Origin of the sequence: Hyalangium versicolor, from assembly GCF_020103695.1 — a bacterium.
In the GTDB taxonomy this organism is placed as follows: Bacteria; Myxococcota; Myxococcia; order Myxococcales; family Myxococcaceae; genus Hyalangium; species Hyalangium versicolor.
Genome location: NZ_JAHXBF010000002.1, coordinates 1 through 113383, shown reverse-complemented (window position 1 = coordinate 113383; position 113383 = coordinate 1). Strand labels below are relative to the sequence as shown.

Genomic DNA, 113383 nt, shown 5'->3' with positions numbered 1-113383 from the left:
AGATTCTCCGCACCTACGAGAAGCTCGGCATCCCGCTCGAGGAGCAGAAGCTGCTGCAGAACGTGGCGGTGGATGCCGTGTTCGACTCGGTATCCGTGGCCACCACGTTCAAGGACAAGCTGGCCAAGGCGGGCGTCATCTTCTGCTCGTTCTCCGAGGCCGTGCGCGAGCACCCCGAGCTCATCCAGCGCTACCTCGGCTCCGTGGTGCCGTACTCGGACAACTTCTTCGCCGCGCTCAACTCGGCCGTCTTCAGCGATGGCTCGTTCTGCTACGTGCCCAAGGGCGTGCGCTGCCCCATGGAGCTGTCCACCTACTTCCGCATCAACGCCGCGGAGACGGGCCAGTTCGAGCGCACCCTCATCGTCGCCGACGAGGGCGCCTCCGTGAGCTACCTCGAGGGCTGCACCGCTCCGCAGCGCGACAAGAACCAGCTCCACGCCGCCGTGGTGGAGCTCGTCGCCCTGGACGGGGCCAACATCAAGTACTCCACCGTGCAGAACTGGTACCCCGGCGATGCCGAGGGTCGCGGCGGTATCTACAACTTCGTCACCAAGCGCGGCATCGCCCACAAGCGCTCCAAGATTTCGTGGACGCAGGTGGAGACGGGCTCGGCCATTACGTGGAAGTACCCCAGCGTCATCCTCAAGGGGGATGACTCGGTGGGCGAGTTCTACTCGGTGGCGCTCACCAACCATCGGCAGCAGGCCGACACCGGCACGAAGATGGTTCACCTGGGGCGCAACACCCGGAGCACCATCGTCTCCAAGGGCATCTCCGCCGGCCACGGGCAGAACACGTACCGGGGGCTCGTGAAGGTGACCAAGAACGCCGAGGGTGCGCGCAACTACACCCAGTGCGACTCGCTGCTCCTGGGCAGCAAGTGCGGCGCCCACACGCTGCCGTATATCGAAGTGAAGAACGCGTCCGCGCAGGTCGAGCACGAGGCGTCCACGTCCAAGATTGGCGAGGACCAGCTCTTCTACTGCCAGCAGCGCGGCATCTCGAAAGAGGACGCAGTGTCGATGATCGTCAACGGCTTCTGCCGTCAGGTGTTCAAGGAGCTTCCGATGGAGTTCGCGGTCGAGGCGCAGAAGCTGCTCGGGGTGAGTCTGGAAGGGAGTGTGGGGTAGTCATGCTGCTGAGCGTCCGGAACCTCCACGCACGGATTGGAGACAAGCAGATCCTCAAGGGCATCGATCTGGAGATCCAGCCCGGCGAGGTCCACGCCATCATGGGCCCCAACGGTTCGGGCAAGAGCACGCTCTCGCAGGTGCTCGCGGGCCGCGAGACGTACAAGGTCACCGAGGGCGAGGTACTCTTCGACGGGAAGGACCTGCTGGGCCTCTCGCCCGAGCAGCGCGCCACCGCTGGCGTGTTCCTCGCCTTCCAGTATCCGGTGGAGATCCCCGGCGTGGGCAACCTCCACTTCCTGCGCACCGCGCTCAATGCGCAGCGGCGCTCCCAGGGGCTGGAGGAACTCGACGCCATGGACTTCCTCTCGCTCGCCAAGGAGCGGATGAAGCTGGTCCAGATGGACCAGGGCTTCCTCAACCGCTCCGTCAACGAGGGCTTCTCCGGCGGCGAGAAGAAGCGCAACGAGGTATTCCAGATGGCGGTGCTCCAGCCTCGCCTGGCCATCCTCGATGAGACCGACTCGGGCCTGGATATCGACGCGCTGCGCATCGTCGCCGGCGGCGTGAACGCTCTGCGCTCGAAGGACCGGGGCATGCTCGTCATCACCCACTACCAGCGGCTGCTGGACTACATCGTCCCGGACAAGGTGCACGTGATGGCCGCCGGGCGCATCGTCATGTCCGGCGACAAGGACCTGGCGCTCGAGCTGGAGAAGAAGGGCTACGCGTGGGTGGAGCGGTTGACTCCCAATGCCGGGCGGGAGGCTCGCCCGTGAGTGGAGGGCTTCAGCACTACCTCGATGTGGCTCAGCGCTTCCAGGCAGAGCAGGCGGCCAGCGCTCCGCTGTGGCTGAGGACGCTCCGAGAGCAGGGGCTGGCGCAGCTGTCTCGCCAGGGCTTTCCCACTGCTCGGAACGAGGACTGGAAGTACACGGATGTGGCGCCCATCGTCTCGCGCCCCTTCGCCCTCGTGGGCGAGGGCCCGAAGGTGGAGCTCAGGGCTCGGGTGGAGCAGCTCGCCCTGCCAGGGCCTCGGCTCGTCTTCGTGGATGGCCGGCTCTCGTCCGAGCTGTCCTCGCTGGAGGGGTTGTTCGCCGGAGTGACGGTGAAGCCTCTTCGCCAGGCCCTGCGTGAGGATGCCGAGGTGCTGGAGCCCGTGCTCGGCCGTCGGGCCCGTGCGGATGTGCACCCCTTCGTCGCGCTCAACCTGGCGCTCCTGGAGGAAGGGGCTTTCGTGCAGATCCGGCCGGGTGCCGTGGCTCCCAGCCCCGTGCAGCTCGTCTTCCTGTCTTCTGGCGCGAGTACGGCGCCGGTGCTCTCCAGCCCCCGCGTGGTGGTGGTGGCGGGTGCGAACAGCGAGGCCTCGTTGGTGGAGGTGTACGCCGGAGCCGAGGGCGGCACTTCGTTCACCAACGCGGTGACAGAGGTAGTGCTCGGCGAGAACGCGCGGCTGCATCACTACAAGCTCCAGGCCGAGCCGGATGCGGCCTTCCACGTCGCGAGCCTCCACGCCGAGCAGGCTCGGGACAGCCGGCTGGCCTCGCATGCCTTCTCGCTGGGCGGAGCGCTGGCTCGCAACGAGGTGAGCTCCGTGTTCGCGGGCGAGGGCGGCGAGTGCGTGCTCAACGGCCTCTACGTGGGCCGAGGCACGCAGCACCTGGACAACCGCACGGACCTGGATCACGCCGTGCCCCGGTGCACGAGCCGCGAGCTCTATAAAGGAGTACTCGATGGCCGCTCGCGCGGCACCTTCCACGGACGCGTGCTGGTGCGCCAGGACGCGCAGCGCACGGACGCGAGCCAGACCAATCGCAACCTCCTGCTCTCGGAGGAGGCGCTCGTGGACACGCGCCCGCAGCTGGAGATCCTCGCGGATGACGTGAAGTGCGCCCACGGCGCGGCGGTGGGCCGGCTGGATGAGCAGTCCCTCTTCTACCTGCGCGCCCGAGGCATCCCCAAGGCCGAGGCGGAGCGGCTGCTCACCTACGCCTTCGCCAGCGAGGTGGTGGGCGCGGTGACCCTGGAGCCCCTCCGGGCCCGGGTGGAGCAGTTGCTGTCAGCACGATTGCCGGGCGGGGCCTGGCGGGAGGTGGTGGCATGAGCGGGCCAGGACTCGACGTGGCGAAGGTGCGCTCCGACTTCCCCATCCTCCATCAGGAGGTGCGGGGCCGTCCGCTGGTGTACCTGGACAGCGCCGCCTCCGCGCAGAAGCCGCAGGCTGTCATCGACGCCATCACGCACTTCTACACGCACGACAACGCCAACGTGCACCGCGGTGTGCACGCCCTCTCCGAGCGCTCCACGATTGCCTTCGAGGCCGCGCGGCAGAAGGTGGCCCGGTTCCTTCATGCGAAGGACGCGAATGAGATTGTCTTCGTCCGTGGCACCACCGAGGCCATCAACCTGGTGGCGCAGACCTTCGGCCGCAAGAACGTGGGCCCCGGCGACGAGGTGCTCATCACCGGCCTGGAGCACCACGCCAACATCGTCCCCTGGCAGATGCTGTGCGAACAGCAGGGCGCCACGCTCAAGCACATCCCGGTGAATTCGGACGGAGATCTGGCCCTGGACCGGCTGGACGAGTTCCTCACCCCGCGCACCCGCATCCTCGCGCTGACGCATGTCTCCAACGCGCTGGGCACCGTGGTGCCGGTGAAGGAACTCATCCGACGGGCCCACGCCAAGGGCATCCCCGTGCTCGTGGACGGTGCGCAGGCGGTGACGCACTTCGCGGTCGACGTGGTGGACCTGGACTGCGACTTCTACGCCTTCTCCGGCCACAAGCTCTTCGGCCCCATGGGCATCGGAGTCCTCTACGGCAAGAAGGAGCGCCTGGAGTCCATGCCTCCCTACCAGGGCGGCGGGGACATGATCCTCTCCGTGACGATGGAGAAGACCATCTACAACCGCGTGCCGCATCGCTTCGAGGCGGGCACGCCCGATGTGGCGGGCGCGGTGGGGCTCGGCGCGGCCATCGACTACCTGGAGCGCGTGGGCATGGATGCCATCGCCGCGCATGACAAGGAACTGCTGGCCTACACCGAGGAAGCCCTGGGACGCGTCCCTAGCATCCGGATCCTCGGGCACGGCCGCGAGCGCTCCGGCGTGGTGTCCTTCGTGATGGAGGACATCCATCCGCACGACATCGGCACCATCCTGGATCGCGAGGGCGTGGCCGTTCGCACGGGGCACCACTGCGCTCAGCCGCTCATGCAGTGCTTCGGCGTGGCCGCCACCGTGCGCGCCTCGATGGCGCTCTACAACACGCGGGAGGACGTGGACGCGCTGGTACGCGGGCTCCACAAGGTGCGGGAGGTGTTCGGATGAGCTCGGATCTGCAGGATCTCTATCAAGAGGTGGTGCTGGACCACGGCAAGCGCCCGCGCAACTTCCGCGAGGTGGAGGGCGCCAACGCCCGAGCCCAGGGCCACAACCCCCTCTGTGGTGACCAGCTCACCGTCACCCTGAAGGTCGAGGGCGGCGTCATTCGCGACGTCGGCTTCCAGGGCCAGGGTTGTGCCATCTCTCGTGCGTCCGCGTCGCTGATGACGGGCGCGGTCAAGGACCGGACGCGCGAGGAGGCCGAGAAGCTCTTCGAGCAGGTGCACAAGCTGGTGACCGAGGGACCGGCCGACGTGGACACCGAGGCGCTCGGCAAGCTGGCCGTCCTGTCTGGAGTGAGTGAGTTCCCGGCGCGAGTGAAGTGCGCGAGCCTCGCCTGGCACACCCTGCGCGCGGCGCTCCGCGGTGAGGCGGAGTCGATCTCGACGGAGTAGGGAGGGCGTAATGCGAGGTGGGTTGGTGGTCATCGAGCGCGAGTGCGAGGCAACGCTGATTCCCAGCGGAGATCGGGTGATGATCCCGGCCGGCACGGACCTGCGCGTCATGCAGTCGCTGGGCGGCAACGTCACCGTGCAGTCCGAGTCGACCGGTCAGCTCCTGCGCATCGACGCCAAGGACGCGGCCGCGCTGGGGCCCGAGTATGCCGAAGCCCCCAAGGCTCCCGAGTCAGAGCCCGCGGACGGCTCCTTCGACGAGCAGCGCGTCTGGGAGCAGCTCCGCACGGTGTACGATCCGGAGATCCCCGTGAACATCGTGGAGCTGGGCCTGGTGTACGAGTGCAAGGCCACGCCGCTGCCCGAGGGCGGCCAACGGGTGGACATCCAGATGACGGTGACGGCGCCCGGCTGCGGCATGGGCCCGGTGCTCGTGGATGACGTGCGGCGCAAGGTGTCGAGCGTCCCCGGCGTGAAGGAGGCCCACGTCGAGTTGGTGTGGGAGCCTCCCTGGGATCAGAGCCGCATGTCGGACGTGGCGCGGCTCGAGCTCGGGTGGATGTAGCGCCCTCGGGCGCTCACGGCCCGTGGACGGGAGCCGGTGTGGCGCGTTCCAGGTTGGCCTGGGGCAGCAGGACGCGGAAGGTGGCGCCCTTGCCCAGGATCGAATCGACCGTGATGTCGCCCCCGAGGCCGAGGACGATGCCGTAGCACACGCTCAGTCCCAGGCCTGTGCTCGTGCCGACGCGCTTGGTGGTGAAGAAGGGCTCGAAGACGCGGCCCAGGTGCTCGGGCGCGATGCCCTTGCCGTTGTCCTGGACCTCGACCGCCACCCGGCCGTCCTCCTGCACGCACGTGGCCACGCGCAGCGTCGGAGGGGAAGGAGCCTCCGTGAGCGCCTGAGCGGCATTGGCTAGCAGGCCGAAGAAGACCTGCTGCAAGCCGTTCTCGCTGGCGTAGACGGCCGGAACGTTCTGGAAGTCGCGCACCAGGTGGATGTTGGGAGCCAGCAGCGAACGGATCTCGCCCAGGGCGTGCTCGAGCACCTCGTGGACGTTGACGCGGGTGCGAGGCGCCTCGTCCAGGCGGGAGAACAGCTTGATGTTCTGGATGATGCGGCGGATGCGTTCGGCGCCCTCGTAGCTCTCGGCGCACACCTCACGCAGCTCCTGGATGTCACCGGTGCTCAGCCCCGAGCCGTTGGCCTCCAACTGGGTGCGCAGGTAGCCGAGGTTGGCCAGGATGAAGCTCAGTGGGTTGTTGATCTCGTGAGCCAGGCCCGCGGAGAGCCGGCCAAGGGCTTCCAGGCGTTGTGACTGGACGAGGCGAGCGTTGGCGAGGGTGAGCTGGTGGGTGCGCTCCTCGACGGCGCGAGTGAGGTCCTCCATGTGGAGGCGGTTGGTGCGCAGCAGTTCCCACTTTTCGGTGAGGGCGAAGGCCAGCTGTCGCACTTCGATGCCGTCGAAGGGCTTGCGGAGGATGAGCAGGCGCTGGGAGAGGCCGAGCCTGAGCATCATCTCTTCCCAGGAGTAGTCGGCGTAGGCCGAGCAGATGACGACCTGGATGTCGGGGTCGTCCTTCCAGATGCGGGAAGTGGTCTCGACGCCATCGATGCCTGGAGGCATGCGGATGTCGATGAAGGCCAGGGCGTAGGGCTTGCCCTGCTGGCGGGCCGTGCGCGCCATCTGCAGCGCCTCTTCCCCTTGGAATGCCGAGTCCACCTCGAAGCCGGGGAGCTGCGTCGTTGCCTCCGCGTGACCGAAGAGATCCGCCTCCATCGCGTCCAACGAGTCATTGGCCACGGGTGGGGAGAGGATCTTCCGGAAATCCTGATGGATGGTGCGGTTGTCGTCGACGACCAGGATGCGACGGTTGGGAGAACCGGGGGTGCTCACGACCTGACCTCCTCGACTGCCAGTGGAAGCTCCAGAATGAAGGTGGCGCCCTGTCCCGCTCCATCGCTGGAGCAGGTGAGCCGTCCCCTCATCTCCGTTGCAGCCAGAGCGCTGATATGCAGGCCGAACCCGTGGCCTGTCTTTTTCGTGGTGAAGCCCTGAGTGAACATTCGCGCCATGTGCTCCGGCGCGATCCCCGTGCCGTTGTCGGCGACCTCGATGAACAGACGCTGGGACTCAGGAGTGGACCGGACACGGATGGTCAAGCGCTTCTCCTCTCTCTGGCTCTCCACCAGGGCATGTCGCGCGTTGTTCAGCAGGTTGATGAGGATCTGCAGCAGCTTGTGCCGGTCGATGAGCACGGGAGGGACATTACCGTAATCGCGCTCGACCAGGATGCCCATGCGCTCAAAGGAGAGGGCATGCAGGCGCAGCGCTTCGTCAATGAGCTGCGGCACCTGGAGCTCCTCCACGGCACCCGCGGTGCGCGCATGCTTTTGTTGCATGCTCACCACGGACTTGATGTGGTCCACGCTCTCTGTCAGCGAGACGATTTCCTGGCTCATGGCCTCGCGCTCCTGGACAAGGCTCTCGGAGAGGGCCACCAGGTACTCCGGCAGCTTGCGGCCCTGCGGATCCGAGGAGAAGAAGGTGCTGAGATCCGAGGCGTGCTCGCGCAACAGTTGCGTCGCCTTGACCAACCCGGTGACGCGGGAGCGCTTGAGCAGGTCCGACAGCAGCGTGGTGGACACGTTCACGCTGTTGAGCGTGTTGCCCACGTTGTGGAGCACCCCCGTGGCGATCTCCGCCATGCCCGCCTGCCGCGAGGCGTCCACCAGCGTGCGGTGCATCTCTCCCATGCGCGCCTCGGCCTCCTTGCGCGCGCTGATGTCTCGCGAGAAGAGCGTCATGCCCGTGATGCGGCGCTCCTTGTCGAGGATGGGGGTGATGCAGATGTCCAGCGTGATCCGCTCTCCGTGCAGGAGGTACTCCTCCTCGAAGCGCAGCGGCTGGCCCGACGCGGTCTGCGCGAAGCGCCGCTTCCAGAGCAGTTGGCGCTCGGGGGTGGAGTGGGCGAAGAAGTACTCGCCCACCCTGGGCTCCTTCCCCAGGCGCCGGAAGAAGAGCCGCTTCTGGGCGCTGTTGGCGATGATCAGCCGGCCCTCCAGGTCCAACGAGCAGATCAGGTCGTCGGTGCTCTCGATGAGGCTGAGCAGCTTGTTCTCGCTCTGGCTCAGATCCTCCAGCGTCTGCTCCAGCCGCTGCTTCGCCGCGATCCCCACGGTGCTGTGCAGCGCCCCCAGCCCCCATGCGCCCAGGAAGGACAGGACGGCCAGGGTGTGCAGCGGCCAGAACTCCGCCTCGCTCAGGAAGAAGGGCCCCGTGCCGGTGGCCGTGTAGTGGCGCGGATAGACGAGCCCCAGGACGATCATGAGCAGGGCGGTCAGCAGGAACGACTCGCGAACCCCCAGCAGGTAGACCGCCAGCGCGGGCAGCAGCATGTGCGCGGCATGCAGGCTGGGGATGGGCGAGTCGCTCAGGAAGACGGTGGCCGTGAGCGCCTGGAACAGCACCAGGCACAGCAGCCACGCGGGCCCCCGGGGGGAGTGCGCCCGGCGCAGCACGACCAGCGTGCCCAGGTAGCCCAGCATGGAGATGCACATGGCCACGCGGATCGGCCGGGAAGACGTGCCCAGCAGGTACACCAGGCAGCAGAACGCGAAGAACAGCGACACCCCGGTCATGAAGCGGTAGCGGTTGAGCTCCGTGGGTGGGCTGGCACGCAGGCGCTCCGAGAGAAGCCTGTCCAGCAGCGGCAGCGGCCAGATGCGCAGCGATCGCGGGCTCTCGACGTGCGCGCCCATCACACGCACCTCGGCCGGAAAGTGCATCGTCTCGCTGGCTTCGTGTTCGCCATGTCCCCTGGACTTGCTCGCGGGGCGGATGACACGTCAGCAACCTTCACCCCCCCGGCTGATTTTGTTCTCAAGGGGATGGAATCTTCAAAGCCCTCCGTCATTTTCCGGACCCAGCCTCTAGGGAGGTAGGTGGAACTCACCTACCCTTAAGCCTGAGACGCCTGGAGGGCATGGGTACAAATCTACCCAGGGACGGGTTGAGAGGACTCGATGGTGGCCTGGGGCAGGAGCACGCGGAAGGTGGCTCCCTTACCCGGAGTGGAGTCGACGGTGATGTCTCCGCCCAGCCCCAGGACGATGCCGTAGCACACGCTCAGTCCCAGGCCGGTGCCGGTGCCCAGGCGCTTGGTGGTGAAGAAGGGCTCGAAGATGCGGCCCAGGTGCTCGGGCGCGATGCCCTTGCCGTTGTCCTGGACCTCGACCGCCACCCGGCCATCCGCCTGCAGGTGGGTCGCCACGCGGAGCGAGGGCGTGGTGGGCGACTCCTTGATGGCCTGGGCCGCGTTGGCGAGCAGGCCGAAGAAGACCTGCTGCAAGCCGTTCTCGCTGGCGTAGACGGCCGGGACGTTCTGGAAGTCGCGCACCAGGTGGATGTTGGGGGCCAGCAGCGAGCGGATCTCGCTCAGGGCGTGCTCGAGCACCTCGTGAATGTTGACGCGGGTGCGAGGAGCCTCATCCAGGCGGGAAAACAGCTTGATGTTCTGGATGATGCGGCGGATGCGCTCAGCGCCCTCGTAGCTTTCTGCGCACACCTCACGCAGCTCCTGGATGTCACCGGTGCTCAGCCCCGATGCGTGGGTCTCCAGCTGGGTGCGCAGGTAACCGAGGTTGGCCAGGATGAAGCTGAGCGGGTTGTTGATCTCGTGAGCCAGGCCCGCGGAGAGTCGGCCAAGGGCTTCCAGGCGCTGAGACTGGACGAGGCGAGCGTTGGCGAGGGTGAGCTGGTGGGTGCGCTCCTCGACGGCGCGGGTGAGGTCCTCCATGTGGAGGCGGTTGGTGCGTAGCAGTTCCCACTTCTCGGTGAGGGCGAAGGCCAGCTGTCGCACTTCGATGCCGTCGAAGGGCTTGCGGAGGATGAGCAGGCGCTGGGAGAGGCCGAGCCTGAGCATCATCTCTTCCCAGGAGTAGTCAGCGTAGGCCGAGCAGATGACGACCTGGATGTCTGGATCGTCCTTCCAGATGCGGGAAGTGGTCTCGACGCCATCAATGCCTGGGGGCATGCGGATGTCGATGAAGGCCAGGGCGTAGGGCTTGCCCTGCTGACGGGCGGCTCGCGCCATCAACAGCGCCTCTTCTCCCTGGAACGCCGAGTCCACCTCGAAGTTGAGCGTCTGCTCGGGCTGCTCGGAGTGCCCGAAGAGGCTGGCCTCCATCATGTCGAGCGTCGAGTCGCGCGATCGATCCGGACAGAGGATCTTCCGGAAGTCCTGATGAATGGTCCGGTTGTCGTCGACGACGAGGATGCGGCGATTGGGGGACGGGGAAGCGGATGTGCTCACGACTTGACCTCCTCGCCTACGCCGGGTGCCTCGTGCCGCCGCAGCAAGAGCAGGTCATTGTGGTCAGGAATCGGTGACGACTTCAAAGTGAAGAAGAGGTTTTCTGCGCTCCTCCTCTTCTCCGTACGCGGGGCCTTCACTTCCGGGAAGATTACACGGCCAGTGCACCACGCGCCCGGACCCCGAGGCCGACCGCAGCGACGGCTAGCCCTCCCACGAGCCAGCCGAGCCAAGGCCGGGCCTCCTTGGGGCTTTCCCTGGGGATGGCCACCGGAAGGTGCTCGGCGAAGAGCGCGACCATGGCGTGCTCGAACTGCGGCAGGTCATGAGGCCCTCGGCTGGAGACCCAGGTGCCGTCGCGCACGACGGGAGCGTCCTCCCAGATTCCCCCTGCGTTGCGAAGGTCGTCCTGGATGCCAGGCCAGGAGGTGAGCCGCCGCCCACGCACCAGATCCGCGGAGGCGAGCAGCCACGGGCCATGGCAGATGACGGCGATGGGCCGCCCGAGTCGCTCGAAGTCCCGGACGAACTCGCGCGCCAGCTCGCTCTGCCGCAGGGAGTCCGGGTTGATGAAGCCGCCAGGGAGCAGCAACGCGTCGAAGTCGGCCGCCTTCGTCTCGTGGAGCGTGGTGTCCACGTCCACCTTCTTACCGGGCAGCAGCAGGTTCATGCCCCGGATGGCGCCCGGCCGGAGCGAGACGATGTCCACCTGGGCGCCCTCGCGCCTCAGCTTCTTCACTGGAATCGTCAGCTCCACCTGCTCGAAGCCATCCGCCGCCAGCACCGCGACCCGGAGCCCCTTCAGCTTCTTGCCCATCGCGTCTCCCATCTGTTCGCTCCGGCTTGCCGGAGCACCCCCCTGACTCTGTGTATGGAGCCGAACCCCGAGAATGGGGCAGGGGGGCTGGCAGGCGAGGGCCCGCTGCTCCCTACTGGGAGACGAGCACCAGATCGCGCGTCTGGATGAGGTCCACGTCCCCGGCGAACTGGGCGAAGGCCTCGTAGTCCTTGGGGTAGACGCGGTTGCGAGGCAGGCGCAACCCCTCGAGGAAGGTGACCACGCGGCCCTCCTGCTTCTCCGAGCGCACGAAGCGGCCGAAGCGGGTGTTCACTTTGAGTGCGGGTTGCGGGTCCTGCAGCTGCCAACCCTCCGGGAGCGTGAGCGTGGCCTGCGTGTTGCTGTTCTCGGTGTCTTCGAGGAACAGCGGCGTGTGGCGGACGCTCAGCTGCACGTAGCGCCGGCCAAGCATGGCCGGGAAGGTGACGGGGCCCAGCACCATGCGCTTGCCCTCGATTCGGGCGAAGCGCGGCACGTTGAACTCGTAGCGCAGGGTGAAGGCCGCGCCGACCTGCTCCGGGTGATCGATCTTCACGTCCGTCAACTCCGCGCCGCCGAAGTACCGCGTCACCGCGCCCTGGAGCGCCTGCCGGCGGCTCTCCGCCGAGAGGGCATCGAAGGACTCGGCGAGCGAGGCTCCCGTGAAGCCCAGGTACGTCTCCTCGCCGTGGGCCACGAGCGTCCCGTCCGGCTTCAGCTCCAACTGGAGGGACACCTGCTTGTTCGCCTTGTCGTTGAGCGGCGGCGTCTTCACCTTCACCAGGTCCCGGCCGGGTTCGGGCAGCAGGTACGCGTCGCGCTCGCCCATGGCGTTCTCCGGCAGCTCGCCGAAGGGACCGAAGCGCACCGTGGTGTCCACCCACACGGGCTCCCCGCCCGGCACCTCCACGTGCACGCACACGAAGGGGTACAGCGACTCGGAGGGGAACAGGTACGGCGCCGGATCCGTGGAGAAGGGGCGCACCACCGCCAGCCGCGCGGGGATTCCCATCGACTCCAGCGAGGCCTTGAGCAGCATCAGCCGGCTGCCCCGGTCCTGCGCCAGCGTGGAGATGGCCGACTGCGCCAGCCCCACGTCCCGGCCGGGGATGCGCTGCATGATGGCCGCGTGCAGCGCCTTCACCGCCTCCAGGCCTGTTTTGCCCTCCACCACCTTGCGCGCGAAGGCCTGCACGTCCGCGTTCCACTTCGACCTGTCGTAGAAGGCGTCCGCGTAGATGGCCGCCATGCGGTCATTGCCCGTCGAGCCCGCGCCCACCACCACGAAGGGCAGGTACTCGTTGGAGGACCAGGGAGAGTCCGGCTCGGGGATGAGCGGCGGCACCTTGCGGGCCTCGTGGGTGAAGACCTCCACGTCGCCCTTCGTCTCCGGCGGGTTGACCTTCAGGCCGTGCGCGTCCACGCGCATGCCGGTGCCCTTGGGCGCCACTACGGTGTACGTGGACCAGTTGTTGGTCATGTTGGCGATCTGGAAGAAGAAGGCGGAGGCCGCGAAGCCCGGCTGCGCGGGACCGCGCCCCGACTCGGTGAGCAGGTACTCCACCTCCACGTAGTCGCCCACGTTCACGCCCGGCAGGCTGATGTTGTCCTTGCCCTCGATGTTCTCCGGCTCCAGCACCGTGCCGTCCGCCTTGATGGTGCGCAGGGCCAGCAGCTGGGCCCCGTTGGGCAGGTTCACCTCGGCGATGTCGTCGATGCCGTTCTGCTCCAGCGCCTTCTGGATGGTGTGGATGCGGTTGACCAACGAGCCGCCCGGGAACACCTGCACCGCGGCCGCGTCCAGCACGTACGTGGCGCCAGAGATCTCCTCGCCGTGCGAGGACTCGTAGGCCGCGATGGCCGCCTTGCCGTCGATGGCCTGGTCCTGGAGGATCTCCTTGCCCGTCTTTGCTCGCACCACGGCGCGGCGCAGGGACAAGTCACTCCCCTCGATGGTGAGCGCCTTCTCGCGCAGCGCGAGCGCCTCGGCCGGAGCCCCCGCGTACTCGCGCACGTCCGCCAGCCTCTTATAGAGGTAGGCGAAGCGGGGCCACAGGGTCAGCAGCTCCTTCAACGTGGCCGCGGCATCGTCATAGCGGCGCATGGAGAGGTAGATGCTGGCCAACGAGGAGCCGATATTCACATTGCCCGGGTCCTGCTCGAGCATCTCCGCGAGGTTCTTCGCCGCCGTGGCCAGATCTCCCCGCTGGCGCGCGTGCTCGGCGACGCGGGCCTGGGCGTTGGAGCAGCCGGCGAAGTCCGCGACGAGCTGGTCCATGAGCGCCGACGCGTCCCGTTTGCGGGCCAGGCTGTAGCGCAGCGAGAGCGCGTCACACAGCTTGGGCTGGGCCTTGAGCGCCGCCGAGAGCGCCTCCTCCGCCTGGGCATCCACCTGGAGCGAGATGGCCGCGCGGGCGCGCAGCATCTGCACGGGGTAGTTCTCCGGGCCGGTGAGCTCCAGGGCCGTCTTCAGCACCTCCTGGGCGGAGGCTGGCTGGCTGTCCGCGAGCGCCAGTTCGGCGCGCAGCAGCAGCGCGGATACGTCCTTCGGGTCCTTGGCCAGGACGGCCTCCAGGTCCCGTGTGGCCCGACCGCGTGAGACCTTCGTGGGAACGGAGCGGTCCTGCGACGCCAGCTCCGCGCTCAGCATGAGCAGGGCCGGGGTGCGAGCCGTGTCTCCCAGGCTCTCCAGCAGCAGCCGGGTGCCATCCGGATCCCGCCCCACGCCGTCCCGTGCCGCCAGGTAGCTGGCCAGCAGTCCGCCCACCTCTCCCTCGAGCGCGGCCGCGAGGTCCGCCGCGGAGGGGTAGAAGCTCGAGGCCTGGACGAACGCCGGGGCCTGTCCCGCCCAGGAGGGCGCGGGCCCCGTGGCGGCGGTGTAGCGCACGTCCGAGGGACGGCCATCCGCGCGTGGCAGGGCGAAGGAGATCGTCCCCGTGGCGCTCTCCTTGGTGAGCTTCACCACGAAGCGGTGCTTGCCGGGAGCCAGCCGCACGGCGCGGCCGGAGATGGTGGACTCGGCGTGGGTGAAGGCCCGGCGCTCGAAGAGGAGCGCGCCATCCATCAGCACCTTGAAGGAGGAGGAGGCCACGGTGCGCGCCAGATACACGCCGCCCTCGGCTATCTCCGCGTCGAAGGCGAGGATGTACATGTCACTCTCGGCCGGCTCTCCCTCCAGGCGGTGCCGGCCGTCCGGGGCGTGCAGGGTGCGCGGCGTGAGCGGGCCATAGGGGCCGGTGAAGGGGCCCGCGAGCGAGCCGTCCTTCTCGGGCGGGAGGGCCTCGTCGAAGGACAGCACGTGGTGGGGCGAGAACGGGCCCACGAGCGTCGCCACGGAGGCGGCGCCCACTTCCTTCACGCGGCTTGCTGTCCCTTGCGCATCCGCTCGCACGAGGGCCACGGCCAGCTGGCTGCCGCGCAGCAACTGGGCGGCCTCACCCGCCGCGCCCGCGTCGAGCCCCTTCTGGACGCCCTTGAGGATGACCTCGTCCAGCTCGGGCGAGGTGCCCACCTGGTCGAGGATGTAGCGGGCGGCGGCCACGGCGAGCGGGTGGGTGGGGGCGCGCGCCACCAGCTCCAGGTCCGCGGTGAGGGCCCGGTCCACTGCACCGGCGCGCCGCGCGATGAGGTTCTGGCCCATCAGGGCGTACGGGTCACCCGGGTCCTTGGCAATCGCGGCATCGAAGCGGCCCCGAGCCGCCTCCGCATCTCCCTGGACCAGGTACGCGTGAAAGCCCGCGAGCGCGAGCGTGCGAGCCTCACCGCTGCCCTTCTGCGCCTGTTCGGCGGCGGACTCCAGGAGGTTGGCGGAGGCGGTGTGGCGGGACGGGCAGCCGGCAAGGCCGGCGACGAGGGCGAGCAGCGCGAGGAGGCCGCGAGAGGTGCGCATAGAGCCCGAAGGGATAATTCAATCCCAGGGGCGGGGCTACATCTGCATGCAGGGTATGTCCACCGCAGGCAGCTCTTGTTACTTCTTCTTGCCTCCCTTGGAAGGCGGCGGGGCCTTGGCTGGCGGCTTCTTCGCGGGGGGAGCAGGCTTGGCCACCGGCTTGGCGACGGGCGTGGGGCGGGGCGTCAGCTCCGCCACGGTGGACGAGGTGCCCGAGGGCGGAGCCTGCTTCACTGAGTAGCTGAGGCCCTCCACGCGGCAGGTGCCCTCGATGCAGCCGACGGCGGCGCGGGGGACTTCGCCGAACTGCTTCTGCCACTCGCGGCCGAGCACGAGCGGCTCGCCAATGACGCGCCGGTCCTTACCCGTGCCGATGAAGGTTCGCAGCATGCCCTCGGCGTCCACTTCCATCTCCAGGTGGACAGTTCCCTTGGGCGAGTCCTGCCCCAGCATGGTTCCCCGGCGCTCACCGAGCGCCCACTCCAGCCGCAGGGGAGCCCCCGAGCCTTCCTGGACGAGCGCCACGTAACGTCCCGTGGAGCCCACGAGCATGATGGCCACCTGGGGATCCGGCAGCGGCCCGTCGAGCAAGGTGCGCAGGCGCGTGTAGGGCGTGGGGGGAGGGCCATCGGCGAGCACGTCCGCCTTGAGCAGCGCGATGTCCCCCTCCATCTCCACCACGTCCGCCACGGCCCGGCCCACGTGCCGGTGACCGTCGATCTCCATGGGCGGGAACACCAGCGCCTTGCCCTCGATGTTCACGGGCCGGCCGGCGATGAGGAAGGAGAGCGGGTCCGGTCCTTCCCCGGCCTCCAGGAGCCTGCGCTCGGTGCCCTTCGCCAGTCGTCCGGGCAGGGTGCGCACCGCGTCCGCCCCGAGTTCGGAGGTGAGGGCCGCTCCGGGCATCATCGGCGCGGGCTTCTCTCCGCTGCGGTGCCACGCCACCCCCAGCACGCCCAGGGCCGCCAGTACGATCACCGTCAGCACCGCCTGGGTGACGACCCGGACCACCTGCCGCGCGCCCACCTTGATGCGCTGCACGCGCGTGAGCGGCTGCGGCGGCTGCGAGGTGAGCACCGGCGCCAGCGGCTCCAGCTCCGCCATCAGCTCGGCGACGGTGGCGTAGCGGTCCTCGGGGTCCGGCTTGAGGCAGCGCGCGACGATGTTGTCCAGCCGCTCGTCGATGCCTGGCTTGGCCTTCGAGGGTGGATCAAACGTGCCCAGCGGCACCTCGCCGGTGAGCAGCTCATAGAGGATGACGCCCAGCGAGAAGATGTCCGCGCGCTTGTCGGCGTTCTTGGCGTCCACGCGCTGCTCGGGCGCCATATAGGACAGCGTGCCCATGGAGACATGGGTGCTGGTGAGGTTGAAGCGCGAGTTGGCGTCGTCCAGGAACGAGGCCAGCCCGAAGTCCGTCACCTTGGCGAGGCCACCGGCCTGCTGATCGAAGAGGATGTTCTCCGGCTTCAAATCCCGGTGGATGACGCCGCGGTTGTGCGCGTACTCCACGCCCCGGCAGATCTCCATCATCATCCGCAGGGACTCTTTGGGCGTCAGCAGCGGCGAGCGGACCTGCTCGCGCAGCGAGGGCCCCTCGATGAACTCCATCACCAGGTAATAGGTGGAGTCCGTCTTCCCCTTGTCGACGATGGCGACGACGTTGGGGTGCGAGAGGGCCGCCAGCGCGGCGGCCTCCTTCTCGAAGCGGGCGACGAAGGCCGCGTCCTTGGCGAGCTCCGGATTGAGGAGCTTCACCGCGACGGTGCGGCCGAGGGACAACTGCACGGCCTTGTGCACCTCGCCCATGCCGCCCATGCCGACGAGATTCTCGAGGCGATAGCCGCTGATGGGGTCCGGGATGCGCGGCCTACTGATGGCGGTGGTGTCCAGGGATGACATGGTGCGGTAACGGGAGGCACAGGGTAGCAGACCTCGGGGCGAGACGAACCCCCGGGGTGAGCTTGCCCCCTCGCTTCCGTCATACCTGGAATGCGGCCAGGCGGAACGGGGCTCAGCGGGTGCCGGCCAGCGCCATCATCTCGGCCAGCTGGGTGCGCGTCTGCGAGAGGGAGGAGCGCATCTGCCGATGGCGCAGCGCGGTGCCGAGCCCGCCTGCCAGGGCCTTGAGCAGGGTGGTTTCCTCGGCCGTCCACACGCGGGGCCGGTGGCAGTCCTCGAGGGTGACAAAGCCCCACTTCTCCTTGCTCACCTGGATGGGGGCCATCAGCAACGACTGCGTCTTGGTCTCGGTGAGCAGCAGCTTCATCCGCGGGGGCGCGGCGGCCAGCACGCAGGAGACCGTCTGGCCCTGGGCCAGGGACTCGGCCCACAGCGGCGCCAGCTCGCGCAGGGAGATCTGCTTGGTGACCGCCAGGTCCGAGTGCGCCGTGGTTCCCTGGGAGCTCCACGCGTAGCGCGCGTCGGCCAGCATGCGGCCCCGGATGGGGAACGGCTGGTTCTCGAAGAGGGTCACCCGGTCCACCCCCATGGCCGTGCCCACCTGGGACAGCGCGGTGGCGACGGTGGCGGGCGTGAAGCCCGACTCCATGAGCAGCTTGGATGCTTCGGAGATCTTCGAGAACGCTTCGATCATCGTCGGCTCCGGGGAAGAGCGATTGGCGGGCTTCCACAGGAAGAAGACCTATCCTGTAATCACGGATTAAGCCTGATTTCGGTTCTCCTGTCAAATCGCGTTTTTGCTGTATTTGGGGTGGGAGCGTGTGCGCGGTGGTCGGGAGCTTTCGAGCGAGCGAGGGGGCGAGGAAGATGGGTGGGTGACACTCCTGATGCTGGCCACACGCAACCTGCTGAGGAATCGCCGGCGGACGGCCATCGCTCTGGCCGCGTTGGTGGTGGGGGTGGGGGCGATGGTTGTGCTGCGCGGGCTGGTGAACGGGCAGCAGGGGATCATCCTGGAGAACATCGTCCTGGGGCAGATGGGGGCGGTGCAGGTGCACCGGGAGGGGTACCTGGCCAACGTGCAGGGCTCGCCGCTGACGCTGGACATGGAGGATTCGGAGGCGCTGCGGCGGAGGATGGCGGCGGTGCCGGGCGTGGTGGCGGTGTCTCCGCGGCTGAGCTTTGGAGGGATGTTGTCCATGCCGGAGCCCGAGGGGGCGGTGGACAGCGAGCCTCGGACGGCGTTCCTTCAGGTGGTGGCGTTCGATCCGGCGCTGGAGCCGCGGGTGACGCCCAAGCGCATGGCGTGGCTGGGGGAGGGGGCGTTCCTCTCGAAGGTGGATGCGCCGGAGTTGATGCTCAACGCGGATCTGGCGCGCAGCCTGCGGGCGCGGGTGATGGATGCGAAGTCGCCGCCTCCGGAGGAGCAGTGGCCGGCGTTGCTCGCGGCGGACCGGGATGGGGCGCTCAATGGGGAGGGAGTGCGGCTGTCGGGCACGTTGGTGTCGGCGGCGCCGGGGGATAGGCGGGTGGGGTACGTGCCGCTCGCGACGGCTCAGCGGGTGCTGCGCATGGAGGGCCGCGTCACCGAGTACGCGGTGGCGGTGGAGCCACTGGAGAGGGCTCGGGAGGTGCGCGATGCGCTGCGGGCCTCGCTCGGGGCGGGCTACGAGGTGCACACCTGGGAGGAGGTGTTCCCGTTCATCGCGCAGATCCTTGGGCAGCAGGACTTCCTGTTCGGGATTTTGAGCACGGTGTTCCTGGCGGCGGTGCTGCTGGGCATCGTCAATGTGATGTTGATGAGCGTGCTGGAGCGGGTGCGGGAGATCGGCACCATGCTGGCGGTGGGGATGCGGCGGCGGAGCATCGTGGTGCTCTTCCTGATGGAGGGGGCGGTGTTGGGGCTGGTGGGCGGAGTGCTGGGGGCGTTGGTGGGCGGCGCGGTGACCCTGTGGCTGCACCACCGAGGCATCCTGTTGCCGGCTCCGGGGGCGAACGTGGACAGCATCATCCGGCCCTATGTGTCGTTCGGGTACCTGGGGCGCTCGGTGGTGATCGCGGTGGTGGGAGCGGGACTGGCGGCGCTGTGGCCGGCGTGGAGAGCGTCGCGGCTGAGGCCCGTGGAGGCGCTGTCCAGCACATGAGCACCTTTCTCCGGCTGGCGGTGAGGAACGTGGCGCGCAACCGGCGGCGCAGCCTCATCACGCTCACGGCGGTGTTGCTGGGCGTCACGTCGGTGTTGGTGACGCGTGGAATCACGGATGGATTCCTGCGGCTGATGGTGGATGACATGGTGCAGGGGCGCACGGGGGCGCTGCAGATCCATCCGGCGGGGTACGTCGCGAGCGTGGAGGCACTGCCTCTCGAGCCCAGCCTGCCGTACGACGCGGCGTTGCTGGCGCGCATCCAGGCGGTGCCGGGAGTCACGGGAGTGGCGGGACGGCTGACCTTCGCGGGGATGGTGAGCAACGGCGTGTCGCAGACGACGTTCGTGGGGCGGGCGGTGGATCCGGAGCGAGAGAAGCAGGCCGTGCCTCGCTTTGGCTTCGATGTGCGGGCTGGGGGACGGGTGCTGGCGCCGGGAGACCATGCCCAGGCGCTGGTGGGCAGCGAGCTGGCGCATTCCTTTCGAGCGGTGCCTACGAGCCAGAAGACAGAGGGGATGGTGGACCGCATCACGCTGGCGGCTTCGAGCCCGAAGGGGCGTGCGAACTCGCTGGACGTGGCCGTGGAGGGGCTGACCGAGTCGACATTGCCCTACGAGAACAAGCGGGTGGTGACGGTGCCGCTGAAGCTCGCGCAGGAGTTGCTGGGGATGGAGGGGCGGGTGACGGAGCTGGCGGTCGCGGTGGCGGACCTGGGCGAGGTGGAGCGGGTCGCGGAGCGGCTGCGAGCGGCGTTGGGGCCGGAGTACGAGGTTCACACCTGGCAGGAACTGCAGCCGTTCGTGAGGGATGTCATCCGGCGGCAGGAGTTCGTGCTGGCGATCATCTCCATCATCCTGTTCGTCATCATCCTCACGGGCATCATCAACACGATGCTGATGAGCGTGTTCGAGCGGGTGCGGGAGATCGGCACCATGCTGGCGGTGGGAGTGCGGCGGCGGCAGGTGCTGGGAATGTTCCTGCTGGAGGCCGCGGTGCTGGGCGTGGTGGGCGGAGCGGGAGGCGTGGGGCTCGGCGCGGCGATTGTCGGCGTGCTGGGGGCGAAGGGGATTGCGATGGAGAACCTGGGCACGGGGGGGCCGGTGCTGCTGCGGCCGGAGCTGGATCCGCCTTTCGTGGGGATGAGCTTCGCTGTGGCGGTGCTGGGGGCGGTGTTGGCGGCGGCCTGGCCGGCGTGGAAGGCGAGTCGACTGAACCCGGTGGACGCGCTGCGTTCGAGCTGACGAACGTCTCTTGTGAAAGGAGTCCTGGATGAGAGCCTTCTGGATTGCCGCAGTGGCGCTGCTGGTGGCGGAGGCTGCGTGGGCGAAGGACCCCACGGCTGAGGAGTTGCTCCAGCGCTACGACGAGGTGATGGGGCCTCGCACCTTCGAGGCCGAGTCCCAGATGACGGCCTGGCGGGAGGATGGGAGCAGCCGCTCATATGAGATGCGGATGCTGAAGGCGGAGGACGACAAGTCGCGGATCTGGTTCAAGGCTCCAGCGAGCGTGAAGGGGCAGGAGATCCTCCGGGTGGGGGACAACCTGTGGGTGTACCTGCCCAACCTGAAGCGGGCCACGCGGATGGCGAACCGCGACAGCTTCCAGGGAGGGGACTTCAACAACGCGGACATCCTGCGGGTGAACTACTCGAAGGACTACGCGGGGAAGCTGGTGCCCTCGGACAGCGCGGAGACGTGGGCGCTGGAGCTGAAGGCGAAGTCGCAGGAGACGGCGTACGACGCCATCAAGCTGTGGCTGCGCAAGTCGGACGGGTTGCCGGTGAAGGCGCAGTACTTCGGCACGAGCGGGCAGATGCTGCGCAGCGCCGAGTTCAGCGACTACACGGAGCTCGAGAAGGGCTACACGCGTCCGGCGAAGGTGGTGATGCGCAACGAACTGGTGAAGAGCCGTCGTTCGGAGCTGGTGGTGAAGTCCCTGAAGCGCGGGGTGGAGGCGCCCGCGCAGCGCTTCACCCAGGCGGACCTGGGACGTTGACGAATCCATGCGCCTCCTGAGCTCCATTGTCGTACTGCTCGCCGCCGCGCCCGCCCTGGCCGCGGAGGTGACCGGCTACGTCGAGAGCCGTACGCAATACCAGCGCTCGCGGGTGCATGGTCTCCTGCCCACCAACGATCAGCCGGAGATACAGCAACTCCTGGAGCTCAACACCCAGCCGCGCCACGAGTACCGCCCCGGCGGCTTCGTGGCCGCGGACCTGTCCTTCTTCCTCCAGGGCGCGTGGCGTTACCGGGGCCTCGATGCCGACGGGCGCGAAGTGGGCGTCCCCGTTCGTGAGGCCTCCGCGGCTCGCCCCTTCGTCTCTCTCAGCGAGCTGTACCTCAGTCACGAAGTGGTGCCCGCGCTCCATCTGCTCGCGGGCAAGAAGCGGATCCTCTGGGGCTCGGGCTGGGCCTACAACCCCACGGACCTCCTCAACCCTCCCAAGGACCCCACCGACCCCAGCTCCCAGCGCGTGGGCGCGTACATGGTCCGTGTCGAAGTGCCGCTCGAAAAGTACACCTTCACCTTCGTCGCCAGCCCCGCCGTCCTCGAGCAGGAGAGTGGACTGCCTCGCTCCCTCCTCGTCTATCCCGACTGGGATCGGCGCGACAGGGAGGCGCACTACCTGCTCGCCGCTCGCGCCTACGCCCTCGTGGCCAACGCGGACCTCAACCTCATGCTCTTCCAGTCCAACCTCTATGGCGATGCCTTCGAGGACAAGACCCGGCTGGGGTTCTCCTTCTCCCGCTACTTCTTCGACGATTACGAACTCCACCTGGAGGCCCTCGTCGGCCGAGGCTCAGCGCGCAGCTACCCCACTCCCGGCTGTCTCGATGATGCCCCGGCCGCCGCAGCCTGCTTCCTCGAAGGCAAACCGCTGATCTCCACACGGCGCCTGGATGAAAAGCGGCTCCGTCCGCACATCCTCGTCGGCACGCGCTACCAGTTCACCGACGAATCACTGCTGTCCGTGGAGTACCTCTACCAGGCCGACGGCCTGAAGCGCTCCGAGTTCCAGTCCGTCGTCAACGGACTGTCTCTGCTGTCCACGGCGAGCGAACTCGGGTTCGACACATCCCAGGTGCTGGGCCAACTCCTGGGCGGCACGGAAGCGGGCCTCCCTCTGCGCTTCCGTTTCGTCCCGATCTCCCGCCATTACGCCTTCGTCACCTTCCAGAAGCCGAAGATCCGCGATGACTTCACCGTGTCCGCCTCGCTGATCGCCAACCTGGGAGACCTCTCTGGAATGCTGGCCCCGAGCGTCGCCTGGTCCACCACCGAGTGGCTGACGCTCACCCTGTCCGGCTTCGTGCCCTTCTCCGGGCCCTCCTCGCTCGCCGCCACCGTGCCCTCCACGGGCGAACACATCAGCGAGTTCGAGCTGCCCCCTTCCTCCTACCGCGTGCTGCTCCAGGCGCGCCTCTTCTATTGAGAACGCCGCATGTCGCCTCGGAACCTCATCGAGCTCGCGGGCATCACCAAGGACTACCTCCTGGGAAAAACGAAGGTCAGCGCCCTGCGCGGCGTGGACCTCACCGTGAGCTCCGGCGAGTTCACCGTCGTGACGGGACCCTCGGGCAGCGGCAAGACGACGCTGCTCAACATCATCGGCTGCCTCGACCGCGCCACCAGCGGCTCCTACCGCCTCGATGGCGAAGAGGTAGGAGACCGCGACTTCGACGCGCTCGCGGAGGTGCGCAACAGGAAGATCGGCTTCATCTTCCAGAGCTTCAACCTCATCCCCGTGCTCGACGTGGCCGAGAACATCGAGTTCCCTTGTCTGGTGCGCAAGGACGGCGAGAGCCGCTCCGAGCTGCGCCAGCGCGTCGAGTCACTCGCCGACGCCGTGGGCCTGCTGCCCTACGTGCGCCACCGGCCCGATGAACTCTCCGGCGGCCAGCGCCAGCGCGTCGCCATCGCCCGGGCCCTCATCACCCAGCCCCGGCTCGTGCTCGCCGACGAGCCCACCGCCAACCTCGACTCGGCCACCAGCGATCAGATCATCGACCTGATGCTCGCGCTCAACCGGGACAAGGGCGTCACCTTCCTCTTCTCCACGCATGATCCGCGGGTGGTCTCCCACGCGCGGCGGGCCCTGCACATCCACGACGGAACGATGCTGCCAGCCGAGCCCTCACCCGCCCACACCGCGCCGGGGTCCTAGCTGGGTACCCCCTGAAACGACAACGGGGACGCCCTCCATATAAGGAGAGCGCCCCCATGCGACTCCCGAGTGGGAGCTCGAAACTACTTGGTCTCGGCCGCGGTCTTCGGGGCCTCGGCCTTCTTGCCGTCCTTGTGCTCGGGCTTCGCCTCAGCCTTGGCGCCCTCGGCCGGCTTGGTCTCGGTGGTCGGAGCCGGCTTCGCCTCGGCCTTGGTGTCCTCACCAGCGAAGGCGGCGGTGGCGGCAACGAGGGCGAGGGCGGCGACGAAGTTCTTCATGGTGGGTCTCTCCAGGTTGGGGGGTGGCACAGCGCTTCATGCGCTGCATCCGTTTGCAGGCAAAGCATCTCCCGTGCCGACTCAGAACCCCGCGATTTCACGTCTTCTCCCACCCCCGGGTGTGGAGCCTCTCCCCAGGCGAGGCCTTGGCATGATGAAACGCTCCTCACGGAGCCCTTCTGCGACCTGGGACGACACATGTACCGGTGTAGGTAGAGGCATGACTGAGCCCACCCTGGCCCCAAAAGCAACGAGGGCGCCCCCTCGAAAGGAGACGCCCTCGCGCGGCTTCGCCAGGTGGCGAAGGAGGAACTACTTGGTCTCGGCCGGCTTGGTCTCGGCCTTCTTGGGGGCCTTCTTGGTGGAGGTCTTCTTCTCGGACTTGGTCTCGGTCTTCGTCTCACCTGCCGGGGCGGCCTCGGTGGTCTTCGCCTCGGTCTTGGTCTCGGTCTTCGTCTCCGTGGCGGCCGGAGCAGCGGCCTCGGCCGGCTTGGTCTCGGCGGCGGCGGCCGGCTTGGTGTCGGCGGCGAAGGCGGTGGTGGCGGCGAGCACGGCGGCGACGATGATGTTCTTCATGGCGGGAAATCTCCGGTATCTGGCAGGGACGGCGCGAGGTGCGGCCGTGTGCACTCCCTCGCTAGAGCACCCTGCGTGCCACGGAGGCTCGCTCGGAGCGGCTTGCCGCCGCGCCCTCTTTCGGGGAGAAGATCCACATTTGGAACACCAATGATGAGGATGTTCTCCCCAAGGCTACCCGGCCGGTCTTTGACGGCACCTCCCCGCTCCTGCAATGTGCGGGGCATGCGGTACCTCTTGATCTCCGCGGTGGTCGCGTGGTGGGGGCTGGGGTGCGCGACGGCACCCGTGGTCGCGCCCCTGCCGATTCAGCCTCAAGTACAGGAAGCGGAAGTGTGGCAGCGCCGGTATGAGGAAGAGCGCGCCCGCTCGGACGAGCTGGGCTGTCGTCTCGCGGCGGCGGAGGCGGCGCTGGAGCTGCATCAGCTGGAGCGTGCTGAGGCCGAGCAGGCCGAGCAGGCGTTGAGCGAGGAGCTGGCGCGCGCGGAGTCCGAGCGCCGAGCGCTGGAGGAGCTCAACCAGCAGCTCCACGTCCAGCAGCGCGAGCTGGCCGAGATGCACGAACAGATGTCGGATGTGTGGTTCGAGTCGGCGCTCTCCCGAGCTCGTCGGCACAGCCCACCGCCCGAGCCTCCGGCACCCAGCTCGGGGAGCGGGCAGGGGGCCTCGCCCTGAGCGCCCCGTGAACGCACGCGCGCCCATTCGGGGCTACAGGGCCGGGTTCCTCTTCGCAGTCGCGCTCCTGTCCGCCGTGGCGGGCTTCACCCTGTGGACGGAGGTTCGCAGCGGCCAGCAGGTGGACGCGCTGGTGCGGCAGGCCCTGGAGCGTGCGGGGCTGATCGGCCGCATTCGCGTGGATGCGCTCTCCATGGAGAGCGCCATCGAGGCGCATATCCGCGCCAAGGATGATGACGACCGCAAGGCCGCCAACGCGGTGATGGAGGACATCCTCGAGAGCATCCGCCGCTCCACCGAGGCGTACACGCGCAACCTGCCCCCGGGGAGCAAGGTGGTGGCCTGGCAGCGCTTCAACGGAGCGTGCCAGACGCTGGCCAACGAGGTGCGCGGGGCCGCGGTGCTCTCGCACTTGCGCGATGCGGAGAAGGCGCGGCACCACCTGACGGAGCGCGTCAGGCCGCTCGTGACGGAGGTGGATGCGCTGGCCACGCAGTTGGCCAAGGAGAACGCGGACGAGGCGCAGGAGCTCATCGGGCACCTGGCCTACATGCGGGTGCGCAACACCGCGGTGGGCGCGGCGGTGACGCTGGTGGCGATGCTCATCTCGTTGCTGGTGGGCTGGTCCATCACCGCGGTGCTGCGGCGGCAGGAGAACACCATCCAGCGGCAGATCGAGGAGCTCGGGCGGGTGAACCAGGAGTTGGACTCGTTCACCCGGCGGGTGGCGCATGACTTGATGGGGCCGCTGGCGCCGCTGAAGGGCTACCTGACGCTGATCCGGAGAACGGGGGCGGTGCAGGACGCGGGAGCGCTGGAGATGCTGTCCCAGTGCGAGTCGAGCGCGGTGCGGATGGGCGAGCTTATCGAGGCGCTGCTGCGCTTCTGCCGGGCGGGCACGCGGGGCGAGCGCACCTCAGCGGAGCTGGACACGGCGGTGACGACGGTGCTGCTGGAGCTGGCGCAGACGGCGGCGGCGCAGGGCGTGACGCTGGAGCGCGAGCTGGAGCCCGGTGTGCGGGTGGACTGCCCCAACCAGTTGCTGCAGGTGATCGCGCGCAACCTGGTGTCCAACGCGGTGAAGTACACGGCGGGGCGGCCCTCGCCGAGCGTCTCGGTGCGGGTGGCGGTGCAGGGAAGCGAGGCGGTGCTGCAGGTGAAGGACAACGGTATTGGAATGAGCGCGGCGACGCGGGGTTCGCTCTTCCAGCCGTTCTTCCGCGCGCCCGAGGCTCGGGGGCTGCCGGGCCATGGGCTGGGGTTGGCCACGGCGAAGCGGCTGGTGGAGGCGCATGGGGCCACGCTGAGCGTGGACTCCCAGGAGGGAGTGGGTACGACGATGACGGTTCGCTTTCCCCGGGTGGCCGCGCTGGCGGCCGGGGCTCCCGAGACCGCTGGGGCGGCTCGCCAGGTGGCGCCATGACGACCACCCGCATCCTCGCGGTGGACGATGACCCTCATGCGAGGGATCTGCTGAAGCGGTTGCTGGGCACGCTGGGTGAGGTGCTGGCGGCCTCGGATCCGAAGGGCGCCTCCGAGCGGCTGGCCGAGGATGGGCCGTTCGACCTGGTGCTTACGGACATGGCGATGCCCAACCCGGGCGATGGGCTCCAGGTGCTGCAGGAGGTGAAGGCGAAGCTGCCGGACACGCCGGTCATCGTGGTGACGGCGTTCGGGAACATCGAGGGCGCGCTGGACAGCATCCAGCAGGGCGCCTTCGACTACCTGGCGAAGCCCTTCGACGTGGACGCCATCTTGCGGGTGGCGAAGCGGGCGCTGGAGCAGAAGCGGTTGGTGGAGGAGAACCGTTCGCTGCGCAAGCAGGTGGAGCGCAGCACCCTGGTGGGCCGTAGCCCGGCGCTGCTCGAGGTGTACAAGCAGGTGGCGCGGGCGGCGACCACGCAGGTGCCGGTGTTGATTACGGGCGAGACGGGGACGGGCAAGGAGATGGTGGCGCGCTCGCTGCACAAGCGTTCGTCGCGGGCCAGCGGGCCGTTCATCCCGGTGGACTGCGGCGCGATCGCCGAGACGCTGATGGAGAGCGAGCTGTTCGGGCACGCGCGCGGGTCCTTCACCGGAGCGGCGGGGGCGCGGCGCGGCCTGTTCGAGGAGGCCCACGGTGGCACGCTCTTCCTGGACGAGATTGGAGACGTGGGGCCCAAGGTGCAGTCGCAGTTGCTGCGCGTGCTGCAGGAGGGAGAGATCCGCCGGGTCGGAGAGAGCGCGCCGGTGAAGGTGGACGTGCGGGTGGTGGCGGCGACGAACAAGGACTTGAAGGATCGGGTGGCGGAGGGGCTGTTCCGCGAGGATTTGATGTACCGGCTGGACGTGGTGCACCTGCGCCTGCCGCCGCTGCGCGAGCGCCGGGAGGACATTCCGGCGTTGGTGGATCACTTCGCGGCGCTGCACGCGCGGGGTGGGGTGCGGCCGGTGGTGACTCCGGAGGGGATGTCGCGGCTGACGGCATACGACTGGCCGGGCAACGTGCGGCAGTTGGAGAACGTGGTGGCGCGGGCGCTGGCGCTCAACGTGACGGGAGTGCTGGGGCCGCAGGACTTCCCGGCGCCCATCGGGGACGACGCCTCGAAGAAGGCCACGGGGCTGGCGGAGGACATGCCGAGCCTGGCGGAGCTGTCCCGGCGGTACGCCGCGCACGTGCTGCAACACGTGGGCGGCAACAAGAGCGAGGCGGCGCGGCTCCTGGCCGTGGACCGCAAGACGCTCTACAAGCTGCTGGAGGCTCCCGAGCCCGAGGAGCCGTGAGCGCCGGGCTCAGGCCCTTTCCCTTCAGGGTGGATATCGGCCTGTGCTCCCCGGGGCTGGTGCCGGTGGAGGTGCAAGCCATTGCCTGCGTCGCTCGAGGACGTCCTTCACGGGATCCCACGTGCCGCAGATCCAGGGGAGGACCTCGTCCACGATGGCCTTGCGTACCTCTCGGGCGGCCTCTTCCTGGGACAGTCGCGGTGCTTCCTCGGCGGAGCCGAGTGCCAGGGTGATGACGGATCTGCTGCCGAGTGCACGGCAGGCGCTGAGGACAGCGGAACCCAGGAAGCCCCCCTCCGCCGATTCGAGCGGTTGGACGCCGCGTGTCCATTCCTTGAGCTGTTCCTCCGTGGCCACACAGAGGGTGGCGAAGGTGGTGCACCAGGAGGCCGAGAATGCCGATGGGGCACAGAGCTGGCTGGGGATGATGTCCGCCCGTTCGACAGCCCTCCGCGCGCTCGTGTCGTTGGGATCGTCGAGCCATTCCGCCAGGAGATGCAGGGCGTCTCGGGGCGAGCCATACAAGGAGTACTCGGTTTCCCAGAGGTTCGCCACGTGCCGAGCGGCCGCCAGCGCGATGCGTACGCACAGCTCGCGTCCGTACGGGAGGAACCCCGCGGCCCAGCGTGAGAGGGCTCTGTCTGGCGGCTCGTCGGGCCTTAGGGCAGTGGGGGCCTCCAGGAGCCGGACGGCGCGTTCGTCGCGGAGCTGCTCAGGGCTCGGGGCGGGGCTCTTCGCGGAGAGCTGATCCCTCGCGATGCTGTCGATGGCCGTATAGAGGAACCCCGCGACGCTCGCTCTGTGAGAGATGCGGCGCAGCGCCGGGAGCGTGGGCATGGCCCTCGCGCCAAGCGCTTCGACGAGCTGGAGGGCCCGGAGACAGACCAGCGCGCGGCGATTGTCCCGCTCGTCCTTCTCCACTCCGAGGAGCTCGTCCTGGAGGAACTTGAGGGCTCGGGGCTCATCGAATGCGAGCAGGGCCCTGATGGCTTCCAACCGGTTGGCATCATCCAGGATGACGTGCTCCTCGAGCGCCGTGCGCACCTCCGGGTCGGGAGCAGGGAGCCGCGCGAGGAGCCGGAGGACATTGCGCCGCACCCGGCTGTCTGGATCCGTCAGCCGCTTCAGCGCCTCGCGGCGGATTTCGGGAGGGAGTGGAGCGCCAAACCTGGACAGGACACCCGCGGCCTCGGCTCGGACATACGGCTCGTGGCGGAGTGCAAGGCACGAGAGGAGCTCATCGACGGCAAGTGGAGTCGGGCGGAGCGGGAATTGCGCCAGGGCCCGAAGGGTCAGGCGGCGCAGCATGGTGCTCGGGACGCGGAGGGTCTCCAGGAGCGCGGAGACAGCACAGGTGGGCAGGGGATGGATATTGGCCAGTGTCAGGACACAGTGGCCTCGAATCCGGATGTCGTGCTGGCTCTCAGTGGAGAGCCGCTTCGTGCGCAGTGTCTCGACCAGGGCGGGGACGGCTGCCAGTCCGCTGGCGATCAGGTGCTCCGCGGGAGGGGGCGCATCGAGGTACCGGTTGAGGGGATACTGGATGTACTCGGAGATCCACTCCCGGAAGGTCTTCCCCTCCACATGCCAGCCCGTGCGTTGGAGGGCTCGGTCCAGACGACGCAGGGACTCGATGTCGTCCGGTCTGGCCTTGCGCTTCAGGTGTTCGAGTTCGTCGCTCATCGCCTGGCCACCTCGTTTGGGCGCACCCCTGACGCGCTCGAACCTCTGAGCTGACCACCCGAGAGCCATCGTACTCTCCCTCATCCACAGTACGATGCGGGCATGAGCGTGAGGGTGGCTGACAGAACCAGGGTTCTCGCGGGAGCAGGCATGCTGGGAGGAGGACTCTTTCTTCTGGGAGTGGCGCTGGAGGCTGCCCACCTCAAGCTGGGGGCCAAGGCCATCCCGATTGTCTGCCTGCTTGCATGGCTGTGGCCACCGCGTGAGCGCTATGCACGGCTCATCTGCGTGGGGCTCGTCCTCTCGTTGGTGGGGGACGTGCTGTTGGAGGTGGGGCCCCACTTGTTCCTGCACGGACTGGGGGCCTTCTTGTTCGCGCACGTCGCGTACGTCGCCGCCTATCTCACGGTGACACGCACCCCGAGCCTTGCGCGCGGCCTGCCCTTCGCGCTTCTCGCCGTGGGAACTTCCGTGTTCCTCTGGCCGGGGCTCGGAGGCATGGCGCTGCCGGTCACGACTTATGTCGCCGTCATCTGCACGATGATGTGGCGTTCGGCGGCCATGGTGGGGGAGGCGGGCCTGGAGCGGCGCAAGCAATGGGTCGCGTTGGCGGGGGCGCTGATGTTCGCCGCGAGCGATGGGTTGATCGCCATCCAGCTCTTCGTTCAACCCGTGGCCGGCGCCAGCTACGTGATCATGGTGTTGTATTGGGCGGGGCAGTTCTGCATCGCCCTCTCGGCGCGGGAGCCCCAATCGCTCGCGAGCCCCGCGCCTGTCACGGCAGTCTGACGCTTCAGAAACGCTCGGTGTGCGAGCCTGAGCCCGGCTAAGGTCGCCTCCCGGATTCCCTGGATTCGAAGGGGAGGAGACCCATGCCTCAATACGACTTTGATCTATTCACCATTGGAGCTGGCTCGGGCGGAGTGGCCTCCAGTCGCCGCGCCGGTTCCTATGGCGCTCGAGTGGCCATCTGCGAGTCGGATCGCGTTGGCGGCACCTGCGTCCTGCGCGGCTGCGTTCCCAAGAAGCTGCTCGTCTATGGCGCCCACTTCCGTCACGACTTCGAGGATGCCGCCGGATTCGGCTGGTCCGTTCCCGAGTCGAAGCACGATTGGAAGAAGCTCCAAGCCGCCAAGGACAAGGAGCTCGATCGCCTCAACGGTGTCTACAAGCGGCTCCTGCGAGACTCGGGCGTACAGCTCATCGAGGGACACGGGCGGATCGTCGATCCCCACACCGTGGAGGTCGGCGGCCAGCGCTACACGGCGGCCAACATCCTCGTCTCCACCGGCTCGCATCCCTTCCTGCCCGAGCTGCCCGGCATCGAGCACGTCATCACCTCGGATGGAGCGCTGAACCTGAAGGATCTGCCGCGCCGGATCATCATCGTCGGTGGGGGCTACATCGGCGTGGAGTTCGCCGGCATCTTCAACGCGCTCGGCGTCAAGGTGACGACGCTCATCCGAGGCGACACGGTGCTGCGTGGCTTCGATGAGGACATCCGCGCCTTCCTCACCCAGGAGATGCGCAAGAAGGGAGTGGACATCCGCTCCGAGGTCTTCGTCCGTGACATCGAGAAGCGCTCGGATGGAACCTTGAGCGTGCTGCTGCGGATGGGCGACACGCTCGAGGCGGACGCCGTGCTCTTCGCCACGGGACGCATCCCCAACACCCGCGGGCTGGGGCTCGAAGAAGTTGGAGTGAAGCTGGACGAGCGCGGAGCCGTGGTGGTGGACGAGGGCTCCCGCTCCTCCGTGGAGAACATCTACGCGGTGGGCGATGTGACGGACCGCCTCAACCTCACCCCCGTGGCCATCGCCGAGGGCCGCGCGCTGGCGGAGACGCTCTTCAACAACAACCCCATGCAGATGGACCACTCCGGAGTCGCCTCCGCGGTGTTCAGCCAGCCCCCAGTGGGAACAGTCGGACTCAGCGAGCTTGAGGCCCGTGAGCAGCACGGTGAGGTGGACGTGTACGTGTCCAGCTTCCGGCCCATGAAGCACACGCTGAGTGGCCGGGAAGAGCGGTCGATGATGAAGCTCATCGTCGAGCGCAAGTCCGGGCGGGTGCTCGGCTTCCACATGGTGGGCGCGGACGCGCCGGAGATCATCCAGGGGCTGGCCGTGGCGCTCAAGTGCGGCGTCACCAAGAAGCAGCTCGACTCCACGGTGGGCATCCACCCCACGGCCGCCGAGGAGTTCGTCACTATGCGTGACAAGCGGCCGGAGCCCCAGGCCACCGCCACCGAGGAGCTTGGCCGGGATGCCGTGAAGAAGTGAGCCACGTCGCCGGGAGGCTGGTAGGGTCCAGCCTCCAACCGACTTCTCTCCTGGAGTGACTCCATGGTCTCGGCCATCTTCAACCCGGCGCGCTGGACGGCCGTCGAGGGCTTCAACTTCAAGGACCTCACCTTCCACCGCTCGGTGGACCACGGCACCGTGCGCATCGCCTTCAACCGCCCCGAGGTGCGCAATGCCTTCCGGCCGCGCACCGTGGACGAGTTGGCCACGGCGCTCGAGGCCACCCGCTTCATGACGGACGTGGGCTGCGTGCTCATCACCGGCAACGGGCCCTCGCCCAAGGATGGCGGGTGGGCGTTCTGCTCGGGCGGAGACCAGCGCATCCGCGGCAAGGACGGTTACAAATACGAGGGTGAGGAGGGCAAGGTGGACCCAGCGAAGCTGGGGCGCCTGCACATCCTGGAGGTCCAGCGGCAGATCCGCTTCATTCCGAAGGTCGTCATCGCCGTGGTTCCGGGCTGGGCGGTGGGCGGTGGGCACAGCCTCCACGTGGTGTGTGACTTGACGATCGCCAGCAAGGAGAATGCTCTCTTCAAGCAGACGGATCCGGACGTGGCCAGCTTCGACAGCGGCTATGGCTCGGCGCTGCTGGCGCGGCAGGTGGGCCAGAAGCGCGCCCGCGAGGTCTTCTTCATTGGCCGCAACTACACCGCCGAGGAGGCCTTCCAGATGGGCATGGTCAACGCGGTGGTGCCGCACGCGCAGCTCGAGGACTTCGCGCTCGACTGGGCCGCTGAGGTCAACACCAAGAGCCCCACCGCCATCAAGATGCTCAAGTACGGCTTCAACCTCCCGGATGACGGCATGGTGGGCCAGCAGCTCTTCGCCGGAGAGGCCACGCGCCTGGCCTATGGCACCGAGGAGGCCCAGGAGGGCCGCGACGCCTTCGTGCAGAAGCGCAAGCGCAACTTCAAGCGCTTCCCGTGGACGTACTGAGCCTCACTGGGTGTCGGCCACGCACTCCTGGAGGCATCCAGGTGACAATTCTCGAGGCTCTTGCAAACGCCGCGAGCCTCATCGCGTCCCGGCGGCAAGCAGCGCACTTAGAAGGCCGAGAGGAGGAAGAGAATCTCTGGCTCTATTTGCGTGCACTCAGCAACTTCGTCCACGTTACGGGCCAAGTCTACCAATTCGAGGACTCCCTCAAGGCGGCAGTTCCATCAGAACGTCCACATGCCAGCGCACGTCTCGGCACGTACAAGGAGATGTTCGCGCAGAGGGCGGTAGAACTGCTGCTCAAGACCCTGGACAAAACATCTGAGCCTGAACAGAAGCAGCACGTGCGCTTGCTCATCTCCCTCCTCAACTTCATCGCGGATACGGGACAGCTCGATGAGGCTGGGGACTTTTTTAGCAATCAATTGGAATATGCCCCAGTGGCCATCGCGCACTTCACCCGCCACGAGGAGGCGGAAGCCTGGATGAGGAGTGCCGCGGAACCTCCGAGCCCGGCCTACATCCTCATTGGCGATGAATACCATCAGTTTTGGTACAGGCGTGAGGACAATACGCGCGGCATGTATCGCGATTATCCTATTGAGTCGGAATTGGAAGCACTGACCGCCAGAGGACTCCCCTCACAGATGTCTTCGTTTGCCACACGGGCTGAGGCGGAGGAATGGTTGATGAACTACTCAGCCAAACCCTATGCCTTTGTGTCGATCGCCGGGGAGCACTACTTCGCGGTATACCACCGGAGCCTGAAGCGCCATTCTCTTCACCATGTCGCTTCAGCCCTGGAAGCCTGGGAGGAGCACAAGAGGGCAGTCGAACGCGAGGCGGCCTTGGAAGCGGCCCAGTCGAATGGAGCCAGTGAGTAGGCGTGGTGGGTGGGCCAGCAGCTCTTCGCCGTGGGCATCAAACCGCCGTTTTGTGGAAGCGCCGGGAGGCCACTGCGAGCACTCCCGCGCCAAACACGGCCAGCAGCACCAGTTGGTGCCACAGATCCGCGAGGCCCGCGCCCTTGAGCAGCACGCCTCGTAGCACCTCCACGTAGAAGCGCACGGGGTTGATCCACGTCAGCCATGCCAGCCAGTCCGGCATGGCGCGCAGGGGCGTGAGCACGCCGGACAGCAGCACCGCTGGCAGGAGGAAGAGGAAGCCTCCCACGAAGGCCTGTTGCTGCGTGCGGCTCAGTGTGGCGATGAGCAACCCCACGCCTAGCGTGGACATGACGTAGAGCAGCGTCGCGCCCGCTACCAGCCCGAGGTTGCCCCGCAGCGGCACTCCGAACACCCAGCTCCCGACGGTGAGCGCCAGCCCCACGTCCACCAACCCGATGACCACGAATGGGGTCACCTTGCCCACCATCAGGATGCTCGGCTTGAGCGGTGTCACCTGGAGCTGCTCCAGTGTGCCGCTCTCGCGCTCGCGAGCCAGGCCCATGGCCATCGTCACCGTGGTCACGATGAGCAGCAGCATGGCCATGATGCCGGGGACCACGTACACAGCCGTGGACAACGTCGGGTTGTAGAGGACCCGAGGCTCCAGCTCCAACATGGGGCGCGGGGGCGTCTCTCCACGAGCCTCGGCCTGCTCCTGCATGCGCTGCACCGCTCTCGCGGCTGCGTGCCGGGCCACCGTGTCCGCGGCCGTGGACGAGCGCACCGGATCCGAACCATCCACCAGGGCCTGCACCTGCGCTCCTTCTCCGCGCAGCAGTTTCCGCTCGAAGTCTGGAGGGAACACCAGCGCCACCGCCGCGTCTCCCTGCTCCAGGAGTCGTTCGGCGGCGCGCTCGTCCGCCAGCTCCTGCTTCAGCTCCAGCGTGTCGCTGGCGAGCAGGCTGTGCGCGTGGGCCCGGCTCTCGTGGGTCCGGTCCCGGTCCACCACGGCGGTGGGGACGTGGCGCACGTCGAAGTTGACGGCGAAGCCCAGCACGAACATTTGCACCAGCGGTACGAAGGTGAGCAGGCCCAGCACGCGCTTGTCGCGCACCGTCTGCCTCACCTCCTTCACCACCACCGCGCGGTACTGCACGAAGAGCGGGTGCATGCGGACGGTCCTCCTCTCAGTCCAACCGGCGCTGGAAGCGCCCCATGGCGACCGCCAGCATCAGCGCCGCGAAGAGGGTGAGGGCCACCAACTGGGGCCACAGCTCGGCGAAGCCGTTGCCGCGCAGCAGCACTCCGCGCAGCGTTCCCACGAAGTAGCGAGCGGGGATCAGGGTGCTGAGCAGCCTCAGCGGCAGCGGCAGGTTCTCGATGGGGAAGATGAAGCCCGACAGCAGCATGGAGGGCAGCACGGACGTCATCGTGGCCATCTGCGTGGCCACCACCTGGTTGCGAGTCACCACGGAGATGAGCAGCCCCTGGCCCAGCATGCCAATGAGGAACAACAGCGCTCCCAGCCCCAGCACCCCCAGGCTGCCGCGCACCGGCACGTCGAATACCCATGCCCCCACCGTGATGACCAGCAGCACCTGGAGGAGGCCGATGCCCAGGTAGGGCAGCAGCTTGCCCACGACGATCTCCAGCCGCCCCACAGGCGTGGCGAAGAGCTGTTCCATGGAGCCCCGCTCCCACTCTCGCGCCACGGTGAGTGCGGTGATGAGCACCGCGACAATGGCCAGCAGGTACGACGCCAGGCCCGGCACGAGGTACAGCGCCGAGCGCCCCGTCGGGTTGAACAGCGTGCGGATGCGCACCTCCAGCGGTGGGGCTGGCAGGGACACGCCCGGAGGACCGAACCGAGCAGACGCCGCCTGCACCAGCGCCTGGGCCTTGGCGAGCGCCTGCGTGGCGGTGTTGCCGTCCGCACCGTCCACCAGGAGCTGGAGCTGGGCGCCACCGCTCCCTACGTCCTGCGAGAAGCCGGTTGGCACGACCAACACCGCCACGGCGTGGCCTCGCCGCAGCTCTCGGAGCGCATCTTCCGGAGATGTTCCCTCCTGCACGAGCGTGAACTCGTTGGACGCGGTGAAGTGCCGCACCAGCTCGCGCGAGGCCGTGCTCCGGTCCTGATCCACCACCGCCAGCTCCAGATGATCCACGTCGAAGCTGATGCCGAAGCCAAAGAGCACCAGCATCAACACCGGCATGGCCAGCGCCAGGTACAGCGTGCGGATGTCCCGGCGGATGTGCTGCACCTCCTTGCCCGCCATGGCGAGGGTGCGGTTCAGGGTTCGACGGAACGAGGAGGCGGCCATGGCTCGTCACTCCTTCCGGCCCGCGGCCGATGTGAGGGCCAGGAAGACGTCATCGAGCGTGGGCGCGGCCTCGTCCATCTCCAACGGCTCCACCCCACGGGAGCGCAGCAGGCGTACGAGCCCCTCCGCGGGCAGCCGCTCGGGATCCACACGCACGCTGGCCCCAGCCCCGAAGCGGCTCACGTCCAGCACTCCCGGCTCACCCTTCAAGCCATCGAGCGCCTTCGACAGGCCGGGGCCTCGCACCTCCAGCACCCGTCCCGGGGCATGCGTGCGCTTGAGACCCTCGGGCGTGTCCAGCGCCACCAGCTGTCCGTCCACCATGATGCCGATCCGCGCGCAGTACTCCGCTTCGTCCATGTAGTGCGTGGTGACGAAGACGGTGGTGCCCTGCGAGGACAGCTCCCGGATGAGCTGCCAGAAGCTGCGCCGCTGTAACGGATCCACTCCCGCAGTGGGCTCATCCAGGAAGACGATGCGGGGGCGGTGCAGCACGGAGCTCGCCAACGCCACGCGCTGCTGGATGCCACCCGGCAGCTTCCCCGTCACCTCGTCCTGCACGGCCGTGAGCTGCATGCGCTCCAGCATCTCGTCGATGCGCGCCTGCAACGCCGCGCCGTGGGCCCCGTAGGCCGAGGCGAAGAACTCCAGGTTCGCCCGCACGCTCAGGTCCAGGTAGAGCGAGAAGCGCTGGGACATGTAGCCGATGCCACTCTTGACGCGCTCCGGCTCGCGCTCCACATCGAAGCCCGCCACCTGCGCGTGCCCTCCCGATGGCTTCAGCAGTCCGCACAGCATCCGGATGGTGGTGGACTTGCCGGCGCCATTGGCTCCCAGGTAGCCGAAGATCTCTCCCGTCCCCACGGAGAAACTCACGTCGTTCACCGCGGTGAAGTCTCCAAAGTGGCGAGACAGGTGCTCGACCTCGATGGCGCTCATGCGGCCCTCCCTCGGATCAGCTCGAGGAACACCGCCTCGAAGTTGCCGGGCGCCACCCCCTGCGCTCGCGCCAGCTCCCGAGGCGCTCCCTCGGCGATCACCTCGCCCGCGTACAACAGCCCTACCCGGTGGCAGCGCGATGCCTCGTCCATGTAGGGCGTGGACACCACCAGCGTCATGCCCTCGTGCACCAACCCGTAGAGCAGCTCCCACAGCTCCCGGCGGCTCACCGGATCCACTCCGTTGGTGGGCTCGTCCAGCAGCAGCACCCGCGGCCGGTGCAGCAGCGCGCACGCCAGCGCCAGTTTCTTGTACATGCCTCCCGAGAGCGCATCCGCCCGCCGGTCCGCGAAGCGCTCCAGGCGGGTGATGGAGAGCAGGCGCTCGCGCCTCGACGCAAAGTCGGCGGAGTTCAGTCCGAACAGGCGCGCGAAGAACTTCAGGTTCTCGTCCACGCTCAGATCGCCATAGAGGCTGTTGCGCTGGGGCACCAGCCCGAGCTGCTCCCGCACCGGGCTGCGCGGATGCGCCGGATCCGCGCCCAACACCCGCACGCTCCCCGCGTCCGGAAGCATCAGCCCCGACAGCATGCGGATGGCCGTCGTCTTCCCCGCTCCGTCCGGTCCCACCAGTCCATAGACTTCACCTTGGTGCACCGCCAGGGACACGCCTCGCAGCGCCTGGGTGGCACCGAAGGCACGGCGGACTCCGGACATCTCCAGCTCCACCTCGGGCGCGCTCATGGCCGCCGCTCCGCGACCGCTCCGGACCGGGGTGTCAGGGTGATCTCCACGGGCATGCCCGGCAGCAACAGTCCTTCGGGATTCTCGATGCGCACCTCCACCGGATAGACGAGCCGATCCCGATCGCTGCGCGTCTGCACGTTGCGCGGGGTGAACTCGGCCTCGGGCGCCACGGTGACCACGCGGGCCGGGAAGCTGCGGCCGGGATACGCATCCGCGCGCACGGTGGCGGGCTCTCCGGGGTGGACCGCGGCCAGCTCCGCGTTCGGCAGATAGAAGGTGGCGCGCGAGTTGCGCGTGTCCACCAGACGAGCGACCACCGTGCCCGGCATGGCGAGCTCTCCCTCGTCCAGCACCAACGTCTCCACCGTGCCCGGGAGCGGAGCGCGCAGCTCGCACTCGCCCACAGACAGACGGGCGCGGCGCACCGTGGCCTCGGCGGCCTGGATGGCCTGGACTGCGGCCGTGGCTTGCTCCCGGCTCGCCCGCTCCTGTTCGGCGGCGGCGCGTGCCTGCCGGCCCGCCGCGGTGCTCGAGTGCTTGGAGGCAGCGAGCTGCTGGCTCAATGCATCCGCTTGGGCTCGCGCCTGGTCTTTCGTGGCCACGGCGACGGCATCTCCCATCTGATCCATGCGCTCGGCCTGGCGGGCGGCGAGCCCCTGCTGCGCCGCGAGCGACTCGAGCTGGGCCTGGGTGCCATCGGCCTGGGCCAGGGCGGCCTCACTGGCACGCAGCGAGGCGAGGGCGGCTGCCTCCGCGGCGTGGGCCTGGGCTCGCGTCATCGCCAACCGTGCCTCCGCCTCGGCGAGCGAGGCCTCGGGCTCGGTGCAGTCCAGGGTGGCAAGCAGCGCACCCTTCTCGACGCGGGCTCCTTCCTCCACATGGAGCACCGTCACTCGCGCGTTGAGCCGCGAGCGGATATCCACTGTGGTGCCCTCCACCACGCCCGAGCCGCCCGGCGGACCTTCCGCTGCCCGGCGATCCCGCACCAGCCGCAGCCCCAGCAAGGTGCCCAGCACGACCACCAGGACGATGAACAGCACGACGACGCGGCGCATGCTCCCTCCTCGAGCCGCGGCAGACAGCGCAGCGGTTCATGATCAGGAACAGCAAGGGCCATGCCGTGAGAGCCCTCCCGAGGTACGAGCGCAGAAGCCCGTCGGGAGCCCGCGCGAACCCCCTGCCGGAAATCCGGCACCCCCGTCCGAGATCCCGGCAGTCCTCGCTCCTCCTTCGAGCGGAGGGCTCTGGCACCCCCATTGCTCTCGGAGGGGGAGGCGCAGCTCTTGCGCCCCGACAGCCCCGAGGCTCCATGCTCACCATGCTCCTATTCCTTTATTCGCCGTTCGGTGCTCCCAGGCGCCCACGCTCGCCGGTGAGAAATCGCCCCCACCTGCGGGTGGTCCAGCCGCCTGCTCCTTCGGCGCCCAGCCCTCATTTGGGGGCCAAGGCCTCTCGGAAGCGTCGCAAAGGTGGAAGGACGGCGCCGCGCACCATTGAAGGAGGCCGCGCTGGCGTGCCATGAACGGTGGAAGGCGGAGAGCGGAGGCTGTCGTGTACACGCAGACGCTGCGCAACTTCGATGACATCCAGATCAAGCACCTGGGCCGCACGTTCGGCCGCATGGTGCGTGTGCGTCTGAGGATTGGAGCCGCGGTTGCGGTGATGGCGGTGGTGGCCACGCTCCTGGACCCGGCGCCGTGGCGGCTGGCGTTGCTGGGCGTGCTGTTGCTCGTCGCCGCTCCGTTCTCGATCTACGAGGCACGCAGGTTCGCACGCGAGGGCTTCACCGCCCGCAGCGTTCCGATCAACCTCTGGTTCGCCGTGTTCGTACAGCAGGCACTCCTGTTGGTCACCGGAGGGATCTGCAGCCCGCTGCTGCCGACGTTGCTGGCCGTCTCCTTCATCAGCAGCGTGGCCTCCCAGCCGCCCCAGCGCCAGAGGCTGCTCGCGGTGGAGCTCTGCGCGCTCGTCGCCTTGTCCGTCGCCCAGCTCTCCGGGTGGCTCCCGGGATTGCCGCTGCGCTACCTCGGCTCGGCGCCGCCCGCGCTGCTCGTGGCCTACGTGACGGTGGTGGGGCTGCTGAGCATCGCGTCCACCCTGGTGGGCGGAGCGCTTCGCCGCACCTTTGACAACATGCTCTCCGAAGCGCTGACCCACCGGGATGAGCTGCTGGCCACCCACCGGGCGCACTCGCGGGAGCTGGAGGCCCTGTCCGGAGAGATTGCCCACGAGCTGAAGAACCCACTGGCCACGGTGAAGGGGCTCACCCAGCTCATGGTGCGCGAGCCCGGGCGTCCCCAGACTCCCGAGCGTCTCCAGGTCCTCTCGGGAGAGGTGGTTCGCATGCAGGGCATCCTCGAGGAGTTCCTCAACTTCTCCCGGCCGCTGGTGCCGCTCGCGGTGAGCGCGGTCGATCTCGGCGAGGTGTGCGACGAGGCGCTGGTGCTCCACGAGGGCCTGGCGGGTGAGCGCGGGGTGCACCTGGAGCGGGTGGGCTCGGGGCACGTGAACGCGGCGTGCGATTCGCGCAAGGTGAAGCAGGTGCTCATGAACCTCCTGCACAACGCCATCGAGGCGAGCCCCTCGGGAGGCCGGGTGACCGTGACGGTGGAGCCCACGCCCTCGGGCGATGCGCGCGTGTGCGTGCGAGACGAGGGGCCTGGGCTCGCTCCCGAGGTGGCCAATCGCGTCTTCGAAGCCGGCGTGACGACCAAGGCCCGGGGCTCCGGGTTGGGGCTCACAGTGGCTCGGGCGCTGGCGCGCCAGCACGGCGGCGAGCTGACGCTGGCCAATGGGGCTCAGGGCGGGTGCGTGGCGGAGCTGGTGCTCCCGCGAGAGCTGCCCGCGGGCACGCTAGGGCCCGTGCGCGAGGTGGCTCATGCCTAAGGGAGCCTCGGAGGCGGCGCACCCTCGCGTGCTGGTCGTGGATGACGACGCGGGCGTGCGCTACACGCTCCGAGAGACGCTGGCGAGCCTCTCGGGCGTCGAGGTGGATGAGGCGGCGGACGGCGCGCTCGCCCTGGAGCGGCTCCAGGCGCACCCGTGCGATCTGGTGATCACCGACCTGCGCATGCCGAGGATGGATGGCCTGGAGCTGGTTCGACGGCTGCAAGGGCTGCCCCACCCGCCGCGCGTCATCGTCATCACCGCGCACGGCTCGGAGCGCTTCGCCGTGGAGGCGATGAAGGCGGGGGCCTACGACTACTTCCGCAAGCCCTTCGACGTGGACGAGCTGCTGGCGGTGGTGGGCCGGGCGCTGGAGACGGTGCGCCTGCGGCACGACAACGAGCGGCTGGCCGGAGAGCTGAACCTGTCGCGCTCGATGGTGTTCGCCTCGGAGGCGATGAGCCGGCTGGCGCAGCTCGTCCAGCGCGCGGGCCCGAGGGATGTCACGGTGCTCATCACCGGCGAGAGCGGCACCGGCAAGGAGCGGGTGGCGGAGGCGCTGGTGAGGGCCTCTCCGCGTGCGAGTCGCCCGTACCTGCGGTTCAACTGCGCCGCGCTCACGCACGAGCTGGCCGAGGCGGAGCTGTTCGGCCATGCGCGAGGTGCCTTCACCGGCGCGCACCGGGATCGCCAGGGGCTGTTCCGCGAGGCGGACGGCGGCACGCTGCTCTTGGACGAAGTGGGCGAGCTGGCCCAGCCGCTCCAGGCCAAGCTTCTCCGGGTGCTACAGGAGGGCGAGGTACGGCCGGTGGGCGAGGACAGGCCCATCAAGGTGGATGTGCGCATCATCGCCGCCACGCACCGGGACCTGCGAAAACTGGCCTCCGAGGGCAAGTTCCGCGAGGACCTGTACTACCGGCTCAACGTGGTGCACCTGCGCGTGCCCCCGCTCCGGGAGCGCCCGGAGGACATCCCCGTGCTGGCGCGCATGTTCCTGGATCGCTTCAGCGATCGCTTTCATACAGGCCTGTTGAAGGTGCCCCACGGCTTCCACGAGAGGCTGCTCGCCTGGCCGTGGCCTGGCAATGTGCGTGAACTGGAGAACACGCTGGAGAGCCTGGTGGCGCTCTCCCACGACGGAGAAGTGGATCTCGAGCTGCTTCCGGGTTCGGATCCGTCGGGATCGGCTGCCGCGCCTGTGGCGGCGGTCTCGGTGTCGGAGGGAGCTGGCCGGGAGTCGCTGGCGAGCTTGGGGCTCAAAGAGCGCGTCGAGGCGTATGAGCGGGGGCTGATCCTGGACGCGATGCGTCTGGCAGGGGGAAACCGCAGCGAGGCGGCCCGGCGCCTGGGCATCGGCCGGGCGACGCTTCACGACAAGCTGCGCAAGTATGGAATGGATGCGCCGCCTTCTTCGGGAGAAGGGGGGGCAACCGAGTAAGCTGCTGATCAAATAGCCAGGCGGCTTTGATGACTCCTCCTACACCCCCTCCGATTCCCACAGCACGACCCGAGGATGTCGCCACTCCGGAAGCCATCGTCTCCGCGCTCTACGACGTCATCTCGGGACCCAAGGGGCAGGTGCGAGACTGGAACCGCTTCCGCTCGCTCTTCGCTCCGGGGGCCAGGCTGATCCCGTTGGGGAGACGGCCGGATGGCCAGGCCGGCCACCGCGTGCTCACCCCCGAGGAGTACATCGCCCGGTCGGAGCGGCTGCTGGTGCTGGAGGGTTTCCGCGAGCGAGAGCTTCACCGCCACGAGGAGCGCTTCGGCCCGCTCGTGCACGTCTTCAGCACCTACGAGGGGCTGCGCGATGGAGAGTCCAAGCCCTTCGTGCGAGGGATCAACAGCATCCAGATGGTCCACGATGGCAAGCGCTGGTGGCTGCTGACCGTGGCGTGGACGCCGGAGACGGTGGACCTTCCGCTGCCCTCGAAGTACCTGCGGCCGTGATCAGCCCAGCACGGAGACGGTGACGCGGCGCCGGTGGGCGGAAGTCCGGTGCTCCCAGACGTAGATGCCCTGCCAGGTGCCCAGGTCCGCGGCGCCGTCCTGGACGGGGATGGACAGCGAGTTCTGCGTGAGCACCGTGCGCACGTGCGCGGGCATGTCATCTGGGCCCTCGGCGTCGTGCTGGAAGAGCGAGTCCCCGTCCTTCACCAGCCGGGCGAAGAAGGCCTCCAGGTCCCTGCGCACGTCCGGATCCGCGTTCTCACAGAGGATGAGGGACGCGCTGGTGTGGTGGAGGAACACGGTGCACAGGCCCTGGCGGGCGCCGCTCTCCTTCACGGCGCGCTGCACCTCGGAGGTGATGTCGTGGAACCCCCGCCCGCGGGTGGACACCGTCAGCTCGCGAGCGTGGTACACGGCGTGCTCCTCCTCAGCGGGCTTCCAGCCGCGAGGCGAGGAAGGCCGCCAGTTTCTCCAACTCCTCGGGCGCGATGGTGTGCGGCCCATCGAAAGGTACGAACTCCACCGGCAGCCCGGCTTCCTTCAGCAGCTCATGCAGGCGCTCGGCGGCCTGGAAGGGGAGGATGTCGTCGTACCGGCCGTGGCCCTGGAAGACGGGCAGGCTCTGGCGGCTCGAGGCGCGTGCCTTCCACTCCTCGCGGGCGATGAGCGTGCCCGAGAGGATGCATAGGCCGGCGGGGGATTCCTCCAGGCGCAGGGCGACGTCCGTCGTCACCATGCTGCCCTGGCTGAAGCCGCCCAGGACGATGCGCCCATAAGGCAGCTTCGTCGCGGCTGACAGCGCGGAGACGGCGCTCATGACGGCTCGGCGCGCGGCCACGAGTCCCTCGGGCACTGCTTGCGCGTAGGTCTCCCAGTCCCGCTGCCGCCCCATGAGCAGCTCCATGGGCAGGTGGAACCAGGCGCGGCCGGAGGGCATCCCCAGCTCCATCAGGGACAGGGGCGCGGCGGGGAACACGAAGCGAGCCCGCCGTGCCAGCTCCTGGCGCAACATCATCAGTTCGGTGGCCAGGGGCACCAGATCCGTGGCCGGGGCCCCGTAGCCGTGGCACAGGACAATGGCCAGCTCCGGCTCCGCGCCGGGCGGCAGGGCATCGACGACCTGGCAGTCCAGCTCGCCGAGCTTCGTGGCGACGCGTCTCATGGCGCGCCTACGGCTGCTTGTCGCTGATGGTGACCTTCTTGACGACCACGGGCGTCTTGGGCGCGTTGGCGGCGGCGGTGGGGACCTTGGAGATCTTCTCCACCACGTCATAGCCCTTCACGGTCTCGCCGAAGATGGTGTGGCGGTTGTTCAGCCAGGGCGTGGGGGCCACGGTGATGAAGAACTGGCTGCCGTTGGTGGCGGGGCCGCGGTTGGCCATGGCCAGGATGCCGGGCTTCTCGAAGGTGCGGCCGCTCTGGAACTCGTCCTCGAAGGAGTAGCCCGGGCCGCCGATGCCCTTGCCGAGCGGATCTCCGCCCTGGATCATGAAGTTGGGGATGACGCGGTGGAAGACGGTCCCGTCGTACAGGGGGCGCTTGATGGTCTGCAGGGTGGCGGGGTCCTTCCACTCCTTCTGGCCGCTGGCGAGGCCCACGAAGTTGGCCACCGTCTTGGGCGCATCCTTGGAGAAGAGCTTCACGACGATGGTGCCCTCGCTCGTCTCGAAGGTGGCCCAGAGGTCCTTGCCGTCCATTGCGTCCTTCTGCAAGCCGGTGAGCTCGGCGGCGGGAGGCGGGGGCGGAGGGGGCTGGGCGGGGGGCTCGGGAGGCGTGGCGGGGGGCTCGGGGGGCTTCACCGCGGAGGCGGCGGACTCGGGAGGCTTGGCCGGAGTGGCCTCCTTCTCCTTTTCCTTGGTGCAGGCGGTGACAGCGAGCAGCAACAGTCCAGTGATCAGGATTCGGGTGCGCATGGCGGGCGCATCCTAGCGCCAAATGGAGCGGCTGGCGCTACGTTCGTGAGCATTTCCAGTGGGTTAGCGGGAGCGCTGCCGAGCCTTCTGGTTAAGCGGCATCCCGGTTCCCTCGTTGTACCTGCCGAAGTGTCATGCACCTCCAGGCGCTCTGGCCGGTGTGTCAGTCCGCATCTTCATGCTGCCATGCGCGGGCTGAGGAGCGGAGGACGATATGAAGTTGCATTGGGGAGGGGTGTTGCTGCTGGGGTCTCTCTTGATGGGCTGTGCAACGTCCCATGTCGTGTTCCTAGATACGGGACAGGGTGAGCCCATCGTCTACGTCCCGCCGAGGAACGTGGAGCCCATCGAGATTGCCGAGGGCGAGTTCCAGAAGCTGATGACCCAACTCGTGCTGGACATGCGCTTCTCCGTCCGTGCCGAAAACGACGTGCGAAAGCGTCTCCGGCTCGCGTCGTCGGATCCAGAGCCTCGCACGCAGGGCGGGGACTACGGGGCTTGGTGCTCCCAGCAGGACAACCCGGGCGAGTGCCTCACGCTACTGGGGGACGGGTTCTCCTTCTTGGATGCCACAGCGCGGCGGAAGATGGCGCTCTCATTCGCCTGGGATGGAGTGTGGGCGGGAGTGCAGGGCGCGGTGAAAGAGGTCGTCAACCCCCTTGCTCTCAAGGCGATGATTACGTCGGCGATGGCCGCATATATGTTCCTCGTCGTAGCACCAGAGCCGTTGACAAAGGTCGTTGCCATCGCGCTGACAGCATACATCGTTGCATATGTCGGCTTGGATGCATTCGCGAACATCGTGAAGGGATGGCAGCGACTGTCCATGGACTCGGAGCGGGCCGTGTCGTTCGAGGAGTTGGAGGATGCGGGGCACAACTTCGGGAAAGTCATCGGGCAGAACGGAGCGCGAGTTCTCATCTTGGCGCTGACTGCGGCGTTGGGGGGCGGCGCCGCGAACATGGCCTCGAAAGGTCCCATGCTTCCAGGCTTCGCGAGGGCGGCGTTGGCAGCTGAAACCAATGCAGGCTTCTCCTTGTCTGCGGCCATGGCAGGTGGCGTTCGGTCCATCTCCGTGGCGGAGGGCGTCATGACCGTGGGGCTCGTGCCGGCCGCGGTGGCTGTGGCCATGCAGGGCGCCAGCGGCGGCGCCACCCAGGGGGGCGGCTCGGGCCCGACAAATCTCTGGACCAACAGGGTAAGCCCTGGAGGAAACAAATACCGGTTCAATACCGGTCATGGTTACAACCGGCCGCACGAAAGCCCTGGAGGCTTGAGCAAGAGCTTCGCTGGTACAGGGCTGACTGCGGATGAGATCGAAACCGCCATCATGAGGCAACTCGAGTCCTTCAGGGCAGGAGGAGGCTCGCTCCCGGTGGCCGGCACACCCGGGTTCAAGGGACCGTTCCAGGACTCGATCAGGATGGGAGCGCATCAGGTTGGCTTCAGAGCTGTGATGCTCAATACAGGCGAAATCGTGGTGTCGACGTACTTCCCTTGGTGAGATTGGGTTTATGGTGAGTCTTTCAGAGCTGTTCCTGAGAATACCTGACACATCAGGTCCTGAGAGAAGCGAGGCCGAGCATCAGCTCGTCGAGGTCCTCACATTCAGTTCATCCCATGACATCAGTGAGTTTCTCGATGAGATGTCTGCGCGCGACTTCACTGCGCTTCCTGTCTGGCTCAGGAATCTGGCGTTTCGACTGGCGTGCCTTCAGGATCCCGATAACCCTACGCTCTTGCGTAAGGCGGCTGCGGATCTGGAATGCTTCGGGCCAGACTGGGATGACAAGGTCGCCGACCTTCGTCAGCGTGCTCTGAAGCTAGAGCGCGGCGCCAGGGATTCGTGATGCCGATCCACTCGATCTCTCCCTTCCAGGCCGCAGAGGGGCCGGCGCATGCGAGCAGCACCCCTGCAAGCCCGGCGGGCGTATACGCTTTGATCCTGTCTCTTGCCTCAATGCCCGCTGGCTCACTTGAGGGATTGTGCCATTGTTCCCTGGCCGTTGGCTCATGAGCAGGTGGCCAAGATGACGGTGAGCGGGCGGCAAGGGGGATTCTGAGCCTATCTGGGCAGGAGCTCGCTTAGATGATCCACCCCATCGTGTCGTCGAACGGAGGCGCGGACTCCTCGCGAAGCACGGTCTCGCCCATGTCGATCACAGCCTGGACGAGCTCATCCACGTCTTGTCGCGTCGCCCGGTGGTTCACGTTGCATGCGCGGATAGCGAAGACCCCGTTCACGACGGTGGAGGAGGGGACGGCGAGGCCTCGCTCCTGGACCCGGAGGAGGATCTCCGTGTTGAGCGAGTCGAGCTTCTCCGCCGAGAGCCCCTCCGCCCGGTACCGGAAGCACGCCACGTTGAGTGGCGCGGGCGCCAGGAGCTCCAGGTTCGGATGGTCCTCGATCTTCCGTACGAGGTAGCGCGTCTGCTCGAAGTTCTGCTCGATGAGCCTCGCGAAGAGTTCCACGCCGTACGCCTTGAGGCACATCCAGGCCTTGAGGGCCTTGAAGGCGCGGGTCAGGTCCACGCCGCGATCCGAGAAGGGGACGCCTCCCGCGCTGACGCCTCGGGTCTGCTTGGCGAGGTAGCTCGGCGAGATGGCGAACGTCCCGGTGTGAGCCTCCGGGTGACGGACGAGCAGACAGGCGATCTCGAAGGGGAGATACATCCATTTGTGCAGATCGAAGGCCACCGAGTCCGCGCGCTCGAGTCCCAAGACGAGCGGAGCGAGCTTCGGCGACAGCCGGGCGAGAGCGCCGAATGCTCCATCCACATGGAACCACAGCTCCTGCGCCTGGCAGAAGTCCGCGAGCGCCTGCAGGTCATCGACGGAGCCCGTGTTCACGGTGCCCGCGGATCCGATGACGCAGAGGGGACGGTGTCCCGCGGCCCGGTCCGCTGTCACTGCTTCTTTGAGCGCCGAGACATCCATCCGGAATTCCCTGTCCACGGGGATGCGCCGCAGCCAGTCGGTGCCGAGGCCAAGCAACTCCACGGCCTTCTGCGCCCACCCATGCGTCTCGGTGGAGCAGTACACGGTGAGGTGGGGACCACCGCCCTGCAGGCCCTGCTTGCGCATGTCCACGCCGGACTTCGCGTGGCGGGCCACGGCGAGCCCGAGGACATTGGCCATGGTGCCGCCCGACTCGAGGACACCGCTGGCGTTCTCGGGGAAGCCCATGAGCGTGGCGAGCCAGGAGATGACCTTCTGCTCGACGAGGGCAGGGGCCTGGTTGAAGCCGGCGAGGTGCGGGTTCATCCCGGAGGCGAGCATGTCGGCCAGCATGGCAAGCGGGATGCCGTTGCCCTGGACCCAGCCGAAGAAGCGCGGATGGAGGTTGCCGTTGGGGTAGGGGAGGACGTTGCGGCGGAAGTCCTCGTAGGCTCTCTCTTCACCCTGAGGAAGGCGCGGCAGGGGTTCGTTCACGAGCTCATGCCGGGTGCGCTCGGGGATCTGTTTCCAGGCGGGCTGCTGGCGGAGGGTCGAGAGGTGATCGACCATGTCGTCCAGCATCCGGTGGCCGAGCGCCCGGAAGGCCTCCCAGTCCCTGGGGTCCAGGGTGAACTCCTGGGGGTTGGTGCCCGTCGCCTCGTCCTTGTCGCGCGCCATGCGGCCTCCGGGGGCTGATAGCGCGGGACTCTCGTTCATCTGGGCGGCCCATCACCACCCGGATCTTGCGCTGGGCTCAATCTAGCTAGGAAGCGTTTGTTCACTCTGGCAATGGTCTTTGGGACTGAAGAGCGTCAAGCTAGGCGTTATGAAGCCTACTGGTCCATCGGGCGCAGGTTGGCGGGAAGCAGGTCGCGTCTCGGAATGAGCTTGGCGAGTTGCCTCAACTCAAGCCAATGCTGTTTCCTACTCTCAACAGAAGCTATGTCGTCTAATCCAAGGTACTCGGACATATTTCTCAACGCGCCGACCGCACGACTCCAATCTTGATCGCGTACTGCCTGCTTGTAGGTACGCACCGTTCCTTCCCAATTGATGAGCAATCGCTCGTCTATAGCGTCCTCGCGTCGTGGACGTGTGGCCACGGCCACTGGCGCTGGTTCGATCTGTCCATCATCGAAAGGCAGGTCGTCCGACCAGTCCTCCTCTGGGAGATCCAGCCTCCCACCGAAAACAAGCTTTGGCTGATCTACGGTCGCGATCGCCAACAGCACTCCATTGTCAGCCAATGCAAGTTCCGGTGGCTTTTCTGGTGGATCCCCGCTCTCGCAGTCTGCCAAACGTGCGATCACGTACTGCGTGAGTACCGATCTCTTGGCGGGATTGACCAAGCCCAATTGCCGATGAACCTTCACGGCGATGTCTCGATGGCGCTCGGCCTTTGCGTGGAGTGCGGTGAATATCGCCGGATCGGCGAGTGTCTTCGGGAGGATTGCGAGCAGTGCGCCAAGGGCTCCAGCCACCCCTGTGGTTTTGCGAAGTGCCTCCTTCTTCAGAAAGGCGGCCAGCGCACTGCCAAGCGCGGCAAGGGCTGTGCCGGCAACAAGGAGGACATTAGCTTTCGTACGAGCAGAGTCAGCTAGGTCAAGGTGAGCCTTGAGCCGAGCCTCGCAGCGCTCGGCCGACTCCAGGATGATTTCCTCTGAAGAGGATTCCAGTGCTATGGCCGGCAACGACCAGACAACGAACAAGGCTACAGCTCTCGGCCATGTCGCGAAGTTGATGATTGCACGAAGGGGAGCATTCAGCACGCGCACCTCCAAGGAGAACATGCTGATACAAGAGCCTCCGACTTAAGCACCAGCACCCAAAGTCACGCGCCTTCTGCTTTGAGCATCAGCCGACAATATCTCCAGGGTTGTTCCGCAACTGATTGGGCTCTCTACCGGGGTGAGTAATGCATGCTGCGCTCCTTGCGTACCACTCAGGACTCCAGGGCCAGTGCCACCAGGGCCTCGGTGACGTCTCCTGGGTAGTGGTTGGCGAAGCCCGGCAGCCCCGTGAGTGTCGGCTCCGCGTGGTCCATGTCGCTCAGCCGTACCACCCGCGAGCCTGGAATCTCCGCGTCCACCTGCGCCACCAGTCCATCGCTGAGCAGCCCGTAGCGCTCGAAGATGTAGCGGGCCGTCGGCCACAGCAGTGAGCGCCGCGAGTAGCGCGACGTGGCCAGTGACACCGTCGGCACCTCCCCTGCGTACGGATGGCGCCGCACGAACTCCATTCGCACCGGATAGCGCAGGTCCTCCACCGCGTGGGACACCCCGTAGAACAGCAGCGGGAACGCGATGCTCAGCACGCGCCGCAGATCCGGCGTGTCCGTCAGATCATGCGCGATGGGCGAGCCGCCATACGGCGCCTGCATCGCCACCACCGCCCGCACGTGTCGGCGCAGCTCCGGGTACAGGGCCAGCGCCGCCAAGCTCTCCACGCCGCCCTTGCTGTGCCCCATCAGCACCACCGAGCGCTTGAAGAAGATCGCGTCCTCCAGCGCCCGGTGCACCACCTCCACGTTGTCCGCGAGCGTGCCCTCCGTGTCGACCTGCACCTCGAGCGTCTCCAGCCCCCGGCGCTCCAGCCGACGCTGGTTGTCCTCCATGTAGCTGAACATCTCGTCCCCCAGCAGCCCCTTCACCACCAGGTACAGGTGGCTCCGCGCCTCGGACGGCAGCACCGGTTCGCCACGGCGGACCCGGGTGTAGAGCTCCTGGAAGCGCGGCGTCGCCTCCCGCGTCGGAGCCATCTCGGCTCGGAACCAGCCCGCCATGCCAGTGCAGCCCGGGCCCCTCAACCGCTCCGCCGGAGGCAGGCCTCGGATGGCGCGCACCAGCCGGGCAATGGCTCCAGGAGTCGGCCTCGGAGCCGAGGAGGGCTCGCGAGGCGGCAGGGACGGGTCGGTCGGACGCTCCGGCTGGGACATGACACCCGCAGCGTACCGGGCCCGTCCCCACATTCGCCAACCCCCCCTCCCAAGCCCTCGCCCCGCAGGGCCGGGCTCGTGCTAGAAAGTCTCCGTCTGGGGAGGGCTCCACACTGACCACAGGACAGGAATGGCTGGTGGATGCGAGCGGCTGCTCGCCCGAGCGCCTCAGGGATCGGACCGCGCTGGCCGCTCTCTTCGAGGAGCTCATTGTCCTCCTCGAGCTGAAGGTGGTCGGTCAGCCCCAGTGGCACGTCTTCCCCGAGCCCGGTGGCATCACCGGCCTGACGCTCCTGGCCGAGAGCCACCTGGCCATTCACACCTTCCCCGAGCACGGCTTCGCCGCCCTCAACGTCTACTGCTGCCGCACCCGCCCACGCCCGGACTTCCAGGCGCTCGTGGCCCGGCACCTGGGGGCTCGGGATTCTGAAGTCAGGGAACTCGCACGGGGGGTGAAGGCGTGACGCAAGGGCAATGCCCCTCGTGCGGAGCTCCAGTCGAGTTCACCGCGGGCTCGGCCCTGGTGGTCGTCTGCAGCTACTGCCAGACGGTGGTGGCCAAGAAGGGCCTCAACCTGGAGGCGCACGGGAAGATCGGCGCCATCGTCGACACGGACTCTCCGCTGCGGCTGGGCATGGAGGGCCGCCACGAGCGCGTGGGCTACAAGCTGGTGGGCCACCTCCAGAAGGACCATGGCGCGGGCCCGTGGGACGAGTGGTACGTCGAATTCGATGACGGCCGCACCGGTTGGCTCAGCGAGTCCGAGGGCGCCTTCCACCTCACGTTCGAGGCCGGCCTGGAGCAGGGCCTCAAGCTGGACGATGCGTACCCGGGCCAGCGCCTGCGGCTGCGCAACCGCCCCTACGTCGTGGAGGAGCGAGGCCACGGGCGCGTGGTGTCCGCCGCGGGCCAGCTCCCCAGCGACGTGGATCCCGAGCAGGACAGCTACTACGTGGACGCCACGGGCCCCAAGGGCGCGTTCGTCACGCTGGACTTCGGCACTCGCACGCAGGACCCCGAGGTGTTCCTGGGGCAGCGGCTCAAGCTGGAGCAACTGGGCATCCCGCTGGACCAGATGCGTCCCCGGGTGCGCAAGGTGTCCCTGCAGCAGGCGCGGTGCCCCCAGTGCAACGGCGCGCTGGAACTGCGCGCCCCGGATCAGACCCGGCGCGTGGCGTGCCCGTACTGCGGCGCGCTGCTGGACGCGAGCCAGGGCAAGCTGGCCTTCCTCCAACTGCTCGAGAAGCCGGAGTACCCGCCGCTCATCCCCCTGGGCGCCAAGGGCCAACTGGACGGGGTGGAGTGGATCTGCATCGGCTTCATGGTGCGCTCGTGCACGGTGGAGGGCACGCGCTACCCGTGGGAGGAGTACCTGCTCTTCCACAAGGGGCGCGGCTTCACCTGGCTGATGCAGTCCAACGGGCACTGGGTGTTCCTCAAGCCCATCGACGCCGGAGACGTGTCGCTGGTGCCGCAGGTGGCCGCCCACTACGAGGGCCGCCGCTACAAGGCCTTCCAGTCCGTGTCCACCGTCACGGAGGCGGTGCTCGGCGAGTTCTACTGGGAGGTGCGTGCGGGGGAGATGGCGCAGGCGGTGGAGTACGTGGCGCCGCCGTACTCGGTGAACGAGGACTCCACGTCCAACGAGGTGACGTTCACCCACGGCGAGTACCTGCTGCCGGCGGCCATCCAGCAGGCCTTCCAGTTGAAGGAGCCCCTGCCGCCGCCCCAGGGTGTCGCGCCCAGCCAGCCCAATCCGCACACCTCCGCCTCCGCGTGGAAGTGGGCCGGCATCTGGGCCGTGGTCCTGGTGGTGCTGAGCGTGTTCTTCAACGCCCGCGCCGCCAACGAGCTGGTGCTGGACACGACGGTGAAGCTGGAACCCGAGGCGGTGTCCGGCCAGCCGAGCGCCATGCACTTCAGCGAGCCGTTCGAGATCCACAAGCGCGGCAATGTGCGCGCGGACATGTCCGCCCAGTACCTGAGCAACGACTGGCTGGGAGTGCAGGGAGACCTGGTCAACCAGGACACGGGCGAGGTGACGAGCTTTTACGGGGAGCTCAGCTCCTACTCCGGGAGGGACGACGAGGGCGTGTGGTCGGAGGGGGAGCGAAACCAGACGGAGTACCTGTCGGCGGTGGATCCGGGCACCTACGTGCTGCGGACCACGGCGGCCTTCGCCGCGGGAGGCGGGCTGCAGCAGGTGGCGGGGCGCTCGTACCGGGTGGCGCTCACCAGCGATGAGCCTCGGGGCTCGTGGTTCTTCTGCGCGCTGGTGCTGCTGCTGGTGGGCCCGCTGTTGTCCTTCACGCGGTCTTCGGGCTTCGAGTCCACGCGGTGGAACGAGAGCAACCTGGGCAAATGATGAGGAGGGGAGGCAGGAGATGAAATTCTTCGGCGGGCTCGTGGTGCTGGCCTACGCGGCCATGACCTTCTCGGGGTGGGAACCCTTCACGAAGGAAGAGCGGGGCAAGGTGCCCGATGACGTGCGTCGCGGACCGGGTGGTGGCGTCCTGCTGTGGACCAGCGGATTCCAGGGAGGCAAGTGATGCTGCTGCTGGGGGTAGTGGTGAGCTGGCAGGGCCTGGTGGCGAGCGTCATCTACTCGCTCATCGGACTGGCGGTGTTCGTCGCGGGGTTCTACGTCATCCGCTTCATCCTCCCGTATGACGTGCACAAGGAGATCGAGACGGACCAGAACACGGCGCTGGGCATCGTCATCGGCTCCTTCATCATCGGGTTGGCCATCATCATCGCCGCGGCCATCTCGGGTGGATGACGGCCCGCCGTGGAGTGAAGTGAAGACTTGAACAAGACGCTGCTGTTCGTCACCGTCCTCGTCATCGCCACGTGTGGGCTCATCTACGAGCTCATCGTGGGGGCGCTCGCCAGCTATCTGCTGGGGGACTCGATTACGCAGTTCTCCACCGTCATTGGCGGCTACCTGTTCGCCATGGGCATTGGCAGCTACCTGTCCCGCTTCCTGGACAAGGGGCTGCCGCAGCGCTTCGTCGAGGTGGAGCTCGGCGTGGCGCTGATAGGCGGGCTGTGCGCGCCCATCCTGTTCCTCACGTTCGCGCTGACCAGTGTGTTCCAGGTGGTGCTGTACGGCAGCGTGCTGGCCATTGGCACGCTGGTGGGGTTGGAGATTCCCCTGCTGCTGCGGATCCTCCAGGACCAGGTGAAGTTCAAGGATCTGGTCAGCCAGGTGCTGACGTTCGATTATCTGGGCGCGCTGGTGGCCAGCGTGTGCTTCCCGCTGTTCTTCGTGCCGAAGCTGGGGCTGGTGCGCACCTCGCTGTTCTTCGGGCTGCTCAACGCGCTGGTCGGGCTGTGGAGCACGTGGCTGCTGGCCCCCGTGCTGGCGCATCCGATGCGGCTGCGGGTGAAGGCGGTGGCGCTGTCGCTGTTCCTGGTGGTGGGGTTGGTGCTGGGCGAGCGGCTGACGACGTTCTCCGAGGAGCAGCTCTTCGCGGATGATGTCGTGAGCGCCAGTAGCTCGCCGTACCAGCGGATCGTGCTGACTCGGGGCAAGCGGGGCTTCTCGCTGTTCTTGAATGGGAACCTTCAGTTCGCCAGCGTGGACGAGTACCGGTACCACGAGTCGCTGGTGCATCCGGCCATGGGACGGGCGGGCTCGGTGGGGCGGGTGCTGATTCTGGGTGGAGGGGACGGGTTGGCGGCTCGTGAGGTGCTGCGCTACCCGGAGGTGCAGTCCGTCACGCTGGTGGATCTGGATCCGGCCATTACCGGGCTGGCGACGAAGTACGAAGAGCTGGCTGCGCTGAACCACCACTCGCTGACGAATCCGAAGATGCGGGTGATCAACACGGACGCGATGAAGTTCCTGGAGGAAGGGGACGCGCTGTTCGATGTCGTGATTGTGGACTTCCCGGATCCGAACAACTTCGCACTGGGGAAGCTGTACACCACGGGCTTCTACAAGCTGCTCAAGAAGCGGATGGCGAAGGACGCGGTGGCGGTGATCCAGAGCACGAGCCCGCTGTTCGCGAGGCGCTCGTTCTGGTGCGTGGACACCACGCTGAAGGCGTCGGGGTTCTGGACGATGCCGTACCACGCGCTGGTGCCCTCCTTCGGCGAGTGGGGGTACGTGCTGGTGGCGCACGAGGCCGCGCCTCGCCGCCGTCCACTGCCGGAGGGGCTGTCCTTCCTGGATGAGCCTACGTTGGAGGGGCTCACGCAGTTCTCTCCGGACATGGGGCCGCTGCCGGCGGAGGTGAACCGGCTCAACAACCAGGTGCTGGTGCACTACTACGAGGAGGAGTGGCGGCGGTGGAACTGACGCGGCGGGAGCTGATCGCCGCGTTCCTGGGCTCGGCGGTGGCGGCGAGCGCGTGCCGGCGTTCGCGGCCTCGGGAGCCGGTGCCGGGAGCCATCGTGGACCGGGCGGTGGACGTGGGGCACCGGCTGCGGAGCGGGCCTCTGCCGCGCGCGGAGACGGCTGAGCCGGTGGAGGTGCTCATCATCGGTGCGGGGGCGGCGGGGCTGTCCGCGGCGTGGCGGCTGATGGGGGCGGGGCTGAAGGACGTGCGGGTGGTGGAGCTGGATGACGCACCTGGAGGCACGGCGCGCTCGGGGAAGAACTCGGTGTCTGCGTATCCGTGGGGAGCGCACTACCTGCCCGCGCCGTTGGGGGAGCAGGGCGCGGTGCTGCGGCTGATGCGGGAGATGGGCGCTGTCACGGGAGTGGATGCGGAGGGCTTTCCGACGTTCGCGGAGGAATTGCTCATCCGCGAGCCGGACGAGCGGCTCTTCTACCAGGGCGAGTGGTACGAGGGGCTGTACCTGCGGGCGGGCGCGAGCGCGGCGGACCTGGCGGAGGCAGAGCGCTTCGACGCGAGGATGAACGCGTTCGCTGCGGCGAAGGATGCGAAGGGGCGCAAGGCGTTCACGGTACCCACGGCGCTGTCGAGCGATGACGCGGAGTGGACGGCGCTGGACAAGCTGAGCATGGCGCAGTGGATGGAGGCGGAGGGGTTCCGCTCGCCGCGCCTGAAGTGGATGGTGGATTACGCGTGCCGGGATGACTACGGCACGACAGCCGAGGGAGTCTCGGCATGGGCAGGCATCTGGTACTTCGCGGCGAGGCAGGTGGGGAAGGGCGAGCGCAGTGAGGGCTTCCTGAGCTGGCCTGAGGGGAATGGGAGGCTGATCCGGCAATTGCTGTCCTCGCTGCCACCGGGGCGGGTGGAGCGGAACGTGTTGGTGCACACGGTGGAGCCGGGAGCGGACGGTTGCCGTGTGGAGGCGTTGGACGCGGGGACGGGGAAACCGCGAGCGTTCCAGGCGCGGCAGGTGGTGTTCGCGGGGCCGACCTTCGTGGCGGGGCACGTGGTGGCGCCTTGGCGGCAGCAGCGGCCCGAGTGGATGGGCGCGTTCGAGTATGGCCCCTGGGTGGTGGCGAATCTCACGCTGTCGAGTCCGCCGAAGTCCCGAGGATTCCCACTGGCCTGGGACAACGTCTTCTACGAGAGCAAGAGCCTGGGCTACGTGGTGGCGACGCATCAGGCGCTGCGTCAGTACGAGGGCGGGCCGACGGTGCTCACGTGGTACCTGCCGATGGTGGGCAAGGACGTGAAGGCCGAGCGCGAGAAGGTGCTCTCGGCGGGGTACGGGGAGTGGGAGGGATTGGTGATGGCGGACCTGATGCTGGCGCATCCCGGCATCACGGAGCAGTCGCTGCGGCTGGAGGTGATGCGGTGGGGGCACGCGATGATCCGGCCCTCACCGGGATTCCTCTGGGGTTCGGCGCGCTTCGCGGCCCAGGAGAGCCTTGGGCACACGCTGCACTTCGCGCACACGGACCTGGGAGGCATGGCGCTCTTCGAGGAGGCCAACTGGTTTGGAGTGAAGGCGGCGGAGCGGGTGCTGAAGGAACTAGGTCACTCCGTGACGAGTTGGTTGTAATCAGACATTACGTACCCGCGCGGAGCCTCAAGGGGATGTAAGTTCGGAAATCATGGAATCTCTCCCAGCCCGGAGTCCGCGCTATACTCAGCACGTCTCTCATCGGGCGTTAACTTGAGGAGGATGCATGCGAGGAATCATTGGAGCGTTGATGTTCGCAGGGCTGGTCGCGGGGTGCGGTGGCGCGATGGAAGACGCTCCGGACGACGCCACGCTCCCTGCCGCCCCGTCCGAGTCTCCGGATGAGGTGACCGCCATGGCGTGCAACAACAAGTCGGTCTACTACGCCCAGTATTTCTACTCCAACGGAGTGGAGTGCGGCCTGGCATATTACTACTGTAACGGAAACGTGGTTCAGAGCGGGTGCCAGACCAGCAGCTACACCGAGTACTATTACTGCCCCTGTCCTTGAGCCCTCGGTTGGCTCGGGCGTCGGGTGGGTGCTCACCTACTGCTCTGTAAGAGAGGGAAGCGAGGGGAAGACGATGTTTTCCAGGATGACACTGCGCTTCCCCCCAGCTTCCCACAGCTTCAGGGTGTAGGGACCCTGGAGCGTTCCTGGCGGCGCCTCGGCTTCCACTACCACGCTTGAGTACTTCTTCGACGTCACAGGTGCGGCCTGCCAGAGCGGCAGAACTGGCATCTCGCGCCCGTGTGCATCCACCAGCGTAGCGCCCTCGGCCACCCAGGGCTGCCCATCCAGCAGCAGTTCCAGTTGCAGTTCCACCGCTACGCGATTGTAGGAGCGGTAGCTCCACGCCTTCATCGGCGCCAGCGCGTTGCCTTTGTGTACGGTGTAGAGACGGTTGGGCCATTGGATGTTCTCGGAGGCAACGCCCCCCTTGGCCTCACCGATGAGCCCTTGGCTCACCAGGCCCCGCAGCCCCGCTGTCTGCCCCTGGGCTGCTTGCAACCGGGCATTCTCTTCCTGGTAGCGCCTGGCCTGTTCCTTCCACTCCGTGGCCTCACGTTGGTAGGACTCCACCGTGCGTGCCTTGCGCTGAACCTCCACCTGACGTGCCGCCCGTGCCGGGTGCACGTACAACAGGAGGGTGGCGATGGCCGGTGCCGCCCCATCGTCGAAACGCACCGTCATCTTGCGCCACTCTCCAGGCAGCAACCGAGCCGAGGGAATCAGGGTCACCAATTGCCGCCCTTGCCCCATCTGTAGCTCCTGCTCCGTCGCCTGTACCTCCACTGCACCGGGTGTCAGCGGCGTGTCGAAGAGCAGGGTGGTAGCTGCGTCTGGGCTGATGCACACGACGGGCGGTGGTTTATCGCTCTCCGCGTGCAACTCCATGGGCCGAGGCGAGGCCTCGCACTCGGGCGGTGAGGGGGGCATCCCTGCGAAGGGCGTCGTGGCGAGCAGGATGCGCACGAGGGCAACAGTGCTGGAGACGAGCACGGCGAGGTGACCTCCCAGGGTGGCAGGCAGCTACGTGTCCTGACACGTCACCTCTAGCACGTTTCAGCCAGCTCCCAGGCCCTTCATCCGCCAGTCCCGTTCCGGTGGGCAGTGGCGGCACTCCTGGCGGCGCTGATGGACCGAACTGGTATGACAGCCATACCAGGTGGCTCGAACCGCGCGCCCCTCACTTGAACGCGCGCACCGCTTGCACTTCCGTGGAGGACTCGACTTGTCCGGCGTCGTTGAGGGGGTGCTTCCACTCGAGACAGACGGGGTAGGTTCTGCCCTCCCAGGTGGCCTGGACGAAGTGCCCCCAGGCGAATTTCTCCGAGAGGATGATCCGCCCTGACAGCACTGTCTGATCCTCGAGCTGCCCAAGGTTTTCGTTCAGGCGCATGGTGGTCTGCCCCTCTTTCACCTGCTGAAGGGGTTCTCCCCGAATGTGCCCGGCCAGGATCCCATTCGCGATCGTGCCGATGCGAATGCCCAACTGCTCCATGGCCTCCAGGGAGCCGGGCGGGCACGGCTCGGCCGTCACGGGAGGTGGGCGGAGCTCAGTGCCGGGTCCGGAGCAAGACAGGGCGGTGCACACGCCGACCATGGCGGCCGCCTTCTTCGTGGCGTCCAAGCGCTTGGGCTGTTTCTTCTGCTCACGGTTCACGGAAGCCTCGTGCTCTTGAGCCGTGGCGCCAGGAGCCACGGGCGCGGCGCTGGTCACCTCGGGGGCGTCAGGATCCGCGCGCTCAGCTTCAGGGGGATTCAGCAGAGGCGCCACTTTCCAACCGTCTCGCCGGGTAGGGGCCACGGGCTCCAACCCGCCGCGTCCGTCGTTGCTCGCGAAGGGCCAGTTCACCCAGGGCTGCGGCAGCAGGAGGGAGAGCAGGGCTGCCACGGCCAGCAGACTCAACCCCACCACCCCATGTCTGCGCAGGCGTGGCAGGAGCCTGCGCTGAGCCGGATCCGCAGGGGGCACGGGGGCGGGCGCAGCACGGGCTTCGACATGGGAGGGCTGAGCAACTCCGGGTTCTGCGAGGGCTGTACGCTCGTGCCCGCTCGCGCCGGGGAGCACAGGCTCCGCATCCGGTGGTCTCTCGGGTGGACCGGCGGCAGGTTCAGGCGACGCGACCCTCTCGGCCGACGGGGGGGCCGCAGGTAAGGGCGGCAGGGCGGCCTCGGAGGCGGCTTGCGGCACAGGCGACGAAATGGGTACCTCGGGTCGCGGTGGGCGCAGACCCCGGCGCGGCCTTCGCTCCTGCTCACGTGTCCGCTTCAACCATTGCCCGACTTCGTCGATGGGGCCGTGCGCTTCCGTGGTGAGGTTGTGCTCGCTGAAGGCCTGGCACAGCGACTGTTCCCACGCTTCGCCCCTCCGGGTGAGCCACTCCTCGACTTGCTGGCACACCGCTGCCGCTCTGGGCCGGGCCTCGGGCCGTTTGTCCAACAGGCTCAGGCACAACTGGCTCAGCTCCTCGGGCACGCGGGGATTGCGCTCGCGCGGTGGCTCCGGCATGCGCTCCATGACGGCCTTCACTCCCCCGGAGATGCTCGTGATGAAGGGCCGCACATCCGTCAACAGCCAGTAGAGCACCACCCCCAGCGCATACAGATCATCCGCCTCCGTGTGCTGGTAGCGTGGGGCCCGTGCCTGGGCGTCGGAGTGCCAGAAGCGCCACGCTTCGGGGCTGCGGTAGTCGGCGGTGCCTCGGGGCCAGCCGCCAGCAGCGTCTGGGGAGCTCCGCTGCTGGCCGCTCACCCCGAAATCCACCAGCACCAACTCCTGCTCGGGCTCGCGAACAATGAGGTTGGCCTCCTTCACGTCGCAGTGCACCAGCCCGGCCGCGTGCACGGCCTTCAGGGCTCGTGCCGCTCCCAGCAGCAGCTTCAGCATCCGCAGCGCCGAGGGGTTCTCCATCGCCGTCCACACGTCCAGCTGCCGCCCCGGCACGTACTCCATCACCACCACCAGGTAGCGTGGGTGCTCGTCCGGCCACTGCCAGAAGCCGTGCAGGCCCACCACGTTGGGATGGTTCAGGAGCGAGAGTGCCAGCACCTCGCGAATGGCCGAGGGCCCCACCTCCGCCAGCTCCAACAGCTTCAGTGCGTAGGCCTGCCCGCCCCGCTGGGCGCGGAACACCGTGCCGAAGCCGCCAGCCCCCAGAGGGGCTTGCACCGCGTAGGAACCGACGTCCGTGCCGGGGCCCACCTGTGAGATGGAAGCGTGGCGTCGTCCCCGGCGCTTGGGGGCTGCTGGCAGTGCCACTTCCTGGCTCATGTACCCTACCTCCTGGGTGTGTCAGGCAAGCTACCACAGCCTGGAAACCCAGGTGGGGAGTCCATGTCCCCAGCTCCTTCCATGTCCTACCTTTCATTGCCTCTGCCTGTCGGCTTGGACGCACTCCTCCCTTTCCGCCAGGCCAACCCCACGTGAACACTGAGCATGTTCTTCTGCCGGGGTGGCGGGAGGCTGAGGTCCACTCCCAACTGGTTGGTAGTAGCCATCTGGGAGCCGAGGCCCACTCCCAACTGGTTGGTAGTGGCACTCTGCCACCACTCCGCGCGGCAGTTGTCCAACCTGGGGCGTCGGAACCGGGGCCCGTCAGTCGCCAGAGATCTGCGCGACCAGCCTGGCGTCGCGGCTGATGATTTCCGGCACATCCCAAGGAAAGATGAGAACGGCGTCCTTCTCCTGGAGAGCGTCAGGTCTGGCCGAGCAGATGATGCGGACCACCGCCTCTCCTTCTTCCGCTTCCAGCCTTCGCGTCAGGCTTTCCACGCGGGTGGGTAGCGGTTGCACTCGTCTGAATGGCACCTGCCCACGCAGGCCGCGCTGCTGAAGCCTTGCGTAGTGGAATTATTGATGGGGAGTGCAATGCTTCAAGGGCACATAGGCCTCGCCACAATCATGTGGCATGTCGGTACTGATTCCTTTCTTGAAATTCCCGATTGGGCTCCTCTATACCCTGGCGCCTCATCTTTGAGAGGAGTTTGCATTGAGATTGGCTGCCTTGAAGAGTGCCTTGATTGTACTTCCCCTCGTGCTGTGGGCTCCGCTCGCTGCGAGTGCCGCCACTCCTGAGCGAGTGGATATGTCGCTTCAGCGTGCCAAGGAACTGGCATCGGGCGTCCCGGAAACTGCCACCGCGAAATCCCAGAGCGTGCCAGGGGTTGCTGGCCGGGTAGACCTCGGGCAACTGAGAAGCCGGGCTGCCGGGAACGTAGCCTTGTTCGGGGCGAACAATTCGCCGCAAACCGCGCAGTACCTCGACCTGAACACCCAGGTGAGCGCCACCCTTGCGGTCCAGGATGAGCAGGCCTGGTACTATGTCTATGTTCCGGCCAACGGCAAGGTCACGGCGTTCCTCCAGACGGTGAACAACGCCAGCCTGGATTACGATTTGTACCTCTACAAGTACAACCCGGCGGACGGCACGCTCGCGCTGCAGGCCTACTCGTTCTATGCGCCCACGCACTATGAGCAGGTCAGCACCCCCGCGGCCACGGGGGAGATCTACTTCATTGCGGTCCATGCCTATCAGGGCGCGGACCCCGTCAATCCTTACACGTTGGCCGTCTTGTACTCGTCCCTCCCTGATGTGGATGAGCCCAATGACAACCCCTGGCAGGCCCGGAGTGCCACCGATGGAATCTCGGCGTCCCGTACGTTGGACAATGCCTTCGACGAGGACTGGACCGCCCTCACCGTCACTCAGGAGAACACTTTCGTGTTCTCGCTGAACACGGCGGCGACGGGGACCTACCAGCTCCACCTGTTTGCCACCAACATCCATGGCACGTCGCTCGCCACCGTCAACAAGAACACCCAGGCCGCCTTCACGCTGTCGCCGGGGACCTGGTACGTGCGCGTCCTCTCGCTCGACACGGTCACTCCCGCGGAGCCCTATACCGTCCGTGTGGCCGTGGCCGCGGGCGCTTTGACGGATATCAAGGTGCTCAACCACACCGGAGTGGAGGATTACATCAACTACAATCCTGCGTATGGCCCCTCCTGGCGCATCCAGACGACTGCCACGTTCAAGGGTACCTTGAAGGACCGGTATGGCCGTGTGTTGCCGAACACTCCCGTGAACCTCGCCGTCTACACGCCGAGCACTTACCGGAAGCAGACGTTCGCTACGGGCGTGTCGGATGCCAGCGGGGCTTTCAGTATCCCGGTGGAGCTCCCCGGCGCTCTCGGCGTCCTGAAGTACGACTTCGTGTTTGGGGCGGAGCATTACGATATGGCCTCGTTCACGCTGTCCGCGGAGGGTGCCTCGGTGGGCCGTCACCTCTGGCACTACGCGTATACGGAGTGGTATCCCGTCGGTCTCTAGCCTGACCGGGCTGCGCTCCTTGCTCATCGCGGGAGCGCAGCTCTGGGGCAAGGCCATTCCCTCTCGAGAAGTGCGACTTCAGGAGGCGCTATCGAAGGCGGCGCGCCAGCCACCGCGAGGGTGAGCAGGATCACGGAGCGTCAAATACGCCTCTCCTTTCCAGAAGTGATGCCGAACCTGGAACTTCAGAGGCTGAGCGTCGAGGAAGCTCAGGCGGCGTTGACCGTCTTCCACGCTGCCTTCCTGGCAGAGCGGCCTGAGATCCGAGTCGTTCCATCGACACGGCTCAGGTTGTTGGACGACGGCACTCCAACTGCTGGGGGACGGAATCTGCGCGAGGTGTTTCTGGCGCGTTTCGGCTCGTTGCTACTGCCCCTTCCGGAGTCGCTGGAGCAGAGCCGCTTCTTTCAGGCCTTGAAGCTGTCTCCCCGCTACATGGGGGCCGGGGTTCACGAGGCGGCGGTGGAGCTGTTCAGTTCGCCCGTGTTTCTGGCCAGCGTGTGCCTGTCCGTGGGGGTGTACTTCGCGGCGTGGCTCGTGCCCGAGCCCCTCTTCTCCAAGGCCTTTGCCGTGACGCTGACTGCGGCGCTCGCCATCACGGTGGGGATGCTGGAGGTGGTGAACCTGGCGCTGGCATGTTTGCGGCTCTACCGGGAGTCCGAGGCGGCACGCACAGAGGCTGAGTTGGACGCGGCCGCAGCGCACTTCGGCAAGGCGATGGGAGGCACCATGCTGAGGGTGCTGGTGATGGTGGCGAGCATGGGCGTGGCCAAGACGGTGCCCACGGTGCCTCCCGGGGGACTGGGAGCTCTGCTTGGAGCCCCGCGGTACATGGTGGAGGGAGGGTGGCGCTGGAGGCTGCGGCCACGGCGCAGGTGGTGGCCGATGGCAGCCTGGTGCTCAGTGGCGTGGCGGTGGGGGAGGCGGCATCGCGGATGTGCGGAGGGTTTGCCATGTGCTCGACCATGGCCGGTGCGAGTTCTGGTGGAGGGGGCGGCCCGAAGTTATCGACTCGATATGGTGCTCCGCATACGCGGCAGAACCCTCTGCACAACGAGACCATCGAGCGTGAGCTGGCTGCCAGGGAGCAGGCGGGGCACACCGATCTGCGGAAGAACAAGGCACAGTTGAACGCCAAGGGTCAGGCGGTTCCCACATCAAGGCCTGCAGATGGAGTTCGCTTCCGCAGGCCTGATGTGTCTTCTCTTCGGCCCGATGGCGTGCGGCATAACACCAACTATGTCTCCGATCTACGAGACGTGAAGCGGGAACTCGATGCTTTCGACGCCATGAAACGAGCGGATGAGATGGCGATCCATGAGCTGTACCTGTTGGACGGCACGCTCCTGAGACGGTACGTACCTCCCGGCGTGGCCTACCCATAGAGAGGTCGCAAGATGGCGCGTGGGGCGGATGTGGCTCAGGTCCAGGACGAGCTGATCGATGCATTCAAATGGGGTGACGAGGACCGGGCGCGCGAGCTGGTGTTCCAGCTCGGGGCGAATCCCGAGGAGATCCGTGCCGCCCTGGAGACCCTGCTGGAGGACTCCTTCGGATTGGCGCGGCAAGCCGCGGCATTCGGGCTGGGCGAGCTGGGCGGAGAGTCCAGTGCGCGGCGCCTGGAGCAGCAACTCGCGATCGAAGAGGCGGGCGACGACTACGATGGCGAGGCCGTCGCGGAAGACATCATCCACGCGCTGGGACGCATTGAGCATCCCAAGGCGCGAGATGTCCTGTTGGGGAAGCTGGAGCGGATGGCGGCTGGCAAGCCAGAGCGCTCGGAGGTGTATGCCCTGGCAGCTGCTCTCTGGAGAAGGCGTCATCCAGAACTCGTTGCCGCCCTTCGCCGAAGCCTGGCCCGGCTGACTCTCCCCGCTCCTCATGGCCTCCATGGACTGCTGGTGCTGCTGGAGAAGTCACCGGAAGAACTCCATGCGTGGGCTCGAGACCCGTCGGTCCCTGTGGACCTCAAAGAGGAAGTGCTCGTGGTTCTCGAGGAGGATGTTCCGGGCAACTTGATATCCACGTTGCCTGCGTTCATCGCAGGAGCCGGGACTCTGGGCGAAGAGGCCATGCGTCGCGATCGCAAGGCTGCTGGCTACTGCGATCGCCTGTTCAGCCTGCTGCTCATGGATCGGGAGCGGTTCCTTGCCACATTGCCAGACGAGACTCGCATGGCCTTGCGAGCAGTGGCTCGGAGCCTCATCGCTGCAATCTTCCCGAGTCCTGCGCTGAGGGCTGCGAGCATCTTGGGAGAGGTTGGACTTCCCGAGGACGCACCTTTTCTCGAAGCGCATCGCCCGGACGACATGACCTTCGGCAAGGTCTTCGATGATGCCGCAGAGAAACTGCGCAGTCTCCCACAACACTGAGCCAGCTCATTTCCGAAGCTCACCTCTTTGCTGGGACTTGTCCCCACTGCGGTTGCTCGATGGTAGGGTGTCCTGTGTGGGGAGGGTGCGGACATGAAAGAAGGGCGGCCGAGCCAGACGGCTTCGTTGGTGGCGTTGCTCCGCGCGCTGGCGGATCTCGGGTTCTCTTCCGTGCCCGGGTTTCGCGATCCCACCGCGCGTCACCTGCTCGCCGCTCCCTGGTCGACCCTCCTCCGCTTCATCGAGTGGCGGCGGAAGGCCGCTGCTCCATCGCGCACGGGCGCTGCTGTTGGTGTCGAACAGCTCGCGCTGCGCACCGTGCTCATCGATACGTACCTCCGCGAGGCGCTCGCTCGCGGCGTGCGCCAGGTCGTCATCCTCGGCGCTGGCCTGGATGGGCGGGCCTACCGCATCCAGGAACTCGCGGACTCCGTCGTCTTCGAGGTCGATCACCCCGCTACGCAGAACTTCAAGAAGTCACGCCTGGGCGCTCTCAAGCCGATACCCCAGCGCCTTCACTTCGTCACCGTCAACTTCGAGAAGGACTCCCTCGACGTGGCGCTCCAGCAGGCCGGTCATCGCGCCGACCAGCCCACGTTCTTCATCTGGGAGGGCGTGGTCATGTACCTCACGGATGCCGCGGTACGCAGCACCCTCGCGCGTGTCTCCGCTCGCGCGGCTCCTGGCTCGGGCATCATCGTCAACTACGCCACTCCTGGGGCGCGCTCGCGAACGATGAACTTCGTTCTCGGCTTGTGGAGCGAGCCGATGATCGGTGAGCGGACACCCGAGACGATGAAGGCCCTGCTCGACGAGGCCGGTTTCGAGGCACTCGAAGACAGCGGCATCCAAGAGTGGGCACAACGCTTCTCGGACCCACCTGGCCTGCAGCAGCCCGTGACGCACTTCCGAGTCGTGCTGGCCCGGAAGCGGGACTCCGGCGCGGGGAAGTGAAGAGGCTCGGTCAGTCCTGCTCCGCCGCGCTCCGGAGCTCACCGAAGAGGCGTGCCAGATCCTTCAGTTGATAGTGGGCGTTGAGCCCGCTCGGATTGGGCAGGACCCAGAGCCGGGATTCTCCCACGGTCTCCGGCTGGAGCCCCAGTACGGCCTCCGGCCGCCCGAAGGCCGCGCGGTAGGCGCTGATCCCCAGCAGCGCAATGAAGCGCGGCCGGTAGCGCTTGGCTTTGGTGACCAGCCGGCGCCCTCCCTTGATCAACTCTTCTGGCGCGAGCTGGTCCGCGGTCGCCGTGGCGCGATCCACCACGTTGGTGATTCCATAGCCGAGCCCCATCAGCTCCTCCTGCTCGGAGGGAGCCAGCAGCCGCTGCGTGATGCCCGCGGCGTGAAGCGTGGGCCAGAACCGATTGCCCGGCCTCGCGAAGTGGTACCCCACCACCGCCGAGTACAGGCTCGGGTTGATGCCGCAGAAGAGGACCCGCAGCCCCGGCGCGATGAGGTCCGGCATGCTTCGCCCCACGGCGGCGCGCAGTTGCTCCGGAGTCGGTCTTCGAGGTGGCGTCATCGGCAGGCAACCTACCGGGTAGGCGTGCCCACAGTCTACCGGGTCCGTTTCGTTCGCTGCCGGTGACATTCCGTGCCCGTACCTCATAATGGGGCGCGCATGTCACGCCTCTCGCTCCTCTTGCGTGCCAGTTTCGTGTCCGCGCTCGTCATCCTGGCCTCGTGCCGCATCGAGTCGGCCGCGCCGTCGGATGGCCCCTCCTCGGCTGCCCGAGAAGGCGCGCCTTCGGGAGATGTGTGGGTCTACACCTCCATGTACCAGCACGTGCTCGATGCGCTCGACCCGCTGCTCAAGGAGAAGCTCCCCAACGTCCAGGTCCACTGGTACCAGGCTGGGAGCGAGAAGGTCGCCAGCCGCCTCGAAGCCGAGCGCGCCGCTGGAGCCGTCCGCGCGGATGTGATCGCCACCTCGGATCCCTTCCTGTACGAGCGGCTCGCCCGTGAAGGCGCCTTCCTTCGCTACGCCTCTCCCAATGTCCTTCGGGTTCCTCGCTCGCTGCTGGAGCTCGATGCGCACTATGCCGCGATGCGCCTGTCCACCATGGTCCTCGTGCACCGGCAGGACTCCGTGCCTCCGCCGGCCTCTTTCGCGGACCTCGTGGGCGAGCGCTGGAAGGGACGCGCTGGAATCGGCGACCCGTTCACCTCGGGCACCGCCTTCACCTGGGCCGTGTTCATCCAGGCGAAGTATGGCGATGCGTTCTTCTCGCAGCTCCGCGCCAAGGGCGCCATCGTCGCCGGAGGAAATGCCGCCGTGCTTCAGAAGGTCGAGAGCGGAGAGGTGGATGCCGGCGTGCTGTTGCTCGAGAACGCCCTCGCCGCGAAGGCTCGCGGCAGTCCCATCGAAGTCGTCTGGCCCGAGGATGGCGCCGTCATCATCCCCGGCCCCGTCGCCATCTTCAGCACGACGCGCAACGCCGTGGCTGCCAAGGCCGTCGTGGATCTGCTCCTGTCTCCCGAGAGCCAGCGCATCGTCGTGGAGAAGGGCGACATGCATGCGGTGGATCCCCGGCTCCAAGGGCCCCGCACCCTGTTCGGTCTCGATACGCTGATGGACCGATCCCAGCAGTGGACTCCGGCCCTCGTCGAGCTGGGCCTCACTCGCGGTAGCGCCATCAAGGAAGCTTTCGGCAAGGCGTTCTCGCGATGAGTGCGCGCGCTCCAGTCTCCCGGTGGCTCGGGCTTGGGGCTTGGTTGGGGCCGCTCCTGTTCTTCGCCATTGGTCCCGTGGCCGTGCTGGTCTGGCGGAGCGTGGGATCGCTTGGCGGCGTGCCGCTCTCCGCGCTGTCCGGCGAGTCAGGGGCGTTCTTGAACACGCTCGGCATCTCGTTCGGAGCTGCGGTGTTCGCGTTCGCTATCGGCGCGCCCTTGTCGCTGCTCTTGTTCCGCACGGACCTCCCGCTCCGGGGAGCCTTCGCCGTGCTCTTCACGCTCCCTTCCGCCATCCCGCCGTTCATCTGGGGCATGGGGTGGATCTCCCTCGCCAGTCCTCGCGCCGGGTACCTGAATCGCATGCTGGGCGAGGGGACCTTCAACATCTATGGACCGGTGGGCATCGCGTTCGTCGAGGGCCTTTCGGGACTTCCGCTCGTGTTGCTCGCGGGGGCCGCGGCGCTCCGGCGTGTCGATCCAGCGCTGGAGGAGGCTGCACGGGTGTGTGGTGCCTCGCCCGTTCGTGCCCTGCTCGCCGCCACCGTCCCGCTCACCCTGCCGTCGCTGCTCTCGGGCGCGGTGATGGTGTTCCTCATGGCGGCGTCCGCGTTCGGCGTTCCGTACATCCTCGGTGTGTCCGCGACGCCTCCCACGCGCGTGCTCACCACTCGCGTCTTCGAACTCGTCCTCCTGGGCGGGGAGGGGAGCCTCGCGCGGGCCGTGGTGCTCTCCACCGCGCTCCTGGTGCTCACTCCGCTCGCGCTGTGGGCCACCTGGGCGCTGGGACGCTCGGGGCGCGTTCGTCTCAGCGCAGGCAAGGGTGTCTCTCAGCGGCTCTTCTCACTGGGGCGGGGCCGGCTCCCCCTGACGTTGCTTGTCGGCAGCGTGTGCACGGTTCTCGTACTGCTCCCGCTCGGAGCGGTCGCCCTCACTTCCTTCCAGCGCAGCTTCGGAGCCACGCTGACGTGGGAGAGCCTCACGCTCAGGAACTGGTCGGGCGTGCTCTTCCAGGCGCGGACCCTGCAAGCCACCGGGCGCAGCCTCCTGCTCGCGCTCGGCGCGGGGCTGCTCGTCTGTGTCTTGGGACTCGCCAGCGCCGTCCTTCAGCGCCACTTCCGCCGCCTCGGAGCAGGCATCGAGGCGCTCGCCGTATGGCCCTACGCCGTTCCCGGTACGGTGCTTGCCATCGCGCTCCTCATCGCCTTCTCTCGCGACCTGCGGTTCATCCTCTTCAACCGGATCGCCTTCGTCCTGGCACTCGCTCACACGCCCTGGATGCTCCTCATTTCCTATGCGGCCAAGTACCTCGCGCTGGGCACCCGGAACAGCTCGGAGGCGCTCGCCCAGATCGATCCCTCGCTCGCGGAGGCGGCTCGCGTCAGTGGCGCAGGTCCGCTTCGGGCCTTCATCGATGCGCCCCTGCCGCTGCTGCGCCCCGCGCTCTTCGCCGCGTTCGTCCTGGCCTTCCTTGCCTGTGCCACGGAGATCACCATGTCCGTTCTCCTCGTCCCGGCGGGCTCCCAGGTGCTGGGCACGCTCCTGTTCGAACTCCAGAGCTATGCGGACCCTGCCGCCGCCGCCGTGCTCGCCTGCGCTTTCGTCTTGCTGGTCCTGCTCGGACAGGCACTCCTCTCGCTCGCACGGCGGCGAGCCCTGGAGGTGCGGTGATGGTCGCCATCGCGCTCGAAGGCCTGTTCAAGTCGTTCGGCGCCACGCCGGTGGTTCGCGGTCTCTCCCTGGAGGTACGCGAGGGAGAACTCGTCTCGCTCCTGGGGCCCTCCGGCTGTGGCAAGACGACGACGCTGCGGATGCTCGCGGGCCTGGAGCACCCGGACTCAGGTGTCATCCGCATTGGGGGTGAGACCGTGGCGGGGCCCGATGTCCTCGTCCCTCCGGAGCGGCGCGGACTGGGCATGGTGTTCCAGAGCTATGCCGTGTGGCCACACCGCTCGGTGGAGGCGAACGTGGCCTATCCGCTCTCGCTCCGCCGCCTCCCGAAGGCAGAGGTCTCCGAGCGCGTGCGAGAGGCCCTGCGCTGGGTGAGGCTCGAGTCGTTCGCCTCGCGGATGCCTCATGAGCTCTCCGGTGGGCAGCTCCAGCGCGTCTCGCTCGCCCGGGCGCTCGTATCCAGCCCGCGCGTGCTCCTGCTCGATGAGCCACTGTCGAACCTCGACGCCGCGCTCCGTGAGGAGCTGCGCGCGGAGATCGCCGCCCTCAGGGCCCGCCTGGGCACGACCATGGTCTTCGTCACGCACGATCAGGCGGAGGCACTCGCGCTCTCGGACCGCATCGCGGTGATGAACCGCGGCGTCATCGAGCAGGTGGACACTCCGGAGCGCTTGTACCGCGAGCCCTCGACTCCGTTCGTCGCGGCCTTTGTGGGCGGCGCCAACGTGTTCACCGGTGAGGCTCGCTCTGGAATGTTCCACTGCGACGGGCGCGACATCCGTTTCCCGCTGCCCGAGGACCTGAGCGCCAGCACCGGTCCCGCGACGCTGGTGGTTCGGCCAGAGGATGTGGAGATTGGCACCGAGGGAGCATCGCTGCCGCTCTCCGCACGGCTCTTCCTCGGGCACGCGGCGGAGTACCGTTTCCCCGTGGGCGACACGCTCTTGCGCGTCATCGGTCCCCCCATCGAGGCCCGAGCGGGCCAATTGCTCCAGGTCCGCATCCGGAAGGCGAAGCTGTTTCCCGCTCCTGTTGCAGCCCCAAGTGGGTGAACGAACGCATGCAGTTTCTGCCAGTGCGGGTTAAATCCCCGGCTGCGTTGCACACACGTGGTGGCACATCTGTCCTCGGGCGCTCCGCGCGCCCTCTTCAGGGAACCTCATGTCGAACCTCCTCGAAAACCTCTTCTCCGCCGCGATCGATCCGCCGGCCCCCGCTCGCATCCCCGAGTTCACCGAGCAGCGCGAGTACCTCATCGACGGCAAACTCCTCACCTGGCAGGGCGATCTGGCCCCCGTGCGCAGCCCCGTCTGCGTGAAGACGGACAAGGGCTTCGAGCAGAAGGTCATCGGCAGCACCCCGTTGCTCACCTCCAAGGAGTCCCTGGCTGCGCTCGATGCGGCGGTGCGCGCGTATGATCTCGGCCGCGGCGCTTGGCCCACCATGCGCGTCGCCGAGCGCATCGAGCACGTGGAGCGTTTCATCTCCCGCATGCAGGAGCAGCGTCAGGCCGTCGTGAACCTCCTCATGTGGGAGATCGGCAAGACGCAGAAGGACGCCGAGAAGGAGTTCGATCGCACCCGCGATTACATCGTCGAGACGCTCTCCGCCCTCAAGGAGCTGGATCGCAACTCCATCCGCTTCGTCCAGGAGCAGGGCATCATGGGCCAGGTTCGGCGCGTGCCGCTCGGCGTGGCCCTGTGCATGGGTCCCTACAACTACCCGCTCAACGAGACGTTCTCCACGCTCTTCCCCGCGCTGCTCATGGGGAACACCGTCGTCTTCAAGCCGGCCAAGTTCGGAGTGCTGCTCATCCGCCCGCTGCTCGAGGCCTTCCGCGACAGCTTCCCTCCCGGCGTCATCAACATCATCTACGGCCGCGGCCGCGAGACGGTGGGCGCCCTCATGGAGAGTGGCAAGGTGGATGTCTTCGCCTTCATCGGCACCAACCAGGGCGCCAGTGAGCTGAAGAAGATGCACCCCAAGCCCCACCGCCTGAAGGCGGTGCTCGGCCTGGATGCGAAGAACCCCGCCATCCTCCTGGAGGACGCGGACCTCGACAACGCCGTGAACGAGTGCGTCACCGGCACCCTGTCCTTCAACGGCCAGCGGTGCACCGCGTTGAAGATCCTCCTGGTGCACAAGAAGATCCTCCAGCCCTTCGTCGAGAAGTTCACCGCCGCCGTCGGCAAGCTCAAGCCCGGCATGCCCTGGGAAGCGGGTGTGTCACTCACTCCGCTCCCCGAGCCGGGCAAGCCCGCGTTCCTCAAGGCGCTCGTGGATGATGCCGTCCAGAAGGGCGCCCAGGTGCTCAACCCGCACGGCGGGGAGATCCTCGGCTCCTTCTTCTATCCGGCCATCGTCTCGCCGGTGAACGAGTCGATGCGCCTCTACCACGAGGAGCAGTTCGGCCCCGTCATCCCCATCCTCCCCTTCGAGGAGGATGAGGAGGCCATCCGCTACGTGGTGAACTCGCAGTTCGGCCAGCAGCTGAGCATCTTCGGCAAGGACTCGGAGCGCATTGGCCGCCTCATCGATGCCTCCGCCAACCAGGTCGGCCGCATCAACCTCAACACCCAGTGCCAGCGCGGGCCCGATACCTTCCCCTTCAATGGGCGCAAGGACTCGGCGGAGGGCACGCTCTCGGTCGGGGATGCGCTGCGCGTGTTCTCCATCCGCACGCTCGTCGCCACGAAGACGACGGCTGAGAACAAGGCCATCGTCCACAACATCCTCACCCAGCGCGAGTCGGCGTTCCTCTCGACGGACTACATCTTCTGAGGGGTCCGCCGACTCACACTCAGTCCCGGTAGCCGGGGTCGTAGCTCATTGCCGGATGGCCCGGCAGGCACATCGCGCCGCTCTCCGTTCTACACCTACCCCTTCGTGGCGCTGAGCCCGCCGCTCGGAGTCTGGACTGCGGGCAAGCTCCTGGGTGGCCAGGGCCGGTTCCTCCCCACGCTCGGAGGCATGGCCGTGGGCCTGGTGGCCGCGCTGGGTCAGAGGAGAGGCGCCAGCGCCAGGACACAGCACACTGGGAGTTTCATGCCGCCAGGTTTTGCGCGCTCCAGGTAAGCAGAGGTGGTTTTTCCATCTGCTGAGAGAGGAAAGTTACGTCGATTTTGCTTGGGTCTTCATGGGCCGAGTTGGTATTGCGCTCCTCACGTGAATTACGCGGTAGGCAGGACTGGCTGATTTCGCCTGGGGTGGCGCATGAATCGAAGCAACGGCAGGGTCGGAAGCCTTCTGGGGGCGGTGGCGTTGCTGGCGGCGGCGGGGTGCGAGGGCTCGGCGGATAGCAGCACGGCAGTTGAGCGCGTTACCACGAGCCAGGCCGTCGTATCCGGTCCGGACTTCGTGGTGTCCTCGGTGACGGGGCCTGCCAGTGCCCAGCCCGGGCAGCAGCTCACGGCTTCGGTGACGGTGTGCAACCAGGGGACGCAAGGGGGCAGCACCGGCGTGGAGGTGTACCTCTCGACGGACACCACCATCACGCCCAATGGGCCCACCGGTCCTTCGCCGGATTCCTACGTGGGCTACATCTCCTCACAGTACTTCAACCCCGGCCAGTGCCAGACGCTGGTGGTGCAGGGCTGGGCGTACGTGCCCGCAGACGGCGCCTACTACCTGGGCGCGGTGGCGGATCCGCAAAACTCCGTGGTGGAGGTGCTGGAGAACAACAATGCCCGGGCAGGCACCCGCCTGGGTATCGGCAACAAGCCGGACTTCATCGTCACGGCGGTGACGGGGCCTGCCAGCTTCGTGTCGAGCAGCCCTGGGCAGCAGCTCACGGCTTCTGTGACGGTGTGCAACCAGGGCACTCAGGGTGGCAGCACCGGCGTTGAGGTGTACCTCTCGGCGGACACCACCATCACCCCTAACGGGCCGATGGGGCCTTCGCCGGACTTCTACCAGGGCTCTGTCTATTCGGCGTACCTCAGCCCGAGCCAGTGTCAGACGCTGACGGTGCAGGGCTCGGGGTACGTGCCCACCGAGGGCGCCTACTACCTGGGAGCGGTGGCGGATCCGCAGAGCTCGGTGGCCGAGCTGCTCGAGGACAACAACATCAAGCTGGGCGGTCGCATCGGCATTGGCAGCAAGCCGGACTTCATCGTCTCGGCGGTGACGGGGCCGGCCAGCGCTCTGCCGGGCCAGCAGCTCACCGCCTCGGTGACGGTGTGCAACCAGGGCACCGTGGGGGGCAGCGCGCCGGTGGAGGTGTACCTCTCGGCGGATGCCACCATCACGCCCAACGGGCCCACGGGGCCTTCGCCGGACAGCTTCCTGGGCAGTGCCGCTCCGCAGTACCTCACCGCGGGGCAGTGCAAGGCGGTGGTGGTGCAGGGCCCGGCGTACGTGCCCGCGGACGGCGCCTACTACCTGGGCGCGGTGGTGGATGGGCAGAACTCGCTGGCGGAGCTCATCGAGGACAACAACACCAAGGCGGGCACCCGCCTGGGCATCGGCAGCAAGCCGGACTTCATCGTCACGGCGGTGACGGGGCCCGCCAGCGCCACGTCCGGGCAGCAGCTCACGGCTTCGGTGACGGTGTGCAACCAGGGGACGCAAGGGGGCAGCACCGGCGTGGAGGTGTACCTCTCGACGGACACCACCATCACGCCCAATGGGCCCACCGGTCCTTCGCCGGATTCCTACGTGGGCTACATCTCCTCCCAGTACTTCAACCCCGGCCAGTGCCAGACGCTGGCGGTGCAGGGCTGGGTGTACGCGCCCGCAGACGGCGCCTACTACCTGGGCGCGGTGGCGGATCCGCAGAGCTCGGTGGCCGAGCTGCTCGAGGACAACAACACCCGGGCAGGCACCCGCCTGGGTATCGGCAACAAGCCGGACTTCATCGTCACGGCGGTGACGGGGCCTGCCAGCTTCGTGTCGAGCAGCCCTGGGCAGCAGCTCACGGCTTCTGTGACGGTGTGCAACCAGGGCACTCAGGGTGGCAGCACCGGCGTTGAGGTGTACCTCTCGGCGGACACCACCATCACCCCCAACGGGCCGATGGGGCCTTCGCCGGATTTCTACCAGGGCTCTGTCTATTCGGCGTACCTCAACCCGAGCCAGTGTCAGACGCTGACGGTGCAGGGCTCGGGGTACGTGCCCACCGAGGGTGCCTACTACCTGGGAGCGGTGGCGGATCCGCAGAGCTCGGTGGCCGAGCTGCTCGAGGACAACAACATCAAGCTGGGCGGTCGCATCGGCATTGGCAGCAAGCCGGACTTCATCGTCTCGGCGGTGTCGAGCGCGAGCACCGTGAAGCAGGGCCAGTCGCTCACGGCCTCGGTGACGGTGTGCAACCAGGGCACGCAGGCTGGGAGCACGGTGGTGGAGGTCTACCTGTCGGCGGACACCACCCTCACTCCGAACGGCCCCATGGGCCCCTCGCCGGATGCCTTCCTGGGCTACACCTTCACGGCGACGCTGAGCGCGGGCCAGTGCCAGGTGCTGTCATTGGTGGGCCCGGCGTACGTGCCCAACACGGGTGCGTACTACGTGGGGGCGGTGGTGGATCCGCAGAACGGCATGGTCGAGCTGTTCGAGGACAACAACGCCAAGGCGGGCACGCTCGTCACCGTCACTCCCTGAGACGAGCGCAGCCAGGGGGGGCCGTCGTGCGACCGATGACCCGATTTCCGCACTCCTGGCCTATGCGCGTCTCGATGCCCCGGTGGACGCCTGCTGGTTCTGGACGAAGTCCGTGATCGTGGTGTGGAAGGGAGTAGTCGACCGCCCGATCAGCCGGGCAAGCGTGCCGCCGTCATCAAACAGCGCTCCCTTCGCAACGCCCGCATCGGTGTCCGACAGAATCCTCGCCGCCATCGCCGGCAGGCCAGCGTCCAAGAGCGTCGATTGAAACGCTTCCTGCGTCAAATCCTCGTAGGCCATCGGCCGGCCAGACGCCTTGGCAACCACGGCGGCGAGCTCGGTCAATGTGAAGGATGCGTCGCCCGCGAGTTCATAGACGCGACCCGCGTGGTCGCTGCCGGTCAAAACGGTTGCCGCGGCCCTGGCATAGTCGACACGCGCTTCAGTGGGCGGATCGTAGCCATGCAGCGATCAAGAGAGCTCGCCTCGCATACGACGATGGAACCGAGCAGTTGCCTGAATCTGGATCAGATCGCCGCCCGGGGCAACACTCTGGTCGAGCACAGCCCCGCACAGCCGAACTCAAATGAGGATGGCGTGTGGATCCGACTTTGTCTCCTTGTCCCGAAGCACGAGGGACAGACGGATGACTCGCTCTTCCTCTATGACCTCGACAGGGATGGCCATCAGGAGCTGCTCGCCCTGGCGGGAGACATCATCTGCCTTGACGCGCCAATCGGATACTATTATGGTATCTGAATGGCGTCGGTGAACACCCAGTTCTCCATTGCGGTCCACCTGATGGCGGGAATCGCCCATCGGGAGGCGATCGTCACGTCCGAGGCTCTGGCTGGGAGCGTGAACACCCATGCGGCCTTCGTGAAACGCATCCTGGCGAAGCTCTCGAAGGCGTCGCTGATCCATGCCGTGAGCGGGAAGTCGGGCGGTTGTGAGCTCGCCAGGAAGGCCTCGGACATAAGTCTGCTCGACATCTATCGCGCGGTCGAAGCGCCCAGGGCCTTCGCCATTCACGACTATCCCGCGGTGGGCGGCTGCAAGGTGAGCGCCAACATCAAGCCGGTCATGGGCGAGATCCTGACCAGGGCGCAGAGGGCGTTCGAGCAAGACCTGGCGAAGACGACCATCTCCGACGTGGTGAGAAAGATCAGGGCCGAGTAGGCGCCCTCTTTTTTTTGCCCTATTCAGTTACTAATATCGTATCCAAAAGGAAGATGAGCAACATGAGCAAGGTCCTTGTCACGGGCGCGAGCGGCCATATCGGTCGGCTGACGCTGGAGAAGCTGCTTGATAGAAGGCCGGCGAGTGAACTGCTCGGCCTTGTGCGCGATCCGGCCAAGGCGCGGGAGCTCGCCGCGCGCGGCATCGAACTGCGCCAGGGCGACTATCTCGACAAGGCGTCGCTGCTGCGGGCCTTCGAGGGCGTCGACAGACTGATGCTCACTTCCACCCATGCCTTCACCGATCGCAAGACCGCGCATGCCAACGCCATCGACGCGGCGGCCGAGGCCGGCATCGGGCATATCGTCTACATGCCCATCATCCGCAAAGAGGGCTCGGACTTCTCGATGCGGCAGGTGACGGAAGAGGACATCTTCAGCGAGCAGAGGATCGTATCGTCCGGCCTGACCTACACCTTCGTGAAGCATCCGCCCTTCCTGGACACCATGACACCGTTCCTCGGCGTGGCGATGCTCGAGAAGGGCGTTCGCGTTCCTGCCGGTGACGGCAAGACCGGCCCGGCCACCCGCGCGGACTTGGCGGAGGCGCATGCGGCCGTCCTCACCGGCAGCGGGCATGAGAACAAGTCCTATGTATTGACCGGCAGCCCCGCCGTCTCGTTCTCCGACATCGCCGCCATCCTCTCCCAGATGACCGGCGAGACGGTCCCTTACGTCGCGGTTTCGGATCAGGACTACGTCGACGCCCGCATTGCCGAGGGCTTGCCTGAATTCGTGGCCAGGTTCCTCCTGGGCTGGGTGCAGGGCATGAACCGCGGGGAGTGGGACCAGCAGACGGGCGATCTGGAGGCGCTCCTCGGCCGTGCGCCGACGACGACCGAGCAGTATCTTCGCCAAGCACTTTCAGCCATGCGGCGATCGCGTCACGCGCTGGCTCCGTGATCAGGCTTCTCCAATTGAGACGGCCCGCCTGCGCGGTGAGGACCCGGGGCGCTACCTGCTGCACGCTGCGCTCGCCGCCATCGAGACTCCCGGCACCGTCACGCTCCCGTCCAGCTCCGACTGACACCACCGCGCCGTGCTTCAATGCCCGGCGGGCTCATCCACGCCCCGTCCAGATGGGGCGCGGCGAGCTGTTACCCAGGGGCTTCCCTGGTGGTCTCCGCATTCCTGTAGTTGAGTCAGTCCATGCGAAAACTCCTCCTCCTCTGCTTGCCGCTGTTCGCCTGTGTGACGACGAAGTCCGTCCCGGTCCTGGCTTCTGCCGACTCCAGCGCGTTGCATCAGGTGAAGCGGGTGAAGGTGGCCGAGGGGGTCGAGCTCGAGCTGCTCGACTTCGGAGGCCAGGGACCCGCGCTCGTCTTCCTGTCGGGCCTGGGCAACACGGGCCACGTGTTCGACACCTTCGCGCCGGAGTTCACCGCGGCCCATCACGTCTACGCCGTCACCCGCCGGGGGTTTGGCTCGTCGAACTGGCCCGAGCAGGGCTACGACACCGCCACCCTGGGCGAGGACGTCGTCCGGGTGCTGGAGGGGTTGGGAATCGCGAAGGCGTCATTCGTGGGCCACTCCGCCGCCGGGCCAGAGCTCACCTGGGTGGCAACCCATCACCCGGAGCGCGTGGAGAAGGTGGTCTACCTGGACGTGAGGACCGACGGTGACCTGCTGGCGGAGTTCCTTTCGGTCCTGCCCATGCCTCCTCCGAGCGAGCCCGCTCCCGAGGACGTGGCCTCACGCGCCGCGCTCGCCGCCGCGCTCGCGCGTGACGTCGGAGGAGCGTTCCCCGCGCACGAGATCGACGAGGCGAACGAGTTCGATCCGAAGACCGGGCACTACCTGCGCGACCGCAAGTGGCCGCACGCGGAGGAGCGGGTGATGAAGGGTTTCTCGAAGGTGGACTTCGCGGCCGTGACGGCGGCCGTGCTCTTCCTCTACGTGGATCAGCCTCGGTCCGGGCGGGCGGAGGACCTCCCAGGCTTCTCCCAAATGGACCTTCCCGTGCAGGAGAAGTTGAGGACCCTGAGCGCCAGGGCGCTCCAGCGGGACGCCGAAATGCTGAGCGTGATGAGCATGCCGAACTGGAAGGGCATCAAGCTCGAGCACGCGCGGCACTACGTCTGGCTCACCAACCATGACGAGGTGCTGCGCGAGATGAAGACCTTCCTCGAGACATTTTGAAAGGGCGGCGAAGGCGCGCTGGATGAGCGCATCTCCTGTTTCCACACTTCGAGCAAGCGAACACGTCCAGCGCATTCCGTCCTGCGTAGCAGCCTGGCGAGAGTCCAATCGTGGTGTGCGCTCCTTCTTCGGCTCCTCCCTCGTCGCGGCAAAGGACGGGCTCTCTTCCTCCGGCTCCGGCCTCGCCCCTAGCAGCCGCTCCACCTGGCCTTGCGTGGGCGGCGGCAACGGCTCGAAGCGCACGCCGCCCTCCTGCGGCACAAAGACGCCATCCGGCACCAGCGAGTGGAAGTGCGGAGTCACCTGCAAGGCGGTCAGGGTACGGGCATGACAGTGGCCAGCACCCGCCGGTGTTGAGGTCCGTCGAGGTTGCCAAAGAGCTGCGAGGAGTCAGGAGGGAGTTGGGACTTCGCGGAGCTGCTCTGCGATGCGCGCGAAGAGCTCTTGCGCGTTACGCTCTGTTTTCACCGAGTAGCTCCTTCCGTTGGCTGGAAAGCCTTGAGAACTCTCCAGTTATCGGCCGGCAGCTCCGCGGTGATCCCTCCCCTTGTGATCGATCCGGGCTGGCGCTTCACCATCGTCGATGAGTGGAGACGGTTCACCGGGCTGGGCTGACATCGCACCGGCCCGAGCCGCTGCGGGTGAGGTCCTCGGCCACGGTGCGCAGGAGGTTGCGGGTGACGGTGGAGCGCTCGTTCTCGGCGGAGGAGCCCTGGGTGAGCCAGGAGGCCACCTTGCCCAGGCTCGAGGCCGTCACCACCTGCAGCCGGACGCTCAAGCGCACCACGAAGGTGTCACCGGACTCCGGAGGCTGCTCCAGCGTCCAGGCGGTGCGCTCCAACTCCAGCGCCGTGGCTCCCGAGAGCAGGGGACGGCCGTCCAGCAGGTAGGTGCCTTGTGTGTACGAGAGCACCTGCGTGAGCCGGGCCGAGTCCACCTGATCGTCGAACCACAGCTTGCGGCGGCGCAGCAGCGTCAGCTCCACCTCGAGCTTCCCCGCCAGCCCCAGCCGCAGCAGCCGATCCAACTCCGAGGTGAGGAAGGCGTGCGCCTCGGGACGCACCACCACGCGCCGCCCGCTGAGGGTGGCGGTGCACTGCGCCCGAGCCTCCTCCGCCCCGGCTTCAGGCGCGAGCAGCCCCGCCACGGCGAGCAGCGCCGCGCAGAGTCCTCGTGCCTGGGCTCCGTGCTGGCTCATGCGCATCAGAAGGGCCGGGTGAAGAGCAGCCGGGCCTCGGGGACCCAGGAGGCGCGTTCGTCCGCGCGCCAGGCCGCGGTGAACTGCACCTCGTCTCCGAAGTGCAGGCTGGCGCCCAGCCCCAGCTTCGCGTCCGTCCAGCCTTCCTCCTGCCGCACCGAGCCCACGTCCACGAAGGCTCCAACCCCTTCCCACCGGTATTCGGCGCTGGCGAGCACCGAGGCGTCCCCACGGAACTCCTTTAAGCCGTAGCCTCGCAGCGCGCTCCACCCTCCCAGGCCCTCGAGCTTCTGCAACGGCAGATCCTCTCCGCCCGCGGCGCGCACGCGCACGCGCAGCGAGTCGTCATGCCCCGTGGGCACGTAGAGGACGGAGTCTCCGACCAGCTTCCAGAAGCGCGTGCCCTCGTCGCCGCCGAAGGAGGGGTTGCCCACCTCCAGTGTCACGAAGCCGCGCAGCGCGGGGCGGTTCGGCCACTCATCCTCGTGGGGGAGCAGCGGGAGTTCCGGGCTCCGGAAGAGCGAGCCCAGCTCCTGGCGGTGCGTGTCGTCGCTGGCGTACTCGAGCCGGCCGATGACGGAGCCGAAGCGCGCCTCTGTCACCGGTGCGTTGGGGAAGGCAGGCGAGTCCCGCCGGAAGAGGGACAGCGGCGGCGAGAGGCTCACCAGCGAGGCATAGGAGTCCCGGCGGTACTCGCCTCCCAGCAGCCAGTGGCTCCCGAGCCGCCACGTCGCGAAGGCCGCGGCGCCCTTGCGGCGGAAGTAATCCGCGTCCGGCCGGTTCAGCAGCGCCGAGTAGATGAACGAGTCGATCGCGCCCATTCGCCATCGATCCAACGTGTCGGTGAAGTCGTGCACCTGGCCGCCCAGCTCCGCCAGCCCCAGCGAGGGCACTCGGGTCTTGGCTCCCAGCAGCCAGTTGAGGCGGCGCTGACGGCGCGTCTGCTCGGGATCGTCCGGGATGCGCTGGCCTCCCAGACGCCACGGGAGGAAGAACGCCGCCTCCAGCGTCAGGTGTGCCCGGTCTCGCGGATCCCACACGCGGAGCGCCCCTTCGAGCCCGGGAGCCAGCCCCGTCACCTGCGTGTGCACCGGCAGCAGGTCCAGGTCGAAGTCCGGCCGACGAGCGCGCACGCTCACCAGGACGCGGCGGCCCCGCGTCACCAGGCCCGGAGCCCCCGTGCCACCCTCCACCGTGGTCCACCAGTCGAAGACATCCGAGTCGAAGAGGTGGATGTGCTCGCGGCGCCGTTCGCGCCGGGTCTCCTTGCGCTCCTCGCGGACGGTGCGGTAGCGGCGGGTGCCCTCCTCGGATTTCTCCTCCACGAGCCGGACGTCCTCCGGGTGGCGCTCCACGCCCTGGACCTGGAGGAAGGGCAGCGTCTTCTCCAGGCGGTCCACCGCGCGGGAGGCGTCGCTGCGCAGGAAGATGTCTCCGGGCTGGATGCCCAGCGCCTCGCGGACGCGCGGCACCATGTCCGGGTCCACGCCCTCCACGTCCACGCCTTCGATGTGGCCTTCGTCTACCTCGACCTCCAGCCTGCCGTCGGGGTGCAGGGTGGCCGCGAAGCCGGCCAGGAGGTAGCCGTCGTCCAGGAGCTGCGTGAGCGCGCGCTCCAGGGCCGCCGTGAGGCCTCCCGCGACGATGCCGGGCTGGAACTCGTCTCGCTCATCGAGCCGGGCGAGCCACTCTCGGGGCGGCTGCGAAGGCGGACAGACGGGAGGCGCAGGGGAGACGGTGACCGTGACGCTCTGGTCGTTGATGCGCAGCACCACCTCGTCATCTTCGGTGTCCTTCCGGTGTTCGCGCCTGCGCGGGGACTCCCAGGCGGCGCGGGGGAACATGCCCTCGCGCAGCTCCCGGGGCGTGAGATCCTGCAGCCCCTGGAACGTGATGGAGGCGACGAAGGGGTGCTCTTCCAGGAGGACTTCCAGGGTGGGCGCCGCGCCCTCCTCGAGCCGCAGAGTGGGAGTGATGCTCGCGAAGAGCTTCGTGCGTGCGAGGCGGCGCAGGGCTCGGGTGGCCTGATCGACCGTGAGAGTGCCTGTCTCGGTGAGCCCGCTCAGCGTTCGGACCTGATCGACCGTGAGGCGCTGGAATCCCTTCCATTCGATCCCCGACAGCGTCTGAAGCTGCCCGTCGATGCGGAGCTGGAGCGCGCCAGGCTGCGCATCGGATGTGTCATCGACATCCGCGCACTCCTCACTCTGGGTCGAGAGCGGGAGCCCCGCGGCGGGCGCTGGAGCCACTTGGGGGCTCGCATCAGGGGAGGCGGCCTGGGCGGCCACCGCGAGCGGGAGGACACACGAGAGAAGGAGTGCGAAGCGGTTCATGCCCGGTCTGGAGAGCACGCGCCGTTCCAGGCGGTGCCGCGCTGTAAGTGCCTGGAAGGACAAGGAGTGAGTCCGCGAAGGGATGTCATTTCCACATCCGGATGTCACGGCCCGATGTGAGAGTGACATCGCCCTCATTGCACCGGGAGGCCGAGTGCCTTGATGCGGCGGTAGAGGTTGCCTCGGTCCATGTGCAGCAGGCGGGCGGCTCCGGCGATGCTGCCACCTTCTTCCAGCGCGGCACGGATGAGGTCTCGCTCGAAGTCTTCCACGTGCTCGCGGTAGCCCTTCTCTCCGAAGGCCAGGCGGCGGGAGCCCTGGGCTTGAGGCGCGGGGCCCTCGAGGAACTCGGAGGTGAGGATGAGCGGGCCGGTGCCGCGCAGGAGGTTGAGGCGCTCGATGTAGTTGCGCAGCTCGCGGACGTTGCCGGGCCAGCGGTAGGCGTGCAGGGCCATTTCGGCGCCTGGGGCGAGCTCCAGCGGGACGTGGGGACCGGCGATCTCGGCGGCGAAGGCTCGTGCGAGAGGGAGGAGATCCTCGGGGCGCTCGCGCAGGGGTGGTACCGCGAGCGGCATGACGTTGAGGCGGAAGAAGAGATCCTGGCGGAAGCGGCCTTCCTTCACGGCTCGGGGGAGATCTTGGTGCGTGGCCGCGAGGATTCGGACGTCCACGGAGATGGGGGCCGTTCCGCCCAGGCGCTCCACCTCCTTGGTTTCGAGGGCGCGCAGCAGCTTCGCCTGAAGCTCCAGCGGCATGTCCCCCATCTCGTCGAGGAAGAGGGTGCCGGCCTGGGCCAGCTCGAAGCGTCCGGGGCGGCGGGAGGTGGCTCCGGAGAAGGCACCCTTTTCGTGGCCGAAGAGTTCGCTCTCCAGCAGGGTGGCGGGGATGGCAGCGCAGTTGATGGCCACGAAGCGGCCCTTGCGTCCGGAGGCGAGGTGGAGTGCGCGGGCGACGCGCTCCTTGCCGGTGCCTGTCTCGCCGGTGATGAGGACGGCGGCGTCACTGGGGCCTACGCGGGCGATGAGGCGGCGGAGGTTCTCCATCGCGGGGCTCTCGCCGACGAGGTGTCCGGGGCGGGCGAGCTCCTCGAGCAGGCGCTGGCGTTCTTCCCGGAGCGAGTCGAGCGCGAGCGCATTGCGCAGGGCGGTGAGGAGGCGCTCGGGGGAAGGGGGCTTCTCCACGAAGTCGGTGGCGCCGAGCTTGAGGGCCTGGACTGCCTCGGCGGGGGAGGCCTCACCGGAGAGCACCACCACGGGAGCGGGCAGGGGGCGCGGCAGGCGTGCGAGCCATTCCAGTCCCGTCTCGCCGGGCATGCGCAGGTCCAGGAGCACGAGATCGGGCGGGCCCTCGGGCGCATCGAGGAGGCGCGCGGCCTCGGCGGCGGAGCGAGCCTCAAGGGGCTGGAAGCCCTCGTCCGAGAGCAAGCCACGCAGACCCTTGAGGACGCCAGGGTCGTCATCGACAAGGAGGATGCGAGGTCCGGGCTTCATGGAGTGGGTGGTGCCGACAGGAGCGTCACGATGGCCTGATTTCTACCAGGGACCCAGGCCATCTTTCTCCCGGCGAAGGATTCGCCCATCCACGCTGATGGCATAGGTGGCTCCGGCATCGAGCAGTCGAGTGGACTGCCCACAGTTCTCCGGCTTGTAATCGATCCTGACGAAGATGACCTCGCCTTGGCGAAGGGCCCGATATCTGTGTGAAGCCTGCTTGCTCTCACATGGGAGCCCTGCGGGATCGGGCTCGAGAAAATCATCTGCCGCGATGCGGATCGCCTGCAGCGTGTTGCCGTCCAGGTCTGTATCCAGCGCGAGGTCGTAGTTGAAGACAGGGAGCTGGATGCTCGGATCCTGGTACTCGGGTGGAGACGTTTTGCTGAGCGGCACTTCAATGACTCCAGGTTGCTGAGAGGTGCATGCCAGCAGGGCGAGTACATGCACGAACAGGGAGGCACGCAATGGTTTCATCCCGTGCTTGGGGCGTAGGACCCGCGTCATGAGGTGGGCAGCTCCAGAGGGAGATCCACGAATGCCAGTGTACCCCCACCGGGAGCGGGTTCGAGGCGCAAGGTGCCGCCGTGCTCGTGGGCGATCTTCTGCGCGATGGGCAGCCCCAGCCCGCTGCCTCCCGGCTTCGTGCTGAACAGGCCTCGGGTGAGCGCGGCACCCTCCAGCACGGTGGAGATGCCTGTACCTTCATCTCGGATGATGACGCGCAGCGCGGATGGCCGGGGTTCCACCGCGATGCGGACCGGTGCCGCCCCTGGTGCCGAGGCCTCCGTCGCATTCTTCACCAGGTTGCCGAACATCCGTCGCAGCCCATCCGGATCCGCCTGCAGCGTGATCTCCTCTCCCGATGTCAGCTCCACCGGGACAGGTGAGGTGCCCTGGTAGAGCGAGCACACCTCGGCGAGCAGGGCTCGCAATGTTACCGGTTGGAAGCGCGGCGCGGGCAAGCGCGCGAAGGCGGAGAAGCTCTGCGTCATCCGCATGAGCAACTCCACCTCCTCCTGGAGCAGCGCCACCGCCTCGGAGATCCGCGCCGGATCCGGAGGTGATGCCGTGTCCGTCCGAGAGAGCCGCGCCAGTGACAGCTTCATCGCCGTGAGCGGGTTCTTCAGCTCGTGGGCCAGCGCTCGCGCGATCTCCTGCCAGGCGGCGATCTGCTCCGCGGCCTTGAGGCGCTCCCGCTGCGCGAGCAGCTCCTCGCCCATCCGGTTGAACCCCGTGAAGAGGAACTCGAACTCGTCGCGCGGGGCCTCAGGAGCGGGCAGCCGCACGGAGAGATCCCCTCGCGCGTACGTCGCCATGCCCTGCGTGAGCGTGGTGACGGGCCGGGAGAGCGCACGGCCCAACAGCACCGCTGCCAGAGCCAGCACTGCCGCGGAGATCAGCACCAGCGCTGTGATGAACAGCGGCACCCGGAGCACGAGTGCCCCACGGGCCAGCTCCGCCTGCGCCAGGTTGAGCCGCGCCTCGTCCAGCGGAGCCTGTGAGATGCCTCGTCGCTCCAGCTCCGAGGACACGTCATCGAGCACATGCTCCACCGGCGCGACGGACACGGAGAGGAGCCGCTCCAATGCTCTCTGCGCCAGCAGCCCCATGAGCACCAGCGGGACAAGCCCCGCCGCCATCATCACGGCCAGCAGCCGACGGCGGAAGCGATGGGGAGGCGCTGCAAGCGTCAAAGGAGCCATTCAGGACACGTGGTACCACCATCAGGACGTCCACGAGGCCTGTGCTATCAAAGCCTGGATTCCTGGAAAGCTGATGGGGCGCCCGAGGCACATGGGGGATCGCCGCGAGGCCTGATAGCCTTGGCGCGGATGGCTCGTCTTGTCGCTCCGTCCCAGAGCTGGCTGTTCGGCCGCGGAGTGGATCTCACGGTCTTCGCCGGCGCCGCGCTCGTGTCCGTGGCGCTGGTGCTCGCGGCGCCGTGGCTCGGTGCGGTGGGGGATACACCCCTGTGGGCCTGGGTGCTGCTCGTCGTCTGCGTCGATGTGGCCCACGTCTGGTCCACCGTGTTCCGCACCTATCTCGACGCCGAGGAACTGCGCCGGCGGCCCGCCCTCTACGTCACCGCGCCGCTCGTCGCCTATGTGCTCGGCGTTCTGGCCTACCTGGGCTCTGCGGGCCTGTTCTGGCGGCTCTTCGCCTACGTGGCCCTCTTCCACTTCGTGCGCCAGCAGTACGGCTGGGTGGCCCTCTACGATCGCAAGGCTCGCGTCCCAGATTTCGAGCGCCGCCTGGATGCCGCCGCCATCTACGCCGCCACGCTCGGCCCCGTCATCTGGTGGCACGCCCACCTCCCGCGCGCTTTCTGGTGGTTCGTCGAGAACGACTTCCTCTCCGGGCTTCCCTCCTGGGTGGGGACCGTGGCGCTCGTCCTCCATGGGCTTGTGCTCGTGGCCTGGGGGGGCTTCCAGGTGGCCCGCGTGGTGCGCGGCGAGGGGCTCCAGGTGGGCAAGGTGCTGCTCGTGCTCGCCACGTGGGTGACGTGGTTCGGAGGCATCGTCCTGGCCCAGGATGACTTCACCTTCACCGTGATGAACGTCGTCCTCCACGGCGTGCCCTACTTCGCGCTCCTGTTCCGCTATGCGCGCGGGCGGCTCGCCGAGGGCGGGTACGGGCCCTTCGCCCTGCTCGTGCGAGCGGGACTCCCAGCCTTCCTCCTGTTCCTCGCGGCACTGGCCTTGGGCGAGGAGCTGCTCTGGGATCGGCTCGTCTGGCACGACCGGCCGCTGCTCTTCGGTGAGAGCGGCCTCTCCCTGCCCTCGGATCTGCTGGCGCTGGTGGTGCCTCTGCTCGCGCTGCCCCAGGCCACGCACTACGTACTGGATGCATTCGTCTGGAAGCCGAGCCGGGACCCGGCATTGCTTGCCCGGCTGGGTTGGGCCCGCGGGGCTCGGGAAGGTTCGCCACGTGGCACCGTGGAGCATTCTCCGGTAGCCAGGGCGCGCCTGGCTGAGTAACTGAAGAGTCGCCTATGCCGCGACTCCTGCTCGTCTCCAATCGTCTCCCAGTCACCGTCAAGGCCGAGAAGGACCAGGTCTCCGTCGTGCGCAGCCCCGGAGGGCTGGCCACGGGCTTGAGCCGCCCCCATGAGCGCTCGAGCGGCGTGTGGATCGGCTGGCCCGGGGATGTCTCGCGTCTGTCCGCTGCGCAACGCACCCGGGTGGAGTCCCAACTCTCCGAGCTGCGACTCGTGCCGCTGCACCTCAGCCCCAGCGAGGTCAGCCGCTACTACGAGGGCTACTCCAACCGCGTTCTCTGGCCCTTGTTCCACTACCTGCCGGACCGAGTCCCTCGTCAGGACCGGGACTGGGAGGCCTATGCCAAGGTCAACGAGCGCTTCGCGGACCTGGTCGCCCGTCACTATCAGCCAGGCGACACCATCTGGGTGCATGACTACCAGTTGATGCTCGTCCCGGGCCTGCTGCGCCAGCGCCTGCCCGAGGCACGCATTGGTTACTTCCTCCACATTCCCTTCCCGTCGAGCGAGCTCTTCCGCAGCTTGCCGCACCGCGCGGAGCTGTTGCGCGGACTGCTCGGCGCGGACCTCGTGGGCTTCCACACGCCCAGCTACGTGCACCACTTCTCCAGCACGCTCCTGCGCCTGCTCGGGCTGGAGACGGACATCGATCACGTCACCTACGAGGGGCGCAGCGTGCGGCTGGGTGCGTTCCCCATGGGCATCGACACGGCCTCCTTCGAGAGCCTGGCGCACGATGCGGGAGTGCTCGAGGAGGTGCGCATCACCCGGGAGCGCAGCGCGGGCCAGCGGCTGCTGGTGGGCATCGATCGCCTGGACTACACCAAGGGCATTCCCCGGAGGCTGCTGGCCGTGCAGCGCCTGTTGGAGCGCGAGCCGACCCTGCGCGGCCGCCTGCGCTTCATCCAGGTCGCCGTGCCCAGCCGCACCGCCGTGGAGGACTACGCCGCCTATCGCGACAAGGTGGATGAGCTGGTGGGCCGAATCAACGGCCTGTACGGCTCCGTCCACAATGTCCCCGTCCACTACCTCTATCGCTCGTTCAATGAGCGGCAGCTCGTGGGGCTCTACCGCGCGGCGGATGTCATGCTCGTCACCCCTATTCGGGATGGCATGAACCTGGTGGCCAAGGAGTTCTGCGCCGCACGGCCGGATGAAGACGGGGTGCTCATCCTCAGCGAGTTCGCCGGCGCCGCCACCGAGCTGCGCGAGGCCGTCATCGTCAACCCGTACGACGTGGAGGCCATGGCGGACACCATCCACCGCGCGCTGGAGATGCCGGTGGAGGAGCGCCGCAAGCGGATGCAGGCACTGCGCGCCCAGGTGAAGTCCCGCGATGTGCACTGGTGGGTCAGCCACTTCCTGGACACGCTCCAGTCCGTGCCCACGCCCACCGTCCGCTCCGTTCCCGGCGCGGCGGAGGCGATCGCCCGGTTGAAGGAGTCTCCCCGGCGTGTCCTGCTGCTGGACTACGACGGGACGCTCGTGGGGTACACGGCTCGGCCGGAGCAGGCCGTTCCGGATCCCGAGTTGAAGAAGCTCCTGGCGCGGCTGGCCGCCTTGCCGGACACCTCCGTGCACATCGTCAGTGGCCGGTTCCGCGAGAAGCTCGAGGAGTGGTTGGGCGATCTCCCGGTGGGGCTCCACGCCGAGCACGGCCTGTGGTCCCGTTCGGGGCCTGGAGCGCCGTGGCGGATGCTGGAGGGCGTCTCTCCCGAGTGGAAGGAGAGAGCGCGCCCGCTGCTAGACACGTTCAGCTCGCACGTGCCGGGCTCGTTCGTGGAGGAGAAGACTGCGTCGCTCGCGTGGCACTACCGGCAGGCGGATGCGGGCTATGGCTCGTGGCAGGCACGCGAGCTGCGCCTCAAGCTGTGCGATGTGCTGGCCGACAGCCCGCTGGAGGTGCTGCCCGGGGACAAGGTGGTGGAGGTGCGCCCGCGAGGCGTCCAGAAGGGGCGCGTGGTGGCTCAGGCCCTGGAAGGCGTGGCACCCGGAACGCTCGTCGCCGCCTTCGGAGATGACCGCACCGATGAGGACCTGTTCGCCGCGCTGCCCGAGGGCAGTCTCTCCGTGCACGCGGGCGGCAAAACCTCTCGCGCCACGCACCGGGTGAATGGCTCGGTCGAGGTGCGCAAGGTGCTCGCTGCACTACTCGAGGCGTGAGGGAGAACCACGAGCAAGGGTTTGGATCACCCAAAGACATGGTTCGATATTGGCTCCGCTTCGATGGGCGAAGCGTGAGCGGAAGGTGGCTTGAATGGGGGGATCATCGGGTAGTAGGGTCGACGGTTCGTGCTGCTAAACACTGTGAAAGAACATCAGGCCGCACAGCAACCATCCGGGGAGATGTGCCGATGGGTGTTGATTGTTGCTGTGTCCGTGTTGGGGTGTGCAACCGCACCAGAGCCAATCCAGGAGTCGCGTTACGGCTTGAAAGACGACGGTGCCGTTTGGGTACGCGGGCCTTGGGAAGCGATCCAACCATCCGCGGATGTGGATGAAGTGATCGATCAGCTCTGTCCAGCTGTCACGCAGCTTCCGCGCGCGACAGCTCGAAATTACGGCCAAGAGTATTGCGGTCTTCTCTATCTGATGTCAGATGGGAAGTACTACGCAAGCCACGCTTCTCCATTCGGAAGATCGCTCTCGTTGGGCTCATTGCACAAGCAATACTGCCGCGTGCCTATCGAGGTGCGAGATGACCGAGGCTCACCCGGCCCCAACGACATTCTTGCGGACTTCCATCTTCATCCGTGGAATGGCTCGCCGCTGTCGCCCGACGATCTACTCTCCAAGAATCAGCGTTTCTCGATTCGCATCCAATTTGATGCAGGATGTCGCGTGCTGAAGTACGTTCCCTTTCAAGAAGAGGCTCGGCCTGGCGAGATCTATGAACGCCAGGCAAAGACATGGCACCTCGTGGGGATCGTCAAGCCCGAAGACAAGGCAACCGGCAAGGTGACGGGGGTGAAGCCATGATTCAACAGCCCGTGCGAGCATGGTTTCTTCTTTTGCCTGTGTTGACCTCATGTGCACTCTTGAAGAAGCCCCCTCGTCCTGTTTACGCGCCCGAAGAGGAGGCAGCGAAGGTCGAGTTTCCTCTTGCAGCTTCTGAAGATGCTGTCGCCCTGGATGGTGTCACCCTCCGCGCGATCAACCTGGCGCTCGAGGATTTTCTGCCGTGGGATCGCGAGCCTCCTCGAGGGACGCCTCCAGGTGATGTCTGTTTCTATCAGCGCGATTCCTATGACTTCATGGCCTGGCGCGGGAAGGAAGGTGTGGTGTTCGTCAGCATCTATCTGAGACCGGAAACATGCGACCATAGCCCCTCGCCATTGCTGGACGTCGGCGCGCGCTACGCAATCGACACTCAGGGATGGCGCATCCTCGCCGGTCAACGGTAGCGACGGCGCTACGCTCAGCCAAGCTTGTAGCGTTTGAGCTTCTCGTAGAGCGTCCGCAGGCCGATGCCCAGGCGCTCGGCGGCCTCGCGGCGGTTGCCGCCGACGCTGTCCAGTGCCTGGACGATGGCCCTTCGCTCCAGATCCTCGAGCGTCAGTCCGTCGACCGAGGGCGCGGGCTCGGAGGAGGCTGGCGCGGGCGCTCGTCCTGGCTCCATCAGCAGGTGCCGGGGCTCCAGCGTCTCTCCATCGGACAGGATGGCCGCGCGCTCCAGCACGTTCGCCAGCTCGCGGATGTTCCCCGTCCACCGTCCCGCGAGCAGCGCCCGCCTGGCCGCCTCCGACAGCTTCAGCACCGGACGCTTGAGCTCGTGACAGGCCCTCGCCAGCAGCACATCGGCCAGCGGGAGGATGTCTGCGGGCCTGTCCCTCAGCGCGGGCAGCTGCACCGGGAACACCGAAAGCCGGTGGTAGAGGTCCTCGCGGAACGTGCCTGAGGAGATCTGCCCTCGCAGATCGCGGTGCGTCGCCGCGATCCACCGCACGTCCACCTCCAACGTCCGTGTTCCGCCCACGCGCTCGAAGGCGCGCTCCTGCAGCACTCGCAGCAGCCGGGCCTGGAGCGCGGGCTTGAGCTCGCCCACCTCGTCCAGGAAGAACGTGCCGCCGTCCGCCAGCTCGATGCGCCCGCGCTTGCGCTCCGTGGCTCCCGTGAAAGCGCCCTTCTCGTGGCCGAAGAGCTCGCTCTCCAGCAGGTTCTCCGACAGGGTGGCGCAGTTGATGGCCACGAAGGGCCCCTTGGCACGATCGCTCATGCGATGGATGGCCCGCGCCGCCACCTCCTTGCCCGTGCCGCTCTCGCCCAGCAGCAGCACCGTGGCGTGCGTGCGTGACACCTTCTTCAGCGCCTCCACCACCGGCAGCATCGCTGGATCGCCGTAGCTCAGCACCGGCTCGTCTGCGGCGGCCCGCACCGCCTCTGCCTGGTCCTTCAGCTTGCGCCGCTCCAGTGCCCGCGTCGCCAGCATCCGCAGCTCCGCGGGCCCGCTCACCGGCTTCTGGATGAAGTCGAACGCCCCCAACTTCATCGCCTGGACCGCCAGCTCCACGTTGCCGTGCGCCGTCAGGACGATGAACTCCACTTCGGGCTGCTCGGCCTGCACCTTCTGCAGCAGCTGCATCCCGTCCATCCCCGGCATGCGCAGGTCCGTCAGCACCAGATCGAAGCTCTTGGCCCGCAGCCGGGCCAACGCCTGTTCGCCGCTGCCCGCCTCTTCGATCTGATGCCCGTCGAGCTCGAGGCTCTCGGCCAGGAAGCTGCGGACCCCCTCTTCATCATCCACCACCAGGATTCGACCCATGACTCGTACCTCTCGCCCGGCTCACGCGCTCAGGCCGACAGGGGAATGCGCACTCGGAACAAGGCCCCACCCGCGGGGTGGTTGCTGGCCTGGATGCTGCCGCCGTGAAGCTCTACCACGCGCCGTGCCACCGCCAGGCCCAACCCGTTGCCCAGCGGGCGATTCGTGTGGAACGGCTCGAAGATGGTGGCTTCCTGCCCCGGAGGGATGCCCGTACCCACATCCCTCACCTCGTAAAGCAGCGCCTTGTCCTCCGTGGAGATGCGCGCGAACACCTGCGCCCCCTCCGGCGAGGCCTGCACCGCGTTGCGCAGCAGGTTGCTGAGCACCTGCTGCATGCGCGCCGCATCCAGCGACCAGGAGTCCGGCGCCGTGCCCGAGTCCAGCTCGATGCGCCGGGAGTCCACCTCTTCGGCCGCGGCACGGACGATGGCCACCGGATCTGTCTGCTGGCGGTGGATGTCGCCGGTGCGCACGAAGGCCAGCAGGCTCGTGGTGAGATCCTCCATCCGCAGCGCCTCCTTCACCACGCGCTCGGCCTTGATGCGGGAGCGCCCCTCCGGCAGCGCCTCCGCGAGCAATTGAGCGTGCCCCTTGAGCGAGGCCAGCGGGTTGCGCAGCTCGTGCGCCAGCACCGCGGACATCTCTCCCAGCACCGCCAGGTGCCGCTCGCGTGCCAGCCGGTGCTCCTGCGCCTCGCGGTGCTTGAGCCATCGGAATGCGATCCCCGCCGCCAGCATCATGGTCAGCGCCACCACCCCGCTGATGAGCACCGAGCGGCGCGAGCTGGAGACGAGCTCCCGGGCCATGAGGGGCTCGAACTCGAGCACGATGGGCGGAAGTGCTCCTTGCGGCGGGCGCGGAGGGAGCTGGGCCCTGGGCTGGGGATTTCCACGCGGAGGGCCTCGCTGGAAGACGCCGGGCCGCGGCGGCGGTGGGCGCCCATCTTCCCGAGGCGGGGGTTCGTCCTCCGGGGGCGGAGGTTCAGCCTCTGGGGGCGGGGGTTCGGCCTCTGGGGGCGGAGGCTCGGCGGCGGGAGGTGGCTGGCCGGCAGGACGAGGCCGCGGCACGCGCAACTGGAGGCGGATGCGAGACCCCACCTCCGTGAGGCCAATCTCCTGTTCCGCACCCGAGGGAACGAACTCCGCCCGAGCCACGCCGCCCAGCGCCGTGCCCATCTCGGTGCGGATGCCAGGCTCTATCAGGGCGATGTAGCGCAGGCCCTGATCCTGGAGGCTGGAGAACAGCCGGGCCTTGCTTTCCTCCGTGGGCGGATGGCCGAGATCCCTCAGCCCCTGGCGCACCCCGTCGATCAGCAACTGTCCCTGTCCGCGGATGAGGCTCCAGGAGATCTCGTGCACGCGAGAGTGGTTCACCAGCGCTGACAGCACCATGCCGCTGCTGAGGAGGATCGCGGCGAGGAGGATGCCCCAGCGCGACCACCTCATGAGGCGCACGGGATCGCCGACACGCATGTGGGACATCCTAGCATCCTCCGTCGTCATCCCTGGAGAACAGGGCGCCACTGAGGCAGGCAGGCGACTTCATGGCGTGGCGCTCCGCAGGGGCGGCATCCGCCGACGGGCGGGTGCACCTCTCTCCTGGAGCAACTGCCGTTCCAGGGCGGCTTTTGTCCTGAAGCCGTGTCTTTTCCAGGGCTTCCATGGGAGGGAGCGGGCGCAGTGCTTGGGCAGGCGCTGCGGAATCCGCACCCCTCATGCGGGATGCGCACGCTCGCATATAGTCCGGCAGCCATCCCCGGGGGGCATGGCTCCGAGCTGGAAGCATCGATCAGGAGCGCCCATGCAAGCCAAGAGCATTGAAGAGGTGATCTCTCAGCTGGAGGTCATCATCGAGGAGTGCATCTCCAACCGGAGCCGCCTGGGATACTTCGCGGCGCTGTACAACCGGGTGACCCAGTCCGTGCGAGAAGGCATCCGCCAGGGAGAGTTCCTCGACGGGCCTCGGATGGAGCGGTTGGATGTGATGTTCGCCAACCGCTACCTGACCGCCTACAGCCAGTACAAGGCGGGCGAGCTGCCCAGCCGCTCGTGGTTGAAGGCCTTCGAGGCGGCGGGGAACCCGGATCTCGTGGTGCTCCAGCACCTGCTCATCGGGATGAACGCCCACATCAACCTGGATCTGGCCGTTGCGGCGGCGCGGACCTCACCGGGGAATCAGTTGGCGCCGCTCGAGCCCGACTTCAACCGCATCAACACGGTGCTCGCCGCGCTGACGCCGCTGGTCGAGCAGGAGATCGATCAGGAGTCTCCCGTCTTCCGATGGCTGACGAAGATTGCTCCCTCGCTGGAGCTCAAGGCGGTGGGCTTCGCCATGGACGAGGCGCGCGAGGCCGCCTGGCACTTCGCGAACAAGCTGGCGTTCCTTACGGCGGAGCAGCAGGTGTCCGCCATGGCCTCGCGCGACATGGAGGTGGCCATCCTGGGAGATCTCGTCCTGGCCCGGAACCCGCTCTTCCAGTTCATCCACTCGGATGAGAGCACGGATGTCGCGGAGAACATCCGCATCCTGGCGAAGGGCGAGTTCAAGATCGCCGTGCCGACGGAGGCCGTGCCCGTGGCAAAGGTGGGGTGAGGTCCCCGCTGGAACTGCAGGCCTACGTCCTCATCTCCGGGCGGCGCCGCATGAGCATCCACCCGAGTCCCACGAGGAGCAGGGACACGCCGCTGCTGCTCCCCGTGCTGCTGCAGCCTTCCTTCACCTCGTCGGGATCCTTCACGGCGCCGGGATCATCGGTCCCATCCCCCGGTGCGCCGATCCCCGAATCCGAGCGGTCCTTCACGTGGATGACGACCTTCTTCTGGGCCTCCAGGGAGCCGTCGCTGACCTTCACCTCGAGGGAGAAGTCCGTGTCCTGGCTCACCGTGAGCGGGGTGGTGGTGAGCAGGAAGGTGCGCGAGGTTGCTGACTGCTCGCTGACGGTCGCGAAGTCCGGTGCCTGGACGATCGACCACGTCAGCGCTTGCTGCTCGGGGTCCGCGCCCGTGAAGACGATCTGCGTGGTTTCGCCCTCGTTCAGGGTGAGCTCGGTGACATCGGCGCTCAGGGTCGGCAGCTGGTTGGTGGATGGAGTCACCCGCGCGAACGCTCCCAGATCATACGCGCCCGTGCCCCGGGCCACGCCGGCGTAGTCAAAGTCCACCACGCCCCTCAGGTTGACGCCCGCGCCCACGGCCGGAGAGGTGGCCTGGAGGTGGAAGTCCCCATTCGCCGCCGCTGGATTCACGAAGCCCGCCTCGCTCAGCTTGGTGGTGAGCAGGTTGTGGGTCCCGAGCGACTGGACACAGGCCGTGGAGTTACCATTTGCGGCGTAGACGGTGGGGGCGCCCGCTACGATGTTGTTGACGAAGGTGACCACGTCCAGGTTGTTACAGAAGAAGTACAGCCCCTGGTACGTCGAGCTCGCCAGCGTGTTGTTGTCGAAGATGATCTCCGGGATGGATGCGTCCATGTTCGCATCGCTGTTGCGCAGGAACATCGCGCCCCATCTCCCGCCGACGATCACGTTGTTGGTGATGGTGGAGCCGCCCGTTCCCTGGAAGATGATGCCCTGCGTGCGATAGGGCTGGGCCGCTTCGATCCAGTTCGAGTCGATGAACCCCTTGGTCCCCGGGTTCACGGTGATGCCGCCCGAGTGGCTCTCGTCCTGGTTGAGCCCGTAGTTCTTGACCACGTTGTGCTGGACGGTCATTCCCTGCGTCGCCGCGCCGATCTGGATGCCGTCGTTGCCGATGTTCTCCACCCGGTTGTTGATCACCTCGAGGCCGATCACCTCGGCCTCCCATTGCCGAGGGTTGCTGCCACAGTCGAAGCCGGGGGTGTAGCCGGTGGCGGTGACCCAGCCGTAGTGCGAGGGGCCGATGTACATGCCCTCGTACTTGGTGTCGTGGACGTAGGTGTCGTGGATCTTCGTGTTGTACTGAGCCCAGGTGCCGCGGCTCCACTTCCCATCGCACTGCGGGTAGGTGCGGAAGGCGATGCCCACGCCGCCGTTGCCATTGCCGCGCACCTCGACGTGGTCGATCTCGACGTCGGAGGTTCCCTCCCGGAGATCCAGATGGGCCTGGTTGCCGCCCGAGGTCCCCGCCACGATGCCGTAGGTGTGAGCGGAGCTCCCCGTGCCGGTGATCTTCAGGTAGCGGCTCCCGCCGCCCACGTAGAACGGACTGCCCGAGGTGGAGTTGAAGACCGCCTGCCCGCCGCAGTTGGTGATCACCGCGGGCTTCGCGGCCGAAGCGACGATCTGATACAGGCCAATTCCCGTGTAGGAGCCGGCCTTGATACAGAGCGTCTTCCCCTCGTAATACGTGGCGGATTGGTTGCGCCCATCGAGCCAGATGGAGCCCGCGCCATTGCCGAGGATCTCCGAGCACCCGGCTTGAGTCGTACAGGCGCGGTCCGCGAGTTCAGCAGGTTGAGTGAGTACGGAGGAGGGTTGCTCCTGCTCGCTACCGCCGCATGCGAGCAGAAGGCCTGTCACGAGCCACGCTGCCGTCGAACCTGGGAGATCGTTTCGAGCCATGCGTGCATAAGGCACCAAACGCTTCTAGGAATCGATTGGGTAAAACCCGCATTACGCGGCTAATGCAGAATTCCAGGCCACCACTTCTCGATACAACCGTTCATGCCGTTCTCAAGAAGGTGAGCGAGTGGCTGCTGTTGGAGGATGGTGCCATCCGCGCCGAGCACCAGTGGATCACTCGCGCACGCACCAGGCTCGGTCTCGAAGGTCATCACTCCGCACGAGGTTCCATCCGGCGCGAGCACCTCCACCTGCTGGGTGCAGACGGGCGCGGAGGGCGTGGGCGGCAGGAGCGCATACGCTCGGCCCCCACGGACGATCTCGAGTCGGCCCCTGCGCTGGGCCAGCCAGTCCGGTGGAGCGCTGGCTGAGGAAACGCCACTCGCGAAGCTGCGGGTCCACATGCCATCGAGTTGCAGCACCAGCCCACCTCCGATGAGCGGAGTCAGCGCGCGAGACATCGAAGCCGAGCCCAGCGAAGGAACCTGGGCCTGGAAGATGGGCGTCAGGGGAGCGCCCTGCGCATCGAGCCACCGGCCCGCGGTCGTGCCCGCGCCGAAGAAGGCATCCCCGTTCCACAGCACCAGCGCCCGTCCCTGGACATCGGTGCCCACGACGACTGCGAGCTGTTCCTGCGCTCCCAGGAGCCAGGTAGCGACCGTCACGGCCGCGAAGCGCGTCTGTCCCGTACCGTCGAACCGCTGCACCTTCAGCTCGCGCTGGCGCTCGTCCAGCTCACCCGAGGTGGGACGCACCCAGGCCACGACAGTGCCTCCAGCGGGATCGGCGGCATCGTGGAATTCCGCTCCATCGCAGCCGGAGTAGTTCCCGAGCCCCACGGTGGTGAGGCTCTGCCCCATTCCGTCAAAGGCCTCGAACTCGATGCCGCTGGTGGCTCCCCCACAGATGAGGCTCACCGTCTGGAACCCATGGGCCTGAGGCCAGAGGTCCGGTGTCGGCCTGCTGATGAAGCTGTTGAGCGGGCTCCACTCCGGGCTCCGCACATACCAACGGTACGTCCCATACCCGGCGTACCCGGCCGCGTATGCCAGGTTGCCGGCTCCATCCATGGCTGGGTGTAGCTCACAGGAGTCGTTGAACCCCGTGACGATGTCCCGGCTCACCGGAGAGACAGGCGCTGGGAGCAGGTCCTCGCATGAGAAAGGACCGGGCTCTGGCTCGGGCTTGGAGGGAGGTTCGGGAGGAGCAGGGATTTGGGGCTCACCCGGCAGCGCCGGTGGAGGAGACTGTTCGGAATCACCACAAGCAAGTCCCAGCCCCAGGACTCCTGCCACCGCCGCCACGGCCCACGTTCGCATCCGCCCGACCCCTTCGCGCCACCCGCCCAAAGGTGGGGCAGGCTCAGCGGAGGGGCAAGCCTGACGTGCCGATATGGGACGAGTCGTCAGCTCCCAGAAAGCTCTTTGTCGTGCCACCGCTCAGGAGCGCTCAGTCGCTCGATCAGGAACTTCGATTCGAGTCGTGCCGCGCGTGCCAGCCGCTCCATTTCTTCTTGTGGATGGATGATGCGAGTCCACGCCTGATCCAGCAGAGGAGTCGGCGGTACGGGCTCGCCTTTGACAAGGGACTCGTACCGCTGCAGGTCGCGACGGATCAGCGTCAGGTGTTTGTCGAGATAGACCGCGTCCAAGAGGGGGAAGGTGCTTTCGACGGCATGCAGCCGTCGGCGAAGCCTCTCGGCCTTGCGGTCGATCGCGGCTCGAGAGGGCTGGACCCGGTGCACCCAGTCCGGATCTCCCATGAGCCACTGGCCATATCTGGCCACATGTCCCGCCAACTCACCGCCGAGCCAACGGCTACCCTGGCTCTCCTTGGTTGTCACGAAGACGAGATCCAGCCCTTGACCGAGTTGGCTGGAACCGGAGCCGATGCACAGCAGGTCGAAGTCCGAGCCTTCGCGAGCCACCCCTGCGGCGCGCGAGCCAAAGAGGATGATCTGTCGGCAGTGGCTCGACAGTTCCTTCCAGGACAGGCCCCTGGATACCAGGAGCGCATCCAGGAGGCCGACCCAGTGCTCATGCTCCTTCTTCGTCATCGTCGGGCTCTGGCTCGTCGAACTCTATCGACGTGTGGAGTTTCTTCAGACCGTCGAAGAGCAAGTCCCGGTCCTTTGTGTTCACCTCGTCGACAGGTGCCTCCACCACGGTGCCATCATAACGTTCGATGCTGGCTCTTTCGAGCAAGCGGCTGGCCGCCTTGGCGGTTCTGGGGGAGACCCAATTCTCGCTGGACAGGTAGGCCAGGAGGGCATCCAGCGGAACAGCCCCATCCTTGAGCTTGTCGGGTAGATCCTGGAAGAAGGGCCTGAGTGACGAGGCCACGGCGTCCAGAACCGGTTCGATCTGCTCCGGCTCATCAAGGGCTTTGACGGCGGAGATCGCCTTCATCAGCGCCTTCAGCGCCTTGCTCCGCTCAAGCATGAGCCTCGTCCTTTTCTTCCCAGACGGAAGGAGGGGTGTTGAGCGCCCAATCGACGAACTGGGGTGTCTGAATCACGGCTCGCAGGAGGGCGACCTTCCAGTGGTGCACGCCATAGAGCTCTTTCTCCTGTGAGAGCTGGTCCTTCAAGATTTCGGTGATCTTGGCCTGCTTGAGCCACTTCCTGTGCGCGTAGATCGAGAGGTGGTGTTCGCTCAAGCGCCCTGGGGCAACGCGCGCGTATTTCGCGAGCAGCTTCAGTTCCGTGATGTGGCGTTCGAGCAATGGGTAGAACAGCTGGCTGCGAGCCTGGCCCATTTCGAGGCGGAAGATCGCGCGAGGGAGATGGCTCATGTCGAGCTCCGCGAAGAGAACCTCCCTGTCCTCCTCGACGGGATCATCATAGAGGTGGATGTACAGGCGTTCCCCCTGCGCGTTCTTCCATCGATCCCCTCGGTCCCGATTGCAGTCCGCGCAGCAGGGGATCAGGTTGCGGAGGTGGACGGAGAACTCCGGGTACTTTTTTTTGGGCAGATAGTGGTCGTAGGTCTCCGGCGGACTCACGCAGCAGTACTGGCACGTCGCCTTCAGCAAGTCCGTCTGATTGCTCCAGATCGCATCCTTGAGAAGAGATAGCGGAATCGTCTCTCCCTCGTAGCAGTGGAGGAGCACTTGACGCTCCTCGGGGGTTACCTGCAGCGGCGCGAGCGACTCCAGGGCAGGGCAGACACGGTCGTAGCTTCCGTAGGCTCCACCGATACGCGGCTGGAGCGCCCGGAGTTGCCCGTCCCGCGGTGGGTCCTTGGCCGCAGCGATGGCGCTGAAGTGCTGGAGCGATGGAGCCGTGCAGGGCTTAAGGTTTCTCATCACCCGGGGCTCCTTGCTCCGCGGCCATCGCGTGCAGCGCCATGCGCGCGTTGAGGCTCAGCTTCTTGCCGAGCACGGCGGTCACTCGATCCCGGGTCCCTTCCTTGTCCAGGAGGACGCGCAGGATCCGGAAGTAGTTCTTGTGCTGCTCATCCATCCGGAAGGCGGTGTTGACGATCTCCGTGAGGCTCTCGCCGAAGGACTCGCTGGGGTAGCGGGAGATGATGGGGACCCTGCCATCACGCTCCAGGATCCGGATGTCCCTCGCGGGGATCTCCTGGAGCACGATGGCCGAGTGGGTCGCCACGATCGCATAGGAGCGGAACTTCCGGAGCAGGCTGTGGAGCAGCCGCATCATGCTGGAGAGCATCTGGGGATGCAGGTGGCTCTCCGGCTCGTCGAAGAGCAGGATGGAACCCTTGCGGATGCTCGCGAGCAGCTTGGCGAGGATCAACAGGAAGAGCTTCTGGCCCGAGCTTTGTCTCTGAAGCCACCCCTCCGGCAGCTCGAAAGGAAGTTGAACGATGGGCTCTGGCTCGGAGAACTCCTTGAGGATCCCGGACTCCTCCAGCAACTCGGCCCATTGCTGCTCGCGCTGCTGCTGACGGATGCTTGAGAGCGCTGTGGCGAATGACTTCATCGCCGAATCCATGTCGATGCGGCCGTCCTTGTCTCGCAGTCCGCAATAGGTGTAGTTGACGCCATCCTCCCGGTAGCTCGGGCGCTTGAACATGTCGAAGGCGCTGTACGAGATGGCGATGACCTGGCTCACCAGGGGACGCGTAGCGCCCAGGTTGGGGACCTCCTTCTCGTTGAGCCCACTGAGGGCATACGCCAGGATCCCCATGAGGTTGGTCTTGCCAGTCCCGTTCCGTCCGACCAGCGCGACGATCCGTCCCAGCCACTCCGTCTCCTGGAATTCAATCTCCAGCCTGTGCGGAGTATCGAAGCCTTCGAGGACTCTCGTGTACGTGAACGAGGGTGGAGGGACGGCTTCGGGGGCGTGACCGAACAGGGCACCGGCTGTTCGCAAGACCCAGAGGGCCGAGGAGCCGCGCAAGAGCGAGCGCGTGTAGCCAAGGTCCTGCTGGAACTCTGAGCGGAGCGCAGGGTTGAAGACGACGTCTCGGAGGCCTGTGAGGATGTCCTGGGCAATCTCCGGCCCCAGCTTCTGGATGTGCTCGTAGAACTCCAGGCTCTGCCCCAGACTGCAGAAGGAGTCACCGAGTTGAGTGAAGGTGCTGGGCAACTCGGTCCGTTGCTGTCCGCGTTGAAGGATCTTCAACGCGCCCAGCTCGAGTTCCTGGCCGACATTCGAGACATAGTAGGCCGTGAAGCTGGTCGTGTGCCCCAGATCGTTCCAGGGGCGCCCACGCTCCAGCACCACACATGGATATCCCGCGCGTGGCGCGAGGTCCTTCCACTGTTCGCTCTCGAAGTGCATCGCGGTCCATGCCGGAGGAATCCGGCAAGGATACTCAGCGCTCGGCGGTCTTGCCCAGGGGAGGACCCTTGACCACCACCTTGCGCGAGAAGGCCTGATCCACCCGGCCCAGGAACTCCCGGAACGCCGTGTAGTCGTCCACCTTGACGCGCGGGGAAGTCATCGCCACCTCGCCCTCGGCGATGAGCTTGTCTCCCTCCTGGCGGTACGTGAGCCGCACCCGGCCCCAGTCCTTCTTCTCCTCCATCGTCGGAGGCAGCTCCGCCACCGTGTAGCCCGGCGGCAGCGTGTAGCGCAGGACGAAGTTGTTCATCCACGGGCCCTGCATCACCAGGTCGAACCGGCGCTCCACCAGCGTGGCGTACGCCTGCTGGTACGTGCGGCCCGTGCCGAACGGCAGGAAGCGCAGCGCCCCGTTCGGCAGCACCTCCGAGTAGCGCGGAATGGACATGCGGAAGTCCACCTGCACGTCCTGGTCGAGCAGCGTGGTGTCGTTGAGCTTCACCTCGTTCACCGTGAGGCCCGGGAAGCTCTGCGCCCACGCGCGCTCGAACGTCGACTTGCGCGAAGAGGCCGTGCGGTAGGCCCGGCGATACTCGGGCGCCGTCTGCCCCGTCACCGTGCTGGCCCCCGTCACCTCCGCCGAGCCGTCCGGCTTGAGCGTCACGTCCATCGTCAGCTTCGTCAGGTTGTCTTCGGACTTCGCCTCGGGCGTGACGAGGAAGTTGCTGGTGCCGTCCGGCTCGACGATGAGCACGTTGGCCCGGTGGTCCGCGCTGGGCAGCTCGCGCGCGTTGTGGAACTCGGCCGTGCCATCCAGGTAGAGCTGGTACTTGGGCACGTAGACGATGGCGTGGTTGAAGGCCGCCAGGCTCGCCACGTCCTCCGTCAGGTTGCCCAGGTTGCGCATGCGCAACAGCACCATCCGGCTGTCCACGCCCGCCAGCTTCAGCATCGCGTGGATGAGGCTCGCCTTGTCCTTACAATCTCCGAAGCGCCGGGCGAGGATCCTGTCCACCCGGTACGGCTTGTACCCGTGGATGCCGAACTCCAGCGCCACATAGCGCGTGTTCGTCACCACGAAGTTGTACACGGCCCGGATGACGGCCATGTCGTCCTTGCGGTCCACGCCCTTGAGCACCTGCTCCACCGTCTGCCGCAGCTCGTCGTTGGGCGTGAGCTGATCCCTCACCAGGCCCCACCAGTAGTGGCTCACCTGGTTCCACGTCTTGTACGTGGACACGTGCAGCGGCGGAGCCACTTCCGCCCAGCCCGGCATGCCCGGCTCGGGCACCACCTTGGGCACGCTCTTGGCCGCCCACCGATAGATGGTCCGCCCGCCGTCCATCTCCTCCTGCGTACCCTTCACCCCCGCCAGCTTCGCGGCGTTCGAGTACAGGAGCCGCTCCTTCGGCATGTCCACCACGTACTGGAAGAGCACCTTCGGGTAGATGCCCTGGATGTTCTCCACCATGCCGAAGTAGTCCGAGAGCAGGTTGTCCTGCGCCGTGTCCTCGATGCGGTACTGGAGCTCCAGCACGTCCCCCGGCGCCAGCGCGGGGAAGTTCAGCATCTTCGCGCGGGCGTCGTAGTACATGCCCGTCCACGGCTCGTTGATGTTGCGCTCGCTGTCGCCGTAGCTGTCGACGATGGAGCCGTCCGGCTTGGTGACGCGGGCGCGCATGATGTGCACTTCCTGCCGGTCCGGCGAGTACGCCACCGGCTGCGTGCGGAAGTCCTCCACGCCGCGCTGGTTGAGCACCTTCACCACCAACTGGTGCTGCTCGCTGGTCAGCCCGTTCTTCTGCACGCGCACGTAGGTGCTGTCCACCAGGTACACCGCGTCCTCGGTGGGGTAGGCATCGCCCTCCTTGAAGTACGGCGCCGCATCCACCAGGAAGCGCTGGCCGGAGGTGCCGGACTCGCCCTTGAGGGTGCGCACCGCCTCCTTGAGGGAGGGGTTCTGCGGACGCAGCGCCAGCGAGCGCTCCATGGCGGCCATGGCCTCGTCACGGCGGCCCGCGGCCAGCAGCGCACGGCCCTCGCGCTCATACACCTCGGGCTCGTCCGGCGAGAGCGCCCGGGCCTCGGCGAAGTTCGCCACCGCGCCCTCCAACTGCCCGTTGGCCGCGCGCAGCTCGCCCAGCCGTACGCGGGACTCATTGTCGAAGGGATTCAGGGTGAGCTGCGTGGTGTACTCGCGCACGGCCGCCTCTACCTGTCCCAGGTCCGCCAGCGACGCGGCCAGCGAGCGGCGGCTGGGCGAATCGTCGTAGCGCAGAGCCAGTGCCACGCGCAGCCGATCCAGCACTTCCTGGTTGCGCTCCAGCCTACGCGAGGCCGCGGCGGCGGCGCGCACCACCTTGGGCAGGCGGGGCAGCCGGCGGAACGTCTCCTCCACCATGAGCTGGGCGCGGGCGCTCTCGCCCAGCGCCTCATAGGCCCGGGCCAGCGTCAGCCACGCCGAGCCGTACTCGGGCGTCTTCTTCACCACCGGCTCGAGCAGCGGAGGTACGCGCTCCGGATGGCCGCGATCTAGCTCGTGTTCGGCCAGCTCCACGCGCGCCGAGCCCGAGTCCGGATCCGCCTTGATCGCGGCCTCCAGGAACTGGCGCCTCACGTTCTGGTCCTCGTGCTGGTTGGCGGCGGCCAGCAACTGCAGGCTCGCGTCGTTGGGCGCCGCCTTCGCCGCACGCTCGGACTCCACCGCGGCGGTGTGCTCGCGCTCGTCATACGCGCGGAAGAAGGAGAGCACGGTGACGTACTCGCCGCGCAGCGTGGCATCGTCCGGCTTCTTCGCCACCAACTCGCGCATCGCGGAAGTCACGGTGGGCAGCGCCTGGGGAGACGGGGCGGCGCCGCGCTCCAGGGCCGGCGGCGTTCCGGGGAGCGCCACCTTGGCCGGGCCGCGTCCATTCAGGGGCTCCTGGCGCAGGTAGAAGCCCAGCGGTCCGGTCTCCTGGCACACCTTGAGGAGCACCCGGTTGAGCCCCTTGCGCAGCTTCACCGACACGCGAGACTGGTCCGGCCGCGGCAGGTTGTAGCGATCCTCGCGCGTGGCGAGCTGGCCGTTCAGCCACAGGCGGAACGCGCCGGAGGTGCCCACGCCGAGCGCCACCTGCATGTCCGCGGGCGCCTCCAGCCACGTGAGCGCGTAGGCCACGGATTCCTTGTTGGGGCGCACCGCGGAGGCCAGGTCCACGTACCCATCCGTGGACGTCACGGCCAGCTTGCGCCAGGACACCTCGCGGCCCTTGGCGCCCGCGAACTTCGCGGTGAAGTCCACCGTGGCCGCCTCGGGGCCGAAGTCGGTGTCACACCCGCTCTTGCCCTCGTTCTCGAAACCGCCCACGACATAGTAGTCGTTGATGAAGCCCAGCGAGCGGTTCACCTCGGCGGCGCGCACCGTGCGGCCGCGGGCGCGCTCCAGGTCCATCAGCAGCATCGTCGCCGTGGCGCGCGTGCCGGGATCAGCGCTGCGCTTGCTGGCCACCTGTGCGTAGGTGGACACCAGCGGGGTGACGTCTTCCAGGTCCTCCACCTTTCCATGCAGGCGGATGAGGTAGGCGGCGCCCCGAGGCGAGTTGGCCAGCTCGAGGGCTTTCTCCGAGAGTTCCTGTGCGGCCTCGGCGGTGGGGTCCGGGGTTTTCGCGGAGACCAGCAGCGGGCTGGTGAGCACGAAGACTGCGGCGAGCCATGTGAAACGCGACATCCGTCGTATCCCTCGTCCTTCGATAGGGTGGGACCCCTGGTAGGGGGGTGACGCCGGTGAACAGGCGCCATGAGGCGCGCCTTCCCCTGCATGCGGCCTCGGACGGCAGTCAAGCAACCGAAAACGCCAGCGAGCGTGAAAAACACGTCGCCCCAGGACACTCCTCTCCGAGAAGGAGGGGCGTCAGCCGTGGCGTGAGGGCGGGCCCGCCCGCCTGCCGTGGGGGGAGGGGAGCGAGCTAGACGGGGCGGAGGTTCCGGTCGCTCGGCGGGCTCGGAGACAGCTCCGCGCAGGCGGCGAACTCCTCTGCGGCCAGCAATTCGGAGGAGGAGAGAATGCGGTCCACGTCCAGCAGGAGGACGAGCCCCTCTCCATGGCGGCCCATGCCGGCGATGAAAGAGTCCATGGGGCTGGTGGTGCCGAAGGAGGGCGCGGCCACCACGTCTCGCGAGCTGAGGTGCACCTGGTTGCCCACCACGTCGGCCGTCAGTCCCAGGAGCATGGGCTGGCCGTCGCGCTGGACTTCGACGACGAACACGACGGTGCGCGCGGCGGTGGAGCGGAAGGCCTGGCCCAGCCGCGGGCCGAGATCGACCACGGGGACCGGCTTGCTGTTCACGGCGATGGCGCCGCGCATGAAGCGGGGCGCGGCGGCCACGTGGATGACGGCCGAGTCCAGGAGCACCTCGCGGACGCAACTCTCCGGCACCGCGTAGTGCTCGCCGCCCAGAAGAAATGTGGAGTACAGCTCGGCCTGCCCCGGCACCAGCGCCAGCGTCATAAAAGGTCACCCCCGCGGAAAATGACCGACTCACACGCAGTGAGGCTGTGAAAATACTATGCCCCAAAACCTTAGGAAACAAGTGAAACCTACATGGTGGTGAAGATCAGACAAAGGAGGGAGAGCCGAGATAGGGAAATGTGAGTTCTTCCTTGCTCATTTTTTTGGCTCGTTCCGGCGGGTCCGCGATGACCCAAACGAGGCGTAAAAGGCCATTCACGAAACTGCGGATCCAGCGCTGGGGAGGTAACCAGACGAGGGCTGTACTTGGCCGCTCCCTGAGGCCCTAGTCCTTGTCGCCCTTGCCTCTGGCGAGACTCACGATGCCAGCGACCTGTTCCGCACAGTGAAGAAGGGTATGGACGCCCACCCAAAAGTAGGTGGTGGCGACCTTGAGCGCGATGAACCACTTCGGTCGTCGGACCTTCGCCATTCGGTGGATCAGCTCCACCGCGTCGCCAATCTCCTCGTTAGCGATGCGCTTGGGAACCACCATAGAGAGGAGATCGAGGAAGTACGTAGCTCGCTCAACCGTCCGTGACCCTGCGAACCTTTTCACCTTCGGTCGCCGCGCCTTCCCAGGTTTGAGCAACATGGCAGCAACCGTCCCAAGCGCCTTACCCAAGATATAGGCGCGATGGTAACTAGGTGGTGCGGTCTTCGGATCGATCTGCGCAGCTTTCTCAAGGGCCTTCTGCCAAAGTTTCTGCACGCCTCTGTGAATCATTGCGGCAATGACAGGGGTTCCAGCACCCAGTGCGACCTCCAACCCGGTGTCCCAATTCATCCGAATACCCCCGCCGGCTGCAGGAGCCCAAGGACTGCGGTGCGCTGCTCAGTGGCCACCCGGCGCCCCTCGCCCGTGAGCTCGTAGTACCGCCGCGGACGCCCACCGCGCTCAGGCATGGCCTCCCCGTCGAAGCTGCGTAGGAGGCCCTCTCGCTCCATGGCCTTGAGTGTGGGGTAGACGCTCCCCTCGTTGAGTACAATAGCGTTCTTGGTCCGCTCCCGGACCTTCTCGATGATCTCGAGCCCGTAGCTCTTCCCGCTCATGAGGACGGCCAGAATGGCCGTCTTCGCTGTGACCGGACTTTCCATGCACGGGACAGTAACCTCAAACTCTGAGGATGCAACTTAGAATTTTGAGGAAACGTCCAGTGCGCTACGCCGACCGCCCCTTCAGGAGGGGCTTGAGGAGCTGAGCCGCATCCACCTCGAGCCCCTCGCAGAGCCGAGCCAGGGTGGTGAGGGTGAGGTTCACCTCGGAGTTCTCCACGCGCTGAAGCACGCGCGTTGTCATGCCGCAGCGGTGGGCGGCCTCTTCCTGAGTCCACCCCTTCTCGCTGCGCAGGCGCCGCACGGCCTCCGCCAACCGGGCCTGGAGCTCCCGGTAGGTGGCGGTCTCGTACTGCTCGGCCCGCTCGGGCTTGCGTCGTCTCTCGGCCTTGGGCCGCGGCATCTTGCGGCTGACCGTAGAAACGCCTACAACCGGTGCCCACGTCGCTAGAGACGTGTCCTATAAGACGTGCGAGCGGAGGGCACGCATGGCGCTGGTGAAGTGCAGGCGGTGCGGAACCAACATGCTGAGCGACGCGGCCACCTGCCCCGGGTGCGGAGCGCCGGTGGCCCGCGGCATGTCCACGAAGAAGGTGCTGCTCCTCGTCTTCGGCGGACTGGGCATGTGCCTGGTCGGCACGTGCCTACTCGGTGTTGTCGGCATGGCCCTGAAGAAGGGCGGCTCCGCTCAAGCCCCCGCCGGCCCCGTCAAGTACATGATGATCGGCTCGCTGCTCTCCGAGTACCGGGACAACGAGCTCCGTGCAAACCCCTCCCCAGTTGAGGAGGGTGTGCAGCCACGTGAATGGCGATAAGCCGCATATACTCGGCTGCCCTCAAGGCCAGCGCCTGACAGCCAGGACCCCCCACTCCCGCGGCAGGCGGGCCTCGCCGGGCTTCGAGCCCTGGTTCTTGATGGTGAGCCCCGTCAAGTCGCCAAGGACGAAGCACACCGGAACGCGGCGCCCATCCGGCAGGAGGGCCTCGGTGTAGCGGCCCAGAACCGCCCCCTGCCCCTCTTTCGTGAGGCCCTCCGTCCAGAGCTGACCGTATAGGAGAGTGCCGTCGGGCAAGGGGCCCGTCCACGAGTACTTCACCACCTTGCTGACGATGGGCCCTGGGCGATAGGTACCCTCCTGTTGCTCCTTACCAGGTTGGTTGATGTCGATGATGACTTGGTAGGAGTCCTGGTTGAGGAGGTGCATCTCCTCCATGCTTCGGACAGCCTCCGGAGCGCAGTCCTCCGGCAGGGGCCGCACCTGGGCCGCTGGGCAGCCAACGGTGAAGGTGGCGCACAGCCAGGCGGCAACGGCCCTCACGGGCCGAGAGTTGCTGAGGGGGGACATGAGCGAACTTCCTTTCTCGGATGATGCGGGGGAAGTCGTGGCGGGGGTGAGCCACACCTGCCACGCAACGAAGAGCGCAAGTCCAAGGAAGAGCACGCCGACTCCAGCAGCAACCCGCCAGCGCCGTTTGCTGCGGCGGGCATGCTCTTCCTCAAGGGCTGCGAGCTCGGCTTCGAACTCCTTGGCGGCGGTGGAGAGCTTCTCCAAGGCCTGCCTGTCAGAGAGTGCTTCAGCCTCCTGCTTCCGAGCCTCCTTGGCCCTCTGCTCGGACTCTTGCTGTCGGGTTTTGCGCTCCTCCAACTCCTCCGGGGTGACGGGAGCGGGCCCGTTCTCCGGGAGCACCAGCGGCACCTTCCAGCCCCGGCTCTTTCGCTCCTTGGCGGCATCCCAGAGCGCTTGGTGCAGCAACTGGGTGCTCTCGTACCGGTCCTCCGGCCGCTTCTCCAGCAACCGCATGACGATGCGGCTGAGCGACTCGGGGATATCTGGGTTGAGGTAGTGCGGAGGGTGGGGAACGAGCGTCTCGATGGCGGCGAACAGCTCCGCGGCCGGCAACTTCTTGGGGTCGAAGGGGTGGTGTTCGGTGAGCGCCTCGAACATGAACACCCCGAGCTGGTACAAGTCTCCCGCTACGCCCGCGTCGAAGTGCTCGCCCTGCTCGTTGTCGCTGCGCCGCAAGAACGCGACGCACTCGGGAGGCAGGGCGTGGGCCATGCTCGGCGGCAGTTTCTCCGTGAGGGTGGAAGAGCCCGGCAGCCACACGCTGCCCAAGTCGATGAAGTACGGCTTGTTGTCCCCTTTGCGCAGGACGATGTTGGAGCCAGTCAGGTCCCGGTGCAGCAATTGGCGCCGGTGCATCTCCATCACCCCAAGCACCACTGCCAGGAAGATGTCCACGAACTGCGCCGCCGTAGGGCGTGCGTGAGCGCGCCAGTCGTTGAAGTTCTCCCCCTCTACATACTCGGTGACGAAGTAGCGGTAACCCCTGGTGGAATGAGGCCAGCAGCCCACGGCGTACAGGCGCGGCAGGTTGGGGTGGCTGGAGTTGACCAGCAGGGCGGCGCCTTCACGAGCGGCCCGTCCATCCACCTCCTTGTCCTCTGATGCTGGGCGCAGCGCCATCTTCAGAGAGAACAGCGCCCCCTCGCACTCGACCTTGAAGGTGCGGCCGAAGCCACCGCTTCCCAACGACTCCAGGATGCGCCAGGGCCCCACCATGTGCCCCGGCTGGAGGTGATCCGGATGAAGGGCGTCGGTCGTCATGGGCTGGGCCTTCCTACATCGTCATCAGGTTGAGGGAAAGGCGACGTTGGCCGCTGGTGTCCACGAGGACCACGCTGAACGGCTTGCCTGCGGTCCAGGGTGGGGCCTCCACTTCCACAACCACCAGCCCCTCTTCACCTGGGGCCAGCTCTGCCGACTTCATCTGCACAGAGAGCACTTTCACGAGAGCTCCACTCGAGCTGGTGAGCCGCGCCTGCCCCACCACCCAGGCTGGCTGGCCAGGCAGGTTGCGCAAGCGAATGGCCACGAGCGCAGAGAACTTGCCCGCGTAGCCGATGCTCTCCGGCACCTCCAAGCCGCTGGCGTCCGCAGGAGCCACCGCCGTGGTGAACTTGATGGGCAGCATGTACTTGTTGAGCCACTCAGAGAGGACGAGGCTCGCTGGGCCGTTGCCCACGTACCGGGCCTTGAGTTCCTCCAGCTCCACCTCCTTCTGGTTGAGGGCCGCGAGCAGGGCCTCTGGGGTGTTCGCCCGCCGGTCCATCTCCACGTTCCCGTCCATCACCGTGGAGTCGGTGACGACGGCGAGGACTGCCTGGGCGGGAAGAGCCCTGTCCCTGAAGCCGACCTTCACGATGAGGCGCTCGCCCGAGCCCAAGTCCGCGAAGGGCTGCAGGGCGAGGAGGCGGTCGCCGACGTCCACCAACTTGAAGCGGGTCCGGTCCACCACGAGGCTGTCCCGGTCCAAAGGGCCGTTGAAGGCCACCGTGGTGAGGTTGCCCGCGGCCACGTACACCTCGGGGATGGGCTCGGCGGGCGTGGTGGGCAGCGCCGCGCGGCGATCCTGGCGCTGCCGGGCGGGGAGTTGGGGCTGCTGGGCGGCGGCGGTGCCCGCCACCAGCAGCGGGACGAGGAGCAGCCACGCACTGGGTAGTACCAAGGAAGTAGAACCTCCGAGGTTACAACCCTAGCAGATGTACGGCATAATGGCGCGACGCTAGCGACGTGCGGCTATGGGATTCAGGCTATCTTCCTTGCTTCCTTCCAGCGACCGCCAACGTCGGCCTGCCCCGTAGCGGGAGCGCAACCGAGTATGCGCGCCAGTTGAACCTTCGCTGACGTCGCCACCATCGGCTGTAGTGGCGCTTGCACATACCCCGCGCGTGATGCGGCTTCGAGCACCGGGGCTCCTCGCAGAGCCGCTTCTCGGCCTTCTTCACGCGGCGGGCAATCTCGTGCTCAGTCTCGCGCTGGAGGCGCTCAACCGCCGCAGATACCTGGCCCTCCACAAGTTGCTGGCCTGCTGGAGGCGCGCTGAGAAGATCCACGGCCATGTCGTGAATGAACTCCCCTGCCTTGCGCCCGACAAACGAGACGAACAGCCCACCGGCGATCATCGCGATAACGCTACCGATGGGACCCAACCGTGCGGCAATGCGAGCAAGAACTGGGAAGGCGAGGTACTCGGCTGTCGCAGCGCCAGCGTGGCCGGAGGCCTTCCGAACGAACTGAGCCCGGTTCATCTCCCCTGACGACAACCTGCTGAAGTCAATCGCCACGTCGATGGCGTGGGGCACCAGCGCCGCCGCAGCGCGGGTTCCCCGTGCAATCGAGGCAACTTCGATGGCCCTGCCTGCCGCCTTCAATGCCGTGGCGGTGTTCGCGGTGGCCAAGAGCGAAGTGACGACGGTCGTCGCCGTCACCTTCAAGACCGCCTTGCTGGTGCGCTTCCAGTCGATGGGCTGCTCGGGCTTCTCCAGCACCTGCGATGCGATGTCGATGACAGCGACGATGACGGCGGCGACCAGGCTGTCCTTCAGCGCCCGCTTCGCAGCCTCCGCGAAGCTCACTACGGGCTCCCCGGCCGACAGGCGGTCGAGGGACTTTTCAGTCTGTGCGTAGAGCTGATCTCTGGTCGGAGATTCAATCTCAACCCCATCAAAGTCGAGCACTCCGACGGCCTGCCCCTGAACAGCGTCGGAAGGGACCAGCATCACGACGCCATCGGCCTGCTTGCGCAGGGCTGCGCGAATGTACTTGTCGTCGCCGCACTTGAGCTGAAGTTCAATGTCCAATCCCGCGTGGGTGACCAGCACGTCGGCGCGTGGGTTGTTCGCGGCGGTCGAGAGCTGCGCGGACAGCTTGAAGCCGTACCTCTCGCCAGCCTCCTGAAGTTGAACAACGGTAGCGGCTTCGAACACGACGCCGCGCCCCTTCTTGGTAATCAACTCGCGCCGGGCCGCATCAAGCACGCCGCGTGTCTCGGCGGCGGTCAACTCGGCGAGTGGCCCTGTCGCCTCAAGAAGGTTCGCGCCCGCCACGAGGGCACCCGTGTGGCGCACAGCGCTCAGCGCCGCGTTCTGCGTGGACACCGTTCCAACCGAAGGGGAGCTGCCGCGCTCTTCCCGCGCGTCATCCTCGTGTGGGATTGCCATCCCAACCAGCCTACTAAGGAGGTCCGACATGGCCGGCCTGTAGGCGGAGGGAGCAGGCACCCAAGCGAGCTACATCCCGGTACCTGGGCTTCAAAAAAACGTCTCTGGCCGCGCTCTCAACTTCCCCTTCCAGGGCCCCTCAGCCGCGCTCTGGCCAGCGGAAAAATGGGTAAGGTCGAAGATGTGAGGCTCGTGCAGGCTGAGGGGAAGGGGTTCAGGTGGAGAGGCTGAAGGCCCGAGCGATGGTCAGCACCTCGAGGTGAGCGGCTCCGGCGGCATGCAGCGCGTCGGCCGCGGCCCGGGTGGTGGCCCCGGTGGTGAAGACGTCATCGATGAGGAGGAGGGACTGGCCTGCCGCGGCGGGAGAGGCGGTGAAGGCGTCGGCGACGTTGTCAGCGCGGGCTGCTTCGGAGAGGCCGACCTGGCGCTGCGTCTCCCGGGTTCGGGAGAGGAGGCCCACGGGAGCGCGTCGGCCGGTGGCCTTCGCGAGCGCGGCGGCGAGGAGTTGGGTCTGATCATACTGGCGCTCGCGGAAGCGGCGGGCGTGCAGCGGCAGCGCGACGAGCACGGCGGGAGCGTGGCGGAGGAAGGAGTGGGCCTCGTGGGCGAGCAGCTCGCCCAGGGGTTCGGCCAGCTCGGGGTGGTCCTCGTACTTGAAGCGGTGGATGGCGCGAGACACGGGCCCTTCGTGGGCGAAGGGCGCCCAGGCCCGAGCGAAGGGCGGCGGGTGGATGTGGCAGCGGGGGCAGTTGCCGGAAGGAAAGCGTCCGGGCTCGGCGCAGGTGCGGCAGCAGGCGGGCGGGACGCGCTCCACGGCGGTGTCACACGTCTCGCAGAAGAAGGCGCGCACCGGGAGCACCTGCGAGCAGGCGAGGCAGGAGGGCGGGTAGAGCAGCTCCAGGATTCCGCGAAGGAGGGAGGTATTGGAAGGTGTTGGCATGTCCCGGTGCGCATGAGCACATCGCGCGCCAACGCCCGAGCCCCCGAGAAACAGGCACTTGCGAGAGAATCCCTCGTCCCTCCGTGCACAGCCATGGACGGGAACCTACCAATCCGGACGGCACGCCAAGGGCGTGTCCGGCCACCCCTCCCTGCACCGATAGCCTTCGTCGCAGACGTTGGGCCCTTTCGGGTCGCAGCTCGGTAGGCACACCCAGACGTCGCAGACCTTCCCGGTGCTGCAAGGGGGAAGGCCTTTGCCGCACCGCTCGAGGCACTCCATCCATGCCTTCCCCGGCTGCGACGGACTCGTGAGCACCGAGCACTTGCGGTCATTGGGACAAGGCGACTGCTGGCAGTTGGGGCCATGGATGTGCGCACAGACTGAAGCGCCTTCCTCGAACCGGACGCACTGCTGATTCTGGGGACACCCTTGTGGCTCGCAGGTGGGCAGGCACAGGGGTTCAGGAACGGTGTCCGCGCAGAAAAAGCCGTCGGGGCATTCGGTGGAGTGCGCGCCTGGATGGCACGGCCTGCCGCACCAACTGTCATTCTGGCCGCCGCACACCAACCCGGACGAGCAGGCATGTTCCTTGTCTTTGGGCGCCGGGTCGCACGTTTCTCCTTCTTGCCGCACGCCAACGGGGACGCAGATACGAACCCTCAGCCCGTTCTCCTTCGTGGCGAGAGGGCGGCAGACCTGGTCTTCCAGGCACTGCTCATCCGTCATGCACTGGCTGTCCGTGCAATAGGCCTGGTTGTACCGGGCTTCGAACAAGCAGCCCAACGGAGGTTCGCACTCGCTCCCTGAGTTGCACTCACGCCGATAAGTCATCAACTGCCCTCGTTGCTCTGGAGCGAGCATGGGGCTGAGGCGCACTTCCGCTGGAGCCTGGGAGGGCACTTTCGGCCGCAACATCCCCCAGAGCAGCAGCGCGAGTGGCAGAGACAGCAGCACGGCCGCGCCGCCACCCACGAGTGTGCGCCAGTTCACGGGCGGCACTGCTTGCACTCTGGAGTGTTCTCCCTGCCGTTGCCGCAGACCTCCTCGATCCTCTCGGGCGAGCAGCGTTTGATGACAAGCTCCATCGAATCTTTGTGCGCAGCCTTGGCAACCCGGCCTTCTTTGCCGAATTCGGAGGGGCAACCGATCATCGCCATGGCTGATAGACCGAGTAGCCATGTCTGGAGCCAGCGCATGAGGTGCTCCCTTGAAGGACTTTCGACCCTACCAACGCCGACGACTTCGCGTCCACGCTCCAGCATGTGAAGAGACTTCCTGGGCCTTAGAGCGTTGCCCGCAGTTCTTCCAGGGACCCTTGTACACGTGAGAGCTCTCGCAGCAGGCTGTCCGCGGCCGGGCCGAGTTCGGTAAGGCGTCCTTCCCTGCCATGGTCTTCCAGTTGCCCCGCCGCGGTAGCTGCGGGCCCCGCCGAGAGATTCAGGAACACTCCCCTCATCGCATGCGCGGCCCGGGCCACCTCTTGCGCATCTTCGCGCCTCAGCGCCTCGTCGAGAGCGGCTCGGAGCGAGGGAAGCTGGATGATGTACAGGTCAATCACTTCCTTCATCAGGTTGACGTCTCCTTCGACGCGCCGGAGCAGGCTCGCGGAGTCCATCGCCTTCAGAGCAGGGCGCGCAGGCGTGGGCCTCGCCGCATCCGGCCCGGTCCATTGCTCGATCGCTCTCTGGAGCGGGGCGAGCCGGACCGGCTTGAAGAGGAAGCCGTCCATTCCGGCCCCCAGACATTGCTCCTCCTCTCCCTTCATGTCTCGGGAGAGCAGGGCGATGATGGGGACATGGCCCCCCCGGCGTGCCTCCTCGGCTCGAATGAGCCGGGTGGTTTCGAAGCCATCCATTCCGGCCATGCGCGCATCCAGGAACACGATGTCATAGCGAGACATCTGAAGTGCCTCGATCGCGGCGCGGCCCGTTCCCACGGAGACGGCAGGATGCCCGGTCAGCTCCAGAAGCACCGTGACGATGGGCCGCTGCAGGGCGAAATCCTCCACCACCAGGATCCGCGGGCGATGGGGCTCGACCGCTCCGGCCCCAGTCTGTGAGGGGGCTGCGAGGCGTGAAGTCTCATTCAACGTTTCACGCGGCGCTGCAACGGTTTCCCCGCGTGCTCGAGCCTTCGAGAGGATCTGGTGGAGGGCGACGACGAGCAGCCCACCCACGAGCGAGCCGACGGCAAAGGCTTCCACCCACTCTGTGGCCCCTCCCATCATCGTCAGTGTCACCCCCACTAAGGTTTGCTGCCTAACGCATTCCGCAAATGCTTGCCAGGAGACAGATTGCCACCCTCCCTGTGGCACATGACCCCACGGGTATGGGGGGTGAGTGGAGTGTAGACCGCGAGTCCACCTTGATGAGGGCGCGGGCCATGGAGAACTTGGGCGCTTCGGAAGGCAGGCGGGGAAGGGGGCACCGGGTGATGCGATGGGCGAGCCAGCGGCAAGGCCTCAGAGGGTGTTGACCTTGGGTGAGCAGGCTCAACCTGTAGTGTTTCCCCAGCAGCCAACCTAGTACAAGGCAAGTGCAGGCAGCCTGCCTGTCCCTTCTCTGGATTGTTGCTGTGTCAGGTG

The 113383-nt window shown here is 67.1% G+C and carries 101 protein-coding genes (1 of these 101 cut by a window edge); 49 read left to right on the top strand and 52 right to left on the bottom strand.

The genetic code is table 11. The features are described 5' to 3' along the window. The 6 genes in view from sufB to sufT are tightly spaced (at most 10 nt apart) and all read left to right on the top strand, a layout consistent with a single transcriptional unit that may run on beyond the window. Positions 1 to 1133, top strand: the 3' portion of a protein-coding gene (sufB, locus tag KY501_RS04000) for a Fe-S cluster assembly protein SufB (RefSeq protein ID WP_224361170.1). 304 nt of this gene lie to the left of the window's left edge; the window shows 1133 of its 1437 coding nt (coding positions 305-1437); the start codon falls outside the window, past its left edge; the stop codon is at positions 1131 to 1133. 2 nt (positions 1134 to 1135) lie between these two features. Next, positions 1136 to 1912 (top strand): Fe-S cluster assembly ATPase SufC, encoded by a 777-nt coding sequence (gene sufC / locus KY501_RS03995; protein WP_224361169.1) that lies wholly within the window; start codon positions 1136 to 1138, stop codon positions 1910 to 1912. Further along, a complete protein-coding gene (gene sufD / locus KY501_RS03990; RefSeq protein WP_224361168.1) occupies positions 1909 to 3237 on the top strand; it encodes a Fe-S cluster assembly protein SufD in 1329 nt (442 codons plus the stop codon). The genes sufC and sufD overlap by 4 nt, the downstream gene beginning before the upstream one ends. Then, on the top strand, positions 3234 to 4463 hold the full coding sequence (locus tag KY501_RS03985) for a cysteine desulfurase (RefSeq protein WP_224361167.1): 1230 nt from the start codon (positions 3234 to 3236) through the stop codon (positions 4461 to 4463). Before sufD ends, KY501_RS03985 begins: the two co-directional genes overlap by 4 nt. Next, positions 4460 to 4912: a Fe-S cluster assembly sulfur transfer protein SufU gene (gene sufU / locus KY501_RS03980; RefSeq protein ID WP_224361166.1), complete on the top strand. Its 453-nt coding sequence runs from the start codon at positions 4460 to 4462 to the stop codon at positions 4910 to 4912. Before KY501_RS03985 ends, sufU begins: the two co-directional genes overlap by 4 nt. A 10-nt stretch (positions 4913 to 4922) precedes the next feature. Then, positions 4923 to 5477, top strand: a complete 555-nt coding sequence (gene sufT, locus KY501_RS03975) for a putative Fe-S cluster assembly protein SufT (protein WP_224361165.1) — start codon at positions 4923 to 4925, stop codon at positions 5475 to 5477. 13 nt (positions 5478 to 5490) lie between these two features. Here the strand turns inward: sufT and KY501_RS03970 are convergent, their stop codons facing one another. The 7 genes from KY501_RS03970 to KY501_RS03940 form a co-directional block, all read right to left on the bottom strand. Continuing rightward, positions 5491 to 6807: a hybrid sensor histidine kinase/response regulator gene (locus tag KY501_RS03970; protein WP_224361164.1), complete on the bottom strand. Its 1317-nt coding sequence runs from the start codon at positions 6805 to 6807 to the stop codon at positions 5491 to 5493. Then, positions 6804 to 8699 carry an ATP-binding protein gene (locus KY501_RS03965; RefSeq protein ID WP_224361163.1) on the bottom strand — a complete coding sequence of 632 codons (1896 nt, stop codon included), beginning with the start codon at positions 8697 to 8699 and terminating at the stop codon, positions 6804 to 6806. Before KY501_RS03965 ends, KY501_RS03970 begins: the two co-directional genes overlap by 4 nt. 209 nt (positions 8700 to 8908) lie before the next feature. Continuing rightward, positions 8909 to 10225, bottom strand: a complete 1317-nt coding sequence (locus tag KY501_RS03960; protein WP_224361162.1) for a hybrid sensor histidine kinase/response regulator — start codon at positions 10223 to 10225, stop codon at positions 8909 to 8911. A gap of 151 nt (positions 10226 to 10376) precedes the next feature. Beyond that, entirely contained in the window at positions 10377 to 11054 is a 678-nt protein-coding gene (locus tag KY501_RS03955; protein WP_373691548.1) for a type 1 glutamine amidotransferase domain-containing protein, read from the bottom strand. Between the two features lie 100 nt (positions 11055 to 11154). Next, positions 11155 to 14931 (bottom strand): tetratricopeptide repeat protein, encoded by a 3777-nt coding sequence (locus tag KY501_RS03950; protein ID WP_224361161.1) that lies wholly within the window; start codon positions 14929 to 14931, stop codon positions 11155 to 11157. Between the two features lie 78 nt (positions 14932 to 15009). Then, positions 15010 to 16830 (bottom strand): serine/threonine protein kinase, encoded by a 1821-nt coding sequence (locus KY501_RS03945; protein ID WP_224361160.1) that lies wholly within the window; start codon positions 16828 to 16830, stop codon positions 15010 to 15012. Positions 16831 to 16942: 112 nt separating this feature from the next. After that, on the bottom strand, positions 16943 to 17524 hold the full coding sequence (locus tag KY501_RS03940; protein WP_224361159.1) for a GAF domain-containing protein: 582 nt from the start codon (positions 17522 to 17524) through the stop codon (positions 16943 to 16945). A 181-nt stretch (positions 17525 to 17705) separates the two neighbouring features. On the opposite strand from KY501_RS03940, the gene KY501_RS03935 reads away from it, so the two are divergent. The 5 genes from KY501_RS03935 to KY501_RS03915 are packed head-to-tail and all read left to right on the top strand — an operon-like array spanning position 17706 to position 23142. Further along, positions 17706 to 18974: an ABC transporter permease gene (locus tag KY501_RS03935; protein WP_224361158.1), complete on the top strand. Its 1269-nt coding sequence runs from the start codon at positions 17706 to 17708 to the stop codon at positions 18972 to 18974. Continuing rightward, complete coding sequence (locus KY501_RS03930) at positions 18971 to 20218, top strand: ABC transporter permease (RefSeq protein WP_224361157.1); 1248 nt, start codon at positions 18971 to 18973, stop codon at positions 20216 to 20218. The genes KY501_RS03935 and KY501_RS03930 overlap by 4 nt, the downstream gene beginning before the upstream one ends. Positions 20219 to 20246: 28 nt before the next feature. After that, positions 20247 to 20972, top strand: coding sequence for an outer membrane lipoprotein-sorting protein (locus KY501_RS03925; RefSeq protein ID WP_224361156.1), 726 nt, complete (start codon positions 20247 to 20249; stop codon positions 20970 to 20972). 7 nt (positions 20973 to 20979) lie between these two features. Then, positions 20980 to 22410 carry a hypothetical protein gene (locus tag KY501_RS03920; RefSeq protein ID WP_224361155.1) on the top strand — a complete coding sequence of 477 codons (1431 nt, stop codon included), beginning with the start codon at positions 20980 to 20982 and terminating at the stop codon, positions 22408 to 22410. A 9-nt stretch (positions 22411 to 22419) separates the two neighbouring features. Then, complete coding sequence (locus KY501_RS03915; protein WP_224361154.1) at positions 22420 to 23142, top strand: ABC transporter ATP-binding protein; 723 nt, start codon at positions 22420 to 22422, stop codon at positions 23140 to 23142. 83 nt (positions 23143 to 23225) lie between these two features. On the opposite strand, the gene KY501_RS03910 is transcribed toward KY501_RS03915, so the two are convergent. Together KY501_RS03910 and KY501_RS03905 are read right to left on the bottom strand one after the other, a co-directional pair. After that, positions 23226 to 23420, bottom strand: a complete 195-nt coding sequence (locus KY501_RS03910; RefSeq protein WP_224361153.1) for a hypothetical protein — start codon at positions 23418 to 23420, stop codon at positions 23226 to 23228. A gap of 312 nt (positions 23421 to 23732) precedes the next feature. Further along, positions 23733 to 23996: a hypothetical protein gene (locus tag KY501_RS03905; RefSeq protein ID WP_224361152.1), complete on the bottom strand. Its 264-nt coding sequence runs from the start codon at positions 23994 to 23996 to the stop codon at positions 23733 to 23735. Between the two features lie 225 nt (positions 23997 to 24221). On the opposite strand from KY501_RS03905, the gene KY501_RS03900 reads away from it, so the two are divergent. From KY501_RS03900 to KY501_RS03890, 3 genes are read left to right on the top strand one after another with little or no spacing between them, the layout of a single operon-like run. Further along, complete coding sequence (locus KY501_RS03900) at positions 24222 to 24671, top strand: hypothetical protein (protein WP_224361151.1); 450 nt, start codon at positions 24222 to 24224, stop codon at positions 24669 to 24671. 7 nt (positions 24672 to 24678) lie between these two features. Beyond that, positions 24679 to 26094 carry a sensor histidine kinase gene (locus tag KY501_RS03895; protein ID WP_224361150.1) on the top strand — a complete coding sequence of 472 codons (1416 nt, stop codon included), beginning with the start codon at positions 24679 to 24681 and terminating at the stop codon, positions 26092 to 26094. Continuing rightward, positions 26091 to 27434, top strand: a complete 1344-nt coding sequence (locus KY501_RS03890) for a sigma-54-dependent transcriptional regulator (RefSeq protein ID WP_224361149.1) — start codon at positions 26091 to 26093, stop codon at positions 27432 to 27434. The genes KY501_RS03895 and KY501_RS03890 overlap by 4 nt, the downstream gene beginning before the upstream one ends. Positions 27435 to 27458: 24 nt before the next feature. On the opposite strand, the gene KY501_RS03885 is transcribed toward KY501_RS03890, so the two are convergent. Further along, on the bottom strand, positions 27459 to 29117 hold the full coding sequence (locus KY501_RS03885; RefSeq protein ID WP_224361148.1) for a HEAT repeat domain-containing protein: 1659 nt from the start codon (positions 29115 to 29117) through the stop codon (positions 27459 to 27461). Positions 29118 to 29231: 114 nt separating this feature from the next. Between KY501_RS03885 and KY501_RS03880 the strand changes: the two genes are divergently transcribed. From KY501_RS03880 to KY501_RS03865, 4 genes are all read left to right on the top strand, one after another. Further along, positions 29232 to 29906, top strand: coding sequence for a lysoplasmalogenase (locus KY501_RS03880; protein WP_224361147.1), 675 nt, complete (start codon positions 29232 to 29234; stop codon positions 29904 to 29906). A gap of 83 nt (positions 29907 to 29989) precedes the next feature. Then, on the top strand, positions 29990 to 31396 hold the full coding sequence (gene gor / locus KY501_RS03875; RefSeq protein WP_224361146.1) for a glutathione-disulfide reductase: 1407 nt from the start codon (positions 29990 to 29992) through the stop codon (positions 31394 to 31396). 63 nt (positions 31397 to 31459) lie between these two features. Next, a complete protein-coding gene (locus KY501_RS03870; protein ID WP_224361145.1) occupies positions 31460 to 32353 on the top strand; it encodes a 1,4-dihydroxy-2-naphthoyl-CoA synthase in 894 nt (297 codons plus the stop codon). A gap of 41 nt (positions 32354 to 32394) precedes the next feature. Further along, complete coding sequence (locus tag KY501_RS03865) at positions 32395 to 33237, top strand: hypothetical protein (RefSeq protein WP_224361144.1); 843 nt, start codon at positions 32395 to 32397, stop codon at positions 33235 to 33237. Positions 33238 to 33274: 37 nt separating this feature from the next. Here KY501_RS03865 and KY501_RS03860 read toward each other — a convergent pair whose 3' ends face one another. From KY501_RS03860 to KY501_RS03840, 5 genes are read right to left on the bottom strand one after another with little or no spacing between them, the layout of a single operon-like run. After that, positions 33275 to 34411 carry an ABC transporter permease gene (locus KY501_RS03860; RefSeq protein ID WP_224361143.1) on the bottom strand — a complete coding sequence of 379 codons (1137 nt, stop codon included), beginning with the start codon at positions 34409 to 34411 and terminating at the stop codon, positions 33275 to 33277. A gap of 16 nt (positions 34412 to 34427) precedes the next feature. Continuing rightward, positions 34428 to 35564, bottom strand: a complete 1137-nt coding sequence (locus tag KY501_RS03855; RefSeq protein WP_224361142.1) for an ABC transporter permease — start codon at positions 35562 to 35564, stop codon at positions 34428 to 34430. Positions 35565 to 35570: 6 nt separating this feature from the next. After that, complete coding sequence (locus KY501_RS03850) at positions 35571 to 36503, bottom strand: ABC transporter ATP-binding protein (protein WP_224361141.1); 933 nt, start codon at positions 36501 to 36503, stop codon at positions 35571 to 35573. Next, the gene (locus tag KY501_RS03845) at positions 36500 to 37246 is read right to left on the bottom strand and encodes an ABC transporter ATP-binding protein (protein ID WP_224361140.1); all 747 of its coding nucleotides are present in this window, start codon (positions 37244 to 37246) and stop codon (positions 36500 to 36502) included. The genes KY501_RS03850 and KY501_RS03845 overlap by 4 nt, the downstream gene beginning before the upstream one ends. Further along, the gene (locus KY501_RS03840) at positions 37243 to 38304 is read right to left on the bottom strand and encodes an HlyD family secretion protein (protein ID WP_224361139.1); all 1062 of its coding nucleotides are present in this window, start codon (positions 38302 to 38304) and stop codon (positions 37243 to 37245) included. Before KY501_RS03840 ends, KY501_RS03845 begins: the two co-directional genes overlap by 4 nt. Positions 38305 to 38800: 496 nt before the next feature. Here KY501_RS03840 and KY501_RS03835 point away from each other — a divergent pair, with 496 nt between their 5' ends. Genes KY501_RS03835 through KY501_RS03825 form a run of 3 tightly spaced genes read left to right on the top strand, consistent with a single transcriptional unit; the run spans position 38801 to position 42085 of the window. Next, positions 38801 to 40135 carry a sensor histidine kinase gene (locus tag KY501_RS03835; RefSeq protein WP_224361138.1) on the top strand — a complete coding sequence of 445 codons (1335 nt, stop codon included), beginning with the start codon at positions 38801 to 38803 and terminating at the stop codon, positions 40133 to 40135. Next, a complete protein-coding gene (locus KY501_RS03830; RefSeq protein ID WP_224361137.1) occupies positions 40128 to 41573 on the top strand; it encodes a sigma-54-dependent transcriptional regulator in 1446 nt (481 codons plus the stop codon). Before KY501_RS03835 ends, KY501_RS03830 begins: the two co-directional genes overlap by 8 nt. A gap of 29 nt (positions 41574 to 41602) precedes the next feature. After that, positions 41603 to 42085, top strand: coding sequence for a nuclear transport factor 2 family protein (locus KY501_RS03825; protein ID WP_224361136.1), 483 nt, complete (start codon positions 41603 to 41605; stop codon positions 42083 to 42085). On the opposite strand, the gene KY501_RS03820 is transcribed toward KY501_RS03825, so the two are convergent. The 3 genes from KY501_RS03820 to KY501_RS03810 are packed head-to-tail and all read right to left on the bottom strand — an operon-like array spanning position 42086 to position 43998. Next, positions 42086 to 42499 (bottom strand): secondary thiamine-phosphate synthase enzyme YjbQ, encoded by a 414-nt coding sequence (locus KY501_RS03820; RefSeq protein WP_224361135.1) that lies wholly within the window; start codon positions 42497 to 42499, stop codon positions 42086 to 42088. It lies immediately after the preceding gene. Between the two features lie 13 nt (positions 42500 to 42512). Continuing rightward, entirely contained in the window at positions 42513 to 43247 is a 735-nt protein-coding gene (locus KY501_RS03815) for an alpha/beta hydrolase (RefSeq protein WP_224361134.1), read from the bottom strand. 7 nt (positions 43248 to 43254) lie between these two features. Then, positions 43255 to 43998 carry a peptidylprolyl isomerase gene (locus KY501_RS03810; protein ID WP_304608593.1) on the bottom strand — a complete coding sequence of 248 codons (744 nt, stop codon included), beginning with the start codon at positions 43996 to 43998 and terminating at the stop codon, positions 43255 to 43257. Positions 43999 to 44212: 214 nt separating this feature from the next. Here KY501_RS03810 and sitA5 point away from each other — a divergent pair, with 214 nt between their 5' ends. Next, on the top strand, positions 44213 to 45502 hold the full coding sequence (gene sitA5 / locus KY501_RS03805) for a SitA5 family polymorphic toxin (RefSeq protein ID WP_224361133.1): 1290 nt from the start codon (positions 44213 to 44215) through the stop codon (positions 45500 to 45502). A 10-nt stretch (positions 45503 to 45512) separates the two neighbouring features. Further along, positions 45513 to 45848, top strand: a complete 336-nt coding sequence (locus KY501_RS03800) for a hypothetical protein (RefSeq protein WP_224361132.1) — start codon at positions 45513 to 45515, stop codon at positions 45846 to 45848. Positions 45849 to 46083: 235 nt separating this feature from the next. Here the strand turns inward: KY501_RS03800 and KY501_RS03795 are convergent, their stop codons facing one another. The 3 genes from KY501_RS03795 to KY501_RS03785 all read right to left on the bottom strand — a co-directional run bounded on the left by KY501_RS03795 (position 46084) and on the right by KY501_RS03785 (position 49870). After that, the gene (locus tag KY501_RS03795; protein WP_224361131.1) at positions 46084 to 47613 is read right to left on the bottom strand and encodes a pyridoxal phosphate-dependent decarboxylase family protein; all 1530 of its coding nucleotides are present in this window, start codon (positions 47611 to 47613) and stop codon (positions 46084 to 46086) included. 155 nt (positions 47614 to 47768) lie between these two features. Continuing rightward, positions 47769 to 48725: a hypothetical protein gene (locus tag KY501_RS03790; RefSeq protein WP_224361130.1), complete on the bottom strand. Its 957-nt coding sequence runs from the start codon at positions 48723 to 48725 to the stop codon at positions 47769 to 47771. 152 nt (positions 48726 to 48877) lie between these two features. Beyond that, positions 48878 to 49870 (bottom strand): PGAP1-like alpha/beta domain-containing protein, encoded by a 993-nt coding sequence (locus KY501_RS03785; RefSeq protein ID WP_224361129.1) that lies wholly within the window; start codon positions 49868 to 49870, stop codon positions 48878 to 48880. A 137-nt stretch (positions 49871 to 50007) separates the two neighbouring features. On the opposite strand from KY501_RS03785, the gene speD reads away from it, so the two are divergent. The 7 genes from speD (at position 50008) to KY501_RS03750 (ending at position 56210) form a co-directional block, all read left to right on the top strand. Beyond that, positions 50008 to 50334: an S-adenosylmethionine decarboxylase gene (speD, locus tag KY501_RS03780; protein ID WP_309242945.1), complete on the top strand. Its 327-nt coding sequence runs from the start codon at positions 50008 to 50010 to the stop codon at positions 50332 to 50334. Next, entirely contained in the window at positions 50331 to 52235 is a 1905-nt protein-coding gene (locus KY501_RS03775) for a DUF4178 domain-containing protein (RefSeq protein WP_224361128.1), read from the top strand. The genes speD and KY501_RS03775 overlap by 4 nt, the downstream gene beginning before the upstream one ends. A gap of 19 nt (positions 52236 to 52254) precedes the next feature. After that, the gene (locus KY501_RS03770; protein WP_224361127.1) at positions 52255 to 52419 is read left to right on the top strand and encodes a hypothetical protein; all 165 of its coding nucleotides are present in this window, start codon (positions 52255 to 52257) and stop codon (positions 52417 to 52419) included. Next, positions 52419 to 52649, top strand: coding sequence for a DUF350 domain-containing protein (locus KY501_RS03765; protein ID WP_224361126.1), 231 nt, complete (start codon positions 52419 to 52421; stop codon positions 52647 to 52649). The genes KY501_RS03770 and KY501_RS03765 overlap by 1 nt, the downstream gene beginning before the upstream one ends. 27 nt (positions 52650 to 52676) lie before the next feature. Next, the gene (locus tag KY501_RS03760) at positions 52677 to 54173 is read left to right on the top strand and encodes a polyamine aminopropyltransferase (RefSeq protein ID WP_224361125.1); all 1497 of its coding nucleotides are present in this window, start codon (positions 52677 to 52679) and stop codon (positions 54171 to 54173) included. Beyond that, on the top strand, positions 54164 to 55798 hold the full coding sequence (locus KY501_RS03755) for an FAD-dependent oxidoreductase (protein WP_224361124.1): 1635 nt from the start codon (positions 54164 to 54166) through the stop codon (positions 55796 to 55798). The genes KY501_RS03760 and KY501_RS03755 overlap by 10 nt, the downstream gene beginning before the upstream one ends. A 127-nt stretch (positions 55799 to 55925) precedes the next feature. Then, positions 55926 to 56210 carry a hypothetical protein gene (locus KY501_RS03750; RefSeq protein ID WP_224361123.1) on the top strand — a complete coding sequence of 95 codons (285 nt, stop codon included), beginning with the start codon at positions 55926 to 55928 and terminating at the stop codon, positions 56208 to 56210. Positions 56211 to 56246: 36 nt separating this feature from the next. Here the strand turns inward: KY501_RS03750 and KY501_RS03745 are convergent, their stop codons facing one another. The 3 genes from KY501_RS03745 to KY501_RS52990 form a co-directional block, all read right to left on the bottom strand. Beyond that, a complete protein-coding gene (locus KY501_RS03745) occupies positions 56247 to 57203 on the bottom strand; it encodes a DUF2381 family protein (RefSeq protein WP_224361122.1) in 957 nt (318 codons plus the stop codon). A 187-nt stretch (positions 57204 to 57390) separates the two neighbouring features. Beyond that, on the bottom strand, positions 57391 to 59478 hold the full coding sequence (locus tag KY501_RS03740) for a serine/threonine-protein kinase (protein WP_224361121.1): 2088 nt from the start codon (positions 59476 to 59478) through the stop codon (positions 57391 to 57393). Positions 59479 to 59802: 324 nt separating this feature from the next. After that, positions 59803 to 59934 (bottom strand): hypothetical protein, encoded by a 132-nt coding sequence (locus tag KY501_RS52990; RefSeq protein WP_255635838.1) that lies wholly within the window; start codon positions 59932 to 59934, stop codon positions 59803 to 59805. Positions 59935 to 60427: 493 nt separating this feature from the next. Here KY501_RS52990 and KY501_RS03735 point away from each other — a divergent pair, with 493 nt between their 5' ends. Continuing rightward, a complete protein-coding gene (locus KY501_RS03735; RefSeq protein WP_224361120.1) occupies positions 60428 to 61537 on the top strand; it encodes a hypothetical protein in 1110 nt (369 codons plus the stop codon). A gap of 449 nt (positions 61538 to 61986) precedes the next feature. Here the strand turns inward: KY501_RS03735 and KY501_RS03730 are convergent, their stop codons facing one another. Together KY501_RS03730 and KY501_RS03725 are read right to left on the bottom strand one after the other, a co-directional pair. Beyond that, complete coding sequence (locus tag KY501_RS03730; RefSeq protein ID WP_224361119.1) at positions 61987 to 62133, bottom strand: hypothetical protein; 147 nt, start codon at positions 62131 to 62133, stop codon at positions 61987 to 61989. Between the two features lie 51 nt (positions 62134 to 62184). After that, on the bottom strand, positions 62185 to 62322 hold the full coding sequence (locus KY501_RS03725) for a hypothetical protein (protein ID WP_224361118.1): 138 nt from the start codon (positions 62320 to 62322) through the stop codon (positions 62185 to 62187). A 60-nt stretch (positions 62323 to 62382) separates the two neighbouring features. Between KY501_RS03725 and KY501_RS03720 the strand changes: the two genes are divergently transcribed. From KY501_RS03720 to KY501_RS03710, 3 genes are all read left to right on the top strand, one after another. Then, positions 62383 to 62922, top strand: coding sequence for a hypothetical protein (locus KY501_RS03720; RefSeq protein ID WP_224361117.1), 540 nt, complete (start codon positions 62383 to 62385; stop codon positions 62920 to 62922). Positions 62923 to 62934: 12 nt separating this feature from the next. Then, positions 62935 to 63909 carry a hypothetical protein gene (locus KY501_RS03715; protein ID WP_224361116.1) on the top strand — a complete coding sequence of 325 codons (975 nt, stop codon included), beginning with the start codon at positions 62935 to 62937 and terminating at the stop codon, positions 63907 to 63909. Positions 63910 to 64002: 93 nt separating this feature from the next. After that, entirely contained in the window at positions 64003 to 64863 is an 861-nt protein-coding gene (locus KY501_RS03710; RefSeq protein WP_224361115.1) for a class I SAM-dependent methyltransferase, read from the top strand. A 10-nt stretch (positions 64864 to 64873) separates the two neighbouring features. Here the strand turns inward: KY501_RS03710 and mug are convergent, their stop codons facing one another. Continuing rightward, positions 64874 to 65374, bottom strand: coding sequence for a G/U mismatch-specific DNA glycosylase (mug, locus tag KY501_RS03705; protein ID WP_224361694.1), 501 nt, complete (start codon positions 65372 to 65374; stop codon positions 64874 to 64876). A gap of 156 nt (positions 65375 to 65530) precedes the next feature. On the opposite strand from mug, the gene KY501_RS03700 reads away from it, so the two are divergent. The 5 genes from KY501_RS03700 (at position 65531) to KY501_RS03680 (ending at position 73848) form a co-directional block, all read left to right on the top strand. Continuing rightward, a complete protein-coding gene (locus KY501_RS03700; protein ID WP_224361114.1) occupies positions 65531 to 66580 on the top strand; it encodes an ABC transporter substrate-binding protein in 1050 nt (349 codons plus the stop codon). Next, positions 66577 to 68250 carry an ABC transporter permease gene (locus KY501_RS03695; protein ID WP_224361113.1) on the top strand — a complete coding sequence of 558 codons (1674 nt, stop codon included), beginning with the start codon at positions 66577 to 66579 and terminating at the stop codon, positions 68248 to 68250. Before KY501_RS03700 ends, KY501_RS03695 begins: the two co-directional genes overlap by 4 nt. Then, complete coding sequence (locus KY501_RS03690) at positions 68250 to 69302, top strand: ABC transporter ATP-binding protein (protein WP_224361692.1); 1053 nt, start codon at positions 68250 to 68252, stop codon at positions 69300 to 69302. Before KY501_RS03695 ends, KY501_RS03690 begins: the two co-directional genes overlap by 1 nt. A gap of 109 nt (positions 69303 to 69411) precedes the next feature. Beyond that, positions 69412 to 71031 (top strand): NADP-dependent glyceraldehyde-3-phosphate dehydrogenase, encoded by a 1620-nt coding sequence (locus KY501_RS03685; protein ID WP_224361112.1) that lies wholly within the window; start codon positions 69412 to 69414, stop codon positions 71029 to 71031. Positions 71032 to 71463: 432 nt separating this feature from the next. Then, positions 71464 to 73848, top strand: a complete 2385-nt coding sequence (locus tag KY501_RS03680) for a CARDB domain-containing protein (RefSeq protein WP_224361111.1) — start codon at positions 71464 to 71466, stop codon at positions 73846 to 73848. A 60-nt stretch (positions 73849 to 73908) separates the two neighbouring features. On the opposite strand, the gene KY501_RS03675 is transcribed toward KY501_RS03680, so the two are convergent. Then, positions 73909 to 74253, bottom strand: coding sequence for a Rossmann-fold NAD(P)-binding domain-containing protein (locus KY501_RS03675; RefSeq protein ID WP_224361110.1), 345 nt, complete (start codon positions 74251 to 74253; stop codon positions 73909 to 73911). Between the two features lie 192 nt (positions 74254 to 74445). Between KY501_RS03675 and KY501_RS03670 the strand changes: the two genes are divergently transcribed. The 4 genes from KY501_RS03670 to KY501_RS03655 all read left to right on the top strand — a co-directional run bounded on the left by KY501_RS03670 (position 74446) and on the right by KY501_RS03655 (position 77225). Further along, positions 74446 to 74607 (top strand): hypothetical protein, encoded by a 162-nt coding sequence (locus KY501_RS03670; protein WP_224361109.1) that lies wholly within the window; start codon positions 74446 to 74448, stop codon positions 74605 to 74607. Positions 74608 to 74616: 9 nt separating this feature from the next. Then, entirely contained in the window at positions 74617 to 75027 is a 411-nt protein-coding gene (locus KY501_RS03665; RefSeq protein WP_224361108.1) for an Rrf2 family transcriptional regulator, read from the top strand. Between the two features lie 62 nt (positions 75028 to 75089). Then, on the top strand, positions 75090 to 75989 hold the full coding sequence (locus tag KY501_RS03660; protein ID WP_224361107.1) for an NAD(P)H-binding protein: 900 nt from the start codon (positions 75090 to 75092) through the stop codon (positions 75987 to 75989). Positions 75990 to 76235: 246 nt separating this feature from the next. After that, on the top strand, positions 76236 to 77225 hold the full coding sequence (locus tag KY501_RS03655; RefSeq protein WP_224361106.1) for an alpha/beta fold hydrolase: 990 nt from the start codon (positions 76236 to 76238) through the stop codon (positions 77223 to 77225). Between the two features lie 598 nt (positions 77226 to 77823). Here the strand turns inward: KY501_RS03655 and KY501_RS03650 are convergent. From KY501_RS03650 to KY501_RS03630, 5 genes are all read right to left on the bottom strand, one after another. Next, complete coding sequence (locus KY501_RS03650; RefSeq protein WP_224361105.1) at positions 77824 to 78423, bottom strand: DUF4390 domain-containing protein; 600 nt, start codon at positions 78421 to 78423, stop codon at positions 77824 to 77826. 5 nt (positions 78424 to 78428) lie between these two features. Beyond that, positions 78429 to 80756: a BamA/TamA family outer membrane protein gene (locus tag KY501_RS03645; protein WP_224361104.1), complete on the bottom strand. Its 2328-nt coding sequence runs from the start codon at positions 80754 to 80756 to the stop codon at positions 78429 to 78431. 134 nt (positions 80757 to 80890) lie between these two features. Continuing rightward, positions 80891 to 82246: a sigma-54-dependent transcriptional regulator gene (locus KY501_RS03640; RefSeq protein ID WP_224361103.1), complete on the bottom strand. Its 1356-nt coding sequence runs from the start codon at positions 82244 to 82246 to the stop codon at positions 80891 to 80893. A gap of 42 nt (positions 82247 to 82288) precedes the next feature. Then, positions 82289 to 82642: a hypothetical protein gene (locus KY501_RS03635; RefSeq protein ID WP_224361102.1), complete on the bottom strand. Its 354-nt coding sequence runs from the start codon at positions 82640 to 82642 to the stop codon at positions 82289 to 82291. Between the two features lie 107 nt (positions 82643 to 82749). Then, positions 82750 to 83952, bottom strand: a complete 1203-nt coding sequence (locus KY501_RS03630) for a sensor histidine kinase (RefSeq protein WP_224361101.1) — start codon at positions 83950 to 83952, stop codon at positions 82750 to 82752. A 129-nt stretch (positions 83953 to 84081) separates the two neighbouring features. On the opposite strand from KY501_RS03630, the gene KY501_RS03625 reads away from it, so the two are divergent. The 4 genes from KY501_RS03625 to KY501_RS03610 all read left to right on the top strand — a co-directional run bounded on the left by KY501_RS03625 (position 84082) and on the right by KY501_RS03610 (position 88651). Continuing rightward, the gene (locus KY501_RS03625; RefSeq protein ID WP_224361100.1) at positions 84082 to 85227 is read left to right on the top strand and encodes a hypothetical protein; all 1146 of its coding nucleotides are present in this window, start codon (positions 84082 to 84084) and stop codon (positions 85225 to 85227) included. A gap of 14 nt (positions 85228 to 85241) precedes the next feature. Continuing rightward, the gene (locus KY501_RS03620; protein ID WP_224361099.1) at positions 85242 to 87410 is read left to right on the top strand and encodes a bifunctional alpha,alpha-trehalose-phosphate synthase (UDP-forming)/trehalose-phosphatase; all 2169 of its coding nucleotides are present in this window, start codon (positions 85242 to 85244) and stop codon (positions 87408 to 87410) included. Positions 87411 to 87677: 267 nt separating this feature from the next. Further along, complete coding sequence (locus KY501_RS03615; RefSeq protein WP_224361098.1) at positions 87678 to 88226, top strand: hypothetical protein; 549 nt, start codon at positions 87678 to 87680, stop codon at positions 88224 to 88226. Then, a complete protein-coding gene (locus KY501_RS03610; RefSeq protein WP_224361097.1) occupies positions 88223 to 88651 on the top strand; it encodes a hypothetical protein in 429 nt (142 codons plus the stop codon). The genes KY501_RS03615 and KY501_RS03610 overlap by 4 nt, the downstream gene beginning before the upstream one ends. A 14-nt stretch (positions 88652 to 88665) precedes the next feature. Here the strand turns inward: KY501_RS03610 and KY501_RS03605 are convergent, their stop codons facing one another. Beyond that, complete coding sequence (locus KY501_RS03605; RefSeq protein WP_224361096.1) at positions 88666 to 90009, bottom strand: sigma-54-dependent transcriptional regulator; 1344 nt, start codon at positions 90007 to 90009, stop codon at positions 88666 to 88668. A gap of 29 nt (positions 90010 to 90038) precedes the next feature. Next, complete coding sequence (locus KY501_RS03600; protein WP_224361095.1) at positions 90039 to 91493, bottom strand: sensor histidine kinase; 1455 nt, start codon at positions 91491 to 91493, stop codon at positions 90039 to 90041. Between the two features lie 319 nt (positions 91494 to 91812). On the opposite strand from KY501_RS03600, the gene KY501_RS03595 reads away from it, so the two are divergent. After that, a complete protein-coding gene (locus KY501_RS03595; RefSeq protein WP_224361094.1) occupies positions 91813 to 92604 on the top strand; it encodes a DUF5995 family protein in 792 nt (263 codons plus the stop codon). A 22-nt stretch (positions 92605 to 92626) separates the two neighbouring features. Here KY501_RS03595 and KY501_RS03590 read toward each other — a convergent pair whose 3' ends face one another. From KY501_RS03590 to KY501_RS03540, 11 genes are all read right to left on the bottom strand, one after another. Further along, on the bottom strand, positions 92627 to 94552 hold the full coding sequence (locus KY501_RS03590; protein WP_224361093.1) for a right-handed parallel beta-helix repeat-containing protein: 1926 nt from the start codon (positions 94550 to 94552) through the stop codon (positions 92627 to 92629). A 59-nt stretch (positions 94553 to 94611) separates the two neighbouring features. Continuing rightward, positions 94612 to 95871 carry a hypothetical protein gene (locus KY501_RS03585; protein WP_224361092.1) on the bottom strand — a complete coding sequence of 420 codons (1260 nt, stop codon included), beginning with the start codon at positions 95869 to 95871 and terminating at the stop codon, positions 94612 to 94614. Positions 95872 to 95957: 86 nt separating this feature from the next. Further along, positions 95958 to 96608: a nucleotidyltransferase domain-containing protein gene (locus KY501_RS03580; protein WP_224361091.1), complete on the bottom strand. Its 651-nt coding sequence runs from the start codon at positions 96606 to 96608 to the stop codon at positions 95958 to 95960. Next, positions 96589 to 96993, bottom strand: coding sequence for a hypothetical protein (locus tag KY501_RS03575; protein WP_224361090.1), 405 nt, complete (start codon positions 96991 to 96993; stop codon positions 96589 to 96591). Before KY501_RS03575 ends, KY501_RS03580 begins: the two co-directional genes overlap by 20 nt. Beyond that, complete coding sequence (locus KY501_RS03570; protein ID WP_224361089.1) at positions 96986 to 97858, bottom strand: HNH endonuclease; 873 nt, start codon at positions 97856 to 97858, stop codon at positions 96986 to 96988. Before KY501_RS03570 ends, KY501_RS03575 begins: the two co-directional genes overlap by 8 nt. Further along, the gene (locus KY501_RS03565) at positions 97845 to 99302 is read right to left on the bottom strand and encodes an ATP-dependent nuclease (protein WP_224361088.1); all 1458 of its coding nucleotides are present in this window, start codon (positions 99300 to 99302) and stop codon (positions 97845 to 97847) included. Before KY501_RS03565 ends, KY501_RS03570 begins: the two co-directional genes overlap by 14 nt. A 34-nt stretch (positions 99303 to 99336) precedes the next feature. Then, positions 99337 to 103014, bottom strand: coding sequence for a DUF3857 domain-containing protein (locus tag KY501_RS03560; protein WP_224361087.1), 3678 nt, complete (start codon positions 103012 to 103014; stop codon positions 99337 to 99339). 238 nt (positions 103015 to 103252) lie between these two features. Continuing rightward, positions 103253 to 103795 carry a chemotaxis protein CheW gene (locus tag KY501_RS03555; protein WP_224361086.1) on the bottom strand — a complete coding sequence of 181 codons (543 nt, stop codon included), beginning with the start codon at positions 103793 to 103795 and terminating at the stop codon, positions 103253 to 103255. A gap of 286 nt (positions 103796 to 104081) precedes the next feature. Further along, the gene (locus tag KY501_RS03550; protein ID WP_224361085.1) at positions 104082 to 104582 is read right to left on the bottom strand and encodes a hypothetical protein; all 501 of its coding nucleotides are present in this window, start codon (positions 104580 to 104582) and stop codon (positions 104082 to 104084) included. Further along, positions 104579 to 104893 (bottom strand): PadR family transcriptional regulator, encoded by a 315-nt coding sequence (locus KY501_RS03545; protein WP_224361084.1) that lies wholly within the window; start codon positions 104891 to 104893, stop codon positions 104579 to 104581. Before KY501_RS03545 ends, KY501_RS03550 begins: the two co-directional genes overlap by 4 nt. A 64-nt stretch (positions 104894 to 104957) precedes the next feature. After that, the gene (locus tag KY501_RS03540; protein ID WP_224361083.1) at positions 104958 to 105254 is read right to left on the bottom strand and encodes a helix-turn-helix domain-containing protein; all 297 of its coding nucleotides are present in this window, start codon (positions 105252 to 105254) and stop codon (positions 104958 to 104960) included. 85 nt (positions 105255 to 105339) lie between these two features. Here KY501_RS03540 and KY501_RS03535 point away from each other — a divergent pair, with 85 nt between their 5' ends. Next, positions 105340 to 105666 carry a zinc-ribbon domain-containing protein gene (locus tag KY501_RS03535; RefSeq protein WP_224361082.1) on the top strand — a complete coding sequence of 109 codons (327 nt, stop codon included), beginning with the start codon at positions 105340 to 105342 and terminating at the stop codon, positions 105664 to 105666. A 21-nt stretch (positions 105667 to 105687) separates the two neighbouring features. Here the strand turns inward: KY501_RS03535 and KY501_RS03530 are convergent, their stop codons facing one another. From KY501_RS03530 to KY501_RS03505, 6 genes are all read right to left on the bottom strand, one after another. Then, a complete protein-coding gene (locus KY501_RS03530; RefSeq protein ID WP_224361081.1) occupies positions 105688 to 107460 on the bottom strand; it encodes a serine/threonine protein kinase in 1773 nt (590 codons plus the stop codon). Between the two features lie 13 nt (positions 107461 to 107473). Beyond that, the gene (locus tag KY501_RS03525) at positions 107474 to 108361 is read right to left on the bottom strand and encodes a DUF2381 family protein (RefSeq protein WP_224361080.1); all 888 of its coding nucleotides are present in this window, start codon (positions 108359 to 108361) and stop codon (positions 107474 to 107476) included. Between the two features lie 85 nt (positions 108362 to 108446). Further along, positions 108447 to 109886 (bottom strand): hypothetical protein, encoded by a 1440-nt coding sequence (locus tag KY501_RS03520; protein ID WP_224361079.1) that lies wholly within the window; start codon positions 109884 to 109886, stop codon positions 108447 to 108449. 184 nt (positions 109887 to 110070) lie between these two features. Further along, complete coding sequence (locus KY501_RS03515) at positions 110071 to 110796, bottom strand: double zinc ribbon domain-containing protein (RefSeq protein ID WP_224361078.1); 726 nt, start codon at positions 110794 to 110796, stop codon at positions 110071 to 110073. Positions 110797 to 111785: 989 nt separating this feature from the next. Further along, positions 111786 to 111995, bottom strand: coding sequence for a hypothetical protein (locus tag KY501_RS03510; protein ID WP_224361077.1), 210 nt, complete (start codon positions 111993 to 111995; stop codon positions 111786 to 111788). A gap of 86 nt (positions 111996 to 112081) precedes the next feature. Then, positions 112082 to 112807 (bottom strand): response regulator, encoded by a 726-nt coding sequence (locus KY501_RS03505; protein ID WP_309242944.1) that lies wholly within the window; start codon positions 112805 to 112807, stop codon positions 112082 to 112084. Positions 112808 to 113383 lie beyond the last annotated feature (576 nt).

Excerpts from the sequence above, each read along its gene's own strand:
- sufC (WP_224361169.1), top strand. The coding sequence starts at position 1,136 with ATGCTGCTGAGCGTCCGGAACCTCCACGCACGGATTGGAGACAAGCAG.
- KY501_RS03985 (WP_224361167.1), top strand. The coding sequence starts at position 3,234 with ATGAGCGGGCCAGGACTCGACGTGGCGAAGGTGCGCTCCGACTTCCCC.
- sufU (WP_224361166.1), top strand. The coding sequence starts at position 4,460 with ATGAGCTCGGATCTGCAGGATCTCTATCAAGAGGTGGTGCTGGACCAC.
- sufT (WP_224361165.1), top strand. The coding sequence starts at position 4,923 with ATGCGAGGTGGGTTGGTGGTCATCGAGCGCGAGTGCGAGGCAACGCTG.
- KY501_RS03965 (WP_224361163.1), bottom strand. The coding sequence starts at position 8,699 with ATGCACTTTCCGGCCGAGGTGCGTGTGATGGGCGCGCACGTCGAGAGC.
- KY501_RS03955 (WP_373691548.1), bottom strand. The coding sequence starts at position 11,054 with ATGGGAGACGCGATGGGCAAGAAGCTGAAGGGGCTCCGGGTCGCGGTG.
- KY501_RS03950 (WP_224361161.1), bottom strand. The coding sequence starts at position 14,931 with ATGCGCACCTCTCGCGGCCTCCTCGCGCTGCTCGCCCTCGTCGCCGGC.
- KY501_RS03945 (WP_224361160.1), bottom strand. The coding sequence starts at position 16,830 with ATGTCATCCCTGGACACCACCGCCATCAGTAGGCCGCGCATCCCGGAC.
- KY501_RS03940 (WP_224361159.1), bottom strand. The coding sequence starts at position 17,524 with ATGATCGAAGCGTTCTCGAAGATCTCCGAAGCATCCAAGCTGCTCATG.
- KY501_RS03930 (WP_224361157.1), top strand. The coding sequence starts at position 18,971 with ATGAGCACCTTTCTCCGGCTGGCGGTGAGGAACGTGGCGCGCAACCGG.
- KY501_RS03925 (WP_224361156.1), top strand. The coding sequence starts at position 20,247 with ATGAGAGCCTTCTGGATTGCCGCAGTGGCGCTGCTGGTGGCGGAGGCT.
- KY501_RS03920 (WP_224361155.1), top strand. The coding sequence starts at position 20,980 with ATGCGCCTCCTGAGCTCCATTGTCGTACTGCTCGCCGCCGCGCCCGCC.
- KY501_RS03915 (WP_224361154.1), top strand. The coding sequence starts at position 22,420 with ATGTCGCCTCGGAACCTCATCGAGCTCGCGGGCATCACCAAGGACTAC.
- KY501_RS03910 (WP_224361153.1), bottom strand. The coding sequence starts at position 23,420 with ATGAAGAACTTCGTCGCCGCCCTCGCCCTCGTTGCCGCCACCGCCGCC.
- KY501_RS03905 (WP_224361152.1), bottom strand. The coding sequence starts at position 23,996 with ATGAAGAACATCATCGTCGCCGCCGTGCTCGCCGCCACCACCGCCTTC.
- KY501_RS03900 (WP_224361151.1), top strand. The coding sequence starts at position 24,222 with ATGCGGTACCTCTTGATCTCCGCGGTGGTCGCGTGGTGGGGGCTGGGG.
- KY501_RS03890 (WP_224361149.1), top strand. The coding sequence starts at position 26,091 with ATGACGACCACCCGCATCCTCGCGGTGGACGATGACCCTCATGCGAGG.
- KY501_RS03885 (WP_224361148.1), bottom strand. The coding sequence starts at position 29,117 with ATGAGCGACGAACTCGAACACCTGAAGCGCAAGGCCAGACCGGACGAC.
- gor (WP_224361146.1), top strand. The coding sequence starts at position 29,990 with ATGCCTCAATACGACTTTGATCTATTCACCATTGGAGCTGGCTCGGGC.
- KY501_RS03870 (WP_224361145.1), top strand. The coding sequence starts at position 31,460 with ATGGTCTCGGCCATCTTCAACCCGGCGCGCTGGACGGCCGTCGAGGGC.
- KY501_RS03860 (WP_224361143.1), bottom strand. The coding sequence starts at position 34,411 with ATGCACCCGCTCTTCGTGCAGTACCGCGCGGTGGTGGTGAAGGAGGTG.
- KY501_RS03855 (WP_224361142.1), bottom strand. The coding sequence starts at position 35,564 with ATGGCCGCCTCCTCGTTCCGTCGAACCCTGAACCGCACCCTCGCCATG.
- KY501_RS03850 (WP_224361141.1), bottom strand. The coding sequence starts at position 36,503 with ATGAGCGCCATCGAGGTCGAGCACCTGTCTCGCCACTTTGGAGACTTC.
- KY501_RS03845 (WP_224361140.1), bottom strand. The coding sequence starts at position 37,246 with ATGAGCGCGCCCGAGGTGGAGCTGGAGATGTCCGGAGTCCGCCGTGCC.
- KY501_RS03840 (WP_224361139.1), bottom strand. The coding sequence starts at position 38,304 with ATGCGCCGCGTCGTCGTGCTGTTCATCGTCCTGGTGGTCGTGCTGGGC.
- KY501_RS03830 (WP_224361137.1), top strand. The coding sequence starts at position 40,128 with ATGCCTAAGGGAGCCTCGGAGGCGGCGCACCCTCGCGTGCTGGTCGTG.
- KY501_RS03825 (WP_224361136.1), top strand. The coding sequence starts at position 41,603 with ATGACTCCTCCTACACCCCCTCCGATTCCCACAGCACGACCCGAGGAT.
- KY501_RS03815 (WP_224361134.1), bottom strand. The coding sequence starts at position 43,247 with ATGAGACGCGTCGCCACGAAGCTCGGCGAGCTGGACTGCCAGGTCGTC.
- KY501_RS03810 (WP_304608593.1), bottom strand. The coding sequence starts at position 43,998 with ATGCGCACCCGAATCCTGATCACTGGACTGTTGCTGCTCGCTGTCACC.
- sitA5 (WP_224361133.1), top strand. The coding sequence starts at position 44,213 with ATGAAGTTGCATTGGGGAGGGGTGTTGCTGCTGGGGTCTCTCTTGATG.
- KY501_RS03800 (WP_224361132.1), top strand. The coding sequence starts at position 45,513 with ATGGTGAGTCTTTCAGAGCTGTTCCTGAGAATACCTGACACATCAGGT.
- KY501_RS03795 (WP_224361131.1), bottom strand. The coding sequence starts at position 47,613 with ATGGCGCGCGACAAGGACGAGGCGACGGGCACCAACCCCCAGGAGTTC.
- KY501_RS03790 (WP_224361130.1), bottom strand. The coding sequence starts at position 48,725 with ATGTTCTCCTTGGAGGTGCGCGTGCTGAATGCTCCCCTTCGTGCAATC.
- KY501_RS03785 (WP_224361129.1), bottom strand. The coding sequence starts at position 49,870 with ATGTCCCAGCCGGAGCGTCCGACCGACCCGTCCCTGCCGCCTCGCGAG.
- KY501_RS03770 (WP_224361127.1), top strand. The coding sequence starts at position 52,255 with ATGAAATTCTTCGGCGGGCTCGTGGTGCTGGCCTACGCGGCCATGACC.
- KY501_RS03765 (WP_224361126.1), top strand. The coding sequence starts at position 52,419 with ATGCTGCTGCTGGGGGTAGTGGTGAGCTGGCAGGGCCTGGTGGCGAGC.
- KY501_RS03750 (WP_224361123.1), top strand. The coding sequence starts at position 55,926 with ATGCGAGGAATCATTGGAGCGTTGATGTTCGCAGGGCTGGTCGCGGGG.
- KY501_RS03740 (WP_224361121.1), bottom strand. The coding sequence starts at position 59,478 with ATGAGCCAGGAAGTGGCACTGCCAGCAGCCCCCAAGCGCCGGGGACGA.
- KY501_RS03730 (WP_224361119.1), bottom strand. The coding sequence starts at position 62,133 with ATGGCGAGCGCCGCAGTCAGCGTCACGGCAAAGGCCTTGGAGAAGAGG.
- KY501_RS03715 (WP_224361116.1), top strand. The coding sequence starts at position 62,935 with ATGGCGCGTGGGGCGGATGTGGCTCAGGTCCAGGACGAGCTGATCGAT.
- KY501_RS03710 (WP_224361115.1), top strand. The coding sequence starts at position 64,003 with ATGAAAGAAGGGCGGCCGAGCCAGACGGCTTCGTTGGTGGCGTTGCTC.
- mug (WP_224361694.1), bottom strand. The coding sequence starts at position 65,374 with ATGCCGGACCTCATCGCGCCGGGGCTGCGGGTCCTCTTCTGCGGCATC.
- KY501_RS03700 (WP_224361114.1), top strand. The coding sequence starts at position 65,531 with ATGTCACGCCTCTCGCTCCTCTTGCGTGCCAGTTTCGTGTCCGCGCTC.
- KY501_RS03695 (WP_224361113.1), top strand. The coding sequence starts at position 66,577 with ATGAGTGCGCGCGCTCCAGTCTCCCGGTGGCTCGGGCTTGGGGCTTGG.
- KY501_RS03690 (WP_224361692.1), top strand. The coding sequence starts at position 68,250 with ATGGTCGCCATCGCGCTCGAAGGCCTGTTCAAGTCGTTCGGCGCCACG.
- KY501_RS03685 (WP_224361112.1), top strand. The coding sequence starts at position 69,412 with ATGTCGAACCTCCTCGAAAACCTCTTCTCCGCCGCGATCGATCCGCCG.
- KY501_RS03680 (WP_224361111.1), top strand. The coding sequence starts at position 71,464 with ATGAATCGAAGCAACGGCAGGGTCGGAAGCCTTCTGGGGGCGGTGGCG.
- KY501_RS03660 (WP_224361107.1), top strand. The coding sequence starts at position 75,090 with ATGAGCAAGGTCCTTGTCACGGGCGCGAGCGGCCATATCGGTCGGCTG.
- KY501_RS03655 (WP_224361106.1), top strand. The coding sequence starts at position 76,236 with ATGCGAAAACTCCTCCTCCTCTGCTTGCCGCTGTTCGCCTGTGTGACG.
- KY501_RS03650 (WP_224361105.1), bottom strand. The coding sequence starts at position 78,423 with ATGAGCCAGCACGGAGCCCAGGCACGAGGACTCTGCGCGGCGCTGCTC.
- KY501_RS03645 (WP_224361104.1), bottom strand. The coding sequence starts at position 80,756 with ATGAACCGCTTCGCACTCCTTCTCTCGTGTGTCCTCCCGCTCGCGGTG.
- KY501_RS03640 (WP_224361103.1), bottom strand. The coding sequence starts at position 82,246 with ATGAAGCCCGGACCTCGCATCCTCCTTGTCGATGACGACCCTGGCGTC.
- KY501_RS03630 (WP_224361101.1), bottom strand. The coding sequence starts at position 83,952 with ATGGCTCCTTTGACGCTTGCAGCGCCTCCCCATCGCTTCCGCCGTCGG.
- KY501_RS03625 (WP_224361100.1), top strand. The coding sequence starts at position 84,082 with ATGGCTCGTCTTGTCGCTCCGTCCCAGAGCTGGCTGTTCGGCCGCGGA.
- KY501_RS03620 (WP_224361099.1), top strand. The coding sequence starts at position 85,242 with ATGCCGCGACTCCTGCTCGTCTCCAATCGTCTCCCAGTCACCGTCAAG.
- KY501_RS03610 (WP_224361097.1), top strand. The coding sequence starts at position 88,223 with ATGATTCAACAGCCCGTGCGAGCATGGTTTCTTCTTTTGCCTGTGTTG.
- KY501_RS03605 (WP_224361096.1), bottom strand. The coding sequence starts at position 90,009 with ATGGGTCGAATCCTGGTGGTGGATGATGAAGAGGGGGTCCGCAGCTTC.
- KY501_RS03600 (WP_224361095.1), bottom strand. The coding sequence starts at position 91,493 with ATGTCCCACATGCGTGTCGGCGATCCCGTGCGCCTCATGAGGTGGTCG.
- KY501_RS03595 (WP_224361094.1), top strand. The coding sequence starts at position 91,813 with ATGCAAGCCAAGAGCATTGAAGAGGTGATCTCTCAGCTGGAGGTCATC.
- KY501_RS03590 (WP_224361093.1), bottom strand. The coding sequence starts at position 94,552 with ATGGCTCGAAACGATCTCCCAGGTTCGACGGCAGCGTGGCTCGTGACA.
- KY501_RS03585 (WP_224361092.1), bottom strand. The coding sequence starts at position 95,871 with ATGCGAACGTGGGCCGTGGCGGCGGTGGCAGGAGTCCTGGGGCTGGGA.
- KY501_RS03580 (WP_224361091.1), bottom strand. The coding sequence starts at position 96,608 with ATGACGAAGAAGGAGCATGAGCACTGGGTCGGCCTCCTGGATGCGCTC.
- KY501_RS03575 (WP_224361090.1), bottom strand. The coding sequence starts at position 96,993 with ATGCTTGAGCGGAGCAAGGCGCTGAAGGCGCTGATGAAGGCGATCTCC.
- KY501_RS03570 (WP_224361089.1), bottom strand. The coding sequence starts at position 97,858 with ATGAGAAACCTTAAGCCCTGCACGGCTCCATCGCTCCAGCACTTCAGC.
- KY501_RS03565 (WP_224361088.1), bottom strand. The coding sequence starts at position 99,302 with ATGCACTTCGAGAGCGAACAGTGGAAGGACCTCGCGCCACGCGCGGGA.
- KY501_RS03560 (WP_224361087.1), bottom strand. The coding sequence starts at position 103,014 with ATGTCGCGTTTCACATGGCTCGCCGCAGTCTTCGTGCTCACCAGCCCG.
- KY501_RS03555 (WP_224361086.1), bottom strand. The coding sequence starts at position 103,795 with ATGACGCTGGCGCTGGTGCCGGGGCAGGCCGAGCTGTACTCCACATTT.
- KY501_RS03550 (WP_224361085.1), bottom strand. The coding sequence starts at position 104,582 with ATGAATTGGGACACCGGGTTGGAGGTCGCACTGGGTGCTGGAACCCCT.
- KY501_RS03545 (WP_224361084.1), bottom strand. The coding sequence starts at position 104,893 with ATGGAAAGTCCGGTCACAGCGAAGACGGCCATTCTGGCCGTCCTCATG.
- KY501_RS03540 (WP_224361083.1), bottom strand. The coding sequence starts at position 105,254 with ATGCCGCGGCCCAAGGCCGAGAGACGACGCAAGCCCGAGCGGGCCGAG.
- KY501_RS03535 (WP_224361082.1), top strand. The coding sequence starts at position 105,340 with ATGGCGCTGGTGAAGTGCAGGCGGTGCGGAACCAACATGCTGAGCGAC.
- KY501_RS03530 (WP_224361081.1), bottom strand. The coding sequence starts at position 107,460 with ATGACGACCGACGCCCTTCATCCGGATCACCTCCAGCCGGGGCACATG.
- KY501_RS03520 (WP_224361079.1), bottom strand. The coding sequence starts at position 109,886 with ATGTCGGACCTCCTTAGTAGGCTGGTTGGGATGGCAATCCCACACGAG.
- KY501_RS03515 (WP_224361078.1), bottom strand. The coding sequence starts at position 110,796 with ATGCCAACACCTTCCAATACCTCCCTCCTTCGCGGAATCCTGGAGCTG.
- KY501_RS03510 (WP_224361077.1), bottom strand. The coding sequence starts at position 111,995 with ATGCGCTGGCTCCAGACATGGCTACTCGGTCTATCAGCCATGGCGATG.